This is a genomic window from Leucobacter sp. UCMA 4100, from assembly GCF_027853335.1.
Lineage (GTDB): Bacteria > Actinomycetota > Actinomycetes > Actinomycetales > Microbacteriaceae > Leucobacter_A.
This window is the reverse complement of the sequence record NZ_JAFEUS010000002.1, coordinates 2063959-2179301: the sequence shown is the minus strand read 5'-3', so window position 1 is coordinate 2179301 and position 115343 is coordinate 2063959. Positions and strand designations below refer to the sequence as shown.

Below are 115343 nucleotides of genomic sequence, written 5' to 3'. Positions count from 1 at the left end.
AGGCGGTGTTCGTAGGTCAGGCCGAGCGCGTCGAACTGCTCCTTGAACTCGAGGTCGTAGACCTCCTGGAAAATGTCCTTGAACTGGCCATCGTACGCCTTGAGGATCGTGTTCTTCGTCGAGAGGTACACTGGGTACTGGCGTGAAAGACCGTACTTGAACGATGCGCGCGCGAAGTCACGAATCGAGTCGTTGAAGTTGTACTGGCCCTGAATGATGCCGCCACCCTCAGGGATGGTCACGACGTCAAACTTCTGCGCCTCCGAGCCATCGGCTGGCTCGTAAGTGATCGTCACCTTGCCAGCGCCGGCCTTGAAGTCGGTTGCCTTGTACTGGTCGCCGTGAGCGTGGCGGCCGATGATGATGGGCTTGTTCCAGCCGGGAACAAGGCGGGGAATGTTCGAGATGATGATCGGCTCACGGAACACAACGCCACCGAGAATATTACGGATGGTGCCGTTCGGGCTCTTCCACATCTGCTTGAGGCCGAACTCTTCAACGCGAGCCTCGTCTGGGGTGATCGTTGCGCACTTCACGCCGACACCGTGCTTCTTGATAGCGTTCGCCGCGTCAATGGTGACCTGGTCATTGGTCTCATCGCGGTGCTCGATACCGAGGTCGTAGTAATCGAGGTTGATATCGAGGTAAGGGTGAATAAGGCGGTCTTTAATGAACTGCCAAATGATGCGGGTCATCTCGTCGCCGTCAAGCTCGACTACGGTTCCCTTTACTGTGATCTTCGACACGTTTTCTCCGTCTCTGCTGTGGCTTTTCGCGCTCAATCCGTGGCAGCACAGCCCACGGGCACACTCTCGTACAGCATCTTACCCGAAACACAAAGGTATCTCGACATCAAGATAACTCGGCAGGGCCAGCAGCGAAGGAATTGTCACGATTCAGTGTCATATCGGTTGCACAATTCGAGATGCACGCTAGCCTGTATTCATGAGTGACTACAAGATCGAGGAACTGTCTGCGGCAACCATCGTTGCTGTCAACAAGCTCGGCCTGAAACCGGGTCAAGAACAGTTTGTGAGCCCAGTCTCATACGCAGCGGTTGCCGCTGTGACGACGCCCGAATCAGCATGGCAACGAGTCGTGCTCGATGGCGACCGTGTGGTCGGCTTCATTCACGGCCACTTTGATGACGAGGCAAGCGAAGACCACTTCAAGGCTGCACTGTGGCGCATTAACGTTGACGCGACGGTACAGGGCGAGGGCGTTGGCACCTTCGCAGTGAACGCCCTCCTCGATGAGGCTCGCAAGCGCGGCCTCGACCGCGTCACCGTTATCTACGAACCGGGTGATGCAGGCCCCGAACAGTTCTTCTTGAACGTGGGCTTTGCCCCGATCGGCGAAACGCAATACGGCGAGACGATCGGCGCGTTCACCCTCTAACCTCACACCACCCGCTTTTCTGGCGGCGCTGCACAGCATCTTGCTTGCGGCGCCGCCATCATTATGTTCACAGGGGGCAGCGCCATGGCTCACACTCGTTCTTCGTCGTCAGGCGTGTTCGTCAGCCTTGCTGCCTCGCTCGCCTTCGGCACCATCTACTTCCTTACCCCGTACCTCGCCCCGCTTGGAGGCCTTCAGGTGTGGGGCATTCGTTTGCTCGTGACCGCGCCGATCATCTGGCTCATTCTGCGACTCTCACGGCAGATGTCGCTGTTCACCGACATCGCGAAGCGGTTCGCCCAACGCCCACTCCTCGTGCTCGGTGTGCTCGCGTGCGGCCTGCTCGTTTCGCTGCAGCTTTGGCTGTTCTCGTGGGCACCGCTCAATGGCCGCGGGCTCGAGGTCGCGCTCGGCTACTTCCTCCTGCCCCTCGTTCTCGTCATAGTGGGGCGGTTTCTGTACCGAGACTCGCTCTCGTGGTGGCACTGGCTCGCGACGGCCGTGGCCGCGGCTGGGGTGAGCTTCGAGATCGTGCGCGTTGGCGGCTTCTCGTGGGAGACCCTGGCCGTATGCCTCGGCTACCCGCTCTACTTTGTGCTTCGTCGAAGCCTCGGCACGGCGAATACCGGCGGGCTGCTCTGGGAGCTGTTGCTCGTCATGCCCGTGGGCGTCTGGATCGTCGCCGAAGAGCTCGCTCGCGGCGAGGCTTTTCGCGAAAATCCTTGGTTGTGGATCACTGCCCCGCTCGTGAGTGCCCTCGCAGCGGTTGCCCTGTGGCTCTATATTCTCGCGTCGAAGCTCCTGTCGATCAGCCTCTTTGGACTGCTCAGCTATGTTGAGCCGGCGCTCCTCGTCGTGGCGGCGATGCTTATTGGTGAGCGCATCGCGCCGGGTGAGTTCATCACCTACGGCGCGATCTGGAGCGCCGTACTCATCCTGCTCGTCGGCGGTGTTGTCGAGATGCTGCGCAACCGCCGCTAGCGCTCGGTCATACCCGCGGCAGCTTCGAGCACGAGCAGCGCTGCGAGCCGTACCGTGCGACCATCGGCAGCGTCGGCCTCGGCGTCAACCTCAGCGATATCGATGGAGCGCACCTGACGATGCCTCGCGGCAATGCGCGCGGCCTGACGTAGCTCGTAGGCCGAAAGCCCGCCGGGAATCGAGGCGGGGCAAGCGGGCACGACCGAGCGGTCACACACATCAACGTCGAGGTCGACGTGAATCGGGCCACCGGCCGACCCCGCGATCTTGAGTGCATCGGCCATCACGTCGGCCATGCTTCGCTCGTGCAGCTCATCGCGATGAATGACCGTGATGCCTTTGCGCTCTGCGTAGTCACGGTACGGGGCAGAGTTTGCGAAGTCGGCAATGCCGATCTGCACAATGCGCGAGGGGTCAAACCCGTGCTCTTCGATGAGGCGACGAATCGGCGAGCCGTTGCTTCGGCCCTCGCGGAGGTCGTGATGGGCGTCGAGGGTAATGATGCCGGCGGTGTTGACTTTCTCGCCGGCAACGCCGAGTGCGACCGGAACGGTGAGAGCATTATCGCCTCCGATGGCGAGCACGAGGCCTGAGAATTCGGCGATCTGAGAGAGGTACCGGGCCGCGAGCGCTTCATCAAGGTCTGGCTCGTCTACGTCACCGGCGTCGGCAATCGTGAGTTCGTCGGTGAGCACAGTTTGGCGCTCTGAGCCGTCACTCGCGACGAAGTGCGTCGAGTAGCGTTTCAGTGCCTCTCGCACCGCTTCTGGCGTAACCCCGGCGTTTGTGGCCGAGAGCGAGGTGCGCCAGGTGGGCACCCCGACGATGGTCATGTCGGCACCGTTCTCGGTGTCGAGGGGGGCAAAGGCGCCCGCCCTGGGCCAAAGGGGATCGTGACTCAAACGCGGCTGTGACATGGTTCGAAGACTAGCATCCCGCTGTGTCGTTTTGCGAGGGTATTCACGGCCTTGTCTGGGGTTACAGACATAATTCGATGCTCAGCCCTCGAAAGAAGGGGCCGTTTCATGTTGTGATCGGTTCATGACACAGCACATTCTTTTGGGCGATGCCCCCCTCCAGATTTCTGACGTTGTCGCGGTAGCTCGCCACGGAGCAGCAGTGACGCTCTCTGATCGCGCGGTCGAACGTATGACCCGGAGTCGCAAGGTCGTCGAATCACTCGCGGGCGACACCAACCCCCACTACGGCATTTCGACCGGCTTTGGCGCACTCGCGAACGTGCAAATTCCGGCCGAGAAGCGCCGCCAGCTGCAGCGCAGCCTCGTGCGCTCACACGCTGCAGGATCGGGCGCCGAGGTCGAACGCGAGGTTGTTCGCGCACTCATGCTTCTTCGCCTCAACACGCTCGCCTCGGGTCACACCGGGGCACGGCTCGAGACCGCTCAGGCCTACGTCGACGTGCTCAACGCCGGAATCACCCCGGTCGTGCACGAGTACGGCTCACTCGGCTGCTCGGGCGACCTCTCACCACTCGCGCACTGCGCACTCACGATCATGGGTGAAGGCAATGCACGCGACGAGCACGGCGAGCTGCACCCCTCGGGTGACCTGCTCGCGAAGCACGGCATCACCCCCATCGTGCTCGAAGAGAAGGAGGGCCTCGCCCTCATCAACGGCACCGACGGCATGCTCGGCATGCTCTGCCTCGCGCTCACCGATATCGCGGCACTCACGCGCGTGGCCGATATCGCCGCGGCGGCAAGCGTCGAGGGGCTGCGCGGGACCGACGCGGTGTTCGCGCCCGAGCTTCATGTGATCCGCCCTCATGAGGGGCAGGGCAACTCGGCCGCAAACATGCACCGCATTCTCGAGGAGTCCTCGCTCATCTCGCGTGCGCAGGAGGGCTCGTTTAGCCGCGTGCAAGATGCCTACTCGCTGCGCTGTTCACCGCAGGTGCACGGCGCGGTTCGCGATACCGCGGCTCACGCGAGCCGTGTCGCTGAGACCGAGCTGCGCTCGGCGGTCGACAACCCCGTCGTGCTCGACGACGGCCGCGTCGAGTCGAACGGCAACTTCCACGGCGCACCGGTCGGGTACGTGCTCGACTTTCTCGCGATCGCTGTCGCCGACCTCGCGAGCATCTCTGAACGCCGCACCGACCGCTTTCTTGATGTCGCGCGCAACCATGGTCTGCCGCCCTTCCTCGCGGCTGACCCGGGCCTCGACTCAGGCCTCATGATCGCCCAGTACACCGCAGCCGGCATCGTCTCTGAACTCAAGCGCCTCGCCGTTCCCGCATCGGTCGACTCGATTCCCTCTTCGGCCATGCAAGAAGATCACGTCTCGATGGGCTGGTCGGCAGCCAGGAAGCTTCGCAAGGCCGTTGACGGCCTGAGCCGAGTGCTCTCGATCGAGCTGCTCGCATCGACCCGCGCCCTCGACTTCAGGGCGCGACCGAGCGAGGCCGACGGGTCTGTTGCGGGCACGCCGGGACCGGCGACCGCCGCCCTGCACAGCCTCTTCCGCAGCGTTATCGCCACTCCCGACACCGACGGTTTTCTCTCACCAGACATCGACAGCGCGCACACGCTCGTTGTCACCGGCAAGGTCCTTGAGACCGTTGAGAGCGTCACGGGCGACCTGCGGTAAGCGTCTGCAATACCAGACGATAGCGCCGTAAGTACCGAGTAAGATCACCGTATGACCAAGCAGCAGCCAAAGGTTCCCGCCTCTGACCAAACGCTGCGCATTCTGCTCTTACTCGCCCGATCTCGGGGTCCCTTGCCAGCGAGCGTCATCGCAGCGCAGCTCGGGATCCCGAGATCGACGACGTACCACCTTCTCGCGACGCTGCTCGAGCACGACTTCGTCATGCACCTGCCCGAGGAGCGCCGCTACGGGCTCGGCATCGCCGCGGTCGAGCTGAGCTCGGCCTACGGTCGGCAAGAGCCGCTCGCGAGACTTGGGCGGCCGCTCATTGCCACCCTCGTTGAGCAGCTTGGCATGAGCGGGCACCTCGCGGTTCCGCTCGGGCGCGACGTGTTGTACATCATCGAAGAGCGCTACCCCGGCACGCCCTCCCTCGTGACCGACGTCAACGTTCGCCTTCCGATGCCGGCGACGGCGAGCGGCAGGGCGATCCTCTCACAACTCCCGAAAGCGCAGGCTCGCGCGCTCTTTCCGAACGCCGAATCATTCGTGTCGGCTCACACGCGGGAATACCCCATCACGAAATATTCAGAGCTGCGAAGCGTGCTCGACGAGACCGTGACGAGGGGCTACGCCGTTGAACGCGGATCGGTGACCGAGGGCATCTCGTCGGTCGCCGCATCGGTCGTCGATCACCGTGGCTGGCCGATCGCAGCGGTCGCGGTGACGTTTGCCGATCGCGACCACGGCACCGACGAGTACCCTCGTCTCGCGGCCGAGGTCATCGAGACGGCGGCGACGCTCTCGGCCCGAATACACGGCCGCACGCCGGCCGCGCAGCCCGTTACCGATTGAGCGGCTTCAGCGTGACGCTGCCAATGGCAACGTCAATCTCGATGCGGTTCTTCGAGGCCGAATCCTCGTGCAGCAGGTTACTCACGTTCCCGGCTGCCACGTCGCTCATCGTCGCATAGCGAGCATCGGGCAGCGCCAGGTCAAGGCTTCCCGCGCTCACCTCGATCTCAATCTCTCGGGGCGCCTCGCCGGTGAACTGCCCTTGGGCCGTGCCCGCGGCAATGTCGAGTGATGCCTCGATGACGCCCTCGACGTCAAAGTCGATGTTGCCTGCACCGAGCGTCGCATCGATTCGACGCGCTTCGCCCTTCACCCAGGCGTTGCCCGCGCTCACGTCAATCTCGAGCTCTACGAACGAGCCGTTCACAGTAAGGTCGCCCGCGCCAAGGATGACCTCGGCGTCGAGCGTTCCGTCAAGCTCGCTCGGCAAAGTCAGGGTGAGCTCAGTCGAAGGTTTTGTACACCCAAAGAGACAGACAAAGGGATCCAAGAAAGAGCGCTCGTGCGCAACCTCGAGGGTGTTGCCGTAGCGCTCAAGACGCCAGTTTGCCTCTTCCCGACCGTGCACGTCGAGCGTGGCTTCGGCCACGGCACCGAACTCAATGTTCATCTCGGCCGCTGCCGCATCAACGTATAGCTCGCGGATGCCACCGGTTGCCATAACTGCCGTCTGCTCACCCATCGTGCTGCTTCCCTCATAGGTCACAAAGAACGAGGTGACCGCCGTGGTTGCGATGAGCATCAGCACGATGAGGCCGCCAAGGGCCGCCATCACGATCGAGATGGTCTGTGAGGCTGCTGAGGGTCTGGTCTCCTGCGTCATGACTGGTTTCCTGTCTGGGGGCCAGTGCCGCGATGCGGTAGGCCAACAATTTCAATGTGAGCAATGGCTGCAAGCACGCGTCGGTTGCCCGACTCATCGGCCGACAGACCCAGTTTTTGAAAGATTGAGGTGATGTGTTTTTCGATGCTCGCCTCTGAGAGGAAGAGCTGCGCCGCGATGGCTTGGTTTGATTTGCCCTCGGCGAGCGCTGCAAGAACGGCACGTTCGCGCTCACTGAGGTGCTGTAGGCGCGCGTCGCGGTGACTGCGGCTCAGGAGCTGAGCGACAACCTCGGGGTCGAGCACGTCTCTGCCTGCCGCAATGCGTTCGATTGCGTCGACAAAGTCGCTCATGTCGGCGACACGATCTTTGAGCAGATAGCCAAACCCGCCACCCGGGGCGCTAATGAGATCGCTCGCGTAGCGCTCCTCAACGTACTGAGAGAGAACGAGAATAGGAAGCTCAGGAGTGTTCCTGCGCAGTTCGAGCGCGGCGCGAATACCCTCATCGGTGAACGTCGGCGGCATGCGAACGTCAAGAATGCAGAGCTCTGGCTCGAGGCGTGAAACGTGCTCCATGAGCTCGGCCGCATCAGGAAGCGCAGCAACAACCTCGTGCCCGACGTGTTCAAGCAACCGCACGAGGCCCTCGCGGAGCAAGACCGAATCTTCACAGATTATGATGCGCATGGAACGCTCACCTCGATTGTTGTCGGGCCTCCGCCTGGGCTATCAATGCGGGTGGATCCGCCCGCAGCGGTAATACGATTGATGATGCCATCGAGGCCGCCACCCGGCTGCACCGTGGCTCCCCCGACCCCGTTATCTTCAACTCGAGCCCAAAGGTACTGAGCCCCGGTCTCGGTGGCGCGCACCCGCAGGGTCACGCGCGTCTCGCCCGCCAGCGAGTGCTTCGCCGCATTCGTGAGCGCCTCGGCAACCGCGAAGTACACCGCGGTTTGCGCCTCGCGCGAGATGGCCGAGCCTTCGATGCGTGAGTCGAGAAACACCGGGATATGCGACCTTGCGGCGAGCGCCGAGAGCGCAGCGTCAAGACCCCGGTCGTCGAGCACCGAGGCGTGAATGCCTCGGGCCAGCTGCCGCAGTTCGGTGACCGCGGCCTTCGTCGAGGTGTGGGCCTCATCGATAAGTTGCTTTGCCGCGTCGGGGTTCGATTCGATCGTGTCTTTGGCGAGCCCAAGGGTCATGCCGATTGACACGAGGCGCGGCTGCACCCCGTCGTGAAGGTCGCGCTCAATGCGGGTACGCTCGACGTCGGCCGCACGCATCGCTCCCTCGCGCTGTTGCTCGGTGCTGCGCACTTGATCGCGCAACTGCGCCTCGTTCGCGCCACCGTCGATGATCGCGATGCTCACCGTGCGGTGCAACAGCCCGACGAGAACGATACCCACGATCGAGAAAGCAATCGAACCGAGAGTGATGCCCCAGTGATTGGGCATGTTCGTCGGAATGCCAAAGACCCTTGCTTCGGCCGCCGGGAAGCTCAAGAGCTGGCGCACAACTTCTTGCATCAGCAGTAGCTCGACAAGACCAAGGATGCTGCCGATCGTGAGGTTTGCGAGCGCCCGCCACATTCTGCCGTTGATCGACTGACGCCACAGCATTTTCAGGTACTCGCCAAAACCCGGCGCGCGCTGCTCAGCGAAGCTGAGATCGGTGACGTTCATTCGGTAGAGGCCCGCAACCCTGCGCGTCTCAAACCATGCGGCTCCGAAGAGGCCATAGACCACGCCGATAAGAATGAGGAGACCGATGCCCAAGACCGGCACGAGCCCGATACCCGTCGCGAGCATGGTGAAGAGCACCGTCACGGCGACCGTGCCAACAACACCGAGGCTCGCAAGGTGGAGCAACCCGGTAAATAATTTGAGCGGGCGGCGGGGCGCCTCGTCTCGGGAACCTGTCATCATGTCACTCACGCTACGCGAGCCTTACGCAGGAGAACACCCCGCCACCCCGCGCGAGAGTTCTGGCTTTCCAGAAAAAAGCCTGGGCCCCGCAAAGCGCGAGGCCCAGGCCCGGTGTTGTGCTCTGGCTAGGCCAGGCCCGGAATAGCACCGCTCACGAGCGCTCCCCTGCGCCACACGGCGGCGGTGAGGGGCATACCCGGGCGGTAAGCAAGGTGGGTAATGGACGGTGCATCGAGCAGTTGCATGTCGGCGCGGGCACCGACCCCGAGCGAGCCGACGCGCGGCTGGCGTGTGCCGCGCGCGTCGATCCACCCGTCTTCGTGCATGCCGAGCGCGATAGCGCCGCCAAGGGTTGCCGCTTCGACAGCCTCGCGGATCGTCAGCTTCATCTGCAGTACGGCAGTCGCGACGCAGAAGCCGATCGACTGCGTGAACGAGGTACCGGGGTTGCAGTTCGAGGCGATCGCGAGACGCGCTCCCGCGTCAACAAGAGCCCGCGCCGGAGCGAGCGGCATGCGCGTCGAGAGGTCGCAGGCGGGCAGCACCGTCGCGACCGTGCCGCGGGCGCCACCCTGCCAGGAGGCGGCGAGCGCCGCAATATCGTCGTCGGTGAGAAAGCCGAGGTGATCGACGCTAAGGGCCCCGTACTCGACCGCGAGACGCACGCCGGGGCCGTGCCCGAGCTGATTGCCGTGCACGCGGGTCTCGAGGCCAGCCTTGCCTGCGCTCTCGAGAATGCGGCGCGTCTCAGCTTCGTCGAATGCCCCGGTCTCGCAGAACACGTCGACGGCACTCACGTAGGGTGCCACGGCGCCCAGCATCTCACCCGTCACGAGGTCGACATACTCGGCCGAGTCTGAGCCCTCTGGCACAACGTGCGCCCCGAGAAAGGTCACCGCGTCGACGTGACGCGCCGCGATCTTGGCGGATCGAACCTCGTCGGCCACCGTAAGCCCGTAGCCAGTTTTGGTCTCGAGAACCGTGGTGCCCTGTTTGAGCGCCTCGAGCGAAAGGTGCTCAAGATTCGCCTCGAGTTCAGCCTCGCTCGCCGCCCGCGTGGCATTCACCGTGTGGTTAATGCCGCCTGCGGCATACGCCTCGCCGGCCATGCGCGCCTCGAACTCTGCCGTACGGTCGCCCGCAAACACCATGTGCGTGTGCGAGTCAACCCAGCCAGGCAGCAAGGCCCGCCCGCCCACGTCAACTCGCTCGTCGGCGGCGGGCGCCTGGGAGGCAGAGCCAACCCAGGCGACACGCTCATCGTCAATCACCAGCGCGGCGTCGTTCAGCCGGCCCCCGTGCTCGGGGTCGTTCGTCGTGAGCTCGGCAATGCCGGTAATAAGGGTCGCCATGGCGTTAGGCTACCCCACCGTTCGCGGCGCGTGCCGACTCGCCGCCATCGCGCACCGTCGGCGTCACGGGAATGCGCACGCCGCGCTCAGCCGCAACATCGACGGCGCGCTGGTAGCCCGCATCAACGTGGCGAATGACGCCCATTCCGGGGTCGTTCGTGAGCAGGCGCTCAAGCTTCTCGGCTGCGAGCGGCGTGCCGTCAGCGACCGAAACCTGACCCGAGTGGATCGAGCGACCGATGCCCACGCCACCGCCGTGGTGCAGCGACACCCAGGTCGCGCCCGACGAAGTCGCGGTCAGGGCGTTCAGCAGCGGCCAGTCGGCAATCGCGTCAGAACCGTCAACCATCGATTCGGTCTCGCGGTATGGCGACGCAACCGAACCCGAGTCAAGGTGGTCGCGACCAATGACGATCGGGGCCGAAATCTTGCCCTCGGCAACGAGCTCATTGAAGCGCACTGCAGCGCGGGCGCGCTCGCCGTAGCCAAGCCAGCAGATGCGCGCGGGGAGGCCTTCGAACTCGACTCGGTCTTGGGCGGCTCTGATCCACCGCTTCAAGTGCTCGTTCTCGGGGAACAGCTCGAGAATCGCCTCATCGGTCACGCGAATATCTTCGGGGTCACCCGAGAGTGCAGCCCAGCGGAACGGCCCGAGCCCCTCACAGAACAGCGGGCGAATGTACGCCGGAACGAAGCCCGGAAACTCGAAAGCACGGTCGTAGCCACCCTTTCGGGCCTCGTCACGAATCGAGTTGCCGTAGTCGAACACCTCGGCGCCAGCATCTTGAAATTCGACCATCGCTTTCACGTGCGCGGCCATCGCGGCCTGCGCGTCGAGCGTGAACTGCTCGGGCTCGTCAGCGGCGCGCTGCTGCCACTCGTCGAGCGAGTAGCCGATGGGCAGATATGACAGCGGATCGTGCGCACTCGTCTGATCGGTCACGATATCGACCGTGATCTCGCCCGCCTTGTGGCGACGCAGGATCTCGGGAAACACCTCGGCGGCGTTGCCCACGAGCCCGACCGACCAGCCGCGCTTCTCGTCTTTGGCCTGCTGCACCTTGGCGAGCGCCTCGTCGAGATCGGTAACGACCTCGTCAAGGTAGCGCTTGCCGACGCGGCGGCGCATGCGGGTTTCGTCGACGTCGACGATGAGGCAGGCTCCGTCGTTGAGGGTGACCGCGAGTGGCTGGGCGCCACCCATGCCGCCGCAACCACCCGTGAGGGTGAGGGTGCCCGCGAGCGTTCCGTCGTAGAGTTTGCGGCCGATCGCGGCGAACGTCTCAAACGTGCCCTGCAGAATGCCCTGCGTGCCAATGTAGATCCACGAACCGGCCGTCATCTGGCCGTACATCATGAGGCCCTCGGCCTCGAGCTTACGAAACTCGGGCCACGTTGCCCAGTCGCCCACGAGGTTTGAGTTGGCGATGAGCACGCGCGGCGCCCACACGTTCGTGCGGAACACACCAACCGGCTTGCCCGACTGCACGAGCAGCGTCTCGTCGTCTTCAAGGTCGCGCAGGGTGTCGACGATCGCGTCGTACGCCTCCCAGCTGCGTGCCGCGCGGCCGGTGCCGCCGTACACGACGAGGTCGTCTGGACGCTCGGCGACCTCGGGATCGAGGTTGTTCATGAGCATGCGAAGTGGCGCCTCGGTTTGCCAGCTCTTCGCAGAGATTTCGGTGCCGCGGGGGGCTCGTACGGGGCGTGCGCCTGGAAGTGCCATGGTCGTGTCCTTTCGCAAACAACAACGTTTGCCTCTATCTCAGCGTGTTGGGGCGGTGCGTTCAACGGGGGTTCGGGTGGTGGTGTCTGGGGTTACAGACTTGGGGATGAGGGTGGTGGGTGGGATTGCGAGCTTCGGCTTCGGCTTCGGCTTCGGCTTCGGCTTCGGCTTCGGCTTCGGCTTCGGCTCGAGTTTCTGGCGGATCTCGGGCGGATCTCGGGCGGATCTCGGGCGGATCTCGGGCTGCGATCCGCGCTTCACGCGAGTCTGCAGCCCGAAATCGCGTTCACTTGACGAAAAGCAGGGTGTTTTCGCGTAAACACCCTGCTTTTCGTCAAACCGCGGCAATTTTTACGAACACGAGGGGCTACACAAGCTCAAAGACGCGTTTCGCCGCCATCACGAGAGCCCGGCCGCAGAAAAGCCACTCCTCAACGGGTACCGCCGCCCAATGAGCAGGAACGGGCTGCGCCCGTGCCCTTATTCCGAAGAGGCCCACCGCCAGCCGCACGCAGCATCAGCCCGGCTCAACGAAATACCAGCCACACACGCAACGACCCCGCTCGCAGTGACCCCGCACGCAACAGCCTCGCGCCCCCTACAGCCGCAGCCCCGCCGCCACCTCGCCGAGCGCCTCCATCACCGCGGCGAAAGCCGGGTGGTCCTCGCTCGCCTCGCGGCGTGCGACGAAGATCTCGCGGCGGGGTGAGCTGGGCAGATCCACGAGTCTCACACGGCCGGTGTAGTGGCGCACCGAGAGCCCATTGACGAGCGCAACCGCGTTGCCCGCCTCGACGAGGCGCAGGTGGGCCTGGATGTCGGCGGTCTCGTAGCGCAGGTCGGGTTCGAAACCGGCCGAACGGCAAGCCTGCAGCGCCCAGTGGCGGGAGGCAGAGCCTTCGGGCTCCATGACCCAGGGCACGCCTGCAGCGTCGAGGACCGAACGCACGCCCGCGAAGCGCTCGGGGTGCACCTCTGGCACGGCGAGCATGATGGCGTCGCTGCCGAGCACGCTGCGGCCGAGACCCTCGTGGTGCGGGGCGGCGTGGCCCGGGTATTGCTCGGCGACCACGACGTCGAAGCCACGAGCCCAGGTCTCGTAGAGAGCCGTTTCGGGCTCGTGCTGCACGACCTCGACGCGCAGGCCGGGGTGCGTTTCGGCGAGCGCGGTGAGGGCTTTCGGCATGAGCGAGATCATGGCCGACTGGAAGACAGCGACGCGAATGGTTCCGGTGAGCTCGTCGCGGCCGCGCTGCAGTGACGCCTCGACACGCTCGAGCTGTTGAAAGAGTGCCTCGCTCTCGGCGACGAGGCGCTCGCCCGCGGGGGTGAGTTCGAGGCCGCGACCCACTCGGCGCAGCAGGGTTCGACCCGTTTCACGTTCGAGCTGGGCGAGCTGCTGCGAGACGCCCGAGGCGCTGTACGAGAGCACATCGGCAACTTCGCTGATGGTGCCGCGAATCGAAAATTCGCGCAGCAGCCTCAGTCGCTGCATATCGAGCATGATGCCTCCCGAACTTTGTTAAGTGTTACTTCAGCTTATCGTGCATGTTTCGTAACTTTTCATTACGGGTCACTCCGTGCACACTGGACACAGTTACCCGTCTGCTTCGTAAAAGGAGTTGCCATGAGCACTGATGCTCTTTCGACGGCCTCGGCCGCAACCGTTCACCCGAGTGATCTCGGCCAAGAGGCGATCGCCCTCGCACGCACCTGGCTTGAGGAGGCCTCGCACTACCCCGTTGACCCCGCCGCCGAGCGCCTCGCGGGCGTGCTACGCGACCCCAACGGGCTCGACTTCACCGTGGGCTTCGTCGATGGGGTCGTGCGCCCCGAAGACACAAAGGCAGCGGCCAAGAAGCTCAGCGAGCTCACCGCGCTCACCCCGGCGTTCCTACCCGCCCACCTGCGCGGAGCCATCGGCCTCGGTGGCACCTTCGCAAAGCCCCTTCCCGGCATCGTCGTTCCGATCGCCCGCAAGGTCCTACGCGAGATGGTGAGCCACCTCATCATTGACGCGAGCGATGCCAAGCTCGGTCGCGCCATCTCGCAAATCAAACGCGATGGCGTGCGACTCAATATCAACTTGTTGGGCGAAGCGATCCTCGGCGAAAAAGAAGCTGCCAAGCGACTCGCCGGCACCCATGCCCTGCTCGAGCGGGCAGATGTCGACTATGTCTCGATCAAGACCTCGTCGGTCATGGCGCCGCACAACCACTGGGCCTACGACGAGGCAGTCGAGAACGTGATCGAGCATCTCGTTCCACTGTTCCGCAAGGCCGCACAGGCCACGCCGCAAAAGTTCATCAACCTCGACATGGAAGAGTACAAAGACCTGGGGCTCACGCTCGACGTGTTCACCCAGCTGCTCGACCGCGAGGAGTTCTTGAACCTCGAGGCTGGCATCGTGTTGCAGGCCTACCTGCCCGACGCACTCGGGGCGATGGTGCGCCTGCAGGAGTGGTCGGCGAAGCGCGTGGCTCGTGGCGGCGCCCCCATCAAGGTGCGCGTGGTTAAGGGTGCGAACCTACCGATGGAGCAGGTCGCAGCTCTCATGCACGGCTGGCCGCTCGCAACATGGGGATCGAAGCAGGAGAGCGACACGAGCTACAAGGCCGTGCTGAACTACGCACTCACCCCCGAGCACGTCAAGAACGTGCGCATCGGCGTTGCCGGCCACAACCTCTTCGACATTGCGCTCGCCTGGCTGCTCGCGAAGCGCCGTGGGGCCGCTGGCGGGCTCGAGGTCGAGATGCTCCTCGGCATGGCGACCGGGCAGGCTGAGGCCGTGCGCAAGGATGTGGGATCGCTGCTGCTCTACACCCCGGTCGTTCATCCCGCTGAGTTTGACGTCGCAATCGCATACCTCATTCGCCGTCTCGAAGAAGGCGCGAGCCAAGAAAACTTCATGTCGGCCGTGTTCGAACTGCACGAGAACGAGCAGCTCTTTGAGCGCGAGAAGAACCGCTTTCTCGCCTCGCTCGAAGCGCTCAGCGACTCCGTGCCAGAGCCGAACCGTAGGCAAGACCGACGTCACTACGACGAGCAGGAGGCCGAAGCGCTGATCACGGCGTTTACCGCCGACCCGTACTCGTTCGCGAACACTCCCGACACCGACCCCGATCTTCCCGGCAACCAGGCGTGGGGCCGCGACATCGCGGGCCGCATGATCGGCTCTGAGCTCGGCAAGAAGACCGTCGCTGAGGGGCTCGTGCGCACGAGCGACGAGCTTGAAACGATGATCAACACCGGTATCGATGCAGCCGAGGCGTGGCAGGCACTCAGCCCCTCAGAGCGGGCTGCGATTCTGCACCGTGCGGGTCAGCTCATGGAGCGCCGCCGTGGTGAGCTGCTCGAGGTAGCGGGCGCCGAGTGCGGTAAGACGATCGATCAGGGCGACGTCGAGGTCTCTGAAGCCATCGACTTCGCAAACTACTACGCCATGCTCGGCCAGCGTCTCGAAGACGTCGACGGCGCAACGGCGAAGCCCGTGAAGCTCACGGCGATCGTGCCACCGTGGAACTTCCCGATCGCGATTCCCGCTGGCGGCACGCTCGCGGCCCTCGCCTCAGGATCGGCCGTCATCATCAAGCCTGCAGCCCAGGCGGCGCGTTCTGGCGCGGTCATGGTCGAATGCCTCTGGCAGGCCGGGGTGCCCCGCGAGGTGCTGCAGTTTGCCCAGTTCGACGACCGCGAGGTTTCGGGCCAGCTCATCACCGACGAGCGCGTTGAGCGTCTCGTGCTCACCGGCGGCTACGAGACCGCGGTGACGTTCAGAAACATGCGTGAAGACCTGCCGTTGCTCGCCGAGACGAGCGGCAAGAACGCGATCATCGTCACCCCGAACGCCGACCTTGACCTCGCCGCTGCCGACGTCGTCGCCTCGGCATTCGGCCACGCCGGGCAGAAGTGCTCGGCCGCGTCGCTCGTGATTCTCGTCGGCTCGGTCGCGACCTCAAAGCGTTTTCGGGGCCAGCTCATCGACGCGGTTGAGTCGCTCACGGTCGGCACACCTGAGCACCTTGGCACGCAGATGGGCCCCGTCATCGGCGCGCCAGAGGGCAAGCTGCTGCGCGGCCTCACGACGCTCGGTCAGGGTGAACGCTGGCTCGTGAAGCCCCGCGAGATTGCCGCAGAGAGCCCCCTCTCGGTCGACGCATCGGGTGCCTCGAAGCTCTGGAGCCCCGGCGTGCGTGACGGCGTGAAGCGCGGTTCTGAGTACCACCTCACTGAGTACTTCGGCCCCATTCTCGGCATCATGACGGCGTCGAGCCTCGACGAGGCGATCGACATGGTCAACGAGATTGATTACGGGCTCACGAGCGGGCTGCACTCGCTCGACCGCGACGAGATTGATCGCTGGCTCTCACGCATCGAGGCGGGCAACCTCTACGTCAACCGCGGAATCACGGGCGCGATCGTTCAGCGACAGCCCTTCGGCGGCTGGAAGAAGTCGGCGATCGGCGCGGGCACGAAGGCCGGCGGCCCCAACTACCTGCACGGCCTCGTCAACTGGGTCGATGCGCCCGTAGCCAAGGCCACGGCGAAACCCCTCGCGTCAGTCGAGCACGTGCTCGATGCCGCCGCACGAGCAGGCCTCACGAAGGCCGACCTCGAGTGGCTGCGGGCCGCAGCGGCGTCTGACGCGCAAGCGGTCGCCGACGAGTTTGGCGTCGCGCGCGATGCTTCGGGTCTCGGCGTCGAGCGCAACATTCTGCGCTACCACCCGGTCGCAACGACCGCTCGCGTTGCCGAGTCGGCGTCGCTGCGCGATGCCGTGCGCACCGCGATTGCGGGTCTCGCCGCGGGTGCACGGCCCACGCTCAGCTTCGCCACCACTCCGCCAGAGCAGATTGCAAGCGGGCTGCGCAACGCCAGAGTCACGGTTCTCGTCGAAGACGAGGCTGCCTGGGGCCGTCGCCTCGCGAGCGTTGCGGCGGTCGAGGGGCCACGCGCGAGCGCCCGAGTGCGGGTCGTCGCAGCCGATGCTGATCGGCAGACCGAAGCACGAGCGGTGTACGCAGCGGTTCAGGGCAAGCCCGATATCGCGGTCTACGCTGGCCCGGTTGTTTCGGCCGGCCGGGTAGAAATGCTGCCCTACGTGCAGGAGCAGGCGGTCTCGATTACCGCGCACCGCTTCGGAACCCCGAACACACTCTCAGACGGGCTTATCTAGCCCTTCGGGGCGTGGGCCTCGCGATCCGCGTCGCCCACGCCCCGCCCCATATCTCGACTTCTTGCCCACTCCCATTGAACGAATAACCCTCGACACCACATCCAATTCATGAAAAGGTGACAACGATGTCAGATAATTTCTTCCTCTACTTAGCCCTCGGTATCTACTTCGCGGTGATGCTCTTGATCGGTTGGCTTGCGTTTCGCAAGACCACGAGTCACGAGGGCTACATGCTCGCGGGGCGAGGCCTCCCGCCGTGGGTAGCGGCGCTCAGCGCCGGCGCCTCTGACATGTCGGGCTGGCTCATCATGGGCCTTCCCGGCGCGATCTACGCGACCGGCCTCATCGAGGGGTGGATCGCGGTGGGTCTGCTCATCGGCTCGTACCTTAACTGGCGGCTCGTGGCGCCAAGGCTTCGTGCCTACACCGAGGTGTCGCGCAACTCGATCACGGTGCCGAACTTCTTCGAGAACCGGCTTCGCGATAACTCGCACCTCTTGCGCACCATCGCGAGCATCATCATTCTCGTCTTCTTCACCATCTACGCGTCTTCTGGCATGGTCGCCGGTGGCAAGTTCTTTGAGAGCGCATTCGGCGGCGAATACATCGTTGGCATGCTCATGGTGACCGTCGTCACCCTCGCCTACACGCTCTTCGGTGGCTTCCTCGGCGCATCGATGACCGACGTCGTGCAGGGGCTCATGATGGTCGTGGCCCTCGTGCTCGTACCCGCGGTCGCGATCTTCACCATCGGCGGCTGGACCGAGACAACGACGCTCGTCGAAACGGTCGGAGCGGGCAATCTCTCAATCTTTGGCGACGAGTCGCTCACGACAACGGCGGTCGTGCTCGTCGTGCTCTCTGGCCTCGCCTGGGGCCTCGGCTACTTCGGGCAGCCCCACATCATCGTTCGTTTCATGGCACTTCGCTCGCCCAAAGAAGCGGCTTCGGCGAGGCGCATCGGCACGAGCTGGCAGTTCCTCTCGCTGCTCGGCGCGGTTTCTGCGGGCCTCATCGGCATCGCCTACTTCGACAAGTTCGGCGGCGCCCCGAGTGACCCCGAGACCGTCGTGCTGCTCATGTCGCAGGTGCTTCTGCACCCGCTCGTGGCGGGCTTCGTACTCGCAGCCGTGCTCGCAGCCATCATGAGCACCCTGTCGAGCCAGCTCATCGTGTGCTCGTCGGCGCTCGTTGAAGACCTGTACCGCGTGAGCCGCAAGCAGCCACCGAGCGAGCGCACGCTCGTCGTGCTCGGCCGTGTTGGCGTGCTCGCGGTGTCAATCGTCGCGGCGTTGCTCGCGATCAGCCCGAACGACAGCGTCCTTGGGCTCGTGAGCTTCGCCTGGGCGGGCTTCGGCGCCGCGTTCGGCCCCATCATTCTGCTGAGCCTCTACTGGCGCCGACTCACCAACTGGGGTGCGCTTACGGGCATGATCGTCGGCGCGGCGACCGTGTTCATCTGGAAGGCGTTCGACACCGGCCTCTACGAGCTCCTGCCCGCGTTCGTGCTCGCAACCCTCGTGGCCGTGATCGTCAGCAAGCTCACCTACCGACCGAACACCGACATTGACACCGAGTTCACCACGACGATGTCATTGCTCGTTGTCGACCCGAAGAAAGAGGGCTCTGAGCGCTAACATAGTGAGTGAAGCAGAGCATTCGTAAGGAGCGCCCATGTCTGACGCAGCACAGCCCCAACCCGACGAGACTCCCGAGGCGAAGGCCGAGCACTCACCGCTTGACGTTGCCCCTGAGATCGATGAGATTGTCGAGCTCTTGCTGGCCGATGCTGACGAAGAAGAGGGCGATGACCCCGATGCTCCGTGGCGTCAGGGGTACCCCTACGACCAGAAGCTCTCTCGCAAAAAGTATGAGAAGCAGAAGCGCAAGCTGCAAATCGAGCTGCTCAAACTCCAGACCTGGGTCAAAGAGTCAGGCGAGAAGATTGTCATTCTCTTCGAGGGCCGTGACGCGGCCGGCAAGGGCGGCACGATCAAGCGCTTCACCGAGCACATGAACCCCCGCGGCGCTCGCGTGGTGGCCCTCGAGACCCCCACCGATCGCGAGCGCTCGCAGTGGTACTTTCAGCGATACGTGCAGCATCTGCCCTCTGGCGGCGAGATCGTGCTGTTCGACCGCTCCTGGTACAACCGTGCGGGCGTTGAGCGCGTCATGGGCTACTGCACCCCGCAGCAGTACCACGAGTTCATGCGCGCCACGCCTGGCTTCGAGCTCATGCTCATCAACTCGGGCATTCACCTCTTCAAGTTCTGGTTCTCGGTCGGCAAGGCCGAGCAGCGGCAGCGTTTCATCGACCGTTCGACCGACAAGGTGAAACAGTGGAAGCTCTCGCCCACCGACCTCGCGAGCATCGATAAGTGGGATGCGTATAGCGAGGCCAAAGACGCGATGTTCTTTTACACCGACACCAAGACGGCGCCTTGGACCGTCGTGAAGTCGAACGACAAGCGACGCGCTCGTCTTGAGGCCATGCGCTGGGTGCTCTCAAAGTTTGATTACCCGAACAAAGACCACGAGGTGGTTGGCACACCCGATCCGCTCGTGATCGGAAGCCCCGAAACGATCGCAGAAGACGGCGAGCATCACGGCGGTTCATTCCCCGTGATCCGCCGCTAGCGACCCGAGGCGACCACACGCGAGTCGTGCCTCGGGCCGTTAACGTGAGCTGCTGTAAGCGCCAGAGGCGGGCATGCCGCCGAGCAGCTGCCCCACGTTGACGACCATGAATCCACGGTTTTCGAGCCCGTCGAGTACCTGCTCGATCGTGGCGGCGCTGCTGTCGTGAATATCGTGCTGCAGCACGATCGATCCCGGCCTCGCGACTGGAACGATGCTCGACACGAGATCGTCTCCCGCGACGCCCTTCCAGTCTTCGGTGTCGACGTCCCAGAGAATCGCCGGCATCTTCGCGATCTTGAGCACGGCATCGTCATAGGCCCCGTAGGGCGGCCGGAAGGCGGTTGGCGCAACACCGGTCGCCGCGACGATGGCTTTGCTCGTGCGACTCAGCTCTCGGTCAACCGCTTTCTTTCGGTCTTCTTCGCTCGGCAGGTCGTCGGGGTCAGTCGCATCGCCGTTGGCATCGATCGTGCCAGCGGCAAGCTTCGACAGGTCAAGATGAGACCAGCTGTGGTTGAGCGCCAGGTGCCCGTCGGTCACCACACGCTTTGCAGCGGCCGCGTAGCTCTCGACGCGGCTGCCGACCATGAAGAACGAGGCCGAGGCCCCGTGGTCGCGCAGTGCATCGAGAATGGTCGGGGTGAGCGCCGAGGGGCCATCGTCGTAGGTGAGCGCGACACAGGCGAAGAGCGAGCAGTCGATGTCTCGTTTACCCGGCAAAACAGCGTCGGGAGCCAGCAGCGAATCTTCGCTGTTGATCGCCGCCATGATCGACTGCCCCGTCTCACTGAGCGCGGTGGCCGCGACCTCGGGGGTGAGCTTCAGGGTGCGCGCCTCGGCCAGGGGTTCGACGCCGAGGGCCTCGAGTTCTGGGGTCTGGAATCCCTGCGGAATCGTGAGGTGCAGGGCGCCGTCGGTGAGTGGCACCGCTGAGCCGAGGATGGCCTCAATGAGGGCCTCGTCGGGCTCGCTTTGCGGGGGCATGAGACTAAGACCGCGGGCTTCATGGCGCAGCGTTTCAGTGATCGCCTGCCACACGATGCGCGGCCCTTCGTCGTTCCACAGGTGCTTGGCGGGAACGGTCGTTGCGCGAGAGGTATCGGTGATGACCGTGACGACGCGGTCAACCGGCTTTTCGCCAAGCGTGTTAATCAAACGAATGCGCTGCACGAGCAGGGTCGATGCTGCGGCCATCACATCGCAACTCATGGAGACCCCCTCGTGCTTTGCGGGCGCGAGTGCGGGGTCGCGCAGCACCTCGCCTAAGGGCGAGAACGTCGAGCCCTCCACACACCCGCGGTCGTTGAGCCCCGCGGTGGTGTCCTGCGCCTCCGGCGAGTACTGCTTGTCGGTGGCCTTCTCTGCGTCGCCAATGAGTGAGCGCACGAGGTCGAGCGTGACCGAGTTGTGGTCGCCCGAGGCAGGGGTCATGAGAAAGCGCGCGTTCAGGCCAAGCGAACCGTTCACGATGCGGCTCGGCACGAAGCCGTTCGCCGTTGCAGGGTCGAGCGGGTGCAGCGGTTCATCGATGGTGGCCCCGGTTTCTTGGGGCTCGGGAGCGTGCCACTCGACTGCGTCAATATCGGCCCACTCGGTCGGGGTAAACGCGGGCACCCAGGGCTCAAGCCAGCCGGGAAGCCCCGCGAGCACAACGCTCATCGCAACCGCAAGACTCTGCCGCATCATCGTTCGACTGCCTTCGCCGTGGCAACGAGCTCTGCAACCGCAGGCATCACCTCATCGAGGTCACGATCTTTCGTTGAGACCGTCAGCGTGGCAAAGGCCTTTGCCCGCTCATCGCTTCCCTTCGCGAGGGCGACGACCAGCTTTTCCGGTTGCCGTTTCTTTTCGTGCCCGAACGCCGATACCGCGACAACGTCGTCGCTGACGGCCTCGATGCGGGTTTCGGTATGGTCGTGCCACCCCTCGACCGCCTCAGAGAGCGCGGTCTTTGCCGAGGGCGAGGCACCGTGCATCCAGGTTGACACGAGCACCTCGACCGAGAAGTCGGGGCTTTTCAGGAGTGCCTGCTCGGGCTGGTACAGCGAACGCTGTACGACCCAGCCGTCGGCGAGCGTGAGGCTCAGCTGGGCATCGTCGCGCGGTACGAGATAGTCGGTGTCGCCCTCAACCCGCGTCGCGAGCCCGTCGCCGATGAGCGGCTGAATGACGGGGCGCCACAGGGCAAGAATGGCAACGGCGAGGAGTACGATAAAGGCCGCGACAATGAGCAATACTTTGCCCGCGGCTCCTGAGTCGTCTCGCATGGTGCGGGTGAGCGTTCTCGGGGCCATACCCGTATGCTACGCCTCCGGCCGGTGCGCAAACACTTGGAAAAAGCCCGCTGTCATCAAACCGTTATCGCGGTGCACCGATGAGCAGCGTCGCGTTGTGCCCGCCGAAGCCAAGGGAGTTCGTGAGCACGAGATCGCCCGAGAAAGGTCTCGCCTCACCGGTGATCACGTCGAGTGCGACCCCCTCTGGCGCGTCGAGGGTTTCGAGGTTGAGCGTGGGCGGCATGAGGCCGCGGCGCAGCGTCTCGACGGCGACGAGCACCTCGAAGGTTCCCGAAACGCCAATCATGTGCCCGCTGACCGACTTGGTCGCGGTGACCGGAGGCACGGCGTCACCGCCGAACACGGCGGCGAGCGCGAGTGCCTCGCTGTGGTCGCCGAGCGGCGTGCTCGTGGCGTGCGCATTCACGTGGCCCACGTCGCCGGCTTCACGCCCCGCGTCGGCGAGCGTTAAACGCATCGCCCGTGAGGCGCCCTCTCCCCCGGGGTGAGGCGCTGTCGCGTGGTGAGCGTCAGAGCTCGCACCGTAGCCCTCAACCACGGCAAGAATCTCGGCGCCTCGTGCGAGCGCCGAGCGCTCGGTTTCGCACACGAGGGCCGCCCCACCCGAGCTCATGACGAAGCCCGAACGAGCGGCGTCGAAGGGGCGGCTCGCCCGTGCTGGCTCAGCATTGAAGTCGCGGGTGAGCGCACGAATGTTCGCGTTCGCGGCCATGTTCACGGGGTTCGCGCAGTGGTCGCCAGACGTCACAATCATTGCGTCGGCATAGCCGTGGCGCAGCGTGCGCAGCGCCTCTCCGATCGCCATCGCTCCCGAGGCGCAGGTCGCCGAGACGCCGTGGGCCGCACCGAGCGCCCCGTAGCGCACGCTCAGCACGTTTGCGGCCGAGTCGGTGCCGCCGTACACGACGACGCCTGGCCTCACCCGTGCCGGGCCCCGCTCGTCGAGGGTTCTCGTGGCCTCCTGCATGAGGGTCGAGGCGCCCGAGCTTGAGCCGACCGAAACGCCAAGGCGGGTCGGGTCGGCAATGAGCGGATCGCCACTGCGATGCCCCGGGAAAGCCTGGTCGATGGCCTCGCTGGCCGCGGCAATCGCGTAGAGGGCGTGTGGGTCGAGGCGCTTCGCGTCGGCAGGGGTCACGACCCCCGAAGGGTCAAAACCCCGCACCTCGCCGCCAATCGTCACGACCATGTCGCTCGTGTCGAACCCCTCGATGGGGCCGATGCCGCTGCGCCCCGCAAACACGGCGTCAAGACTCGTTTGGGCGTCGAGCCCCAGCGGGGTCACGGCGCCCATTCCGGTAATGACCACTCTCTCGTTCACACTCCCGAGTGTACGGGTTCGAGGTGCGAAGTGGTCGTGCACTTCTCTCGTTAGAGCCTCGTGTAAGCCCCTGCCTCGAGCTCGGCGCGCACCTCGACGCGGCGAATCTTCCCGCCGACGGTGCGCGGAAAATCTTCGGCAAGGTAGTAGCGGTGCGGCACAAACTGCGGTGGCAGCAGCTCGCCGAGCATGGCGTTCACCCGGGCTTTCTCAGGTGCCGCTTGGCCCGGCGTCGCTTCGATGACGGCGACGAGAATCTCGCCGAGCAGGCGATGAGGCTGCGTGACAACGCAGCACCGTTCGCAGCCGGGAACACCCTCGAGCGTTCGTTCGATCTGCACGAGCGAGACCTTATGCCCACCCGTCACGGCAATATCGCCGGCACGCCCCTCGAGCAACAGCTTGCCGCCCACGAGCCGCGCGCGATCATTGACCGTCGCCCAGCCGTCGGCACCCGTGATGAGCGCGCCTCCCGTGGTCGAGATGTAGCGGTCGCCCTGTGAACCAACCCGCACGAAGAGCTGCCCAAGCTCTCCCTCCGGCAGTTCTGCCCCGTTCTCGTCTCGGACGCTCAGCGAGAGACCGTCGAAGGGTTCAAGCAGGGCACCGTCACCCTCGGTGCTCCACGCAATGAAACCGATTTCGGCGGCCCCGTAGTAACTCAGAACGGTCGCATCGGGCGCGACCTCTTCAAAGCTCGTGCGCAACGCAAGACTGAGGTTTGCGCCGCCGATCACGGCGTCGCTGAGCCTCGTGAACTGCACTCCGTCGCGCTTCGCGGCTTGCGCGAGCGCCGGCAGCACGGCTGGCACCGCGACGAGCCTCGTGACCGGTTTCTCGACGAGCAGCCTCGCGGCGTCGAGCGGGTCAAAACGACTCTGCAGCATGATCGATCCGCCGGTTCCCAGCACTTCGACGAGGGCGTAGAGCGTGAGACTGTAGGCGAGCGGTCCGGGCGCGAAGGTCAGCTCTGCAGGCTTGGCACGCAGCCAGCACTCGCTCACCCGCACGTTGTAGCGCCAGCTTTTTCGCGTGCGCAAGAACCCTTTCGGCAGGTCGGTCGTTCCCGACGTGAAAATGAGCAGGAAGGGCTCTTCGTCGTCGCGCACGGTAGGCGGCTGCTCCCGATTCTCAGCCTCACTCACTCGGGCGAGTCGCGCCCGGTACTCGTCGAGGCCAATGATCACGCCGGGCCAATCGCCCTCGACAAGGGCATGGCCAAGTGATTCATCATCGGTCACCACAATTTGGGCTCCCGAGCGCACGATCGAGCGCACCCGATGCTCAATGGGCCAGAGCGGGTCGAGCACCGAGGTAACCGTTCGATAACCCGCGAGCACCGCGACGAGCTCTGCGCTGTCGAGCACGTGCGTCAGTGAGATCGAGATGACCGGAATATCGCCGATCTCGTCGGCGAAGGTGATGCCAGAAAGTGCCTCAGGGCTGAGCTGCCCGAGCAGGCTATCAACGACCGCTTTGTGGGCTCCTGAAGAACGGGAAAGGTCACCGTACGTGATGCTGCGCACCCCATCGGTCAGGGCAACGCGTTCGGGTTCGTTCGATGCGACCTCGAGCACCGTGCGGGTGTATGGCATGAGTCTCCATTCTCTGGCTCGAAATCACTGTATCAAGGCCGCTATAGTCACGTTTACATAACGTTGCGTTTGCCATACTGATCACTTGCCAAACGCATGTTGCGCAGCCCAACTCTGGCGTGTTTTGGCGTTTTTTGGCGACGGCAAAAACTCGAGCGTTGTTACAGTAGACGAGTTGCCACCGGAGAAAAGCCGCCCATCGAAGGCTGATGTGCGCCGAGGTTTTCTCCTGAGGCCCCACCCGCGAGACGCGGGAAAACGGGTAACGCTCGAATTCCACGGGGGTTCGATTTGGGGTACCAATTTGCGCATTCATACACAGAACTAGTTGACAGGGAAAGAACTTTGGGGAATCAAGAAACGATCATGCAGGGTTGGGTGGTTATCGCCCTTCTCGTGCTCTTTTACGGCGGCAGCCTCATCATGTCACTTCGCATCAGCAAGAAGAGCGAGAACGCCGACGAGTACATGACCGCCGGTGGAAAAATTGGGTTCGGCATCTCGGCCGCGTCAATGACCGCCACATGGATTTGGGCCTCGTCGATGTACGCCTCGGCAACCTCGGGCTACACCTACGGCATCTCAGGCCCACTGCACTACGGGCTCTGGGGAGCCCTCATGATTCTGTTCATTTACCCCTTCGGCAAGCGCATTCGCAAGGTCGCTCCAAAGGCGCACACGATCGCCGAGGTCATGTATGCGAGGCACGGGCGTTCGAGCCAGCTCATGCTCGCCGTCTCAAACGTGCTCGGCAGCGTCATCAGCCTCACCACGAACCTCATCGCGGGTGGCGCGCTCATCGCGATGCTCTCGCCGTTTAGCTTCGGGCAGGGCGTGATCGCGATCGCCGGCGGCGTGCTGCTCTACACCGTCTGGTCGGGCTTTCGCGCTTCGGTGCTCACCGACGTCGCTCAGGTGGTCGCGATGCTCGGGGCAGCGGCGATTCTCATTCCCGTGATCTTCTTCAGCGCCGGCGGCCCGGCCATGTTTACCGAGGGCGCAGCGAACCTCACGCCAGAGCAGTCGAACTTCTTCTCGTCTGAGGCATTCTTGAATCAGGGCGCCCCGTACATCGCCGCAGTGCTCGCATACGCGATCGGAAACCAGACCATTGCGCAGCGTCTCTTCGCGGTGCGCGAAGATCTCATCAAGCCAACCTTCATCACCGCGACGGTCGGTTACGGCGCGACCGTGATCGGTATCGGCATGCTCGGCGTCATGGCCCTGTACCTCGGCATCGAGCCCTTGGGCGGCGACCTCAACAACCTCGTTCCGCAGATGGCCGCCACCTACCTGCCGCCAACGCTCATCGCGCTCTTCTTCGTCATGATCATCGGTTCACTCTCTTCGACGGCCGACTCTGATCTCACGGCGCTCTCGGCGATCATGATGGCCGATGTCTACGGGCAGAACGTCGCGGGTCGTGGCAAGGCGAACCCGAAGCGCATGGTCTTCATCGGGCGCATCACCATGGTCATCGCGATGGCCGCGGCGCTCTACTTCGCGACCGGCAAGATGAACATTCTCGACATGCTCGTCTTTGTTGGCGCGCTCTGGGGCACCCTCGTGTTTCCGGTCATCGCGAGCTTCTACTGGAACCGGGTCTCGAACGTTGCCTTCACGGTTGGCACGCTGAGCGCCATGGCAGCCTTCTTGCCCGTGCGCTTCGAACTCATCCCGGCAAACCCGGTGACGAACTTCCTCATCGACGTGCTCTCGATCGTGGGCGTCGGCGTCGTGATCGGCCTCATGGCCTTCGGGTTCTTCGGTCTGAAGCCCGCACTCTGGGCAGGTGGTATCGCGAGCGTGATCGTGACGCCGTTTGCCTTAGGCGCGGTGCACGACTACGCCGTACTCAGCGGATCGCTCGTGGCCTACGCCGTCAGCACGATCGTCACGACGCTCATCTCGTTGCGCAACAAGAAACCCTTCGACTTCGCCCTGCTCGCCGAGCGTACCGGCGAGTTCGACGCGATCACGCCCGAAAAGGCAGCCGAGGCCGCGAAGAGCGCCCGCTAACCAACATTTCCAACCGATTAAGGAGAGTCATATGAGCCCCCTATTTCTCACGATTTACGTTCTTATTTGCCCGGTCATCGTGCTCGGCGTGCTCGCGGTCATTCTGAAGGCGTTCTTCACAGAACTTCGTCAAGCCAAGCGCGAGGGCCGCAGCATTATTTAGCGCGGTGGCCTACTTCGGCGCCATGCGAATGGCGCCGTCCATGCGAATGGTCTCGCCGTTCAAGTAGTCGTGCTCGATAATCATCTTCGCGAGCTGCGCGTACTCGGCGGGCTGGGCGAGCCGGTGCGGGAAGGGAACGCTCTCTGCGAGAGCGTCGGTTACCCGCTCCGGCAGCCCCGCAAGCATCGGGGTGTCGACGATGCCAGGGGCGATCGTGTTCACGCGAATACCGAGCCGCGCGAGGTCGCGCGCCGCAGTAATGGTGAGGCCGACAACGCCGGCCTTCGACGCAGCGTAGGCGGCCTGGCCAATCTGCCCCTCGTAGGCCGCGACAGAAGCGGTGTTCACCACGACGCCGCGCTGACCATGCTCGAGCGGCTCCGTCTTCGACATCGCAAGAGCGCCGAGGCGCAAGACGTTGAAGGTGCCCACGAGGTTAATATCGATGGTCTTGCGAAAGAGGTCGAGGCTGTGCGCGCCGCGCGGCGAGACCGTGAGCTCTGCTGGAGCAATGCCGGCGCAGTTGACCACGACGCGCAACGGTGCGCCCTCGTAGCCCTCGATCGCAGCGCTGACTTCTTCTTCGCTCGTCACGTCGGCCGCAACGAGGGTCACTCCCTCGACCTGGGTGGCCTTCTCGATTGACGAGGCAAGATCGAGACCGAGCACCTCGGCTCCCTCAGCAGTGAGGGCCTTGGCGGTTGCGGCGCCGAGCCCTGAGGCAGCGCCAGTAATGAGTGCGGTAATTCCTTGAAGCTTCATGGTTTCACCCTAACCCGGGATGCTGCTTCGCGCACCCATCTTTTTCGGTGCGGCTGAGGCAGCGTCACTCGGCACGAATGTCGTCACGTCAACGCTCATCGTCACCTCGATCGTGTTCCTCCCGGCTCGTTCGAGCAGCGAGGCGACCCGCTCCGCGATCTCTTCGCCGTTCACATGGTGAGCGCTCGGACCCATCGCAATAATGTTCCTGAGTTGCGCTTCGCCAAACTCGACCTGCTCTTCGCAGCGCTCTCGCCCCTGCACCGTGAAACCCTGCATGGCTCGTTCGACCCGCTCGGCCTTGTCATCGGCCACCTGCAGCATGCCGAGCTCGCCGACAAGCTGTTCGAGATGGTGGCTGCTCGGCGAGACCACGAAGCAGGCGCCGTCGCGCGCGAGCACGCGCCTCATCTCAGCTCCGTTACGCGGGCCGAAAACGTTCACGAGCGCGTGAACCGAGCCGTCGCGCAGCGGAATGCCTTTCGTCAGGTCGGCCGCAACGCCAGCGATACGATCGTGAGCCGCGACCGCGCGCTTCAGGGCTGCGGTCGAGAGATCAAGCACGAGGCCTCGCGCATGAGCATCGGGTTCGCCCACGCCACCAGCGGCGAGCGACTCGAGAAGCCGGGCCGCGTAAAACCCCGATCCGCCAGCGAGATCGGCGAAGCGTAGCTCGCCCTCGCCCCAGTCTCGGGCGGCGACCGCGGCGTTCAATGCGCGCGCGATCCCGTCAAAAGCGCCTGAGGCGTGCATCGCTTCGCGCGCCATCACCATCGCAGCGGTGTCGGCCCGCACGTCTTTCTGGCTGGCTCCGAGATTTACGTACCCCTGGCGCGCAATGTCGAATGCGTGGCCACGTTCGCAGCGCACGGCGCCAGCCTCACGCATCACGTGCTGGCTCTGCCCCGCCCCGCAGACGGGACAGGCGAGGTGTGCGAGCCACGCATCAAGCGCCGCCGCGCGCTCGCTCATACGAGCACTCCCGGGCCCACGAGATCACGGCCCGTGTTATCGCTGGGGTTGATCCACCGCATCTGCTCGGCAACGAGCGTCTCGCCGCAGGCGCTGCAGACCTCGGCCCGCGTCGTCTCTTGGCCACAGCTGCGGTGCACCATGACGATGGGGGTTCCGCCGGTCGGCGCACCGGTGTGCTTCTCGCCCCAGAGGGCCAGCTGCTGCACGATAGGAAGAAGGTCGCTCGCGGCCTCGGTCGCGGCGTACCCCTGGCGAACGCGACCAGCGTCATCGTAATCGACCTTGGTGAGCAGGCCCGTTTCGACCATCATCTTGAGGCGCCTGCTGAGCACCGCCTCAGAGATGCCGAGCGTGCCGCGCAACTGCTCGAACCGGCCGTTGCCATGCAGCACCTCTCCGACGATTAAGAGCACCCACGGGTCGCCAACCACGTCGACTGCCCGTCGAATCGGGCAGGCCTCGCCTGACCAGTCTGAGCGTAACGCCATACGAAATCGTGCCTCCTCCTGCTTCAGGTATAGTACTTTCAACGCCTGGCAACTTCGGTGATGACATGCGAGTTGCGGGGCAAGCCGCTGACGTCGTTATGAGGAGCAACCGTGCACACCACTCGCGCAATCGGGTATTCGCAGAACCACCCCATCGACCACCCCGACAGCATCATCGAGCGTGAAATACCGGTGCCAGAGCTCGGTTCCCACGACCTTCTCGTCGAGGTGCGAGCGGTCTCGGTTAACCCGGTCGACGTGAAGGTGCGTCAGGGTGCTCCCGCGAACGGGTTCAAGGTGCTGGGCTATGACGCATCGGGCGTCGTGCGCGCGGTCGGCGAGGGCGTGACCCTCTTCTCGGTCGGCGACGAGGTGTTCTACGCGGGCCAGATCGACAAGCAGGGCACGAACCAAGCGCTTCACACGATCGACGAGCGGGTCGTCGGCCGAAAGCCCACGACGCTCTCGTTCACCGATGCGGCATCGTTGCCGCTCACCACGATCACGGCCTGGGAGTGCCTCTTCGACCGGCTAGGCCTCACCGAGGCATCGCGGGGCACGCTACTCATCGTGGGCGCAACCGGCGGCGTCGGTTCGGTCATGATGCAGCTGTGCGAGGCGCTCTTGCCGGGCGTCACGGTCATCGCGACCGCTTCGAGCCCCGAACGGGTGGCCTGGGCGCTCGAACGGGGCGCAGAGCACACCGTGAACCACCACGCCGATCTCGCCGCAGAAGTACTCGAGATTGCGCCTGACGGCGTCGAGTGGATCTTTACCGCTCACTCAAAGGGCCAGGTCGAGACCTACGAGCGCATCATTCGTCCCTTCGGCCATATCGTCGCGATCGACGACGGCCCGACCGACGTCACTCCGCTGAAAATCAAGAGTGTCGCATGGCACTGGGAGCGCATGTTTACCCGCTCAATGTTTCAGACTCCCGACATGATCGAGCAGCACCACCTCTTAAACGCGACGGCCGCGCTCGTCGATGCCGGCAAGGTGACCGCGACCACGACCCGCGTGCTGAGCCCGCTTACTTCTGCGACGGTACGCGAAGCGCACGAGCTCATCGAGACCGGGCGCACGGTGGGCAAGCTGGTGATCGCCGTGAACGAGCAGGAGAGCGAGCACTAAGATCGAGGTATGTGCCCGCAACCCGTAACCCCAGCCTCGAGAGAGACCCCCTGGCCCGTTGCTCTCATGAGCACAAAGGTGCGAGAGTACATCGACAGGCTCGGCACGATCTGGGTTGAAGGCGAGCTCACGCAGTGGCAAAACCGTCAGGGCAACACCTACGGCAAGCTCAAAGACCTCGACGATGACGCGACGATCTCGCTCACCGCATGGCGCAGCGTAACCGCAAAGCTCACCGAAGAGTTCTCTCAGGGCGACCGCGTGATCGCGCTCGTCAAGGCGAACTATTGGGTCAAGGGCGGCACGCTGTCGTTTAACGTGCTCGACATCAAGCACGTCGGTCTGGGCGACCTGCTCGAGCGGCTCGAACGGTTCAAAGCACAGCTGCGTTCAGAGGGGCTCTTCGCCCCCGAGCGCAAGAAGGCGCTCCCGTTTCTGCCCGCAAAGATCGGCCTCATCACCGGTCGTGACTCAGACGCCGAAAAAGATGTCGTGCGTAACGCCACGCTGCGCTGGCCCGATGTGCAGTTTGAGATCGCATACACGGCGGTGCAGGGAGAGCGAGCTGCTTCTGAGGTGCGCGCGGCACTCATCGCGCTCGACGACGATCCGAGCGTCGACGTCATCATCATTGCCCGCGGCGGCGGCGACTTTCAACACCTGCTTCCCTTCAGCGACGAGGCGCTCGTGCGCGAGGCGGCACTCGCGAACACCCCGATCGTGAGCGCCATTGGCCACGAGGCCGATCGCCCCCTGCTCGACGAGGTCGCCGACCTTCGTGCTTCAACGCCGACCGACGCTGCCAAGCGGGTCGTGCCTGACGTTGGCGAAGAGCGTGAACGCATTGCTCAGGCGAGGCTCAGGCTCTCATCGCGTCTCACCCAGCTCATCACGCACGAGATCGATCGCGTGCAGTCGCTCAGAGAACGGCCCGTCATGCAGAGCCCCGAACGGCTCATCGATGAGCGGGCCGAAGAACTCACCCGGTGGATCGCGCGTGGCGCTGAGCTCAGCGAGCGCCAGGTCGAATCGGCCGAACGCCATCTCGGCGAACTCCGTTCACAGCTTCTCGCGCTCTCACCCCAGGCGACACTCAACAGGGGCTATTCAATCGTGCAAAATGACGATCGCACCGTGCTTGCCGACCCTGCTGAAGCCCCTGAAGGCACCGGTCTCACGATTACACTCGCGCGTGGCACGCTCGCGGCGGTCGCAGGGCCCGCGACTTCACCAACAGCCTGACAACACTCCCCCTGAACCATGAGCATTGCGGGGTAGACTGGGAGCCATGTCGAATAGCAGTGCCCCCATCGCCGAGCTCTCGTACGAAGAAGCACGTGACGAGCTCGTGCAAGTGGTGAGCAAACTTGAACAGGGCGCGGCCACGCTCGAAGAGTCGCTCTCGCTGTGGGAGCGCGGTGAGGCGCTCGCCGCACGCTGCGAAGAGTGGCTGCTCGGCGCCCGCAAACGCTTAGAAGCGGCACGCCAGAGCGCCCCGTCAGAAACCGAGGCAGAATAACCGATGGCAAGCAAGAAGCCCAAGATCGTCGCCGAGCTCGGTCGCCCAGAAACCCCGAATGAGACGGCAGCGAGAAAGGCCGAGAACTCTCGCCTGCACCGTCAAAGGCAAACCGTCAACAACCTCGTGTACTCGTTGCTCGCGAGCCTTGGCGTTGTGCTCATTCTCGTACTCATCGTGCCCCGCTGGGGAGGCGACTTCGAAGACCGTTCGGTCGACGTCATCTCACTCGCGCACGATGCAAGCCCGACCGCCGGCATCGAACTCGTCGCACCCGCGATGCCGAGCGACTGGCTTGCCAAGCAGGCCACCATTCGTTCGTCGAAGGCCGACAAGGTCACGCAGTGGTACGTCGGCTACACGACACCAAAGCCAACCGAGCAGTTTGCCGCGGTCGTACAAGCTTTCACGCCAGAGGCCGGCCCTGCAAACGAGACCTGGGTCGCCCAGCTGCTCGAGTCAAAGAGCGCGACCGGCACCGAAGACTTCGCGGGTCACACCTGGACCGTGTACGAGCACGGCGACGACGACGCTGAAGAGACGAACGTGCTCTTTGCGATGAGCACCAACCTCGATAACTCAACTCTCGTGGTGTACGGCACCGACGAGCCCATCGTGATTCGCGAGCTCGCTCAGGCAGCTCTCGACTCGCTCTAACCGACCGACCGCTATTCACATGAGTGATCACCCAGTAAAGGAATACCGTGACTGATACCGAATACCGTATTGAACATGACACCATGGGCGAGGTGCGCGTGCCCAAGAACGCGCTGTACGCAGCACAGACGCAGCGTGCGGTAGAGAACTTCCCGATCTCGGGTCGTGGCCTCGAGCCAGCCCAGATCGTCGCACTCGCTCGCGTGAAGCGCGCGGCAGCGATCGCCAACCTTGAGCTCGGCATCATCTCGAAAGAGATCTCTGACGCGATCGTCGCGGCAGCAGAAGAGATCATCGCTGGCAACCACCACGACATGTTCCCGGTCGACACCTACCAGACCGGCTCGGGCACCTCGTCAAACATGAACATGAACGAGGTTCTCTCGACCCTCGCGACGAAGCACCTTGGCGCACCCGTTCACCCGAACGACCACGTCAACGCTTCGCAGTCGTCGAACGACGTGTTCCCCACCTCGGTGCACATCGCAGTGACCGGCGCGCTCATCGAGCAGCTCAAGCCTTCACTCGAGCACCTCGCCGAGGCCCTCGAGGCCAAGGCAGAGCTGTGGAAGGAGGCCGTGAAGCCCGGCCGCACCCACCTCATGGACGCGACCCCCGTAACCCTCGGCCAGGCCTTCAGCGGCTTCGCCACCCAGATGCGTTACGGCATCGAGCGCATTGACGCGGCACTTCCTCGCGTCGCCGAGGTTCCGCAGGGCGGCACCGCGGTTGGCACCGGCATCAACACCCCCATCGGGTTCCCCGAGAAGGTCATCGCCGAGATCGCCGCTTCGAGCGGCCTGCCCATCACCCAGGCGCGCAATCTCTTCGAGGCGCAGTCAAACCGTGATGGCCTCGTCGAGGCTTCGGGCGCACTGCGCACCATCGCCGTTTCACTCACGAAGCTCACCGATGACATTCGCTGGATGGGCTCGGGCCCAAACACTGGTCTCGGAGAACTCCACATTCCCGACTTGCAGCCCGGCTCGTCGATTATGCCCGGCAAGGTGAACCCCGTTGTTCCCGAGGCCGTCATGATGGTCTGCGCCCGCGTCATCGGTAACGACGCAACCGTCGCATGGGGCGGGGCACGCGGCAACTTCGAGCTCAACGTCATGATTCCTGTCATGGGAACCGCGCTGCTCGAGTCGATTCGCCTGCTCTCGAACGCAACCCGCGTACTCGCCGACAAGACGATCGCTGGCCTCGAGGCAAACATCGAGCGCATGGCGACCCTCGCCGGCATGAGCCCATCGACCGTGACCCCGCTCAACCGCCTCATCGGCTACGAAGCTGGCGCGAAGATCGCAAAGCACGCCGTCGCCGAGGGCGTCACCGTGCGCGAGGCGACCATCGCACTCGGCTACGTCGAGCGCGGCGAACTCAGCGAGGCCGAGCTCGACAAGGCGCTTGACCTGCTCTCGATGACCCACCCGGGCGTCGCGAAGTAACGCACCGTTCAACGAAAGCGCGAGGGGCGCGGATCACGATGATGCGCGCCCCTCGTCTTTTTCTGAGCGATTAAAACATCGGTACGCCGAAAAATGCAGGAGCGCTCCCCTGCTCCTCAATGGGGTTAGGTACTTCGCCCGCTGCTGACCGGCGTCGACCCCGCTGATCAAGCAGAACGCCCAACCGCTTACGGGCGACGATCTGAGGCCACCGGTCGAGCACGTTCACGGCAGGAACCGACTTCACGAGCACCTGCTCAAATACCGAGATATGGTCGAGGCCAGGCAGCCAAACCGAGAGCAACACGTTCGATCGAGAGACCACTGGCATGGCGAGCCGAACACCGTGCGAACGGCGCACGAAACGCATGAGGTCGGGCAGGTGCACAGCACTGCATTCCACCCAAAAGTACACCGCGGTGAGACCAAAATCATTGACCGAAAAGTCGATACGCGACATGTACCAAGGAGCCGACTGCAACACCGCTATTTGCCGCTGCACGTGCGCACGTGAAAGCCCCGTCTCACGCGCAACTTCTGCCGCCGGGCGACGCACGTCGGCCGCAAGGCTCTGAGCGATCTCGATTTGTGAAGGCGTTGGTTGAGTCGAAATGTTTCGCCTGGGTGGCACCAATGAACCAAGCTTGCTCGACTGTTGCTCGGTCAGGTCACCAAGCCGAAAGGCCGAACCCTCAACAGCAACACCGCTCACATAGGTTGTCAGCGCCCGCTCGACCCCCTCAATCGTGACCACATGCTCGTGAATGTATCGGTCCATCTCGAGCATTGACTCGCCAGCGACCATCACCGCGAGGTCGTGTGCGCCCGCGCAGATCGCAATGCTGAACACGTTGGGCAGCTTCGAGAGCTCATGAATAACTGACTCCCTCGTTCCTGTCACACAGCGAATCTCGATAAAACAGCCTTGTCCAAGCAACAACGGGCGGTCTGGCAAGATACCCGAGCTTGTCCACACCACCCCATCTTCAATGAGCTGATCCCAGCGGCGCGAAAGGGTGCTCTCTGACGTTTGCAAGACCGGTGAAAGCTGCGCCCAGCTCGCCCGCGGATAAATCTGTAGCGCACTCACGATCGAACGATCGAGCCAATCAATATCTCTTTTCATGCATCAGCCTCGTTGTTAAAGATACTTTCTTGCAAGCTTACCGTCTGATCACACACATTCCCACTGCCGAGGATAGCCTGCCTGGAGTCACAACAGAAAGGCCTGATCATGACAACCGCACGCATTCCACAGGTTCCGACCAACGAAACGCCTCTTCGCATCGTTGGCGCGACAATTATCGACGGCACTGGAAAAGAGCCTCTGCCCAACGGTGAGGTTGTCATCATCGATGGCAAAATTGACTATGTCGGGCCACGCCGTGACACCACGGTCGAGGGTGCAACAGAGGTCGATCTGACCGGCAAAACGATCATGCCCGGCTTCTTCGACGTTCACGTGCACATGGGCATGGGCATCGAAACCGGCTTTGCCACCATGGCCGCACAATTTGCCGAAGAGCGCCACTACGCGGCAGCAGAGACCATGCGAGATACGCTCATGGCCGGCGTCACGACGATTCGTGACCTCGGCGGGCTCACCCCTGGTTTCCGGAACCTCGTCACGAAGGGCAAGCTCCTCGGACCCCGCGCTCACCTCGCAATCTCGGTCATCTCTCCCACCGGCGGACACGTCGATTTTCACCTCGCCAACGGCAACCAGATGGTTCCGATGGACGAGGGCTTTCGCATCGTCGACACCGATGACGAGATGCGTGTAGCGGTTCGTGAGCTTATTCGCACCGGTGCCGATGTCATCAAAGTGTGCACCACCGGAGGGGTTTCAAGCCCGTCAGACACCCCGCACGATCTCGGCGTACCTGCGCACCAAGTGGGTATCGCCGTCGAAGAAGGCAACCGTCGCCAGGGCCAACCCGTCACCGCGCACGCACAGGGTTCGGCAGGCATTCTCGAAGCGATCCACGGCGGCGTCGCGAGCGTTGAGCACGGCTACGAAATCGATGACGAGGGCATTGCTCTCATGATCGAAAAGGGCACCTATCTCGTACCAACGCTGAGCTCAGCGCTTCGCGTTCCCGACCCAAAACTCGTGCCGCCCTTCCTCTATGCGAAAAAAGTCGTGTGGTCAGACATTGCTCGTAAGCATGTAGCAAAAGCCATTCAGGCAGGCGTCAAGGTCGCCCTCGGAACCGATGCTGGCGTGTGCCCGCACGGAACTAATCTCACCGAGCTCGGCCACATGGTGTCACTCGGCATGGCCCCTATCGATGCCATCACAGCAGGCACCTTGAACGCGGCAAAGCTCATGCATGTCGACGATGCGCTCGGTTCACTCGAGCAAGGCAAGCTTGCCGACCTCGTCATCACCGATGTCGATCCACTCGCCGAGATCGATCGTCTGGCTGAACCGAGCGAGATCAAGGTCGTCATTCAGGGTGGCCGCGTTGTCAAAGACCTCGATGATGCCATGCCTGTTGCCCGCGCTCACTCAGCGCTCGCCTCTTAGCGTTTCTTCACCCCAACCCACATCACAGAAAGACACGACATGTCAGAGCGTCCAAAGGCGGAGGCCCATTCGATTGCCCCAGAGACGAAGGGAGTCGCCGCGATCGTCGGCTTCTTGCTTTTCGTCGAATTGAGCAGTGGCTTCTTACAGGGGTATTACACCCCGCTCTTCTCTAATCTCACCGAGCACTGGGGCATCACCGATGCCTCGATCACCTGGTTCGTTACCGTGCAAACCCTGGCCGCGAGCGTGTGCGTTCCGGTGCTTTCAAAGCTCGGCGATATTTTTGGCCACCGCCGTATGCTGCGCATCGCCGTCATTGCGGTCGCCGTCGGCTCACTCCTCGTCGCGCTGGCTCCTTCATACCCGCTGGCACTCGTTGGTCGTGTGCTCGTCGGTCCTTTGGCGGTTTGGCTACCGCTAGAAATTGCGATCGTGCACAGCCGTCTCACGCAGACCTCAGCTCGACGCGCGATCGGCATGCTCGTCGCGAGCATCACGGTCGGAGCAATTCTCGGCTCGGTCGTGGCGGGAGTAGCCGGCGGACTGTCGAGCATGACGATGATTCTTGCCATTCCCGTCGTTATTCTCATTCTCTGTGTCATCGCCGTGTTTGTCGCCGTTCCTGAATCGACCGAGCGCGCACGCCCGAAGATTGACACGATCGGTTTCATCGGCCTTGCCGTGACGATGCTGCTCATCATGGGTGGCCTGCAGGTGGCAAGCCGTCAGGGCTTTACCCTCACCGCGATCCTGCTCATCGTCGCAGCGCTGGCGATCGGCACCGCCTGGGTGTGGTGGGAGAAACGCGTCGAAGCACCAGCAATCGACATTCGTATCGTGACCCAGCCGCAGCTGTGGCCCGCGTACCTCATCTCGTTTGTGCTCGGCATGATGGTGCTCGGTTCACAGACGATCCTGATGACGTTCATGGGCGCAAAGCCCGAGGTCGCCGGCTATGGTTTCAGCTTCGCGCCGTCACAGCTTGCCATTGTCACGATCGCTTCGGTCGCCCCGGCAACCATTGCATCGTTCCTCATTGCGAGGCTCGCAAAACGTATCGGTTTGCTCGGTGTGCTCACGACGGGCCTCGTACTCGCGATTGGCGGGCACCTCATGCTGATCTTCTTGAACGGCTCGCTCACGCTCATTATGATCGCAATCATGGTCAACGGTTTCGGCAGCGGCTTCCTGCTCGCGGCCCTGCCCGCACTTATCGCAGAAGAATCACCAGCAGACTCGACCGGCATCGCAACGGGCATCTACAACTCGTTGAAAACGCTGGGTGGAGCACTCGCGAGTGCCGCATTCGGCATGATTCTGGCATTCTTCACGCTTGAGGGCGTGGGTGCATCGTCACGAACGGGCTACGTAACGATCTGGGTTGTGAGTCTCGTCGCGGTGATTCTCGCGCTGCTCAGCCTCGCGACGATCCGCAAGAGCCGCCCGGTCACGACCTTCGTCAGCGTGCCCGAAGAGTAAACCGGCACCGAAAAACCACCCGGGTGAGATGCGCATGAGCACTGAGCATCTCACCCGGGTTTTTGTTGTTAGCTGATCAGTGAGGTGCGCACCGCTGCCGCGAGCGAGCGGGCCGAGCGCGGGTGGAAAATACCGGCAACAACATCGCGGTACATGCGAGCAAGCTCGTGGTCAGCGTTGAAGGCGCGAGCGCCGAGGGTGCGGATCGCTGCCTCGACCGCATCCCTCGCCTCATCGGTGACCCGATTTTTCACGGCGGCGATCGCGAGCGACCAGTCGTCGCGCGGCGCTTCGGCGTCGATGTCGCTCGCGATGAGCTCAAGCATGTCGACCGAGGCTCGGTGCTCGAGCACCGCCTCAGAAACCATCTGCGCAACCTGCGGATCATCGAGCTTAATACCGTCGCCCATGGGCTCGTTGACGGCCTCGCGGGCGATCTCCAGCGCGCGGTCACCAATGCCCGCGTACACCGAGGTGGTCAAGATGCCAAAGGTCAACGAGACCGCGCTGATGATGAGGTCTTGCATGTCATACGGCTCGTAGCTCGTGACGACGTCGCCGCCCAGCAGTCGCGCGTTGGTCAGTTTGGTGTTCCAGCTCTGGGTGGCACGCATGCCGAGGGTGTTCCAGGCGTGCGGGTACTCGATGCCCTCGCCACCGTTGTCCTGGCTGCGCGGCTGCCCGCCCTCGAGCGCCTCGCGCCTCATGAAGCCGACCACGATGCGTGCGTCTTCTCCCTCGGTACGGGCATGCATTCCAAGCCGCGTCCACACCGGCGAGAGCGTCGTGAAGATCTTCATTCCGTTGACGAGGTAATCGTCACCGTCGGGGGTCGCCGTGCTGCTCGAGTCGAGAAGCACGGAGTCGTTGCCTGCCTCAGAGATGCCAAAGGCGAAGATCTCGCCGGCGACCATGTCGTCAAAGACCCAGTCAAGACGGGTGTCGCCACGGTCGCTCATGAACTTGGCCACCGCACCCCACAGGAGGTGCATGTTGACGGCGAGCGCCGCGGCAGGCGATGCCCCTGCGAGGCGTCGCTGTGCGAGCGAAAGCTCTGAGAGGCTCAGGCCCCCGCCGCCGCGCTCGGCCGGAACGCCGGCCTTCAGATATCCCGTCGCTTTGAGGGCGAGCAGGTCATCAATGCAGAATTCGTTGCGCTCGTCGTAGCCGCGGGCACGATTTCTGATCTCGGTTAGTAGGTCGTCTGGCAAAAGCTCGTTGATTCCACTCACACACAGCAGTCTACTTCGCGTGCGCCAAGAGGTCACGGGAATTGATGCGCCTCGGTGCAAGATCTTCGTGCAGTGGCAGGTCTCGCGGGAGTCGCCCGTTCAGCGCTCCCGCGAGACCTCTCAGCGCCGCAATGGGCTTCACTGTGGCGCGAGGTGAGACGGAAGCGCTAGAACTCCAGCCGCTCACTCACGAGCGCCGCGATCGCACTTCGCTCTGAGCGTTGCAGGGTAACGTGGCCAAAGAGGCTGTGCCCCTTGAGACGCTCAATGACAACCGAGATGCTGTCGTGGCGGCCCACCATGAGGTTGTCTCGCTGCGCGATATCGTGGGTGAGCACGACCTTCGACTGCTGGCCGATACGCGTCAACATCGTTGTGAGCACGCCGAGTTCGAGCGATTGCGCTTCGTCGACGATCACGAAGGCATCGTGTAGCGAACGGCCTCGAATGTGAGTGAGCGGCAGCACCTCGATGAGGTTTCGCTCGGCAATTTCTTCTCGCACGTTCGGCGAGACGATCGAGCCGAGGGTGTCATACACCGCCTGGCTCCACGGCCCCATCTTGTCGTCGTGATCACCGGGAAGGTAGCCCAGTTCTTGGCCTCCCACCGCATAGATAGGCCTGAACACCAGGATCTTGCGCTGCTCTTGACGCTCGAGCACCGCTTCGAGCCCCGCGGCAAGCGCGAGCGCTGACTTGCCCGTGCCAGCACGACCGCCGAGCGAGACGATACCCTTCGAGTCGTCGAGCAGGAGGTCAATCGCGAGACGTTGCTCAGCGCTTCGACCGGTGACCCCAAAGACCTCCCGGTCGCCCCGCACGAGCGTAAGCGAGCGGTCACCCTGCACGCGCCCGAGCGCCGAGCCACGGGGCGACTGCACGATCACGCCCGTGCCTGCGAGGAGGGCCTCACTCTCCTGCGTTGCGGGCAGCGACCCTTCGCTCCATAGGTCGTTCATCGCTTCTTCTGAGACGCTGAGCTCAGCGACTCCCGTGTACTCACCGCTCGAAGCACGCTTGTGTCGGTACTCTTCGGCATGCAGGCCGAGCGCCGAGGCTTTCACTCTCATCGGCAAGTCTTGCGACACCACCGTGACCTCTTGCCCGTCAGCGGCGAGGGCGAGTGCAACCGCCAGAATCTTCGAGTCGTTGTCCTGGAGTCGCATGCCCTGCGGCAACACCGTCTCGTCTCCGTGCACGAGCTCGATACGCAAGGTTCCCGGAGCATCGCCAATCGCGACCGGAAAGTCGAGCCTGCCATGTTCGGCCCTCAGGTCGTCGAGCGTGCGCAGGGCTCGGCGTGCAAAGAACCCGAGCTCGAGATCCTGGCGCTTTTTCTCGAGTTCGGTAATGACAACGATGGGAAGCACGATTGAGTGCTCAGCAAACTTCGTTAGCGCGGTTGGATCGCTGAGCAAAACCGAGGTGTCGAGCACATAGGTGCGCACCTCAGTGTCGGCTCGGTGGCGAATCGTGTCGGTGATGTTTGCTTGGATATCTGCCGCGGTGTGAACGGTATTCACGACGGTGTCTCCTGCCCCGGGTCTCAAACCCGATATACAAGACGACCAGTGTTTCGAGGGACTCTGGTCGCCTCGATCGAGTACCGTACTCGATGCTCTAACGATAAGCCGCGCTGCCTCGGCGCACGGGAAACATGAGCAATGTCACGGGAAGTTCTTGGGCTGTTCAGCCGCCGTCTACCTGGCTAAGCGCCGAATCGGCGCGAACGCTTCGAGTAGTCGCGCAGGGCACGCAGGAAATCAACCTCACGCAGGTCTGGGTAGAGCGCCTCGACAAAGTAAAACTCAGAGTGCGCCGACTGCCAGATCATGAAGTCGCTGAGGCGTTGCTCGCCTGAGGTGCGAATCATGAGGTCGGGGTCTGGCTGGCCCTTTGTCCAGAGGTTTTCGCCGATCGTTTCAGGGCGAATCACCTCAGCGAGCGATTCGAGCGTGCCGCCCTCGGCCCTGTGGCGTTCAACCACCTGGCGCACAGCCTCGATGATCTCGCTTCGGCCGCCGTAACCAACAGCGAGGTTGATATGCAGGCCGTCGCGGCCGCGACTCGTCTCTTCGGCGAGGTGCAGTGCCGTCTTCAGGTTCTCTGGCAGGCTCTGCGTTGAGCCAACGTGCTGCACTCGCCAGTTTTCGTGCGAGACAAGCTCACCGGCAAGATCGGCGATGATGTCGAAGAGATCGTCGAGCTCCCCACCTTCTCGGTTCGTCAAGTTATCTGCTGAGAGTAAATACAGCGTCACCACTTTGACGCCAAACTCCTCGCACCACCCGAGAAACTCGGGCACTTTCTTGGCACCAGCGCGGTGACCATACGAGGCACGCTCCATGAGCCGTTGCTTGGCCCAGCGCCTGTTCCCGTCAACGATCATTGCGATGTGGCCAGGCACCCGCTCGGGGTCGATCTCACGTCTGAGGCGCTGCTCATAGATGCGGTACAGCAGGCCATTGGCCTCTGCTCGTCGCTTTTCACCTCTCACATGCCTATATTACCCGGCCTTCATCGGTATCGCCCGCACGACCTTCCTCATGCACACCCTACATATATGCCCGAGCAAATCTGTGCACTCACTACACTGTTTCGTATGACGCAGGCTGACGCAGACAAGCACTCATTCACCGTTCCCACGGTCATCAAGCCCCTGCTGCGCGGGTGGCTGCATCTCGGCACGGTGCCCATCGCGCTCGTTGGCGGCATCGTGCTCGTGATTCTTGCAAAAGGGCCCATCGCGAAGTGGGGCGCGGCCGTCTACTTCGCCACGAGTCTGCTGCTCTTCGGTGTCTCGGCGCTCTACCACCGCGTGAACTGGAGCCCTAAGAACTACGCCATGATGCGGCGCTTCGACCACGCCAACATCTTCCTACTTATCGCGGGCACCTACACGCCGCTCGCGCTCGGCACACTGCCGCTCGACAAGGCGAAGGTGCTCCTCATCGCTGTCTGGAGTGGCGCTATCGTCGGCGTACTGTTTCGCATGTTCTGGCTCAATGCCCCGCGGTGGATCTACGTGCCGCTGTACATCGCCCTCGGCTGGGCAGCGGTGTTCTACCTCAAGGACATCGCAGAAGGTAGCTTCGCAGCGATGATTCTCGTGGTGATCGGCGGCCTGCTCTACACGCTCGGCGCGATCGTGTATGCCTTCAAGTGGCCCAACCCTTCGCCAAAGAATTTTGGCTTTCACGAGATCTTTCACTCGTTCACGGTGCTCGCCTTTTTCTGCCACTGGGCAGCGGCACTGCTCTCGGTGCTCTCGCCCGTGTACCTGCGGTAGCGACGGGCTTCGGCAGGAGCCCTACTCGGCTTTCGGTGCTTCTTCCGATCCGCCCTGAGCTTCGTCTACACCTTCGGGGGCAGCCACACCCTGCGCACCGGCTTCTTCGCCAGCAAGCTCGTCGGCGATCTCTGCTCGCACCTCTTCGCGGTATTGCATGCGTCGAATGCGGCGGTACATGTCAACGCCAATGAAAATCACGGCGACTGCAATGGCGAGCGTAAACGCAAAGCCAACGATGCCCGGCGTCACGTCATCAGGGTTGATGTCAGTCACGCTCGACTCGTCAGCAAAGCGAATCGAGAGGGCAGTGAGTTCAGCAAACATGCGAGATACCTTTCAGGGCCTTAGCCTGTTAGAGATGTGACGATTCTTCGATGCCCGCGAAGAGGTCGTCTTCAGGCATCTGCGTTTCAACACGGCTCTCAGCGAGCCGGTAGTCTTCGAATGGCCATGCCTCACGCAGCAGGTCGTTTGGCCAGAAGAAAAATGGGTGGTCGGGCTCAACCTGCGACGCGTGGGCGCGCAGGGCTTCATCGCGGTTTTCGAAAAAGCCACCAACGTTCACGCTCGTGGTGTGTGAGACCGGACGATCTTTCACGCGCTCGACGTAGCCATTGAGCATCTCGACGAGTGCAGACTCGGGCTCTCGCTCGCGCACCACTTCAAGTACGCGTTCGGCCCGATTCAGGTTAAAGATCTCTTCGTAGTAGAGCTTCAGCGGCTGCCAAGCCTCGCCAGCCTCGGGGTACACCGTGGGATCGCCTGCGACCTGCCAAGCCCGATACGAGATCTCGTGGCACCGAATATGGTCGGCGTGGGGGTAGCCGCCGCGCTCGTTGTAGGTCACGATGACGTGCGGCTTGAACTCGCGAATGAGGGCTACCAGCGGCTCTGCCGAGACCTCGATGGGAATATTGCCGAAAGAATTCGGGGGCACGGGGTCTCCCTCGGGAACGTAGCCCGAATCTTCGTACCCCAGCCAGCGGTGTTCAAAACCAATGATGCGGGTCGCGTTGGCCATCTCTTCGCGTCGCTGCCCCGCGAGGTCGAAGCCACTCTTCGGATGTCTCGCCGCAAGCTCGTTGAGTATGTCACCGCGTTCGCCGCCGGTGCAGCTCACAACCATGACCTCTGCGCCCTGATTCAGGTAATGCGCGTAGGTTGCCGCTCCCTTGCTCGACTCGTCGTCAGGGTGAGCGTGCACCGCCATCAATCGCAAGGCCATGAGCCGACGACTCCTCTCATCTTTCTTTTCGCCTGGTCGACTAACCTGGCAACATCAACAGTCTATGTGGTTGTTTGGAAAGGATCCTGTGGTTCACAACGCTCCTCCTCAGGTGTCAGACCGGTACGGCAAGACCCGCAAGAAGCGGCTTGATCTGTGGATCGGCGGTGTTTTTGCCGGCGTGCTCGTTCTCGCCGGAATCGCTTTCCTCGCCTTCGGCGGGCTCCCAACCAGCGATACTTCGATCGAATTTCGCGACATCGCCCACACTCTCGATGATTCAGACACGAAAGCTTCGCTGACCTTCGAGGTCACGGCCCCCGTGCAGCACGAAGTCGTGTGCCAGGTTGAGGCACTCAACCCGAGTTACGCCGTCGTGGGTTCGCAGCTCGTTGAGCTCCCCCGTTCTGACGAGCGCACCCGAATCATGGTGCAAGAAGTACGCACGCACAACCGGCCGACGACGATCACCGTGAAAGACTGCTGGATCCAGCCGAACGACGAGCGCTAGGCTTTCTGGCGGGCGCGGGCTGGTAGCCGGCGCGATCCGCAACAATATAAGCCGCTGCGTGATGCGCGGGAGCGGTCCCGAGGGAGCGGCGAGAGCCACCCACCTCGGGACTCACACCTAACCCTCGTAGGTGTTAACCGCGATGATCTCGACGGGAATGTCTTTTCCGTTGGGCGCGACATACGAGGTCTTCTCGCCGATTTTCAGGCCGAGAATGGCGGCGCCGAGCATGCTGTCGCCGCTGTACACGTCGAGGTCGCCGCTGTACACGTCGAGGTCGCCGGTGCCCTGCTCGAACTCGCGGTTCGCGAGCAAGAAGGTCTCTTCGTCGCCGAAGATGTTGGCGGTGATGACGGTGCCGAGCTCAACGATGCCCTTGCTCTGAGGGGCCTCGCGAACCTCAACATTCTTGAGCTTCTCTTCGAGGTCGCGAATGCGCGCTTCCATCATGCCCTGCTCATCTTTCGCAGCGTGGTAGCCGCCGTTCTCTTTCAGGTCGCCCTCTTCGCGTGCCTCTTCAATGCGCTTCGCAATTTCTTTGCGCCCGTTCGTCTTGAGGTTTTCGAGCTCAGCAGAAAGTCGGTTGTATGACTCTTGGGTGAGCCAGTTTGCGCTGGGTGTCGACGACATCGTGTTCCTTTCGGACGTGAAGCAGCGCATTCGCGCTGCAATGTATACACCCTATCGAGATTATCAGGTGCGCTTCATAACGATCTTGATGCTAGTAACGGTCTTCGAGGCGCACCTCGTAACCGTCGGCGCTGAGCGCCGCAACGACGGCCTCACCGTGTTCACGGCCGCGCGTTTCGATGTGCAGTTCAAGCTCGACATCGCTAATGGGCAGCCCCGTCCCGTGCCGCGTGTGTAGCACCTCGATAACGTTGGCGTCGTTTGCGGCAACGATCTGCGCGGTGCGTACGAGCTCGCCCGGGCGGTCTGGCAAGAGAATACGAAGCTTCTGGTACCGCGAGGCTGCGGCGAGGCCGTGCCCGATGACGCGCTGCAGCAGGATCGGGTCAATGTTGCCGCCAGAGAGCACCACCGCGGTCTGACCAACTGCCTTCACCTTGCCCGCGAGAATTGCGGCAACGGCTGCGGCACCGGCCGGCTCAACGACCATCTTCGCCCGCTCAAGCAGAATGAGAATGGCTCGCGCAATGTCGTCGTCTGACACCGTCACGATCTCGTCGACGTACTGCGCCACGACACCGTAGTTCAGCATGCCGGCCCGCGCGACGGCAATGCCATCGGCGATCGTGGGCGTTGCCTTGATCGTGACTGGCTCACCTGCGCTGAGTGCCGGGAGGAATGCGGCGGTCGTCTCGGCCTGCACACCGATCACGCGCATCGTCTTGCCCTCGCGGGCCGCCCACTGCTTCGCGGCCGCGGCAACGCCAGAAATGAGCCCGCCGCCTCCGATCGGCACGATGAGCGTTTCGATGTCGGGCTCGACCTCGAGCACTTCGAGGGCAATCGTTCCCTGGCCCGTAATGATGTCTTTGTCGTCGAAGGGAGGAATAAAGAGCGCGCCAGTCGTCTCTGAGAATTCCTTCGCCGCTTTCAGCGCCGCCTCAACATCGGTGCCCTGCAGTACGACCTCAGCCCCGTAGCTTCTCGTGGCCTGCAGCTTCGGCAGAGCCACACCCAGCGGAGTGAAGATCGTCGCTTTAATGCCGAGCTCTCGTGCAGCGAAGGCGACGCCCTGCGCGTGGTTACCGGCAGAAGCGGCGACCACGCCGCGTGCTCGCTCCTCTGCCGAAAGCTGCGAGAGCTTGTTGTAGGCGCCACGAATCTTGTAGGCCCCGGTTCGCTGAAGGTTCTCACACTTCATGAAGACGCGCGGCACCTCGAGCACCTCGGCGAGGTACCGCGACGATTCGAGCGGCGTCGGCTGGGTTACCTGGTGTACTACTTCAAGAGCTTCTTCGAACTCTGCAAGTGTGGGGCTCCACACGGTCATTCTTGTTCCTTCGGTTCGGCCGTAGGCTCAGGTTTCGGCCTGGGCTTCTTTTGCAACTGCTTCATGACCTTGTTGCGCAGCTTCGTCTGCACCTTGAGGTCTTGTTTCGCGGCGTGCTCTGCGTGAAAGAGCGCCACGGGGTCTGGGTCGCCTCGCCACTTGCCCTCGACGAGCGTGTTCACCATGGCGTTCAGCGCGGCGATAATCGGCACCGCGAAGAGCGCGCCTGGAATACCGGCGACGAGGGCGCCCGTCGTCACACCGACCACGACTCCGAGCGGGTGCACACGCACCGCATTGCCCATCACGAGAGGCTGTAGCACGTGACCCTCGATCTGGTTGACCAGGACGACGATGAGCAGCATGATGAGCGCGATACCAGGGCCCGCATACACGAGCGCGACAAAGGTCGCGAGCATACCCGTAAGGATTGCGCCGAGGAAGGGGATGAACGAGGCGAGGAACACGAGAATCGAGAGCGGCACGACCAGAGGCAGGCCGAGAATCGCGGCGCCGATGCCGATGCCGAGCGCGTCGACAAAGGCCACAAAGATCTGCACGCGCACGTACTGGCCCGTCGATTCCCAGCCGGCCTTACCCGCGGCGTGTGCGCCAGCATGCGCGCGTGCCGGCAGGAAGCCGAGCACCCACATCCAGATGCGTTCGCCGTCGATAAGCAAAAAGAGCGTGGCGAAGAGGCACAGGAGCATACCCATGAGGAACTGCCCGACGCTCGTACCGATTTCAAGCGCCCCCGTCCACAACACCATATTGTCGACGCTCAGCAGCTTCATGCCCTGATCGAAAAGGTCACGCAGGCTGTCTGACGAGAAACTGATGCCGAAGGCACCGTTCTCAAGCCATGACGAGAGCTGGTTCACCGCCTTAATGGTCGCGTACTTGAGCCCACCGAACCCACTCTGGAAGCGGGTGAACACGAGATAGGCAAGAAATGAGACTGAGAAGAGCAGGGTGAGGAGGGCTGCGAGCACTCCGACGCCTTTGGGCAGCCCGATCTTCATCACCCAGTTGACCATTGGCCGCAGCAGGGCGGCAAGCAGAACGGAGACGAGCAAGGGGATCACGACGATGCGCACCTGAACGATGAGCCAGAGGAGCGCACCTACCGCGAGACCGATGATAATGAGACGCCACGCCCAGGAAGCGGCGATACGCATGCCGAGCGGAACATACTCAGATGCGTCATCGCGTTCGGGTTGCGGAGTCGATACATTCACGATTTCAGTCTAGCGATGGGGTTCTGCAAGAGAGGCATGGCCCACCCACCTGAAAGCAAATTCTCGGGCTTTCCCGAAACATTCACCGCAGCTTGCCGAGCACATCGCGCACGATGCGTTCTTTCGCTTCGGTGAAGGGCGGCATGATCGTGGGGCCCAGGGTGTCTGGTTTGAGCGGTTTTGAGAGCACCGGCTTCGCGTGACTCATGAGGTCGAACGAACGTTTGCCGTGGTACGCCCCCATGCCGCTCTCGCCGACACCGCCGAAGGGCAGTTCGGGAACGGTCAAGTGCAGCACTGGCGCGCCGAAGGTGAGCGCTCCCGATGAGGTCTCTGCCTCCCACCGGTGGCGCGTCTCGGGGTCGGTGCTGAACACGTAGGCGCTGAGGGGTGAGTCGCCCTCGTTCACCAGGTCAATGGCATCGCTGAGGTCGCTCACCTCGATGAGCGGCAGAATCGGGCCGAAAATCTCTTCGCGCATGACCGGGGCATCGCGCGAAACATCGGCAAGAACGGTGGGCGCAATGAAACGATCGCTCAGTCGATACGAGCCGCCCGTCACAACCCTGCCATCGCCGAGAAAGTCGATGAGCCGTTCGCAATGCCGTTCGCTCACGATTCTCCCGAAATCAGGATTATCGTGGATCGCGGTGCCGTACATTCGTTCAACCGCTCGGGCGAGGTGCGGCTCGAGCGCGGCCAAGGTTTCTCGCGACCCGAGTACGTAGTCGGGAGCCACGCAGGTCTGGCCCGCGTTCATAAACTTTGCCCAGACGATTCGTTTTGCGGCAGCGGCCAACGGCACGCTTTCATCGATGTAGAGGGGTGATTTGCCGCCCAGTTCGAGCGTTGTTGGCGTGAGGTGCTCGGCCGCAGCGCGCGCAATGATGCGCCCTACCCTGCCGTTACCCGTGTAAAAGATGTGGTTGAAACGGTGCTCGAGCAGCTCGGTCGTCTCTTCGACCCCGCCCTCGATGACCCGCACGGCCCGCACGTCAAGGTACGTGACGAGCCGCTCAGCAATCACCTTTGAGGTGTTCGGTGCAAGCTCACTCGGCTTCACGACCACGCAGTTCCCCGCGGCGATCGCTCCGATGACGGGCGAGAGGGCCAGCATGAGCGGGTAATTCCACGGTGCAATCACGAGAACCGTGCCGAGAGGCTCTGGGGTGATCCACGCGGTCGCTGGCATGACCACCGCTGGCACGGAGACTCGGCTCGGCGCCGCCCACGAGCGCAGGTGCTTGAGCGCATACGCAATCTCGGTGCGCAAGAACCCGATTTCGGCGACCTGTGATTCGACCGGCGACTTCCCGAGATCGTCGAAGAGTGCCTGCTCGATCTCGGCCTCGCACTCAACGAGCATTCGATCTAACGCACGAAGCTGCCCCTCGCGCCACGACAGCGGCCGTGTCACTCCGTCACGAAACGTGTTTCGCAGGGCGTTAACGTGTACTTGGATCGGGCGCTGATCGTTCATGGCCCAAGCCTACGTGAGAACCCTTGGGTTCGTCAGTGAAGCGCTGGAACGATGAGGTAGATGCCCACGACGACGCACAGCACCGAGGCAATGAAGCAGATGTTTGCGGCAACGGTCGCCCACTTGGGGCGGCCGATCTCGACCACGTCATCGTCTTCATCATCACGGGCCGGGCCGTCTGGTTCGAACGTACCGTCTTCACGAACGACCTTGGGCCCGGGCATGGCGAGAAAGCGAATACCCAACGAGTAGAGAGCAACGACTCCAGAAGAAGCAAGAATCGCCGCGAGAAACACCTGGATAAAGGCGAGCCAGTCGATCATTTGTTTGTACCGTTCTGCTTACGTTCTTTTTTCTCGCGCTTCGCAGCTTCTTTCGCGGCCTTCTGCGCAGCCTTCAGAGCGCGCTTGCGCTCCTTGTCTTCAGTCGCTGCCGACATTGCGATGTTCGTGAGCGGGGGCAGCGTGCCGGTCTCGGTCTTCACGCGGCGAACCTTCGCCTGCTTGATACGAATAGCGTGGCCCGACTCGGCAACGTCTGGAACGGGAACGGCGTTGCCAGCGTGCACCTTGTTACGGCTCGAGCGCCAGAAGATGAAGAGGATTACGCCGAGTCCAATCACCGCGTCGATAATCAGACCGACGGTGCCGAGGTGGGCGATCAGCGCCGCGATGGCACCAATGGCGGCCGAAGCGGGAAGCGTCATCAGCCAACCGAGGCCAATGCGGCCCGCGGTGCGCCAGCGCACCGTTGATCCGCGGCGGCCGAGGCCCGAGCCGATCACCGAGCCTGAGGCGACCTGCGTGGTCGACAGGGCGAAACCGAGGTGGGTCGAGGCAAGAATGGTAGCTGCCGTCGAGGTCTCAGCAGCAAAGCCCTGAGCTGGCTTGACCTCGGTCAGACCCGAACCGAGCGTACGAATGATGCGCCAGCCACCCGAGTACGTGCCGATGGCAATAGCCAGGGCACAGGCGACGATAACCCAGAGGTGAGGGCCCGTTCCTGCCTCCTGGTGCCCCGACGCAATGAGCGTGAGGGTAATGATGCCCATCGTCTTCTGCGCGTCGTTCGTACCGTGTGCGAGTGCGATGAGCGATGACGAGGCGATCTGAGCGTAGCGAAAGTGGCCTCGCCCGTCGGGCTTACCGTCGTGACGCCGAGTGATGGCATACGCGACCTTCGTTGCGGTGAAGGCAACGAGCCCGGCGGTGAGCGGCGCCGCAACGGCGGGAATGAGCACCTTTGAGAGCACGCCTCCACCGTTAATCGCGGTGACGCCGGCGCCAACAACCGCGGCGCCAATGAGGCCGCCGAAGAGGGCGTGTGAAGAGCTGGAGGGCAAGCCGTACAGCCAGGTCACGAGGTTCCAAACGATCGCACCCAAGAGGCCTGCGAAAATGAGCTCGGGAGTGATGAGCACTCCCCCGTCGCCCTCGTTGATGATGCCACCCGAAATCGTTTTCGCGACCTCGGTAGAGAGGAACGCGCCAACAAGGTTGAGCACCGCGGCTAACAGCACCGCCGTTTTGGGTTTCAGCGCACCGGTCGCGATGGGGGTAGCCATCGCATTCGCGGTATCGTGGAATCCGTTCGTGAAGTCAAAAAACAGGGCTAGCGCAATAACTAGCAGCACAATGAGTGTGAAATCCAACGGTATCTTTCGTGTGGCAAGTAACCTAGCGATCGGAACTCTTGAATGAATGGCGAGTGAACACCAGGCATACCAAAAGGAACCTCAGCACATATTCCCACCTCACCAAGCGGTCGGTCAAGCTGGAACCACGTCCCGAAGGTGAACAGTAGGTAAACGAAAAAACCAAGGCCACAACCAAGGAGCAAATCATGAGCGAAGTCAACGATTTTCTGCCCGAACAGGGTGCCATCACGATGTTCTCAACCGACTGGTGCGGCTACTGCAGGCGCCTCAAAACGATGCTCGACCACGAGGGCATAGGCTACACCGAGGTGAACATCGAGCACACCCCCGGCACACCCGAACTCGTCGAAACCCTCAACGGGGGCAATCAGACGGTACCCACCGTCATTTTTGCCGACGGAACCGCAGCGACGAACCCGTCGCTCGCAGAGGTGAGGGCACGCATCTAGCGAACCCCACCTCGCCGAGTCGCTAACCGAACGTGACGCGAACCTCGTCGTAGCGCTCGTCGGGAACCGTCTTCGTTCTGCCAGAGACCTCGACGAGGGGTGTGAGCACGATGCGGTCACCCTTGAGCGCCGTCACGACGCCCCACTGACCGTTCTCAGCGGCGTCAGCAGCAGCGATACCGGTGCGCGTCGCGAGTACGCGATCAAAGGCGCTCGGCGATCCGCCTCGTTGTACGTGGCCAAGCACCGTGGCACGCGTCTCAATGCCGGTGCACTGCTCGATGAGCGGCGCAAGCACCTCGCCGACCCCACCGAGGCGTTCCCTGCCAACTGCGTCAGCACCCTGCTGCGTCACGGTGTCGTGACCTTCGAGCGTAAAGCCCTCGGCCACGACCATGAGCGGTGCCCGGCCACGGTCATGCACGTGCTGCACCCAGGAGCACACCTGCTCGAGCGTTTCAGGTCGCTCAGGAATGAGCATGAGGTGCGCGCCGCCGGCGATGCCAGAGTGCAGCGCGATCCACCCCGCATTTCGACCCATCACCTCAAGAACCATGCACCGCTTATGCGACTCGCCCGTCGTGCGAAGCCGGTCTATCGCCTCGGTCGCGATGCCAACAGCGGTATCAAAGCCAAATGTCGCGTCGGTACCCTCGAGATCGTTATCGATCGTCTTGGGCAGACCGATGACGGGAATGCCGTTGCGGTGCAACATGCCAGAAACCGTTTGCGTACCCTCGCCGCCGATGAGCATGAGCGCGTCGACACCTGAGCGGCTCATGAGGGAGCGAATGCGGTCGTAGTCTTCGGGCTCGCCCTCCCACGAGGTGAAGGGGTTCGCGCGACTCGTGCCGATGATGACACCGCCGAGGGGCGAGATACCCCTCACCGCGCTGCGGTCGAGCACGACCTCGTCGCCGTCGAGAAAGCCGCGCCATCCGTCGCGAAACCCGACCATTTCATGGCCGTGCCAATCGACGCCGCGCAAGACCGCGCCCCGAATAGCCGCGTTCATTCCCGGGCTATCGCCACCTGAGCAGAGAAGACCAATTCGCATACAACGAGCTTAGCCCCACGCCAGCGTTACCTGGCGGCGATCGCTTGCTCGAGCACGCTCATGAGTGTGAGCATCTGCACCGAATCGTCGTCTTCGCTCTTGGCCTCGGCCCCATCGAGCGCACGCGCTGCGAGGCCCGCCTTGCTATCAATAAGCTCGGCAATGCGGGCATCGATCGTTTGCGCCGCGACGATGCGCCACGCGGTCACGGGCTCCTCCTGGCCGATGCGGTGCACGCGGTCGATCGCCTGCGTCTGCTCTGCGTCGGTCCAGCTAAGTTCTGCGAGCACCACGTTCGACGCCGCCTGCAGGTTGACCCCGACGCCGGCCGCGGTGAGCGAACACACGATAATTTGCACCTCAGGGTCGTTATTGAAGCGGTCAATTGCTTCCTGGCGCGCCTGAGCGGTCTGGTCACCACGAATGGTTGTCGTGCCGATGCCGCGCTCGGCGAAGTCGTGCAGAGCTCGATCCATGACGTCGATGTGCTTCGCGAAGAAGACAACCTTGCCGACAGAGCGTGCGAGCTGCGCCGCATAATCGGCAGCGAGCCCGGCCTTTGCCTGGCCAATCTCGCGCACCATCGTAAACACGTTGAGCCCGGTCTGCGCGTTCGAGTCTTCAAGCTCCTGCGCACAGATCATGCGAATGATCGAGGCATCACTGAGCTCTGCCCCGAGTCGGCCCGACTTCGTACGGTCGTAGTTTGCGAGCAGGCGGTCACGCAGCTGCGCCTCTGCCGCGAGAATGCCCTTACCCTCTTCTTCATCGAGCTCGACTGGCATGTCGACGATGCGCTTGGCGGGAAGGTCGGTCGCGACGTCGATCTTGCGGCGACGCACGATGCCCATCTCAATGACCTGTTCGCGCGCATTCGGGTAAAACGCCGAGTCAGCCGGCGTATAGCCGAGGTGCTCGAGGCGGGCCATAAGCTCGGGGCCCGGCTTTTCGGCGTCGGTCCACCCCAGGAATCGCCAAATGGCCCTGAAATCGTCGACGTCGTTGATGAGCGGGGTGCCCGTGAGCGCGACGAGCAGCGGGTTATTGCCAGGCGTGCGTTCTTTGATGCGCTGGGCGATCGAGAGCACGTTGCGTGAGCGCTGCGACTGCGTGTTCTTGATCATGTGCGCCTCATCGACGACCATGCCCTTAAACCCAAAGTCCTGAATCCAGCTGAGGTGGCGATCGAGAATCTCGTAGTTCACGATGAACACGTCAGCGAAGGCGTCGACCTCTTTGCCGTCACCGTGAATCACGGTAGCGCGTCGGTTCGGGGTCCACCGCTCAACCTCGCGTGCCCAGTTCATCTTGACGACGTTTGGCACCACGACGAGCAGCGGGTAAGCGTCAGCGACCGAGGCCGCAATGGCCGACTGCGCGGTCTTACCGAGGCCCGGCTCGTCAGCGAGCAAGAAGCTTCGATGGCCCTCACGCACCGACTCAACAAAGCGTGACTGGTGCATCATGAGTTCAAGGCCACGGGGCGAAATATGATCGACCACGGGCGCCTCTGGCAACTGCATGCAGGCGTACCCGCCGCCGCCCTGCTCGAAGCTCTTGAGCAGCGGCCCCAGCAGCTCCCAGTTCGCGAGCCGAACGGCAGGCGTGGGCTGCGCTTTGGGCTCGAGATCAGGAGCAAGGAACGGGCTCGCGAGCAAGCGCTGCTCGATGCCCTGTGGCCGCACCTGCCGTTCGACGAGTTCTTCTGGCACGAGCCGCTTCTTCGGCTCAACCTTGAGGTCTTCTTCGGGCACCGGTGAGCCAGCCTGCACGAGCATCTTACGCTTGAGCGCACGCGTCGCGTCAGAGACGGGAGCGTCTGGCTCGAGCAGTGTGATGAGACTCGTGTCGCGCGCCGCCGACTTCGCGAGAATACCGGCAACTCCATCGAGCCGCTTGAGCGTCTCAGCGCGCTCGGCGTCGCTCACGGTCTCGTCGCTGCGCACCCGACTGAGCTCTTCGCGCATGAGCAGCGCGATGACATGAAACTTCGTACGAATTTGTGCGTTTGCTTTGCCACGTTGAGCGCCGGCCTCGACCTCGCGCACGGCACGGGCAAGCAACGGAATAATGCCCTCGTTGTGGGTGTGCTTGCGCTTCGTTGCCTTCGCGTTCGACGAGTTCTTCGTCTGCTGGTTCGTCTGGCGCCCGCCCTGACGCGACCTCGAGCGTGCGCCCTGGTCGGTCTTCACGGAATGCTCCTCTTTCGGGGCCTTCGAAGCCCCTTCCCCGGTACCCGCGGCAGCCGCGAGTTCACGTGCGAGCGAATCAACTCGTTCTTCGACTGAGGGTTCGACCGCTTCGGGTTTGTCAGACATACGTCTCCTGATGCTGTGGTGCGAGCGTGCGTGACACAAAACTTTGTCACGAAAGAAAGAATGAGCGCCCTGGCCTGACTCGTTCGTCGAACGGCGACCAGGAGGGTCGCATTCAGCTTACAGGATACGTCACCAACTTGGGCGAGTGATCAGGAGCGTTTAGTCTTCGTGTTCAAGCTCGAACTGTACGAGGTCGCGCACCCGAGCAACGTCGTTGTTCATCGTTTCGATGAGCGCTTCGAGGCCTGTGAACGCGACCATGTCACGAATGCGGTGCGTGAAGTCGATGGTGATCTCTTCACCGTAAATATCGCCCTCGAAGTCGAGCAGGTAGGCCTCGACCCGCGACTGCCCTTCGGGGGTAAACGTCGGGTTATTGCCAACCGAGATTGCAGCGATCACGGGCTCACCCTGAACCATCGCGATGCCGCCATACACGCCGTCGGCGGGCACATAGCCGTCGACCTGCGTAGCCCCGTCAAAGGGCCCGAGGTTCGCGGTCGGAAAACCGAGCTCACGCCCGCGTGCATCTCCGTGAACGACGAGGCCACGAACCTGGTGCGGTGCACCAAGCAGTCTGGCCGCAAGCTCGACGTCGCCCTCGTCGAGCGCCTGACGAATGCGGCTCGATGAGATACGGCCAAACTCGGCGTCGGCAACCTCGTCAATAACCTCGACGCTGAAGCCAAGCTCTTTTCCAAGCTCGGCAAGCACCTCGGGCGTGCCGGCAGCCTTTGAGCCGAAGCGAAAGTCATCGCCAACGATCACGTGAGTGACGTGATTTGCCCCGACGAGCTCCTGCTTCACAAAGGCCTCAGGGCTCAACGTCGCAAAGGGCTCGTCGAAATCGACCATGATCACCCGGTCGATACCAACGTCAAGCAGCGTCTGGGCCCGCTGTTCGGGGCTCATGAGCGGCTTCGGGCACTTGGCCGGGTTGAGGTAGCTCAGGGGGTTTTGCGTGAACGTAAACACGACCGCCTCGGCATCGCGCGCTGCCGCCTCTTCAATGAGCCGAGCAAGTATGTGCTGGTGGCCTCGGTGCACACCTTCGAACTTGCCTATTGCAATGACGCTCGAACGGGTCATGAACCACTCTTTCTTGTGCGGGCGAGCCAAATGAGGCCGAGCACCGGCAGCACCAGGGGAATGTAGCCGTAGCCCGAGCCGAAGCCAGACCAGACCGAGGGGTGAGCGAAGAGGCTCGGGGCCGTCACGCTCAAAACGCCCACAACAACGACACCGATGAGCTCGAAGCTCAGCGCGACCCAGGCGACCTTGCGCCACACGCCGCGGCGTTTGATGAGCGCGATCGATGCCACGATGTACACCACGCCGGCAACGGCCGAGAGCACGTACGCGAGCGGAGCCTCGTCGAACTTCGTCAGGATTTGGTAGACCGATCTGAACGTCGCGGCAACCGCCAGCACCAGGTACACGGCAATGAGCACCTTGGCCAGCCCGGTCAACCGTTCGGCGTCAGAACCCTCGCCCTTCTCGTGTGAGTGCGGCTCGTTCTGTTGCGAAAGGATTTCAGATGACACGCCCCAAGTGTAACGCTTCTGTGCGCTTAGAAGCCTGACGGTGTTCCAAACCACAGTACGAGCATGCGCCATGTCATCACGAGCACGGCAAGTTGCATGACCGCAAGCACGAGGTTGGCCCACTTCGTCTTGTCGACAAGAGCCCAAATGCCGGTGCCGATGGGAAGTGCAACGGCAACGATCATATACATCCAGATCTCGAGCATGTCGCCCTCGGCCGGGTTGCCGGTGAGTGGCGCAACGATCATGATGATCACCTGCACGACGAGCAGCACCGCGGTCGCGACGACCGGCAAAATCGAGAAGTCGTTCGGCCCCCGCTTCGTGGCGAACACCCCGAAGGAAAGCACCGCGCCAACGAACGACACGATCATCGCTATTACGGCATACCAGTGGATCATTGCTGGCCTTTCTCATTCGTTGACGGCGCTGGAAAGTTGGTCACCGCTTTGATTCTGCCCTTGACCACCGACACGAGGCCGACGAGCCACTCTTCCGGCCCTATCGCAGCCGCGAGCGCAACATCGTCGCGATCTGCATCGGGCCGCTTGCCATTCGACAGGTCGATCGCACGCTGCTCATCAAGCTCGATAACGTCAAAGAGCGCTCTCGCGACCACGGTCGGCGTGACCGTGCTCTCTGCCCCGTGCCCGTCAGCGAGGTCCTTGGTCGTAACAGCGTCAACCGTGACGGGGGTGCGCCGTGACGCCCGTGCTTCGTCGCCGAGCAGAGGCGCTTCGAGTTCACGGTGGTCGGCCAGGCGAAACGGCCCGACAGCGGTACGACGTAGTGCCGTCAGGTGCCCGCCAACCCCGAGCACTGAGCCCAGGTCGCGTGCGAGCGCCCGAATGTAGGTTCCTGACGAGCAGTGCACCGTGACATCAAGATCGAGCACAGGCTGGCCGGCTGATCCTTCTGCCTGGCGCAGCTCGTGAACAACGAACGCGAAGATCGTGACGGGGCGGCCTTTGAGCTCGACCTCTTCGCCAGAGCGCACCCGGTCGTACGAACGCTTTCCGTCAACCCGAATGGCGCTTACTTTGCTCGGAACCTGCGTAATATCACCACGCAACAACTCGAGTGCGGCTTCGATCCGCTCGGTGGTGAGGGCCTCGACGGCCCCTTCTGGCGCGGTCTCAGTCACCTCGCTCATGCGGTCGTCGCTCAGCGTCGCCTCGCCCAAGCGAATCGTCGCCGTATACGTCTTATCGAGCCCGACCATGTGGGTGAGCAGCCTCGTTGATGGCCCCGCCCCGAGCGTGAGCAGGCCTGTGGCCATGGGGTCGAGTGTGCCCGCGTGCCCGACCTTGCGGGTACCGAGCACCCTTCGCGCTTTGGCGACGGCGTCATGACTCGTCCACTCCTCATCTTTATCGACGAAGAGAATTCCGTTGACCATCGCGGCTCCATTCACACTCGTTTGTACCGGTGTCGATGGTATCGCACGCAGCGCCTGACAGGCCAAGACGGCGCCCACACAGTAGGGTAGTTGCGTGCTTTCTGATGACGATCTTTCGCAGCGCCTGAACGCGTGGTTTCGCGCTGAAGCGAGGCCCCTGCCCTGGCGTCACCCTGAGGTGACCGCGTGGGGTGTGCTCGTTTCAGAATTCATGTCGCAGCAAACACAGGTCGAACGCGTCGCTCCGCGATGGCAAATGTGGATCGAGCGCTGGCCATCTGCCGCCGAGCTCGCGGCCGAGGCGCCGGGCGAGGCTGTCAAAGCGTGGGATCGCCTCGGCTACCCGAGGCGAGCACTCTGGCTCCACCGCACGGCCGAGATCATTGCAACCGAGCACGACAACGTGGTGCCGAGCGACGTCGAAGCCCTCCTCGCGCTTCCTGGCGTCGGCACGTACACCGCCAGAGCCGTGGCAGCCTTCGCCTACGGCGAGCGTCACCCGGTCGTCGACACGAACACGCGCAGGGTGCTCGCAAGAGTGCGGCACGGCATCGCGCAGGCAGGCATGCCCGCCGACCGCGATCTCGCCGACCTCGAAGAGATTTTGCCCCATGACCGTGCCGAGGCGGCCACCTTCAACGCGGCCATCATGGAGCTCGGTGCCGTGATTTGCACAGCACGCGCGCCACGCTGCGAGGTCTGCCCCATTGCCGATTCGTGCCGCTGGGCTGCAGCCGGCTACCCAGACAACGCGCCAGAGAAGCGCCCGAAGCAGGCTCGCTTTGACGGCAGCGACCGGCAGGTGCGTGGTCGCATCATGGCGCTCATGCGAAAGGCCTCGGCCGGGGTCTTCCCAGCCGAGGCCCTCGAAGCGGCCCGTTCGGGGCCGCTCAGCGACGACGAGCAGCCAACGCGCGCCCTTGAATCGCTCGTGAGCGATGGGCTCATCGTGCGTTATGGCGCAGAACTGCAGCTGCCGTAAGTCGTCTTTTAGTCGTTCTCGGTCTCGTCGCTCTTGTACGCGTGCTCATCGCCCGCGTATGAAGCGTTCTTTGCGAGCTCTGCCGACTCTGCGTCGCGGCGCTTGGCCTCGTCGAGCAGGGTCGTCATCTGCTGCGCGTTTTCGGGCAGCTCGTCGGCGATGAATTCGAGCGTGGGCGTCAGACGAATGCCGAGCTCGCGGCCGACCTCGCTGCGCAGCATGCCGGTCGCCGCTTTGAGGGCCGCAGCCGAGTCTGCACGCTCTTCATCGGTGCCGTACACGGTGTAGAACACGCTCGCGTGCTGCAGATCACCGGTCACCCGCACGTCAGTGATGGTGACGAAGCCAAGCCTCGGGTCACGAAGACCCTTTTGCAGGCGAAGCGACAGAATCTGCTGAATACGCTCAGCAACTTTCCCTACGCGTGGGCTAGTCATTGCTGTTCTCCTATCTGAGATAGAAAAAGAGGGGGCGGGGCGGTGTGCCCCGCCCCCTCTCAATCGTGATTAATCGCGGGGCTTCTCAACCATCTCTGTGGTTTCGATTTCGTCACCCTCTTGAATGTCGTTGAAGGTGCCGAGGCCGATACCACATTCGTAGTCGGTCTTCACCTCAGTAACGTCATCCTTGAAGCGACGCAGTGACTCGATCGCGAGACCGTCGGCGAGAACAACGCCGTTGCGAATCACGCGAGCCTTGGCATTTCGAGTGATGGTGCCGCTGCGCACGATAACGCCGGCAATGTTGCCGAACTTCGATGAGCGGAACACTTCGCGAATCTCGGCAACGCCCGACTGCACCTCTTCGTATTCTGGCTTCAGCATGCCCTTCAGCGAGTTCTCGATGTCTTCGAGAGCGCTGTAGATCACGTTGTAGAAACGAATGTCGATGCCCTCGCGTGCTGCACGCTCGCGAGCCTTGACGTCGGGGCGCACGTTGAAGCCGATGACAATGGCGTTGTCAATCGTTGCAAGGTCGATGTCGCTGGCGGTAATCGCACCAACACCGCGGTGCAGAATACGCAGCTGAACCGAGTCGTCGACCTCGATCTTCATGAGCGACTCTTCCAGTGCCTCAACAGCACCCGAAACGTCACCCTTGATGATGAGGTTGAGTGCCTCAACCTTGCCATCTTCAAGTGCCTTCGTGAAGTCTTCAAGGCTGATGCGCTTGCGTGCCTTCGCGAGCTGTGCGTTACGCTCTGCAGCCTCACGCTTCTCAGCGATCTGGCGTGCGGTGCGGTCTTCGCTCGTCACGATGAACGAGTCGCCAGCGCGTGGCACGGTCGACAGGCCCTGAACGAGCACGGGGCGTGAAGGCCCTGCCTCGAGCACGGCGTCACCGTTCTCGTCGCTCATGGCGCGAACACGGCCGTAGGCCATGCCTGCGACAATCGCGTCACCAACGCGCAACGTACCCGACTCGATGAGCACGGTTGCAACAGCACCGCGGCCCTTGTCGAGCTTCGCCTCAATCGCGACGCCACGAGCCTCTTTATCGGGGTTCGCGCGCAGGTCGAGACCAGCGTCGGCGGTGAGCAGCACTGCGTCGAGCAGTTCATTGATGCCCATGCCCTGCTTCGCCGAAACGTCGACGAACATAACGTCGCCACCGTACTCTTCAGCAACGAGGTTGAACTCGGTGAGCTGCTGACGCACCTTGGCTGGGTTAGCACCGTCTTTATCGACCTTGTTCACTGCGACAACGATCGGCACGCCGGCCGACTGTGCGTGGTTCAACGCCTCAATCGTCTGCGGCATGATGCCGTCATCGGCCGCAACCACGAGGATCGCGATGTCAGTGACCTGAGCACCACGAGCACGCATGGCGGTGAACGCCTCGTGACCCGGGGTATCAATGAAGGTGATCGCACGGTCGTTGCCGTCGTGCGTGGTGTGCACCTGGTACGCACCGATGTGCTGGGTGATGCCACCGGCCTCGCCGCCACCAACGTCTGCCTTGCGAATCGCATCGAGCAGGCTCGTCTTACCGTGGTCAACGTGACCCATCACGGTCACGACCGGTGGGCGTGCCGCGAGAACATCGTCGCTCTCTTCTTCAAGCTCAGCCTCGATATCGATGTCGAAGCCCTCGAGCAGCTCGCGGTCTTCGTCTTCTGGCGAAACGACCTGAATCTTGTAGCCGAGCTCGTCTCCGAGAATCTCGAAGGTCGACTCGTCAAGCGACTCGGTTGCCGTTGCCATTTCACCGAGGTGAAAGAGAATCGTCACGAGGTTTGAGGCGCTCGTATCGATCTTGTCAGCGAAGTCGGCGAGTGATGCGCCTCGGCGAAGGCGGATCGGAGTTGATCCGTTGCCGCGTGGTACCTGAACGCCACCAATCGACGGCGCCTCGCGCATCTCAAATTCTTGCCGTTTTGCCCGCTTCGACTTGCGTGCCTTGCCCTTCGATCCGCCACGGCCAAACGCGCCAGCGGTACCTGCGCCACGGCCGGGACGACCGCGACCTGGGAAGCCGCCGCCTGGGCGTGGAGCGCCGAAGCCACCGGGGCCACCGCCCTGACCGGGGCGTGCGCCCTGGCCCTGACCCTGACCCTGTCCCTGGCCCTGACCTGGGCGCGGAGCACCCGGGCGTGGCCTACCGCCGCCACCCTGGCCGGGGCGTGGAGCTCCGGGGCGAGGTGAACCCGGGCGTGGAGCCTGCGGGCGCGGAATGTTACCGGGGTTCGGACGCTTGCCCATGCCCTGGCTCGACGAGAACGGGTTGTTGCCGGGACGCGGCGGGCGAGGAATCGCCATACCCTGGTTCGTCGAGAACGGGTTGTTGCCGGGACGCGGAGCCTGACCCTTGGCGTCGGCTGGCTTCGCAGCGCCGGGCTTTGCAGCCGCGGGCTTCGGGCCACCCGGCTTCGGAGCCGATGCCTGAGCGTCAGCCGCAGCGGGCTTCTGCGTAGCGGGCTTCGCCGCGGGGCTTGCCTTCTCAGCGGGCTTCTCGGCGGCCTTGTTGGCTGCCGCGGGGCTCACTGGCTTCGCGGTTGCGGGCTTGTCTGCAGCGGGCTTTGCGGCACCGGGCTTCGCCGAGCCGGGCTTTGCTGCGGCTGGCTTTGCAGCACCGGGCTTCGCGGGGCTTGGCTTTGCCTGTGGCTTCGCCTCGCCCTGAGCATCTGAACCGCCCGTAACGCCCGATTCTTTCAAAAGGTTTTTGACTTTGCGTGCTACCGGAGGTGCAACGCTGGAAGAGCTCGCTTTCACGAACTCACCCATCTCTTCAAGTTTTGCTAGTACGACCTTGCTTTCAATGCCCAATTCGGCAGCAATTTCGTGTACGCGTGGGTTTGCCACTTCTCTCCTGTCTAGGTGGTTCACGCTAGACAGCAGCGGGAACCATAGTTATTTGACGGGCCTCATTTTGAGCCACTCATGAGTTGTCCATCATCGTTTCTAGCCTGTTCTCTAGTTCGGCGGTGTCGAGTTTGCCTGACACCCGCAACGCCCTCGGGAAGCCCCCGCGGGTCATCGCTCGTTCGATACATGCTCGGCTGCAGTGAAGCCATGCGCCACGACCAGGAAGACATGCCCCCTCATCGATCACTACACGGCCATCACGCTCCACGACTCGGAGCAAAGAGCTCCTCGAAGCGCGCACACCGCACCCAACGCAAGATCGGATCGCTTCCATCTTACCAGCTACTTATTCATCCATCACTGAGTCTGGCTGAATGTCGATTTTTGCCCCGGTCAATTTCGCGGCGAGACGGGCATTCTGCCCCTCCTTGCCGATCGCGAGCGAGAGCTGGAAATCGGGCACGAGCGCGCGAACCTGTTTGAGGTCTTCGTTCAGCATGAAGGTGTCGGTCACCTTTGCCGGCGAAAGCGCGTTGGCCACGAAGGTCGTGAGGTTCGGCGAGTAATCGACGATATCGATCTTCTCTTCGCCGAGCTCGGCCATGACGGCGCGCACGCGGCGCCCCATCTCACCGATGCAGGTTCCCTTGGCGTTGATCGCGGGGTCGTTCGACTTCACTGCAACTTTCGAGCGGTGGCCGGCCTCGCGTGCGAGCGACACAATCTCAACCGTGCCGTCGGCAATCTCGGGAACCTCAAGCGCGAAAAGCTTGCGCACGAGCTGCGGGTGCGTGCGCGAAACCATCACCTGAGGGCCCTTCAGCCCCTTGGCGACCGATGTAATGTACACGCGAATGCGCGCGCCGTGCGAGTAGTCCTCGCCTGGCACCTGCTCTTCGGGAGGCAAGATTGCCTCAACCGTACCGAGGTCGACGTGCACCATGCGCGGGTTTGGCCCCTGCTGCACGACGCCCGAAACGATCTCGCCCTCTTTGTTGCGAAACTCGCCGAGCACAACGTCGTCGGCGATATCCCTGAGGCGCTGCGAGATAACCTGCTTCGCGGCCCCCGCTGCGATACGCCCGAAGTCGTCCATGTTCACTGGAGCCTGGCCAATGACGTTCTCTTCAGCGTCGCGCTCGGGAACGAGCACGCTCACCGCGCCGCTCTTGCGGTCGACGGTCACGCTCACGTCTTCGGCGTCGATCGCGCCGAGCCCACGCTCGAGTGCGTGTTTGACGTATGCCTGCTGAATCGCAAGTTCAATAATTTCGATGAGTTCACCGAAGGGAATCTCACGCTCGCGTTCAATTCCCCTGAGCTCTGTGAGCGGTATCTGCACGGTGGCCTCCTAAGTATTCAAATGTTGCCCGCTGTGCCATGCGCCGTCATCGTGACCTGCGGCGCGGGACTGCATCCCAGCGGTAAGGTGAAAAGTCTACTAGATTTCGGCGCCCCTTGGTGCTAAACCCTGGACGATGTCTGGGTCGCGGCGCACCTCGCGCTGATCGCGCGTTCTCGCTGGCGGATCCGCGCTATTCAGTCGTCACCGCGCTTCCTGCCCGCGACTCACCCTCGTGTGGTCAAAAAGTGTCGAAATTAGCCCGCGGGTTCTAACGGTGGTTGCAACACCCGAGACAATACAAGGGTGGACACTGACATGAAGTTCTCAAGGAACATGCTTGCTGAGCATGTGAACACGATCTGGGATATGCGAGCTGCTGGCTTCACCGCACGAGAGATTGGTGAACGGGTAGACAAGAGCGAAGCCGCGATCTTGTCACATATTCATTCGCAGGGCGGGGTGAGACCCCGAAGAGTAGCCCGGGTGTCGTCGTTATCGTTCGAGGAGCGTATCGAGATTCAGGCGTTATGGACGGCAAAGGCTGGGATTCGTGAGATCGCGAGGAAGTTGGGGCGTGCCCCGTCAACAGTGAGTCGTGAGATTCGGCGGAACGCGTTCTTTTCTTCTGAACGGGCTCGTAGGCCGAGGTATCGGGCAACACAGGCACAATCGCAAACGTTTCAGCGCGCCCGCAGACCGAAACCGTCGAAGCTGGTAACGAATCCGCGGTTACGGCGTTTTGTGGAGGCTGAACTATCGTTGAAGCGGTCACCGGAACAGGTTGTGGGCAGGCTACAGCGCGAGTTTCCGGATCAGCCGGAGATGCGAGTGTCACACGAAACGATCTATCAAGCGATCTATCTCCTTGCCAGGGGTGGGCTCAAACGCGAGCTTGAGGTTCGGGTTCGTACGGGGAGGAAGATCCGACACAGTCACCGTTCTGGCCAGTCTAGGCAGGGCCGAATTGCTGGGATGGTGAACATTGTTGACCGTCCCGCAGAAGCACTTGATCGGGCTGTTCCTGGGCATTGGGAAGGTGACTTAATTATCGGGAAAGATGGCAAGAGCGCTATCGGGACGGTCGTTGAACGCCACTCGAACTATCTATTCCTTGTTTGGTTAGACCCCTCGTTACCGCGGGTAGAAGCAGTCACTGAGGGGCTTATCGCGAAGATGAAAGAGTTACCTGATGTGCTTCGTCGGACTCTCACCTGGGACCAGGGCAAAGAGATGAGTAAGCATCAAGAAGTCGCTATGGGAGCTGATATTGATGTGTTCTTTTGCGACCCGCACTCGCCCTGGCAGCGGCCGACGAATGAGAACACGAATGGGTTACTGCGGGAGTATTTCCCCAAGGGCACTGATCTGAGTGTGTTCAGTCAGGCAGATCTCGATTATGTTGAGTGGGAGATGAACGACCGGCCCCGGAAACGGTTAGCGTTCGCGAAGCCGGCCGAGGTCATCGAAGAGATACTGTTGCGCTGACCGCTAGAAACCGCCCACCAGAATCGACACTTTTTGACCACACGACGCGCGAAAGTGACCACACGACGCGAGCCGGGGTGCGGGAGGGGTGCGGATCTACGCCGGGAGCGCGCAGGCGCAGGAACGAGGCGCGAGCGCGAGCGGGAGGCTGGCGCGGGAGCGCGGGGCGCGCGCGGGCAAAGAAAAAGGTGGTGCCCCTTTCGGAGCACCACCCGTTATCGCGTGAGCGAAAACTTATGCAAGCTTTACGCCAGCGCCAGCCTCTTCGAGCTTGGTCTTAGCAGCTTCTGCATCTTCCTTGCTTGCGCCCTCGAGCACAGGCTTCGGAGCCTCTTCAACGAGAGCCTTTGCCTCGCCGAGGCCAAGGCTGGTGATCTCGCGAACAGCCTTAATAACCTGGATCTTCTTGTCGCCAGCTGATTCGAGAATGACGTCGAACTCGGTCTTCTCTTCAGCAGCAGCCTCGCCGCCACCTGCAGCAGGTGCAGCAGCAACAGCTACGGGAGCTGCAGCCGAGACCTCGAAGGTCTCCTCGAATGCCTTAACGAACTCTGAGAGCTCGATGAGGGTAAGCTCCTTGAACTGCTCGAGCAGCTCTTCAGTTGACAGTTTTGCCATTGTTTTCTCCCTTAAATGGTGCCCTGAGTCGGGCTAAATTGTTGCTTGTTCTGCGTGAGCCGTAGGGCTTACGCATCCTGCTTGTCACGCAGCGCGCCGAAGCCGCGAGCGGCCTTTGCGAGCGGGGCGTTGAACAGTTGTGCAGCACCGAACAGCGATGCCTTCATGGCGCCGGCGGCCTTGGCCAGCAGCACCTCGCGGCTCTCGAGCTCGGCAAGCTTGTTGACCTCGTCGGCAGAGATGGGGTTTCCGTCGAAGAAACCACCCTTCACTACCAGAAGAGGGTGTGCCTTGGCGAAGTCGCGCAGACCCTTTGCAACAGCAACCGGATCACCGTGAACGAACGCGATGGCCGAAGGGCCCTCGAGCTGGTCGTCAAATGCGGTGATGCCTGCGTTGTTTGCGGCAATCTTGGTCAGCGTGTTCTTCGCCACGGCGTACGATGCGTGCTCACGAATGGAGTTGCGCAGTTCACGCATTTCTCCAACGGTGAGACCGCGGTACTCGGTGAGCAGGACAGCGGTTGACTCTTCGAATTTCTTCTGAAGAGCCGCTACCGAAGCTTCCTTTGTCGCCATGGCGCTCCCTAGCTTGTCGAAACACGAACAACGGGTGTCGTTCGCGGGCCGCGGACCGAAACTAAAAAAGCTCCGGCACGCATGCACGGAGCTTCCGATTGCACCACAGAGGGAGAATCATCACTTTCGTACCTGCGCTGGTCTTCACTTGCGTGAACGTTCCGAGATCGTTGCGGATCACTACCGGCGGTCTTTGGCCAAGGATCAGAATACACGATGCTCGGCAGCGTGCGCAAGCTCGGCCCGGAAGCCCGTAGCCAGAAGCCCGAAGCCAGGTGACCGGCGACCGGCGACCGCGGCCTGAGAACGAGGCGCTAGCCCTCGCCCTGCGGCGTGCGCAGCATGTACCCCGATCCGCGCACCGTGCGAATCATCGGGTCGCGACCGGCGTCAATCTTCTTGCGCAGGTATGAAATGTAGAGCTCGACAATGGTCTGCTTGCCCTCGTAGTCGTAGCTCCACACCCGGTCGAGAATCTGGGGCTTCGAGAGCACGCGGTCGGGGTTGCGCATAAGGTAGCGCAAGAGTTCGAACTCGGTCGTCGAGAGCTCGATGGGATCGCCGCCTCGCGACACCTCGTAGGTTTCTTCGTTGAGCACGAGGTCGCCGACCCGTATGACCGCGTCGTCGGGGTCGCCGAAGCGCCGCGCACGCCGCACGACCGCGCGGAGTCTCGCGCTCAGCTCTTCGAGGCTGAAGGGCTTCACGACGTAGTCGTCTCCGCCCGCGGTGAGCCCAGCGACCCGGTCTTGCACGTCGGTCTTTGCGGTGAGAAATACGACGGGCACCTCACTGCCTGATGCGCGCAGCTTCGAGAGCACCTGCATGCCGTCAAAGTCGGGCAGCATGATGTCGAGCACGATCACGTCGGGGGCGAACTCGGCCTCTTTGGCGATCGCCTCGGCGCCGGTCGCGGCCGTCTCGACAATGAAGTCCTCGTGCCTCAGCGCGAGCTCAAGCAGGGTGCGGATCGAGGCCTCGTCGTCGACAACGAGCGCTCTGAGCGGCACGTTCAACTCGTTCTCACGATCAGCGTTCGAATGACCTGGTCGACGAGTCCGAGCAGCCGCTCGATCTCGGCGTCGTCGCGATCAACCCAGCGGCACTGCGGGTCACCGACGGGCACGAAGTCACGATGTTCCTCCCAGACCATGAGGGTTCGCTCGGCACCGAGCACGTACTGCTGCCACCATATTTGGCGCAGGTAATGCTTCGGGATCGAACGCCACGGCTTATTTGTGGTCTTAATCTCGGCGAGCTCAAGCGCCCCGCCTTCGCGCTCACCGATGCCGTCGGGCGTCGCGAGATGGCGCATGTCGGTTGGCGCGTGAAAGAGCGCCTGGCTCGAAGTGATGCTGTACTCCTTGAGCACCCAGTCGGCGATCTCAGGCTCCCTGCGCTTGCCGTGTTCGGTGAAGGCATTGCCGGTGAAGCCCGACCCGTACAGCTTGTTCCACGCGACCTGCTCGACCGACTTCGGGGTCGAGAGCTTCGCCGCGTCGGTGGCCGTGATGCCGCGTGATCTCGCGCGCAACCATTCGGCCCGGTTCGTGCCATCGGCGACGACACGGTCAAGGTACGAACGCGACTTCAGGGGCTGGGTATTCATCAGAGCCATCTTATTGCTGAGATGGTGAGGAGTCGCTGATCGAGCGCTTTTCGCGGTAGTGCACGGTCGAGCGTTCGCCCTCCCGGTTCACGTGGGTCTGGGTGCCGGGCACGATGTCGGCGTTGTGGGCGGTCACCGCGATCCACCCCTCTCTTCTGCGTTCAACGACGAAGGTAAAGATGCCCTCACGCGCTCCCGCTTGCTCGCCCTCTGGCGAGACCTGGCCGGCAAGACTCCATTTGCTCTGCACGACCGCGGCGTCTGGGCCGAGCTGCCGCACGCGGGGCTCGCCCATCTCGATGACCGAGCCAGGAAAGATCTTCGTGAACCCGAAGTGGTGCGCCTCACGAATGCTGTCGCGATCGTGCCACCAGAGGCCGACGACGTTAACGAAGTCGGCATCTTCAGCGAAGAGTTGCGAGAGCCTCGATGCATCGCCAGCGTTCCACGCCGCCTGCCACTCTGAAACGACCATTGCTGGTGACTGCATGGGTGCTCCTCTCTCTTGGTGTTCGCCTGACGAGCGCCCGCTACCCCTGGGCGAAGCTCACGGGTGACCCGCCATCGTTTGCCTGGGCCTGCCCCTGCCCGGGGTACGTGTTGCCTGGAAAAGGGTGACTCGGGTACGGGTAGCTTGGGGCGCCATAGCCCTGGCCCGCATACCCTGGCGCGCCGTGGCCCGGAGTACCGTAGCCCGGAGCGCCGAACCCCTGGCCGCCCTGCGCCGCGAGAAACTGTTGCGAGGCGTACTGCCACTCGACGAGCTCCTGCAGCGACTGCGCGACGCCTTTTACCCTGGGCACGTTGATGAGTACAAATGGATCGGCGCCTGCCGACTGCAGCACGATATTGCCCGCGCCAAAGATCCGCTGAAAAAGCCCGCGCTTCACGGTGAGCTCACGAATCTGCGTGAACGGGACCTCGCTGCGGTCGCGTGAGAGCACGCCAGAGCGCACGATCACCCGCTTCGTCGTCACCACCGTGGTGCGGCCGAGCCAGCGAAAGAAGGGAACGAGCACGAAGAGCAGGACCACGAGTGCCCCGCCGCCGAGCACCGCCAGGTTCTTCCACTCTTCGTTGAAGCTGCCAGCGTAGAGCGGAACCGCGCCGCAGGTCACGATGAGAATGAGCGCCGACCAAAAGAGATGCCTCGCCTGCCGGCGCAGGGTCAGCACCTTCAGCTCGCCCAGCTGCATGTGTGTGGGCGCAGCCAGGACCTCGTCGAGGCGCTGCGCCACATCGCTGGCGGGAGGTTTAGAACTCATGATGCCATTCAACACTAGTTGGCTGAAGCCTCGCGAACATGTTCAACATCGCCCGCGTGCACCGTGAGAAACCCGCCACCGTCGCGCGCTACCGTGAGCGCCCCGTCACTCTCGAGCGCCGTTGCGGTGCCCACGACCTGCTCGCCACCGGGCAGGTGAACGCGCACCCGCGTGCCAAGGGTCGCCGAGTGTCGCGAGACCTCGTCGATGAGCGCTGAGGGGCGGGTTCGCGCGAGTGAGACGAGCCCGCGAAGCTCGGTGAGGTAACGCACAAGGTATTCGTCGGCGATGCGCTCGCCCTCTGGGTCGGCCAACTTCGTTGCGCCGTGCAGCTCGGCTCCCTCGGCCAGCCACGAGCCGGCCCGCTCGGTCGGGAGCTCCTCGTTCGTGAGAAAGAGGTTTGTTCCCACGCCAATAATCGCGCTGCCGTCTGGCAGAAGCTGGCAAAGGATGCCGTTGAGTTTGCTCCCGAGCCGCATTTCAGTCTCGGCTGCCGCTCCGGGTGCATCGACCGCGACCTCGCGCATCATGTGCACGTCGTTCGGCCACTTCACGGCAATTCGACGCTCGCTCGCGAAGACCGGCTCGGTTGCCAGCACAACCGCCGCCCCCGCGACAAGCGGCAGCCAGCTCGCTTCGAGCCCTACGAAACCGCGCACGAGCACTGAAGCGGCGAGGCACTTGCCCGGAGGGGTCTGCCAGTCTCGCCCCTGCCTGCCTCGCCCAGCGGTCTGGTGCCCCGTCAACACGAGCGAGCCGTCTGGCAACGCGTTGTCGTCGTGCCACAGTGCCTCGAGGGTCACGTTGGTCGATGGCGTCTCGTCAAACCAGTGCACGGGGGCGCCGAGGGCGCGGGTCTGCTGCAATTTCACGCTCACAAGCCTAGGGCTTCAGCCTCATATTTGTGGGCATCAGCCAATGAAAAGTCGAATGCTTGAGCGGTTCGCTCCCCCGCGACGCATGGGCGCCACGGTAGGCTGGCTGACGTGAATGATGTGAACCCGACTCAGCCTCAGACCACGGCCGATAAAATTGCAGATCACCGTCGCAAGTACCAAGAAGCGGTAGGCGACCGTGACGCGCACGCTGCCGCCAAGCAGCACCCCCGCGGCAAGATGACCGCCCGCGAGCGCATCAATGAGCTTCTCGATCCCGGCTCGTTCGTCGAGTTCGATAAGTACGTGCGCCACCGCACCACCGCTTTCGGCATGGAGCAATCACGCCCCTTCGGTGACGCAGTGGTCACCGGCGCCGGCACGATTCACGGCCGCCAGGTCGTCGTCTACTCACAAGACTTCACCACCTTTGGCGGATCGCTCGGCGAGGTCGCCGGCGAGAAGATCGTCAAAGCGATGGAAAACGCGATGACGAATGGCGTGCCCATCATCGGCATTCTTGACTCGGGCGGCGCCCGCATTCAGGAGGGCGTCGTAGCCCTCGGCAAGTACGGTGAAATCTTCCGTCTCAACACGATGGCTTCTGGCGTCATTCCCCAGATCTCAATCGTGATGGGCCCAGCGGCTGGCGGCGCGGTCTACTCACCAGCCCTGACCGACTTCGTCATCATGGTCGACAAGACGAGCCACATGTTCGTGACCGGCCCCGACGTCATTAAGACGGTCACGGGCGAAGAGGTCGGCTTTGAAGAGCTCGGCGGTGCGCGAACGCACAACGAGACGAGCGGTGTCTCGCACTACCTCGCGAGCGATGAGCACGACGCCCTCGACTACGCGCGCAACCTGCTCGGCTACCTGCCCGACAACAACCTCGCAGAGCTGCCGATCTACGACACCGAGACCGCGCTCGAGATCACCGATGCCGATCGCAAGCTCAACATGGTCATTCCCGACAGCCCGAACCAGCCCTACGACATGAAGACCATCATCGAGGCGATTCTTGACTCGGGTGAGTTCCTTGAGGTTCAGCCGCTCTTCGCCCCGAACATCGTCATCGGTTTCGGCCGCGTCGAGGGCCGCACGGTTGGCATCATCGCTAACCAGCCCAACGCGATGGCGGGAACGCTGAACATCGACGCTGGCGAGAAGGCCGCGCGATTCGTTCGCTTCTGCGATTCGTTCTCGATTCCCATCCTCACCCTCGTCGACGTTCCCGGCTATCTCCCGGGAACCGAGCAGGAGTGGTCTGGTGTGATCCGCCGCGGTGCCAAGTTGCTCTACGCCTATGCAGAGGCAACGGTTCCGCTCGTCACGATCATTACCCGTAAGGCCTACGGTGGGGCATACATTGTTATGGGCTCGAAGCAGCTGGGCGCCGACATCAACATTGCCTGGCCCACCGCCGAGATCGCCGTGATGGGTGGTCAGGGCGCCGTGAACATTCTGTACCGTAAGGAGCTCGCGGCCGCCGAGGCCGAGGGGCGCGACGTCGAGGCGCTGCGCAAGGAGCTCTCAGACGCGTACACCTACAACGTGGCAAGCCCCTTCCTCGCGGCAGAGCGCGGTGAGCTCGACAACGTGCTCGAGCCAGCCGGCACTCGCCTCGCCGTCATCAAGGCGCTGCGCGGCCTGCGCGGCAAGCGCACCGAGCAGCCAGCGAAGAAGCACGGAAACATTCCGCTGTAACCCGCACGCCAACGTTTTCGAAAGGCTTGAGAGTCATGTCTGACCTGACCCCTATGGCGCCCGACGCCGCCGAGCGCGATGCGCTCAGGCGCGAGCTCATCGACACCGGTGACGACGTCATTCGGGCAGACGATGTCGAGTTCGTCACCAAAAACCTAAGCGATGAAGAGCAGGCCGCGGTGCTCGCGGTACTGCTCGCCATGCGCGAGGAGGAGCGCGATCGCGTGCGCCTCGTAGCGCGTCGAGACCGCGAGCCGTGGACCCGTTCGCAGCGCACGCCCGAGGGAATCGGCGAGCTGCTCAACGGCTAAACCGCCGCTTGCGTGTCAGGGGCCGGTGTTACAGTAGGCATATGGGCCCCAAGGAAGAACTCGAAGCACTGCTCGCGCGAGGCATCGACCTCTCTGTCGAACCACAGGGGCCAGCGGGCGACAGGCCCGTACGGCAGTCGGCCGTGCTCATCTTGTTCGGGCAGCTCGATCCGATCGAGGCCGAGCCCCTCAGCACCAAAGTGATTACGCTGCCCGACCCCGACAACCCGCCGCCCGCGCTCACGGTGCCAGCAGACCTCGACGTATTGCTGCTGCAGCGAGCGGCGCGCATGCGGCACCACCCGGGGCAGATTGCGTTTCCCGGCGGGGGCCTTGAGCCTCAAGACGATGGCCCCATCGACGCGGCACTACGCGAGGCCGAAGAAGAAACCGGCCTCGACCCCTCTGGCGTTGAGGTACTCGGCACCCTCCCCAAAGTTCCGATTCCGGTGAGCAATAATCTCGTCACCCCCGTTGTCGGCTGGTGGTCACGCCCGAGCGAGATCGCCGCGGTCGACAAGACCGAGGCCGCGAGCGTCTTTCGCGTGCCCGTCGCCGAAATGCTCGACCCCCTCGCCCGCGCCACCGGCGTCGTGCGCCGGGGCGACGTTACGCACCGCTCGCACGCCTTCGAGCTGAGCCCACGCCTCGGTGGCCACATTGTCTGGGGCTTCACGGGTATTCTGCTCGCGACCCTCTACGACGAGCTCGGCTGGACGATTCCGTGGAACCCGCGGCGCGAGCTCGAGATTCCCATTAGCCAGGTGGGCTAAGCCCGGCAAAGCCCCGCGCCTGCCAAGCGCTCAACGCCTCACTTGAAGGGGCCGCGAGCCGCGCAGAACATCGGTCTGCGCGGCTCGCGGCCCCTATGCGTTACGCCGTGCGGCGCCTCCGCTCCGAACGGGCCAGTAATGCCGCGCCCGCGATCAGGAGCAGGCCAGCGAGCACCAGGAGCAGGCCGAACTGGCCCGCCCCGCCCGTGTTCGGCAGCTCGTCGGCCGCGGCCACGGGAGCCGTCGCCGCGTCGTCGAGCTTCGAGTCGGGGGTTACCTCGGTCGGGGTGTCGATCGTGACGACGTTCGTGACGCTCGGGTAGGCATTCTTGCCCACCGTCACACCGACCGTGAATGAGGTGCTCTCGCCGGTGGCGAGCCCCTCTTCGAGCGACCAGGTCACCGTTTGGCCCTTCACCGTCACCGGCTCGAGCGATGCGTCAGCGTACGTGAGGCCCTCTGGCAGCACGTCGGTGACGGTGATCGGGCCGGGGTCAGCGGTCGGGCCGTGGTTCGTGACCGTGATCTCGAATGCGGCACGCTCGCCAACCGTGAAGGTTCCGACGGCACGCTTTTCGACCTCGAGAGTGACGAGCGGTGGCACCGTCACAGCGTCTTCGGCTCGGTTCGGGTGCTTCGAGTCGTCTGCTGGCTCTGGTTCGGCCGCCCGAACCTCGGCCACGTTCGTCACACCAGGGAACGCCCCAGCGGTGACCATCGTTTCAAGCGAGAGCGGGGTTGCCCGCTCACCCGGGTTCAAGGCCGCGTCGTAACTCGCGGTCACGACGGTTGAACCATCACTGGCGGGGGTCGCACCGGTGATGATCCACCCGGTGTTCTCGCCCTGCTCGGTCAGGATGGGGCCAGCCTCGCTCAACACATCGAGCCCAGCAGGAACGGTGTCAGTAACGACGATGCCCGTGGCCTGCGACGGGCCGTGGTTGACGACGTCGATGATGAAGGCGAGCGGTGAGCCGACCTTGACGGCTCCTGCCTCGTGGCTCTTTGCGATACCGAGATCGATCTGGCGCGCGACGGCGACAACCGCCTCATCACCATCGGGTGCCTCACGGCCCGTCTTGGGGTCGCCGTTTGGATCGAGCGTTTTCTCGGTGTCGAGTGCTGCCGTGTTCGTGAGCTCGATGGCGTTGCCGTCGGCGTCGTGCGTTGGCGCTTCGGCCGCGAGTTTTACCTCGTACACGAGTTCAACGCTCTGCCCGTTGAGCAGGGTGCTGTCGGCCTCGTTGGTGAAGACGGTGTGGCCCGGGGTCTCTTTCGAGACCTCTGCCTTCCACGCGTCGACGCTCTCGGGGGCGAGCCCCACGAAGCTCATGCCCTCTGGCAGCTGGTCGTTCACCACGAGCGGCCTTGTGGCGTCGCTCGGGCCGTGGTTGGCAACGACAATGCGGTACCACGCCGTGGTGCCGGCAACGTGCGTTCCATTGGGCTCGTACGTGACCGAACCGTCGGCCGCGACGACGCGTTTGAGCGCCTCTTTCTCGAGCCCAAGATCGGCGATACGTGAGACCGTGATGGCGACCTCATCGCGGTCACGCTTCTCGCCCTCGCTGTCGTGCCAGGTCAGCACGGCCTCGTTCGTGAGCGGCTGAGGCAGCGCGGTCGCGCTATCAGAGATCGCCGCGACGACGGTAATCGTAGAGACGACCGGGGCAGCGGCCGTCGAAACCGGCACGAGCCCGCCGTTGGCGGTGTACTCGCACGAACCGCTGGTCGCGTGCTGCGTCACCGCGTCGCACTGCCAGTCGGCCCCGTCAATCGAGACGAGCGTGAGGCCAGCAGGCAACTGATCAACCACCCGAGCGGGAGCCGCCGAGGGGCCGGTGTTTTCAACGCTGAGGGTGTACTCGACCTCGGTTCCTGCGACCCATGGGCCTGCGGCAACCGTCTTGGTCACTGCCATCTCAGCACTCGTGCGCACGTCAATCAGATCGGCGGCATCATTGTTGCTGCCGTCGATATCTTCGTCCTGAATAACCGTTGCGAGGTTACGCACACCGGTCTGGGCTCGCATCGTCGAAGCGACATTTGCGGTGTACGCGATCTCGATGGTTCCCGTGACGGGAAGGTCGGCCCCGCTCATCAGGTCGCTCCACACGAGCTTCTGCCCCACGACTTCGGGCTGCTGCACGGCAACCTCTTGGCCGTTAAGCGTGATGCGCTGCACCTGGCCGAGGCTCAAGCCCGCGGGCAGGGTATCTTCAACCCGCACCGCTGACGTTGCAACGCTCGGCCCGTGGTTGGTGATGCTGAGCAGGTAATCGACGCTCGAGCCGGCAATCGCCGCCTCGCCGACTGCGGGAGAGGTGTGTGTCTTTGCGATCGAGAGATCGACCTGGCGGTTCAAGCTGCCGTTGTCACGGTCTCGTGGCTTATCGACGGCGTTCTCGGCCGAGGCCTCGGCTTCGTTCACCATCTGCTGGCCGTTTGCGAGGTGATCCGCCACCCGATAGGTCACGACGAAGCTCTCGCTTTCACCCGCGACAATGGTTGCGGGGTCTTGGAGCCCGAAGGTGTCCCACCCTTGATCGGTGACGCCTGCGGCGTTCGTGCCGCCAGCGGCGTGCTTCCAATCGGTACCCTGAAGCCCCTCATGACGCAGGTAGGTGAGCACGGCCGGCGACTCATCGACAACCTGAACGCCTCTCGCGTCGGCGAGACCGTTCGTGCGCACGGTGATGCGGTAGCTCACCTCGGTGCCCGGGACAATCGGCGCGTCTTCATCATTAACCGCTGCCGGCTGCCACTCACCCGCAACCTTGACGACACGGGTCTTGGTGATGCCAATCGTGGTGTCGTTGCCGGGCTCAAACGTCACCGAGTCTTCGTTCGGTTCGTTCGGCTTGGGTTCTGGCGTCACACCCGGTTTGACGGTCGCGGTGTTCGTGATCGCTCCGGTGTGTGAACTCTTGACGGTGCCGCTCAGCGTCAGCTCGCTGGCTGCGCCAACGGGCAGCGCCTCGCCCTGGTAGGTCCAGGTCACGACGTCTCCGGCCTTCGCCGGGAACTCGCTCGGCTTGCCCTCGCGCTTGACGGTAGCGATCCACTCGCCATCAATCTCAGAGGCGGTCACGCCCACGATGCCCGCGGGAACCGTATCGCTCACGGTGATTGGCACGTCGGCACTCGCGTGCGAGGGCGACGGGCCGAGGTTCGTGACGGTGATGCCCCAGGTGACCGGTGAGCCAGCGCTCGGTGCGGCAGATCCCTCGGCGCTCACGGTCTTTGCGATCGTGAGATCGGCGAACGGCGTCAGCTCCTTGTGAACCGTCGCGGTGTTGGGGTTTTTCGCGTTCTCTGGCAGGTTCTTCGGCGCTTCGTAGGTGCGCCCGAGAACCGATGCCGTGTTCGAGAGTTCGCTGCCCGTTGCGACGGCGCCCGGCTCGACGGTCACGTCGGCCACGAGCACAATGCGCCCCTTGCCCTTGGCATCGAGCATGGTTTGCTCGTCACCGACGGTGAAAGTCTCGCCGTGGTAACGGCCAAGCACAGAACCGTTGGTGCCCTTCTCGGCATCCTTCTTGCTCGGGTAGTAAGTCGCGACCCACTCGCCCGTGGTGACACCGTTCGGCTCGGTCACCTTTTCGGTGATCGCGAAGGGGCCGTAGCTGTCGTCAGGGCCAGCATTGGTGACCGTGACCTGCCACTGCGGCTGATCGTAGCCACCGCCAACGCTCTGACCCGGAACCCAGCTGCCCGCAGCAATCGACTCATCGCCTGCGAGCGCGATCGACTCGGTGGTTCCACCAATCGCCCGTTTTTCAAGCAAGAGATCGGCTTCGCGCAAGAACGCGTTGTCGCTTGCCTTCGGGCCGGTGTGCTCGCGGCTCTTCGTCGCCGTTTCGCCCCGACCGTCGGTCGTGACCGCGCTCACGGTGTTCGTGTGCGGCTTCGATGAACCGACCCCAGGCGTCGTGAGAGCCTCGGGGTTTTGCGGCACAGCCGTGTAGCGGATCACGATCTCGCGTGCCCCCTCGCCAGCGCCGCCCGCGGTGCCAGGCAGGATGGCAGCGGGCCCTGAGCCTGCTTCAGCCTCGTTCGCAGCCGCACCAAACGACCAGGTGAGCGATCCGTCTTTGGCCTTTTCTGGCGCAAACGGCGTCACTGGTGCGCCGCCGACGGTCATGCTCACGACCTCGCCAAAGGTCCAGTGCTCGGGCAGCACGTCGCTCATCACGACGGTTTGGGCGTTGCCCGCACCGACGTTCTTGGCAGCGATGCGCCATTCGAAGGGCTCGCCAACGTAGGCGGTTCGGCTACTGTCGACCGAGCTCTTCGAGAGCTCAACAAAGGGAAAACGAGCCTCGGCTTCGGCCGTGTCTCGCACGCCCTTGTCGTTGGCATTCGGCGTGTATTCGCGCCCGGCGAGCTTACCCTTGTCGTCTCGTGGCCACGACTCGTAGCGCTTCACGAGCGCCTCGTTCTTCAGCTTCTCGCTCACGTGTTTGCCGTTGCTCGTGAGCTTACTCGACGGGGCAAACGTACCCTCATAGGTCAGCGTCACGGCGTTTTGGGCGCCGGGTGCGATCGCGCGGTGCGGGGTCCAGGTGATGGTCTGGCCCGCTACCGTGATCTCGTCAGCGGCCGGCTTCGCACCATTGACGCGAATGCTCTTGGCGTCGATCACGAGGCCAGCGTGAGCGGTGTCGGTCACGACGCTCTCGTATGCGGGGGTTGTGCCGGTGTTCTGCACGACCACGCGGTACTGCAACGTTTCGGCGACCTCAGCGCTGACCGAGTCACGCCACGTACCCTCGCTCGCGATCGCCACGTTTTTCGTGAGGCTGAGCTTCGGGTCGACAATCGCGACGTCTGCGCTGCCGCGACCGGTCTGCTTGCGCTCGGTGCCAGTCTTGCTGACGTTCCAGCCGAAGAACGCCGAGTTTGTCAGTGTCTTTTGCGTGGGAGCCACTCCGGTGCCAAGGTGCACCTGGTAGGTCAGACGCAGTGTTCTCGCTTCAGTCGAAGAGGCGATGTTGCCGTCGTAGGCCCACGTGTGCTGCTGTCCACTGTTCGTGTGCTGCCAGTTGCCCTCGAGCGCCTTGCCGCCTGAAACCATCTCAGGGCCGCTCACCTTCGCGTCAACGAGGGTGACTCCGGCTGGCAGCGTGTCGGTGATGACGGGTTTGTAGTAGCTGATGTTCGGTCGCAGCGCGACGTCGACGCGGTACTCGACCGTCTCGCCAACCGGAGCGGTGACCTTGGTCGCAAACTTCGACTGTTCGTCGCCCGCGATGCGCACCTGCTTCGTGAGTTCAGCAGTCGTAGCCGTGATCGTCGCAGAATGCTTTGCGGATCGATCTCCCCTGCGCACGTCTTTCGCGTTCGCATCGGCGGGGTCGCCAGCGTCAATCGTTTCAGGCAGGGTGAAGCCGCGCACCGTCGCCGTATTGGTAAAGGTTTTTCCGGCTCCCGTCTCTGGTGCGATCTTCGCCGAGTAGGTGAGCTTAACGCTCTGCGGTACCGTCTTGAGCGCTTCGATCGTTTCGGGGCTCCAGGTGATGGTGCCGCCCTCGCCGCCGAAGACGTTCTTCGTGAACGTGAGGTCGCTATCGGCAATGGCCTTGCCGTTCACGGCGAACGATCCCTTTTCAATGAAGAGTCCCTGAGGAACCTCATCGACGACCGTGTTGTCGTAGCTCGCGACTCTGCCGTTCTCGTTCGCCACGGTGAGGGTGTACTGCACCGCGTCAGAACCACTGACGTTGACCGACTTGTTCGCGCTCTTGGTGATCTTCAGGGCAGGCTCGAGGTAGGTTACTGTGTCAGTCGACTTTTGCTCAGCGATATCGCCATCGCCTTTGTTTGGGTCATTAAACCGGTACGTGGCTGTGTTGGTGAGCGTGGTTTTATTGCCGAGGTTTGGCTTGCGATCAGCATGCGAGGCATCGGCGTCGGGAACCCAGAGGGTCACCTGAACGCTGAAGGTCTCTGCCTTGCCAGAGTTGTTCGTGTATTTTTTAGGAAACACGAGCGTTCCGGGTCGCTTGTCACCCTGCTGCGTTTCATGAAGCGTAAAGCCTTTGCCCGCGAAATCGTACTCTTCTGTCGGGCCGGCGAATACCGCGCTGCCCTCGACGAACTCGTACTCGAGGCTGCCTGATGCGGGTGTGCCAGAGGCATTGGACCAGCTCAGTGTTCCGTCGTCGGCAAGCTGTGCGCCCTTGACCGTCGTGTTTGCGGGAATCGTGACCGAGTACTCGAAGGTCGCGTGCTCGCCCTGCACGATGGCGTCGTCGGGCCTGCCGGGTGCGGTGCCCGTGAGCACTGAGGTGTTACTCGGGTCGCTTACGGCGCTACCGCTTGGCTTCACCTCGGTCGAGACCAGTTTCTTGGCCGTCTTCACGCTCGGCACGACAACGTGCGACGGGTCGGTCGCGAAGTCTGCCGGCACAGCGTACTGGCCGTTCTGTGCCGTGCGCTGCACGACCGGTTTTGCCTGCCCATGGGTGCCGGAAGCAACCGTGTTGCCGCCGTACTGCACGTTGCCCTGAGCGGCACTGTCTGAAACCGTCGGCACGAGTTCGGTCGTGCCACCCCCGTTGTTGCGCACCGAGTACTGCGCGATCGAGGCCAGGTTCTCGTATTGCTGAGTGACCTGAGCTGCTCGGTCGGCATCGGTCTGCTCGGTAGGCACCACGAGTGTGTAGCCGAGCGTGAAGCCGCGCTCGGTGCGCTCCTTCTCGCCCTGCAATTGGGTTGAGCCGGCAACCTGAGCCGACACCTTCCACACGACGAGGCTGCGCTTTTCTTTGGCAAGTTCGGGTGAGAGCTGACCCTGAAGGTCTGCCGGAATGTTCTCCCAGTCATACGCCTGAACCGTGAAGTCTTCGCCCTGCTTCCACACGGTAGGCGTCTCGGCCTCGACCGCGCTCCAAAGGCCGCCGGTGCCCGTGACCGTGTGGCTCGTCTTGTCATACCCGAGCAGATCAGAGACGCTCACCCCAGCGGGGAGAAGATCCCACACCTCGTAGTCCTGGGTCGTAGCAGCGGGGGCCGTCACATCGAGACGGTACGTCACTTCGCTGCCCTGCACGACGTCTTGGCCGTCAACATTGCTGTTGACGGTCTGTGCCACTGGATAGTCGGGCTTACCGGTCTCACCGCTGTAGTCGTTTCGTTCGATGCCCTTAATGAGTCGCACCGACATGTCTTGCGTGACCTCGGCGTCGTCTCGCATGAACGAGATCTGACCGTCAACGTTGGTCTGCTGGTACTTCGCAAGGTTCTGCACGACGTCGACGTCGCCAAACGCCTGCGCTTCGACGACCGTCACCTTGAGATAGATATCAAGGTCTACCCCGGCCGGCCAGAAGCGATCGGCCGATGCGTGGGGCCCTTCGCCCGCGGGATAGCAGTCGTTCGACCCGAATTTCCAGGTGAGGTTTCGGGGGTTCTGCTCATCGTCAAGCATCACCTTGCCGTTGAACAGCTCAATGGCCTCTGCCGCGCTCGTGTCGTTCGTGAGGTCAAAGGCACAGGGCCCGAGTGTGGCCTTGGTGATCTCTGCGCCGCTGCGCGTCCTTGGCACCACGCGCAGGTTCTCTGAGGCGTTCCATTCGTTGCCCTTCGCGAGGCCGGCGGGGTCAAACGCCATGCCCTCAGGCAAAAAGTCAGTGAGCTGCGGGTTACGCACATCGGCGCCGCTCGCCGACTGCCAGTGAATCTTGTACCAGACCTCGTCGCCGACCGCGACCGGGGTCTCTTTCCGTTTGCCCCACTCAAGGTCGCCGTGGGTGATGTCGCCGGCCGAAACCGTCTCGCTGTTCAGGGCGCTCTTCGAGATGATCGTATCGGCGGTGCGAACCCTGGCTTCTGAGTCGTCAGAGACGTAAAAGCCCTCGCCCACCGTCGAACCGCCAGCGTTTTCAATTCCAGCGGTCTCTGGCGTGGGCGTTGTGAGCGCTTCAATTTCGACGCTGTTGCGCACGATGTCGCCCGAGGTCGTCGCGCCGTTTTTCCCGCTCTTCGAGAGGTATGCGCTGTTCTGGTGCACCGAGTACACCACCGCAGCCTCGGCATTCGGGCCAGAAAGCACCTGCTCGTTCTTCGTGTCGAACGCGAGGTCCTGGTAAAAACGACCGGTTTCTGGGTCAAAGGCGATGCCGCTCAGCTCGGCGCCTGAGAAGGTTGCATCGTTGGTGAACCATTCGGGGCCCCACTGGCAGCTTTCAAGACCGGCTTTGGTCAGTGTGGCATTCCAGGTCTTCAGGTCGACGTAGTCTCGGCCTTCAACCGTGTTCGGGTCGCCAATCAAGAAGTTCGGCTGCCCGGTAGCCGCGTTCACCGCGGTCGATGAGATCTGCTCGGTGATGCTCGCCGGGTACGCGGGGCACAGGCCGTTTTCGAGGTCGTCAACGAGGCGAGTCGGGCGATCCTTCACCGCCGCTCCAACGTACTCACTCGTTGCAACGCGCAAGCGATAATCAACCACGCGGCCCTGCTCGAACGATGCCTCGGCACCCCAGCTTGAGCCTTTAACGCGCACGTCTTTGCGCACGCGCACATCGACGACCTTGACGCTCGTTGAACCGGAGTCTTCAATGCGTTCAGCGAGGGTGCTCTCTGGCAGCACACCGTTCCATGTGCCCTCGGCCACGGCGGTGTTGCGAAGCGTTTTCGCTTTCTTCGCGTCGCGGTCGTCGGCATCGGGAGAGCCGTGCCGCGTCGATGCGCCGAGGTTGTTGTCGAGATTTGCTCCCTGCCCCGTTGCCCCAAGCGTCTGTGCCTGTTCTTCGGTGAAGAGCGTGTTTTCAAAGAGCGGCACGCCTGCCCTATAGCGGATCACGGTCGAGGCTGCCTTACCAGCTCCTCCGCTCGCGGCTTGCTTGACCGGCGCGACTCCGGTGTCTTGCTGCGTCGCGAGCCATTCGCCCACGTTCCAGGTCACCTTCGTGTACACGCCAGCGCCCGGGAGGCCGAGTGCTTCAGCGTCGGCCGCAGCAACCTCGATCGTTTCGATGCTCGCTTCGTCAAGGCAGTTGTCGCCTACGGCTCCGGTCTCGAGGGCCCCGGATCCTTCGTATTCTGCAGCGCCCTTGCCGTTACCCGCGTCGGTCGTGTTGTCAGCAAGATCGCACGAGCCGAGGTATTCAAGCCCCGCAGGAAGATAGTCAACGACCACCGCATCGTGTAGGTCGCCCTCTGCCGTGTGGTGAACGGTAAGCGTGTAGATGGTGCTCTGTTCGTGCACCCCGCGCAGCAGCTCGTGTTCAGGGCTCGGCTCTGACTTCGTCACCCTGAGCGCGTTGACCTTTGGCGAGGTTTCGGCGACCGAGCGTTGCGACGTCACCGCGGTCGCTTTCGCGCCTCCCACCGAGTTGCTGCCAGCAAACATGGGGTTGTAGCGCTCGTTACTCGATGCGAACAGGCTCATGCTGAGCTCGATGTTGTCGCCCACGGCAAAGCCCTTGGCGATGTCTCCCGTGTCTTTCACATCAACGAGAGGGCGAAGCTTCAGCTTCGACGAGATCGAGGCCTTTTCGGGCAGGTCAGAGAAGTTTTCGAAGACGGCAAGCTGTTTGCCCTTTGGCACGATGCAGTGGCCAGAGATCGGGCCGTCGAGACCGAGACTCTTGCACGTGTCGCCCGCAGCCGGGGTTCCGGGAAGCGCGTCGCCGGCGTGATATGTCGCGTTTGGAATCAGCGTGAGCGCGTTCAACGAGGCTTCAGGGGCGCTCTCTGCGCTCACAAGCTCAACGGTATCGGGCAGCAGCAGGCTCGCACTGAGGTTGTAGGTCGCGCTGGCACCCTGAGGGTTCTTGAAGGTGACGTCGACCGTGAGGTCTTCACCCAAGATGTGTGTTTCTTGCGGGGTGAGTGTAACCTCTGGCCGCGCCTCGTTCGCGAGCGCGCGCTGTGCCCCCACCCCAGCGGTCACGAGTGTTCCCGCAACGATCGCGGCAATCGAGACTCCGGCGATCGCCGAACGGACAGCCTTGTTTTTGGGCACGGTTGTCGTGCCCGTATCTGTATGCGACAAATGCATTCCCCTACGTTTTTACGCGCGAGAAGACACCTTGTCTGACGGAGCGCTCAACCCTTGTAACGCTCTGGTGAGGCCCCGCACTAAACCCGACAATATTCTACAGCCGTTTCGCAACCGCACAAGGCACAGAGGCAACATTTGTGCACGCAGAGACAACGTTTTCCCAGGAAACGCGAGAGGGCCGCCTCTCGGAAGAGACGGCCCTCTCGGGATAGTGCGAAAGTGCTCAGGCTTAGAAGCCCATGTCACCCGCGCCCGGATCCATTGCCGGAGCACCTGCTGGCTCTGGCTTGTCTGCGACAACTGCCTCGGTGGTGAGGAAGAGGCCTGCGATCGATGCGGCGTTCTGCAGCGCCGAGCGGGTTACCTTGGCGGGGTCAAGAATGCCCTGCGCTACGAGGTCACCGTACTCACCGGTCGCGGCGTTCAGGCCGTGGCCGTGAGGCAGGCTCGCTACGCGGTCAGCAACAACGCCAGCCTCGAGGCCCGCGTTGGTAGCGATCTGGCGCAGTGGCGCTTCGATGGCCTTTGCAACGATGCGAGCGCCGACGGCCTCGTCTTCGTCGAGCTCGAGGCTCTCGAAGGCGTCCTGGCCAGCCTGCACGAGTGCAACGCCGCCGCCGGGCAGAACGCCCTCTTCAACGGCTGCCTTTGCGTTACGAATCGCATCTTCGATGCGGTGCTTGCGCTCCTTGAGCTCAACCTCGGTTGCTGCACCCGCCTTGATAACGGCTACGCCGCCAGCGAGCTTCGCGAGGCGCTCCTGCAGCTTCTCACGGTCGTAGTCGCTGTCGGTGTTCTCGATCTCGCGGCGAATCTGGGTAACGCGACCCTGAATCTGCTCTTCTTCGCCTGCGCCCTCAACAATGGTCGTCTCATCCTTGGTGATGATGACCTTGCGTGCACGGCCGAGCATTTCGAGCGTCGTGTTCTCAAGCTTGAGGCCAACCTCTTCTGAGATGACCTGGCCGCCGGTGAGAATAGCGATGTCCTGCAACATTGCCTTGCGGCGGTCGCCGAAGCCGGGAGCCTTGACAGCGACCGACTTGAAGATGCCACGAATCTTGTTGAGCACGAGGGTTGCGAGTGCTTCGCCCTCGACGTCTTCAGCGATGATGAGCAGCGGCTTGCCCGACTGGCTCACCTGCTCGACAACGGGAAGCAGGTCTTTAATGTTCGAGACCTTGCTGTTGACGACGAGAATGTACGCGTCTTCGTAGACCGTCTCCTGACGATCAGCATCGGTGACGAAGTATGCCGAGAGGAAGCCCTTGTCGAAGCGCATGCCCTCGGTGAGCTCGAGCTCGGTACCGAAGGTGTTTGACTCTTCAACGGTAACAACGCCCTCTTTGCCTACCTTGTCGATGGCCTGAGCAATGAGCTCGCCAATCTGGGGGTCGGCAGCCGAGATCGAAGCGGTTGCTGCGATCTGGTCGGTCGTCTCGATCTCTTTCGCATTTTCGAGCAGCTTGGCCGAGACTGCCGCAACGGCCTTCTCGATGCCGCGGCGGATCGCGATGGGGTCGCTACCGGCTGCAACGTTGCGCAGACCTTCGCTCACGAGCGCCTGTGCAAGCACGGTAGCGGTCGTGGTGCCGTCACCGGCAACATCGTCGGTCTTCTTCGCAACCTCTTTAACGAGTTCTGCGCCGATCTTCTCGAATGGATCCTCGAGCTCAATCTCTTTAGCGATCGAAACACCGTCGTTAGTGATCGTGGGGGCGCCCCACTTCTTCTCGAGTACGACGTTGCGACCACGGGGGCCGAGGGTTACCTTGACTGCATCAGCGAGGATGTTGAGACCACGCTCAAGCCCTCGGCGTGCTTCTTCGTCAAAAGCAATAATCTTTGCCATGTTTCTGTCGTCCCTCCTGGACGTTGGGCGAGCTATGCCGCGCCGGTACGCTGTGGGAAAGAGCCCGGGTGACCCGAGGCCCTTAGCACTCAGCGTTGTCGAGTGCTAAAACAATTCTGGCACTCTGCGCCTGAGAGTGCAAGCGCACCGCCTAGAGGTCAGCGACTACTCAGCATCGCCGGCTGATTGCTTGGCCTCTTCAAGCCCTGGGCCGCTGTAATCAGCACCGAGAAGCACCGTAAGCTGGCTCCCCTCGGTCACGAAACTCGCGTTCTGGTAATAGGAGATGCCGCCGAGCTTTTCGCCAAGACCCTTTGCGAGCCCCTCGCTCGCTTCGTCGCTGTAGAACACTGCAGAAATTTTCACGTTTCGGTCTTCAGCATTTCCCGCGAAGGTCGTGGTTCCCCACCCCTCGGCGCCGATCGCGGTGTCAACCGCGAAGGCCAGGTCGGCAATGTCGGTTCCGTTGAGCACGGCAACCGTTGTTTCAGGGTCGATCTCGGCTGCGACAGGGGCGGGCGCCTTGGCGTCCGGGCCCAGCTGTTCAACGAACGAGACGCTCGAGGGAATAAGCGTATAGAGCAGAATGCCAACTGCCGTCAGAATGAGTGCGATGAGCGTTGAGACAAGCACCCAGGCGCCCGGTGAGCCGGGGCGTTCGACAGCGCGGTGCGCGCCAACGCGAGACGTACGCTTCACGCCGTCAAAGCGGTCACCCTGCTTTGGGGCGGCGGTTTGTTCTTCGTGGGGCCGTGTCGTGATCACTGGATCGCTTCCTTGGTCATGCTGCCTGAGATTCCAAGCGTACTCTACGTCTACTGAAGAGAGTCTGGCGCGTACAGCGCTCGTGCGAGGCCGTCGAGCACATCGGCCGTTCGGGTACCTCCCGCGAGCACCAGGGTGTCGTCGACGTCAATGATGCGACGGTTCTTGCCGGCTTTCGTTTGCGCGACCCCCGAGAGGTCGGCAATGAGGGAATCAACGCCGCCAACCGACTCGAGCCCCTTCGACATGACGAGTATCGCGTCGGGATCCATCGCGACCAGGGCCTCAGGAGTAACCTGCTTCTCACCCTTCCAGCCTTGCTCGGTCGCAATATCGACTGCACCGACAGCGTTCAGCAGCGTATCGATCCCGCTGCCTTCACCGAACATGTAGTAGACCTTTGATCCGCGCAGGTATAAAAAGACAACCCGCGGCAAACGCTCTGCGTCAGCGGGCTTCACGGTCTGCTGAATCTCGGTAACTTTGTCGTCAATCGACAGCTCAATAGCGTCGGCAAGCTGCTCACCCGCCTCGGCAAGCCCCAAAGCCGCACCGACATCGCGGGCGGCCTGATAGCTCGACTCGAAGTCGGTAATGCGATCGACCGCAACGACTTCAACGCCCGCCTGACGCAGCTGAATGCGCACGACGTCATCGGGGCCGAGCGAACCGTCAGTCAGCACGACCGTGGGCTCGAGACCGAGCACACCCTCGACGTTGACCACGTGACCCGAGCCCGTTACCAGCGGGAGGTCTTCGGTACCGGGGGCGCTCGTCGCAGTGTCTTTGCCGACGAGGTTATCGCCGAGGCCGAGGGCCACGACGTAATCGGCGAGCGTCCCGGTAATCGAGAGCGCGATGATGCGAGAGGTATCGGTGACGGTGACTTCTGGGGTTTTACCGTCGAGATCTTTCGAGAGAACCGTCGCTGGGAGGTCGGGCTCAGCCGCTTCGCTCGGGGTCTCGAACGAGGGCCCACCGACCTGCACATGCGTGGGGCCGACGACCGCACGAGGGTCGTCAACGGGGGTGAGTTCACTGAGCGGCGCCAGCTCAACCGTTTGCGTCTCTTTGCCACCGGTGTTGCCAGACTGTGCGCCCTGGCAGCCGGTCAAGAGCATCGAGACGGCCACGAGCAGAGCTGCAGAACGAACAAGCGGTTTGTGTCGTGTTCTGTTCATTACTCGGTGCTTCTCCCCTCAGCAGTGTGGGAGTCGATAGACTCACACAGGTACGAGGAGTTAGCCTACCCTAAGATACTGTGTGCCAGACTTCCGTTTCCTGGCGCCCCACAGTGTAGAAAGCTCATGCACCCACATGCAAGATCAGACAGCTTCAATGCGTGGCCGCAGGGCCGTATCGACGCTTCTTTTTGTCGCGCTCTGGGCGGTACTCATCATCACGCTTCTCATCTCGGCAGGCGTGGGCCAGTTGCCCATTCCACCCTCTGAGGTACTCGGGTCGCTCTTCAGTAAAGTCGGACTCGACTGGTTTGCTGAGCCTGCGACGCCAATGGCCGATGAGACGCTCTGGGCGATCCGCTTTCCTCGCGTTGCCATGGCCGCGCTCGTTGGCGCAGGCCTCGCTGTATCGGGCCTGCTGATGCAGGCGGTGTTTGGTAACCCGCTCGCAGAGCCAGGAGTCATTGGCATTTCGTCGGGAGCGGCCCTCGGTGCAGGCATCTCGATCGTGTTTGGCTTCACCGCCTTTGGCAGCTGGAGCACCGCAGTATTCGCCTTTCTGGCGGGCCTCGCGGCCACCTTTCTCGTCTATTCAATGAGCCGTTCTGAGGGCAAGACCGAGGTCGTCACCCTCGTGCTCACCGGTATTGCCGTGAACGCCGTCGCTGGCGCGGGCATCGCCCTGCTCACCTTTCTCGGCGACACGCAGTCGCGCGAAGAGATCGTGTTCTGGCAGCTCGGCTCGCTCTCAGGCAGCCGCTGGGATCAGGTGAGCGTTGTTGCTCCCGTGATCTTCGCCGGCATTGTCGTGGCACTCCTCATCGCGCACAAGCTTGACCTGCTCGCGCTCGGCGAGCGTAACGCAAGGCACCTCGGTGTGAACGTCGAAATGCTGCGCGTCGGCGTCATCGTGCTCGTCGCTCTGCTCGTTGGCGTCTCGGTCGCGTTCGCCGGCGTGATCTCGTTCGTTGGCCTTGTCGTGCCGCACCTCATGCGCATGATCTTGGGCCCCGCGCACCGTCCGCTCGTGTGGGCTTCGATGCTCGGTGGCGCAATTCTCATGACCCTCGCCGACCTTGCCGCTCGAACCGTCGTGCCCATGGCCGACCTGCCAATCGGCATGCTTACCGGTCTCGTCGGCGGCCCGTTCTTCTTCTGGCTGCTGCGCACGACCCGCAAGCGCTCGGGAGGTTGGGGCTAATCATGAACGCGAAACACTTCATCGCACCGACGCCCCAGCCGGCGGGAACCCCCGTATTCGAGGCTGTCGATATCACCGTCGAACGTGGTGGCAGAAAGCTGCTCGACGAGGTATCGATTGATCTCAGGGCCGGCGAGATTCTCGCGCTGCTCGGCCCCAATGGAGCCGGCAAGTCAACGCTCATGGCGGCCCTCTCTGGCGACCTACCTCCCGACGGTGGCGAGGTACGATTTACTGGGCAGCCGCTCACGCAGTGGAACCTGCGCGAGCTCTCACGCCGTCGCAGCGTGCTCTTACAAGACAACCAAGTGCTGTTTCCGTTTACCGTGCACCAGGTCGTCGAAATGGGCCGTGCGCCATGGCGCCGCACCCCGCTTGAAGACGAAGACCCCGAGGCGATTGACTGGGCGATCGACGCCGCAAACATTCGGCACCTCGGCAATCGTCGCGTGCCAACCCTCTCAGGCGGTGAGCGAGCTCGAACCGCCTTCGCCAGGGTCATCGCAGGCCGCACCGGGGCGCTCATGCTCGACGAGCCAACCGCCGCCCTTGATCTCGGTCACCAAGAAGAGCTGCTTCAGCTCGTACGCCAGCGGGCAGATGCGGGCGATGCCGTGCTCATCGTGGTACACGACCTGAACCTCGCAGCCTCATTCGCCGACCGTATCGCCCTGCTCTCGTCTGGCAAACTGGTCACCTGCGGCAGCCCCGAAGCGGTGCTGACCGAGTCACTGCTCACCGAGGTGTATGAGACCCCGGTTGAGGTCATTCGTCACCCGGTGACCGGGCGCGGCATCGTGCTGCCTCGTCGCGAAGTATAGGTCGGGCAAAGCAAAGCGCGGAGGCCCGTAGGCCCCCGCGCGCAAGGAATTACTCGTTACCGTGACCCTGCGATGTCTCAGCATCATCGGCGTCGCCACCGGGCTCTGACGCACTCGGCTCAGTTTTCTTGCGGCCGGTAAACAGCATGATGCCAGCGCCAAGAATCACGAGCAGCGCGACTCCGCCGATGACCACGGGCAACCACGGAAAGTCAGCCTCATTTTCGGCAGAGTCGTTGCCCTCGTCGACCGGCTCTTGCTGGTCTGCCGCATCATCTTCTTCGGGCAACGGCGCCGGAACGGGCTCTTCATCGCTGGCCACGAATGAGCAGCCAGAGTCGCCAGTGCTCATCGTGACGGTCACGGGGTCGACCTGCTCGCCTGCTGAGTAAAAACCACCAAACGCGGCGGCTCCCTCGGCGGTCAGCTGACCTTCGAGCGCGTTGAAGGTCAGGGTATTGCCCTCGACCTTGCCCGCTGCGGCGTTGAAGTCGAGCTTCACCGCCCGCTCCTGCTTCACTTCAATGTCGGGCTCGCCGCTCTGCTTCGTCGACGAGAGGTCAAGCAACAGGTAGGCCTCGGTCGGGTCAACGATCTCGAGCGTCGGGTTACCAAGTGTCACGTTCAGCAGCCCATCGTGCCCCTCAAACGCGACCGTGCCTTCAAAGTTCACGCTGCCGGCCTCGGCGGTTACCGCGACAATGCCTTCGCCCTCGCTCCACCGAAATTCTGGAAGTTCATAGGCGACATTCCCGTCTTCAGACCACGAGCCCTGAGCAATGCTGCCCTGAATGTAGGCGCGCCAGCGTTCGAGCGTGCCCCAGTTGAGCGTCGCATCGGTCACGTCGCATGCTGCGAGGCTCTCGGTGTGGCGAGGTTCAGCGTGCCGAACGTCGCTGGGGGCCGCCTGGGCCGTGGCCGGCGCGAGCAGCAACGCGCCCGTGAGCGCGGTGAAACCAGCCGCCGCAGCGAGTTTCTCAACAAAACGGTTCTTCATCATGTTCCTAACGTGAGGTCTCTGTCATATTAGGCCTGCTGCGCCTTACGGCGCTGCGCAGCGACCAGGGTGACCGCGCCCGCGGCGACCACGAGCAGAGCAACGGCGCCGATCCACACCCAGGCATTATTCGAGCCCTCGGTACTGGTTTCAGCGACCGCAAGCGGCTGCGCGCCGGCGGCCTGAAGCTGCTCGTCGCGGTTTACCTCGAGGGTCTGCTTTTTCGTTTTGGGCTTCAAGATCTCAATCTCGCTGCCAACCGAAATGCTGCCCTGCAGGGTCAACGTGTGCATGCCTGGTTCGATATCTTCGGGCAGCTTGCCGATCCACCGCACGACGCCGTTCTTGTCGGCGCTCGCCTCAGTGTCGAGCACGATCGGGTCAGAATAGAGCACGACCATGATGCCGAACTCTTCGGGTTCGAAGCCCGAGCCCTCAATCTCGATCGTTGCGCCGGGGCGCAGCTTCTCGGGGTCGGTGAGAACCTCGAGGCCGGTCGTCGCCGGCGGCTCTTCAGGAACCGCGCGGGTTGCCTGCGGAGACCCAGCGGTCTGCGCGCCGTACGAAGCCGTGCTGGCCGAGCCAACCGTGAAACTCAGCGGATCGGCGCCAAGGCTATATGAGCCGTAGGTGAAACCGCCGCTCACCGGAACGCCGCTCCACGTCACCTCGCCGTTCGGGCCAACCTGTTTCGAGGCCGCGCCGAGGTTGAGGCCGAAGGTGCGCCCGCTCGCGGTGAGCGTTGCGCTCGATGCGTTGTGAACGGTGATCGTCGGGTTGGCGATCGGTTCAGAGAGCAGGCCTCCGTGCCCGGTGAAGAGCACAACGCCCGAGTACTGAATCGAACCGGTTTGCGTTTGTGCGTTCCAGCTGCCGCCACCGGCCTGCGGGAACACAAAGCCACCCTGACCGCCGCCAACGCCCTGCGTCGAAATGCCGCCCTTCGCGATCTTGCCCTGCACGTACGCAGCGAACGGGCTCGAGACGCCCCAGGTCAGCGAGCCTGCGGCTGCACCGTTCTGCTGGCTGACGGCTGGCGGAGCGGGCTTCGGAAGCGGCTTCGGGTTTGGCTTCTTGATCGGAGGCTTGGGAGGCACGACGATCGGTTTCTCGTCAGACGCCGAACCAACAGTAAAGGTGAGCTTTGAAAGCTCATCGCCCTCGCTGTAGAAGGTTGTTAGCTTGTCGCCATCGAACGCATAGCTGAAAACGTTCACGCCTTGTTTGTGCAGTTTCACGGAGGCATTGCTCCACGTAACGCTTCCGTCTTTCGCTTTCGTGGCCTTCGCGCTTGCAAGATCTACATTTCCGATTGAAACCCGCTTACCTTCATAATCGACTTTCAATACCGCAGCGTTCTTACTCTGAACAACAACCTGAGGGTTGGCAAGAGTGACGTTTAGAGCACCCTTGTGCCCGTAGAAGGTCACTGCACCACCAAAGTTCGCGGTGCCAGTCTGCGTCTTTTCATCCCACTTACCACCCACGATCTGCGGGAAGTTGAACTGGTCACCCTTGCGAGTGGCCGGTTTCATCATCTTGACAGAGCCCTTAGCGATAGGGCCCTCAATGTAGTCAACGAAGTCTTTTTTCACGCCCCAGGTCAAACCACCCTGAACCGGCTTGGGAGTCTCAGGATCGACCGGAACCTCTGGTTCAGTCGCACCCTCAGCAAAGTTCAGAAGCACCTTCGCATCAAACGAACGATCCTGCATACCCGTATGGTTCGCAGCAGTAAACACCGCAGTCGCGCCACCATCAAGCTGCTTCACCGCATACTCAAGCTCAAACGTGCCATCCGCCTCAGGCTTTACCTGCTTCGAACCATCACGACAACCCATCGCATACGTAAACAAATCAGTCGGCAACTCAGTATCAGCACACAAGAACACGTAAATGCTCTGCTCAGGGTTATAACCCTCACCCTTCACCGTCACCGTGTCACCAGCAGCCTTCAAATCAGCATTCGGCGACACCGACAACTTCGGAGTTGCTGGCTCAACCGGGTCAACCGGATCAACAGGAGCCTCGGCTGCAGTCACCGAAACAGTGGCAGGAGCAGAGGTAGAGCCCGTGAAGAGCGCCTCATCGCTCGGCGTAAAGACGGCGGTAAAGGTGTGATCACCGAGTGCGAGCGCACCCGTCTCGATCGACGCTTGGCCTGCAGAGACTGCAATCGGCGCGCCAAGAACAGCGTCGCCGTTTACAAAGGTCAGAGTGCCTGCTGCGTCACTCGGGCTTACCGAAGCACTCAGCGTCGTTGCTTCGCCTTCAGTGAGCGTGGTCGATGCGGCCGAAAGAGTCACACTCGTATCCTGAGCGACAGGAGCGGGAGGGAACAATTGGTCCCACTGCGCCTCGGTAACCACCAAGTCTGCACGGCCGTAGACATTTTCGGGCGTAGCGGCCGAATGCTGTTTCCAGAGCAGCACCTCGTACTGCTGGCCACGAATCAGCGCCTGACTATCGCCCGCCGCAACAGTTTTCGCGGTCAGTGTGAACGTACTTGAACCGCCAGCCACCGTTGGAAAGGGCATTGCAAAAGCAGCGTACTCAGTACCGTCACCGCCCTTGGGCACAAGCGCGGCATACGTTGACTCAACGTCCGGGAGCCCGGTGGCCGTTACGTCGACTGTCAGCGTTCCATCGGCGCTTACCGCCTGAACGCTCGGTGTGACGATGGCAGGCTCGGCTGCTTGTGCAGCGGGAACAGCGAACATGCTGCCAAAGGCGACAAGAAAGGTAGTGAGAAGAGCAAAAGCGCTTCGGGACTTTTGGCCCCGGGCACTTCCCCGTGAAGCAATCGACTTTCGGACTCGAGACAGTGACATTCGTCAGGGCTCCTCACACCTAAGAAAGTATAGAACTGATGGAGGTAAGTACGGCCTAACCACCATCACTGAAGATAGCTTAGGGCAACCTCACCTGTCAATTCGACATAAACCCTGATAAGAGGGCCTTTTTAAAACACTCTTTCCTTGCTTTTCTGCACCGTCTCTGATCACCTGCGGCAGTCACGGCCGCACGCTGCTGCCCCCTTACGCACAGCACTTTCAAGCGAGTCTCACGGCACCCGATCGAGCGCACCGCGCAGGTCGTTCACGAGGTCTTCAGCGTGCTCAAGCCCGACCGAGAGCCGCAGCAACCCAGGGGTGACGCCGAGCCGCTGGTTCAGCTCCGGAGCAAAGCTCGCGTGGGTCGAAGTAAGCGGATGCAACACCATTGAGCGTGTGTCACCGATACCGGTCATGCGTGAGAAGATTTGCAGTCCGTTGAAGAAGGCTTTTGCTCCCGCTTCTCCCCCGCGCACCTCAACCCCGAACACAGCTCCCGTGCGGCCCCCGTAATCACGTTTCGCAAGCTCGTAGCGAGCGTTCGACGGGAGGCCTGCATAGTGCACCGCAAGCACCTCGGGCTGCTCTTCGAGCCACTCGGCAATGCGCAAAGACGAGTCGACGTGGCGTTCCATGCGCAACGACAGGGTCTCGAGCCCCTGATGCAAGAGAAAACCGTTAAAGGCCGCGAAGGTCGGGCCAATGTCGTTGACCACCTGCTCGCGAGCCGCCTGCGCAAACGCGGTACTGCCAAAACGGTCAACGTACGAGCCGAGGCCGGGCCGCAACGAACGGGTTATGAGTGGGTACGAACGCCCCGCCCGCGACGCGGCGAGCCAGTCGAATGATCCGCCGTCAACTATCGCACCACCGACGGCGGCTCCATGCCCCGATAAAAACTTCGTTGTCGAGTGCACCGTGATGTGCGCTCCGTGAGCGAAAGGACTGATGAGCGCCGGGGTGCCGACCGTATTGTCGACGATAACGGGCAGGTGGTAGCGCTCGGCGACCTCGGCAATGCGCCTCAGGTCGGTGATGTCGTTGAGCGGGTTCGGCACCGACTCGGTATAGATCGCTTTGGTCTCGGGGCGAATGAGGCGTTGCCACTCGTCGTCATCATCGATGTTCCACACGTAATCGACGCCAATGCCGGCGCGAGCAATGCTGCGACCAAACAAAATGCGCGTCCCACCATAAATTGACGCGGTCGAGACGATGTGGTCGCCCGTTTGCGCGAGCGTCAAGATAGCCGAGGTGATCGCAGCTTGCCCGCTCGACACCGTGACCGCAGCGCTGCCGCCCTCAAGCGAGGCCAATCGCTGCTCGGCGACCTGGTTCGTCGGGTTGCCCTGACGCGAATAAATCGGGTCGGTCGAGGTGCTGTTGAACCTCGCAACCCCGTCGTCGAAGTCTTCAAACACGTAGCCGGCCGAGAGCGCGACGGGCGGAACGCGAAGGCCACGATTCGCATCGCGGTACTCGCCCGCGTGCACCTGCCGTGTTTCGAAAGCAAAGCCGTTCCAATCGCTGATGGGGGTGCGGCTTTGACAGGGTGCGTCGTTCATAGTGCGTGCTCCGTTACTGTGCATGGCCCGGCGACGCCTTCGCAGTGAGCAACCCGAGCTCACGCAAGACGGCCAGGACCTGTTCGTGTCGGTTGAAGGTGTAGAGATGTAGCGAGTCGATGCTCTCGGCCAGAATCGCCTGCGAGAGTTCGATGGTGTGCGCGACCCCGAGGTCGGGCGCGTACCCACCAACCCGTTCGATAGCCCGCTCGAGCTCCTTCGGGGCGGGCTGACCCGCGAGGGCCGAGACCTTGCGCAGTTGAGCACTCGTGGCGACCGGCATGAGCCCCGGAATAATCGGCATCGTCACACCAGCGCGCCTGGCATCGGCGACGAACTCCAAGAACTCATCGGCGTGAAAGAACAGCTGGGTGATGGCAAACTGCGCTCCCGCCTGTTGCTTCGCCGCTAGCCATTCAAGATCGGCCCCGCGACTTCGCGAGAGTGGGTGCCCATTCGGGTAGGCCGCTACCGCGGTTCGCCCGACGCTCGTAAGCGGTGGCCGCTCGGCGCGCGCCTCGGCGATGAGTTCGACGAGTTCTGCCGCGCTGAGCGCATCGCGAAACACGGGATCATCGAGCCCGAGCCCCTTTGGCGGGTCGCCGACGAGCGCCAAGAAGTCGTGCACCCCGAGATCGAGAATGCGGTGGATCGTCGCCTTCAGCTCGTCGCGCGACGTATTGACCGTCGTGAGGTGCGCGAGCGGCAGAGCCGAGGTGTGGTCGCGAATGTGCTTGAGCAGGTCGAGCGAGGCATTACGGTGCGAGCCGTTGGCACCGTAGGTGACGGCGATAAAGCCGGGGGCCTCGGCAGCGAGGTGCTGCACCGCGTTGCCGAGGGCAAGTGCTGCCGCCCCGCTTCTCGCGGGAAACACCTCGAACGAGAACCTGGGTTTCGTGGGCTGGGTTCCGGTGAGTAAAACATCGTTCATGACGCACCCACCGTCTCGTTCGTGAGCCCGAGCACCTCTGCGGCGAGCGCCGTGCCCCGCACCCTGGCGGCAATTTTCGAGAACGCCACGTCACGGGCGAAGTCTGGCGAGCCGTGACGAGGTTTGTCGTCAATGAGGTACGGCGAGAACCCGCAGTCGTCGGTTGAGCCGAGCAGGTTCGCCGGGATAAAGCGTGAGGCTTTGACGAGCTGGTCGCGCACCTCTTCGGGGGTCTCGAGCTTCGGGTTTGTGGGGTCGGTCACCCCGAGCAGAATGTGCGGCAGGTGCCCCGTTTCGTCAAGCGCACCGAGCTGCGAGCCGATGAGCGATGCGACTCGCTGTGGATCTTCTTCGCTCGCGGCCTGCACAAGAAAGTAGCCCGCCTCGATTTGCAGCAGCTCGGGAATGAGCTTCGCGTAATCGACGTCTGCCGAGTGTGCGCTGTCACGGTCATTGCCTGGGCACGTGTGCACCCCGGTTGCCGCACGCTGTTCAGGAGTCAGCTCGTCGAGCACGCGATTCACCAGGTCGATGAACCCAGCGAGCGCGCTCGGCCCAGCCCACGGCGCCCTGAGGTCGGTACGCAGGGCGAGGCGCCCCTCGGTGAAGTCGATGCTCACCCGGCTCGCGCCTGCGGCAAAGGAGCGCCGGATGTCTTCGGCGCACTGGGTCACGACATCGTCGAGAAACTCTGCACGGGTGTAGCCCGCGAGCCCAGACTCAGGCACCATGAGCGAGAGCATCGAGGGCGAGATGACCGCCTGCTTGAGCGGCGCATCGGTCAGGGCCCTCGCCTTCTTCACATCATCAGCGGCCCACACCCGGTAGCGCAGCGGCGCCCTCAGCAGCCTCGGCACCACACGGTGATGCCCGTCGGCGAACACCGCAAACACGGGCCCCTCAGAAGCATCACCCTGGTCGAGAAAATAGGTCGCAAAGCTCGCCCGACGCTGCTCGCCGTCGCTGAGAATCGGTGACCCGGTCTCGGCCATGCGCTGAAGGGTCTCGGCGACCGCGGCATCCTGCGCCTCGGCAAGAGCTTCGGCGCTCACGAGCCCCAGTTCAGCCTCAAGCACCGCCCGCTGCAGCGCCGCGGGCCGCGGCAGTGAGCCAACCGGTTCGGTGTGCAGCGGCTGGCTCACGCCCGTTGTCACACCTGCTCCCTGTCACGCACGGCCTTCGTTGCAGCCACGAGGTTCTTGAGACTCTCAACGGTCTCGTCGTACCCTCGCGTCTTGAGCCCGCAGTCGGGGTTGACCCAGAGTAGCTCGGCGTCGATCCGCTCACGGGCGATCTCAATGAGGTCGCGAATTTCGTCGACGCCGGGCACGCGGGGTGAGTGAATGTCGTACACCCCGGGGCCGATGCCGCGAGAGTAGCCGTGGTCGCCAATGGGTTGCACGACGTCCATGCGGCTCCTCGCCGCCTCGATGCTCGTGACATCGGCGTCGAGGCCGTCGATCGCGCCCACGATCTCGTTGAACTCTGAGTAACAGAGATGGGTGTGGATCTGCACGCCCGCGGGTGCCCCGCCGGTCGCAAGGCGGAAGGAGCCAACCGACCACTGGAGATATGCTTCGTGGCGCGAGGCTTCGAGCGGCAGTAACTCACGAAGCGCTGGTTCATCGACCTGCACAATGCCGATCCCGACCTCGCCCAGGTCGCGAATTTCGTCTCTGAGCGCGAGTGCGACCTGCTCAGCGGTTTGCCCGAGCGGCTGGTCATCGCGCACGAACGACCATGCCAGAATCGTGACTGGGCCCGTGAGCATGCCCTTGACCGGCTTCTCGGTGAGCGACTGCGCATACGATGACCAGCCGACGGTAATCGGCGCCGAACGCACCACATCGCCCCACAGAATCGAGGGCCTGGTCGCGCGTGAACCGTACGACTGCACCCAGCCGTGCTCGGTCACGGCGAAGCCTTCGAGGTGCTCGGCAAAGTACTGGACCATGTCGTTGCGCTCGGCCTCACCGTGCACGAGAACGTCGAGCCCGATCTCTTCTTGCAGGCGAATAACCCGCTCGATTTCTTCACGCAAGAACGCGTTGTAAGCGCTCTCGTCGATCTCACCACGGTTGAAAGCAGCGCGAGCGACCCGAATCTCTGAGGTTTGCGGGAACGAACCGATCGTCGTTGTTGCGAGTTGCGGGATCGAGAGGGCCCGCTGCGCTTCACGCCGCTCTTTTTCGCTCGCACGCTGACGACTCTCGGCGGTCACCGAGGCAACTCGGTCACGCGTCTCGGGCAGGTGCACGCCCGGCGCCTGATCGCGGTCTCGAAGCACCGCTTCGACATCGGCAAGCTCGGTCTCAATCGCCCCGGCACCCTCGGTGAGCCCGCGGGCGAGGGTAACGACCTGCTCGACTTTCTGATCGGCGAACGCGAGCCACGACCTCAGCTGGTCGCTGAGCTTCGTCTCGCGGCGCACGTCGTAGGGCAGGTGTTGCAGGTTGTTCGAGGTTGAGACGACCGGGACAACGCCAGCTTCGCGAAGGGCCTCGAGCTCAGCAAAACGCTCGCGCAGGTTGGTGCGCCAGATGTTGCGCCCATCAATCACACCGGCAACGAACTGTGTTTCGCCGAGTGCTTCGGCGAGCGCTGCGGGCTCTGGCACGGCACCCCGAACCAGGTCGGCGTGCAACGCCTCGACGGGAAGTATTGCGAGTCGGGTCAGGTGCTCGCCCACGTCACCGTAGGGCGCGCTCAACACAATCGCTGGGCGGTCGGCCTCGGCCGCGAGTTCACGGTATGCCGCTTCGACGAGTGCGACAATTTCACCCCGGTCAAGCCCGAGCGAGTCTGAGACGAGTGCCGGCTCATCGAGCTGCACCCAGGTCGCACCGGCAGCCTTGAGCTCACGCAAGAGCGTCGCGTATGCCCCGACCAAGTCGGCGAGACGGGTGACGGGATTGAATCCCGGCGCAGCCTGCTCACTCGCCTTCGCGAGCAGCAGGTAGGTTACGGGGCCCACGATCACCGGGCGTGCTTCGATGCCCTGCTGCTTCGCCTCACGCACACCATCGGCGTACCAGTCGGCGTTCGCCTCGAACGCGGTCTGCTCGTCGATCTCAGGAACCGAGAAATGGTAGTTCGTGTCAAACCACTTGGTCATTTCGAGCGGCTGGTGCTGGGCGTCGCCCCTCGCGAGCACGAAGTACCGGTGCAGGGCTGACCCCTCAACGTCGCCAAAGCGAGCCGGGATAGCGCCCACCGCGACCGTGGCGTCGAGCACCTGGTCGTAGAGGCTGAAGCTCTCGGGCACTGCCCCGCCACTCGCCTGGAGCCCGAGGCCTACCAGCCGTGCGCGGGTGGCCGCACGCTGCTCGCGCACCTCATCGATGAGTTCGGCCTCGCTCAGGCCGCCCTTCCAGAAGCGTTCGACCGCGCGCTTCAGCTCACGGTCGGGACCGATTCTCGGGAAGCCCTGAATCGTCGCGTTGGGCAGTGGGTGCGTCGTAGTTGTCGTTGTCATCGTTGATCCTCCAGCGTTGCTCAGCAGATGTACAACGACTGTAAGAAGCCCCGCGAAACTCAACAAGTTTCATGACGAACTATGACTCATATGACGTTCAGGGCTCACCCGAAAAACGCTAAATCACCCAGTGCCCAGCGACTCTCTTCGTGCCCGGAATCGCGTCGATGAGACTCTGCGTGTAAGGGTGCTTGGCGTGGGCAAACACCTCGGCAGAGGCCCCCTGCTCGACTTGAACGCCGTGCTGCAACACCGAGACGGTGTCAGAGATTTGTCGCACCACCGCGAGGTCGTGCGAGATGAACACGTAGGTGAGCCCGAGCTCAGCCTGCAGGCTCGCAAGCAACCGCAACACCTGCGCTTGAACGGTCACATCGAGCGCCGAAACAGCTTCGTCAAGCACGACGAGCTCTGGCTCAATGATGAGCGCCCTCGCGATCGCAACCCGTTGTCGTTGCCCTCCTGAGAGCTCGCGTGGCTTCCGGTGAGCAAAGCTCGTTGGAAGCGCCACCAGGTCGAGCGCTTCGGCGACCTTGCTCGCATGTTCGCCACGCGACCCAATGCGAAAGTTGCGCAGCGGCTCAGCGAGTATCTGCCCGATCGAATGCCTCGGGTTTAACGACCCGTAGGGATTCTGGTAGACGAGTTGTGTCTCGCGCCGAAACTCACGCAGCGCGGCGCCCCGGAGCGTTGTCACCTCAACGCCGGCGACCGTAATGTTGCCAGCCGTGGGCGCCGAAAAGCCCGCGATCGCGCGACCCGTCGTCGTTTTGCCAGAGCCCGACTCACCCACAATCGCGTGGGTTGTGCCCCGCGCCACCGTAAACGACACGTCGTTCACCGCGACAAACGCGTCGGCCCCTCGCCCGAACTCCTGCCTCAGCCCACGCACTTCGAGCAGGGGCGTCTCATCGGCGGCTACCGTGCGCACACTCTCCCGCTCAACCACTCGACCGAACGAGGGCGCATCGCTCATGAGCTGCTTCGTGTACGCGGCCGCGGGGCGCGTGAGCACCTGCGCGCTCGGGCGCTGCTCCTGTACCTCGCCGTTTCGCATGACCACGACGGTATCGGCGCGATCCGCCGCAACCGCGAGGTCGTGCGTAATGAAGAGCATGCCCATGCCAGAGCTCTCACGCAGCTCGTCGAGCAAGTCGAGCACCCTGCGCTGCACGGTCACGTCGAGCGCAGAGGTCGGCTCGTCGGCGATGATGAGTTCGGGATCGTTGGCGATCGCCGCGGCGATGAGTACCCGCTGACGCATGCCGCCAGAGAGCTCGTGAGGGTGCTGCTTTGCTCGCCGCAGGGGCTGATCGATGCCCACCCTCTCGAGCAGGGCATGCACCCGTTCTGCCACCTCGGCCTTGCTCGCCTGTCCGTGAATGCGCAACGACTCGCTGATGCTCTTGCCGATCGTTTGCACCGGGTTGAGCGAGTTGCTCGGATCCTGCGGCACGAGGCCAATGCAGCGACCACGCAGGTCTTGCCAGCGCCGCTCAGTAAGCCCGAGAAGTTCGGTCGAACCGAGCTTTCGTTCGTCGAGCACGACACTGCCCTTCGTCACCCGGCCATTGGCCGCGAGCAACCCGATGGCCGACTGCGCAATCGTCGTCTTGCCAGAGCCAGACTCGCCGACCACCGCAGTCACCTCGCCGGGCTTCACGTCGAGACTCACGCCACGAACCGCTTTTGCCGGGCCGCGTGAGGTCTCGTATTCGACCTCAAGGTCACGAATACGAAGAAGCTGTTGTGGGGCGGTCATGCCGCTGCCCCCTTTCGTTCACGGTCAGTAATGAACTGGCTTAGGCGGTTCGTCGAGAGCACAATGAGCACGACAACGAGGCCCGGCAGCAGGGTGAGCCACCAAGCCGTCGCAATGTAATTGCGCCCCTCGGCTATGAGCAGCCCCCACTCTGGCGTTGGCGGCGGTGCGCCGTAGCCAAGAAACCCGAGCGTTGAAATCTGCAAGATCGCGCTGCCGAATTGCAGCGCAGCAAGCGCGATCACCGGTGTGAGCGAGTTTGGCAAAATATGGCGCCACAGCACACTCGCGAAGGTGCCGCCGGAGCCATAGGCCGCCTCAACGAACTCGCTCGCGCGCACGCTCACGACCTGCGAGCGACTCAACCGGGCAAACACCGCGACCGAGGTGACGCCCACAGCGATCGCCGCGTTCGCCGTGCCGAAGCCGAGCAGAATCACAATGCTCAGCGAGAGCAGCAGGGTTGGAATCGCGAGCAGCACGTCAACAAAGCGCATGAGCACCTCTTCGACGACGCCCTGGACTGCACCCGCGATGACACCGATCAGGGTTCCGAATACGAGCCCCACAAGCACCGCGAGGAGCGCCGCCGAAAGCGACTGCGAGGCACCGTGCACGACCCTGGCGAAGAGGTCACGCCCCGTCGCGTCAGTGCCAAACCAGTGCTCGGCGCTTGGCGGCTGGAGCGCAGGTGAGACCGCCTCGATCGGGTCATAACCCGTGAAGAGAGAGGGCACAAGGGCCCAGACCACAGCGATGAGCAGCACGAAGCCGGGCACGAGCACCGCTGGTGTGAGCAGTGAGCGCCACGCGCTCCGTGAAACGCCCACCTCAGCTTTCACCGGTTGAAGCGTTGTTGGGTTCGCACTCATGACGTCACCTGTTCCAATTCGAGAGGAGCTGCCGAACGACCCCGCCGGGGCTGCCTCAACCTCGCGTCGAGTACCGGGTACAGCAGGTCAACAATGAGGTTGATCGTGACAAAGAGCAGCGTCGCAATCACCACAACCGCGAGGAGCACTGGGGTGTCCCGACTTGCCACGGCTTGAGCGGTGAGGCTGCCAATGCCCGGCCTCGCGAACACCGCTTCAGTGACAATCGCGCCGCCGATAAGCTCACCGAAGAGCAGACCCGACATGGTGATGACGGGCAGGAGCGCGTTCGGGGCGACGTTGCGCCACAGAAGCCAGCTCGTGTTCGCCCCTCTCGCCTTCGCAACCGCGATAAAGGGCTGCTCGCGCACCTCGTCAATGCTGCGCAAGAACACCTGGGCAATGGGGGCAGCGATCGGGACCATGAGGGTGAGCACGGGCAGCACGAGCGCCTGCGCCTCGCTCGCCCCGATCACCGGGATGAGCCCCATTTGAAACGACACCAGTTGAATGAGCACGATGCCCACCCAAAAGACCGGGAGCGACACGAACAGCGGGGGAATGTTGCGAAAGAGCCCACGCAGCCACGCACCCTTACCGTAGCTCGCGGTAAACGCGATCACGACCCCAAGAAACCCTGCCCCGACGATCGCGAATCCGGCGAGCGCGAGGCTCGAAGGCAGCGCCTCGGCGAGCAGTTGCGAGACCTTGGCCCCGCTCTGCGCGGAGTACCCGAGGTCGCCCGTCAAGAAGGCACCGATCGATTCGAGGTAACGCTCGATCAAGGGCCTGTCGACGCCATACGAGGCTCGAATCTCGGTGAGCTGCGCTTCGGTGAGGCCAAGCTCTGGGCTGCCATACCGGGCCATGATCGAGTCACCGGGCAACGCGGCGAGCAAGATGTAGGCCCCGGTGTAGGCGAGCCAAAGCACCACCACGGCCTGGAGCACGCGGCGAAGGAGTGTGCGCGGGGTCATTTACTTCAGGCTCACATCGTAGAACGAGGGGCGACCAATCGACTCGGTCGTGAAGCCCTGCACCCGGTCGGTGAGCCCAAAGACCTGCGACTCTTCGAAGAACGGCAGCACGTAGGCCTGCTCGGCGAGGTGCTGTTGCGCAGCCGCCGAGGCGGCCTGCCGCTCCTCAACGGTACTCACCGAGGCAATACGTTCGAGCAGTTCATCAAGCTCGGGATCGTAGAGTTCGCCGGTGGCCCCATTGAGATTGAGCAACGAGTTTCGGTTGGTCGAGTAGTACTGCGACTTCAGCACGTCGAAGTCTGCGCGACCGACCATCGAGTGGTAGACCTGCACTGTGTCGATGTCTTGTTTCGCAGTGTCCTGCGCGACCTGGTCGCCCGAGATGATGTCTACGCCCACGCCAATGGCCGAAAGCTGGTCTTGCACGAGCGTCACCACGTCTTTCGAACGTGGCTGCGGGAGCGCTTCGTTAAAGGTGAGCTCGAGTTTCTTTCCGTCTTTCTCGCGAATGCCGTCGCTGCCGACGACCCAGCCTGCCTCGTCGAGCAGGGCTTGCGCTTTGGCCACGTCGTATTCGTAGTAGTCAGAGGTGTCAACGTACCCTAACGCGCTCTGTGCGAGCACTCCGGTCGCAAGCGGGTAGCTCCCGGAGAAGAGCGTCGAAACGATCTGCTCCCGATCAATCGCGTGAATGAGGGCCTGCCGCACCCGAATGTCCTCGAGCAGGGGGTGACCAAACCTGAAGTTCAGGCCGTTGTTGACGCCGTTCGTACTCGCGGCCACGATGCTGAGCCCCGGGGCTTCAAACTGCACTTCGTCTGGGGCAGGAATTTGCCTCGCAATATCAGCCTGACCGGCGACAACCGTGCCCACCCGAACGCTCGATTCGGCAGCGAGTATGAAGTTCACCCCATCAATCTCGGCAGCACCCTGGTGCGCTCTGGCTGCGGGCGCCCAGTCGTAATCGTCGCGGGTCACGAGGTTAAGCTGCTGCCCAATTTGCTCGTTGTCAACCACAAATGGGCCGCTCCCGATGATCTCTGCCGCGTTGCCCGGCCCGAACTCGTCGCTCGTTCGGTCGAGCGTATCGTTCGAGACGAGACCTGAGTTGATCGTAGAAACGGCCTGCGCAAACCCCGGTGACGGTGCGGTGAAGAAGAACTTCACCGTGCGCGCGTCAACCGCCTCTGCACGGTCGTAATTGTTGATGGCCTCTGAGACGGGCAGGCCCCGGTCGGTATCGCCCTTGCCGTAGAGCTCGAAGTTCTTCACGACGTTTTCAGCGTCGAGGGGTGACCCGTCTGAGTAGGTCACACCCTCGCGAATGGTGAAGGTGTACTCGGTCGCGTCACCGTTCACCTCGGGAAGCTCCTCGGCGATCCACGGGCTCAGTTCGAGGCTCTCTGGATCTTGATACAGCAGGCGATCGGTGATCTGGTTCAGGATGCCGCCGTTCGGGTAAAAGCCACCCGATGGCGCGTACAGGGTTGTCCAGGTTTGCGGCTCGAGGTAGGTGAGCGTGTTCGACCCGCCCTTGGCTCCAGACCCCGATTGGTCGGAGTTTCCCTGTGCCGAGCAGCCCGTCAGCGCAATGGCAGTGATCGCGATGGCTGAGACCCAGGCTGTTCTTCGGCGTTTCATGTGTGGCTCCTTCAAGGTGGTGTTGGCACCCGGGCTTGTCACCCGGGCGAGATTCGCATAACGTAACTAGAAGATATTATTATGTCTCACATAAGCTAATCTAAAGTCAACGTGTAACACAAAGTCACACAGCACCACTTCGAAGCGAACATCACCTATACCTAACAGGCATGCACACAACACCAAGAGCAACCATCGCCCTCGTGGGGGCAGGCCCTCGCGGCGCCTCTCTGCTCGAACGCATTGGCGCCCATCTCGGCACCCTCACCCACACCCCACCCCTCGACATTCACGTCATCGACGACGCTCCTCGCGGAGCTGGCCGCATCTGGCGCACCGACCAGCCGCGCGACCTGTGCATGAACACGCTCGCCCACGCGGTAACCCTGTTTACTGAACCTGGAAGCACCGTCTCAGGCCCCGTCGTCGAGGGCCCCACACTCTATGAGTGGTGCGCCCTCCTGCGCGACGAAGAGACGCCGGGCATCGCCGCGGCACACGTCGAAACGTTCAGGCACTTTCGGCCACCAGCGACGCTCGCCGAGGTATACCGCGAAGAGCTCGCCGCACTCAAACCCGAGTCGCACCCGAGCAGGGCACTCTACGGCGAGTATCTCGGGTGGGCCTTCAGCCGTGCCGAGTCTCTCGTAAAGCCCTACGCGACGGTGCATCACCACACGGCGCGCGCCATCTCGGTAGCGCACCTCAAAGCGCAACTGCCAAGCAACCGCACGCTCATCTCCCTCAGCGACGGAACGAGCGTCGCCGCCGATGCCGTGATTCTCGCGACCGGGTGGCTGCCCGCGGCCGACTCACCCGAGGAGCAGGCTTTCGAACGCAGAGTACAAAGCCGCCCCGGGCTCACCTGGGTGAAACCCGGCAGCCCCATTGAGCAAGATCTCAGCCAGATCGAACCCGGCAGCGCAAGCATCATTCGGGGCCTCGGCATGAGTTTCTTCGACACCGTCTCACTGCTCACGATTGGCCGAGGGGGCCACTTTACCCCGAGCGCCGACAGCGCCTCGGGCCTTCGCTACCACGCGTCAGGGGCCGAGCCAGTCATGCACGCCACGTCTCGCCGCGGCGCTCCTTTTCGCGCCAAGTCGCTGTACCACGCACTTCCCCCGTCGCCCAACCAACGGTTTGTGCGTTCGGTCGACTGGTCGCGGGTGCCACGCCCCATCAACTTCAATGCGACGTTCTGGCCACGCGTTGTCGCTGACGCTTTTCTCGACCATGCTCTCACGCTCTCACAGGCTTCACGGGGGGCTGTGCTCGCGAGCGAAGAGCAGCTCACGAGCACGGTCGAGCAGGCGCTCGACGAAGCGCTCGCACGGGAGAGCGATGACCTCGAAGCACCCGTCGCCCTCATCGGCGAGGCAGTCGCCCGACTCATTGCTCGCCCCGGCGATCGCTTCGACCTCATGACTGAGATGCGGCTCGGCGACCTCACCTTCGGCTCGCCAGAGGCCTACCAGCGGCACACGCTCGAACGAACGGCACAGGATCTGCGAGACGCGGTACTCGGCGCTGCCAGCCCAACGAAGGCGGGTCTTTGGTCGATCAGCGGTGCCAGGGGCGTCGCGAACCAGGTTGGCACGCTCGGCGGCTTCGATGCCGAGTCTCGGGCAACGGGGTTTCGACTGCTCAGCTCGCTCGGCGGTATGGTCGGCTCTGGCCCACCTGCGTTTCGCGTGCAGCAACTGCTCGCCCTCGCCGAGGCAGGGCTCGTGAACTTCATCGGCCCCAATGCAAGCGTGCACGTTACCGACGATAGTTTCGTTGCCGAGTCACCAAACGTTGCGGGCTCACGCGTCACCGCAACGAGTCTTGTCGAGGCGTGGATGAAGTCGCACGATCTCGCCCAGAGCGCTGACGCCCTCACCCGCGATCTCGTCGCCGGCGGCAACGCGCGAGGGTTCACCGTGCGAAGCCGCGGCGGCGCGCGCCGGCCAACACGCTCGTTCGAGATCAACCCCGCAAACGGCAAGCTCATCGGCGCATATGGAACCGAAGACCCGTCCATTCACGTCGCGGGCATACCCGTCGACGACCAGTTGCACGGAACCGTCATCAGCCCCATGCCGGGCACCAACCCACCCATGCTTCGAGAGACCGACCGCGTGGCTGCGAGCGCGCTTCGCACCGCGTTTGCGGCCCTCGAAGAGCGTCAAGAAGGAGACCTTCGTGTCAGCACACCCGTCACCCCATAAGCCGGTCGCACTCGTGACCGGAGCGACGAGCGGAATGGGCCGCGAGGTCGCACGTGAGCTCAGCGCCACCCATCAAGTGATCGCCGTCGGGCGCGACGAGGCCCGCCTCGCGGCGATCACCGCTGAAACCGGAGCGACGCCTTGGCAGTTCGACCTGACGAGCGACGCCGAAGCCCTCGGCGCGAGCGTTGCCGCACTCGAGAGGCTCGACGTGCTCGTGCACGCGGCCGCCCTCGGCGGGCACCACTCGGTTGCCGAGGCACCCGACGCAGTCTGGCAAGAACAGTTCGAAACGAACGTGCTCGCCCCCGCCCGAATCACTCGCCAAGCGCTGCCGCTACTGCGTGAGACCGAGGGCACCGTCATATTCATCGGTTCAGGCGCTTCGACTCGGCCGGTCCCGGGAAGCGCCGTGTATAGCGCCACGAAGCACGCTCTCAAAGCGCTCGCTGACGTACTGCGCATCGACGAAGAGCCCCGCCGAGTGAGAGTCACAACGCTCGCGCCAGGACAAACGAACACGGCAATGCTCAAGCGCTCAATACCGAGTCAGCAGCACACCCCAGAACGCTATATCCAGCCGCGTTCCGTCGCCGCAACCGTTCGCTTCGTGGTCGATGCACCAGCCGACGTGCATCTCACCGATGTCACGCTTCGGCCGAGACAAGAAATCGCCCGGTTATAACACCGGGCGATGTGAGGCGGCGCGTGCCTCCTCATGCGGGCCTACCGCTCACGCTAGGCGGCTGTGTCGGGCACCGCAGCCTCACCGAGCGTCAGCATCAGCCGGTTGGCCCACGCGAAGAACGCCGTCGCGAAGGCGATGTCGGCAATTGACGACTCATCAATCGCTTGCTCCCGCAACGCTTCGACCTCCTCTGGCGAAGCACTCGGTGTGAGCTCGGAGAGCCTCGCTGAAAACAGCACGATTGCGCGCCACCGGGGATCCTGCCCCTCGGCGAGCACCGTGACGTCTTTCGCAACCCAGGCGCCGTCGCGCTCAAGCGGCACCGCAAGCAAACGATCGACGTCGGCTTCCCGCTTCGTTTGAAACGCCGCTTTGCGCGAGTGCACCGAGGCGCAATACACGCAATCGTTCACGCGACTTGCGACGGTGGCCGCGAGCTCACGCTCACCGCGAGCGATGCCTTTCGCCCCCAAGAAGACCGCGTCGTCGAGGGCGCTTCGGGCGCGCAGCACCGCGGGAACCCTCGCGAGCAATCGAAAGTATTCTGAGTTCGTGCTCGACTTCGTCGCAAACGAGTCGATCTGCACGGGTGTCAGCTCGGCCTCAGCGACCGCCGGAACCCACGGCTCCCACGCGAGCACCTCGCGCGTGAACGCTTCAGGCACGAGGCTTCCCCGCGACGTGCGACCCTCGCGCCGACCATCGCTCGGGGCCGTTGGCGAATCATGCCGCGGTGCCGGGAGCACCTCCGGCACTGGCCCCGCGAGCAGCTCCAGAGCGTACAGCGCACGCAAGAGGAAGCTCGTGAACGCGACCACCTGGCTCACCAGCACGATCTCGTCAGCGCTCACCCCGGCAATCTCGAGCGCGAGTTGATCATCCTTGGACACGAGCGCCGGTGAGACCGTAATGTGCTCGGCGTGAGCGAGAAGCGCCCTCTCGCGCCCGTTTTCTGCCGCGAGCGAGGTCTCCGAAGTTCCCGACGCCGCCCTGTGGTGCCTGGCGAGCTCGGCAGACCCTTGCAACTCGGCCACACGTGCCGCGATGCCGTGCAGCACCCGACCCTCGAGCACCTGTGGCTCTGCAAAGAGCGCGTGATATGCCCCTCTCGTGTACTTCACCGCCTCAGCTCTCACGGGAAACGAGGTGACGCTCACCTCAGGGTCAAGCAGGGCTTGCAGTTGACTTGATGATTGCGACACGGGATTCCTCTCACGCTGTGATCATGGTGACGGTCACAGCGTAAGCGGGGGCAGAATCGATCCGCAAATCATCACGTAACATAATGACTCATATAACGAGTTGCTATATTGCGGATCGCGCAAAAGCCCTACTCGTCGCCCGCCGGCAGCGCGCGAACGGCTTTGCGATCAACAAGGAGCGTGTCACGAACCTGGCGGCGCAGAATCTTGCCGATGAGCGACTTCGGTAGCTCCTCCCACACAAAGTAGCTCGTGGGGCGTTTATATTCAGCAAGTTGCTCGCGAGCAACGGCCCTCGCGCGCTGCTCGTCAAACGTGACGCCAGGCTCGGGAACCACAACGGCGGTGACCACCTCTGCCCCGCTTCCGCGAGGAACGCCAACAACCGCGACCTCGGCAACGCCCTCGACCGTGCCGATAACCCGCTCAACCTCGGTCGGGGCAACATTAAACCCGCCCGTAATAATGAGCTCCTTCTTCCGGTCAACCACCGTAACGAAGCCGTCGTCATCCTGCACAACGAGGTCGCCCGTGCGCAGCCAGCGACCATCGACGAGCGCGTCACGCGTATCTTCTGGCCGGTTCCAATACCCCTGGAACACCTGCGGGCCACTGATGAGCAGCTCACCCACCTGCCCCAGCTCAACCTCTTCGTGTGGGGCGTCAGGGTTCACGACGCGAATGTCGGTCGAGGGGAACGGCAGCCCGATGGCTCCGATGCGACGCTCATCGCTAAAGGGGTTGGCGAGCGCGATCGGGCTCGTCTCAGTCAGGCCATAGCCCTCGTTCAGCATGCTGCCCGCAGTATCTTCCCAGCGCTTCACGATCGCCGGGGTGAGCGTCATCGCACCCGAAATTGAGTAAACGACCTGGCTCAGGTCAAGCTGTCCGTCACGCGAAACCCGCGCGATCGCATCAAACATGGGCGGCACCGCGGGAATAAAGGTCGGCGGGAACTTCTCGGCAGCCTTTGCCACGAGAGCGGCATCAAAGGTTGGGAAGAGCACGGCTCGCGAGCCCGTCTCAACGGCATAAATGACCGAGAGCAAGAGACCAAATGAGTGGAACATCGGCAGCACCCCGTAGATGCTGCCCTTGCCGTGCTCAAAATCGGGCATCCACGCAGCCCCCATGCGAGCAACAGCCCAGAGGTTACCGTGCGAAATCATGGCACCCTTCGGGGCCCCGGTCGTGCCCGAGGTGTACTGCAGGCAGGCAATGTCGTCACGCTTCGGCCGCGGGTGATCCTTCGGCAGCGGTGACTCCCGCTCGAGCTTTGCGAACGGAACCGTGCCGGTCGTCGCAGCCCAGAGCTTCGCCCGACCCTCACGTGCCTTTTGCACCGGAAGCTTCAGCGCAACGCGCATGCCGAGCGGCATGGACCGAGTGATATCAACCGAAACGATCGTGTGAATACCGAGGCTTGCGGGCAACGACTGAACCGTCTCAACAACGTTGCTCCAGGCGATGACGATCTGCGCGCCGTGATCGCTGAACTGCGTGTGAAGTTCTTCTTTCGTGTAGAGCGGGTTGTGCTCGACCACCGTCGCGCCGAGGCGCAGCACCGCATAGAAGGCCACGATGTGCTGCGGAGCATTCGGCATGATGAGCGCCACGCGGTCGCCCGCTTTCACCCCGAGGTTTGCGAGCCCCTGCGCAACACGAAGCACCTGGTCAGAAAGCTCACGGTACGTGGTCGTGCGACCAAAGAAGCTCACGGCGTCTTGATCTGCCCACTCAGTGCAGCGCTCGTCGAGAAGGTCAATGAGCGATCCCGTCACGGGTTCAATGTCAATCGGGGTGCCGGGAGCGTAAAACCGGTTCCATGACCGGGTCTCATTCATGTGCATAGCGTTAAGGTTATCTTTTTTATACTGAAAAATCGCTTGCTCGTGAACGAAACCTACAAGGCTTCTCGGAATCGACGCCCGCTGGCCGCAAGACAGCACGAAGGCCCGGCCTCACTGAAGAGACCGGGCCTTCGCGTTGTCGCGGTGTCGACTTGAACCGTCGTTAGACGATTTCACCGTTTTCGACGATCTCGCGAAGCGAGTGCACCTCTGAGAGGTGGTGTGCGCCAAAGAAGTCGGCCTCAAGCAGACGTTGCTCGTCAAGCTCGGTGAGCGTTTCGTGAGCAAGCGTTGCCTGAATGATGAGGGCGTGCATCCACCCACCCATCACGAGGCTCAGCAGGCGCTGCAGTGGGACCGAGACGGCAAACGCGTCGCGGGGGTTCTGCGCGAAGCCGGCGAGCGCCTGGCTCGCAGCAACCGCGCTTCCGAGTGCGCGACCGAGGCGCTCAGCGGTGCGCTGTGCAACCGGGTTGTCGATGCCCTGGAGCGCGGTGACCTGCTCCTGCACCATGCCGAGTACCTGCTGCAGCGTCTTGCCGTTATCGCGCAGAATCTTGCGGCCAACGAGGTCGTTCGACTGAATCGCGGTCGTACCCTCGTAGATCGGGGTGATGCGTGCGTCGCGGTAGTGCTGAGCGGCGCCGGTCTCTTCGATAAAGCCCATGCCGCCGTGCACCTGAATCGCGTCTGAGGCGATGCGTACCGACTCTTCGGTGGCCCATGACTTCAGGAGCGGCACGAAGAATTCCATGATGGCCTGGTTGTCGCCCTCGGCAGCGCGGTCGCGCATGTCGCCGACGAGCACGCTGAAGGCGCGCATGGCGTGAATCGAGCTCGACATCGAGAGCAGCAGGCGACGCACGTCAGGGTGCTCGCCGATCGTTGCACCCGCGTCACGACCGATAACCGGACCCTGCACGCGGAACGCAGCGTACTCAGCTGCACGCTGGTAGGCACGGTCGGCAATGCCGAGGCCCTGAATACCAATGTTGATGCGGCTGTCGTTCATCATGACGAACATGCCCTGCAGGCCCTGGTGCAGCTCGCCGACGAGGTAGCCGGTCGCGTTCTCGTACTGCAGCTGCGCAGTGGGGCTGCCGTGAATGCCGAGCTTGTCTTCGAGTGAGACGGTCACGATGTTGTTGCGCTCACCGGGAGTACCGTCGGCGTTCAGCAGGAACTTCGGCGCGACGAAGAGCGACAGGCCACGGTGGCCCTCTGGCGCACCCTCGGTGCGTGCGAGCACGAGGTGAATGATGTTCTCTGCAACGTCGTGGTCACCCCACGTGATGAAGATCTTCTGCCCTGAGATCGAGTAGCTACCGTCGCCGTTGTCGCGAGCGATGGTCGTGATGGCGCCAAGGTCGGTGCCGGCCTGAGGCTCGGTGAGGTTCATCGTGCCGGTCCACTCGCCTGAGACGAGCTTGGGCAGGTAGGTGTCTTTGATCTCCTGCGAACCGTAGGTGTTGATCGAGTTGATCGCACCCGCGCTGAGGCCCGCTGCGAGCGAGAACGCCGAGTTCGCGGCCGACCAGAACTCGCTGAGCGCGCCCTGTACCGACGAGGGAAGCCCGTCGCCACCTGCCGACTCTGGCGAGCCCGCGCTTACCCAGCCTGCTTCAACGTAGGTTGCGTAGGCCTCTTTGAACCCATCAGGGGTCTGAACGTTGCCGTCGACGAGCTTCGCGCCCTGCACGTCGCCGTTACGGTCGAGTGGAGCGAAGACCTCGCTCGCCATCTCACCGCCAGCTTCAATCGCATCGAGCATGTCGTCAGCGGTCATTGCGCCCTCGGTTGAGCGAGCAACGATATCGGTACCAAAAACTTCTTTCAAGAGAAAGGCGTAGTCAGCTACCGGCGCTGTGTAATCTCCATTAGCCATGTCAGTATCTCCTCGATTCCACTCCGACGAGCATTGTCGGACGTACTACTCTTCATTATCCCCTGTTTGTACCTGGGTACCAATTGAGAGTCGCGCTCATTGTAGATATCACTGAGTGCGTTTCTCGTTTCTGGACCGGCACCGGTGGCTTTACCCCGACTCGCTACAGGAGCTCGGCACGCAGCTGTGCTGGCGACTTCGGCGACAGGAGCCCTGGCGCGATGTCGTACACGGTCTTGGCGCCGTGATCACCCGAGCGAGCGAGTTTTGCGGCTGCCCTCGCATAGGCTACGAGCACGCTCGACGTGAACTCAGGGTTCGAGCCAAGCGTCAGCTGAAATTCCATGGTCTGCTGCATGCCGGGCGATGATTCACCGCTGCGAATCACAAAGCCGCCGTGCGGCATGCCCTGGTGGTCGCGCTCAAAGACCTCTTCGGTGATCACGTGCACGGTGGTGTCGTACGGCTCGAAGTAGTCAGGCATGGTCACGATCGCCTCGCGAATTGCGGCCTCGTCGGCCCCCTCTTCGAGCACCACGTAGCAGTCACGCACGTGCTGCTGCCTCGCGGTAAGCTCGGGCCGGCTACCGGAACGAACCTGCTCGATAGCCTCTTCTGAGGGAATCGTGTACTGCACCGCAAGACGAACCCCGTCAATACGGCGCAGCGCGTCTGAGTGCCCCTGGCTGAGACCCTGACCCCAGAAAGTGTAGGTGCGCCCCTCGGGCAAGATGGCCTCGCCGAACATGCGCTGCAGCGAGAAGAGCCCCGGGTCCCACCCAGACGAGATGACGGCGGTCGTGCCAGCCGCTCTTGCCGCCTGGTCAACCGCGGCGAAGTGCTCGGGAATCTTGGCGTGCGTATCAAAGCTGTCGACGAGCGTGAACCGTGAGGCAAGCTCCGGCGTTTGCACGGGGAGGTCTGACTTCGACCCGCCGCACAGAATGAGTACGTCGATGTCATCGCGCGACTCGTCGAGCTCAGAGAGCGCAAACACGGGGGCCCCGAGCGTTGCAACACTCAAAGGGTCGCGGCGCGAAAAGACGCCGACGAGTTCGAGATCGGGCGCGAGCCCGAGCGCGGTCTCGACGCCCTTACCGAGGTTGCCATACCCAACAATCGCCACACGAGTGTTTGCTTCCAAAAACGTACCCCTCTACCTCTCAAAACCCGCCATTGTGTGCGGTTCTTTCATCGTACCGGCTGGCACCGACACAGCACCGATTTATTCGACGCTCAAGCGCCCGCCGCGTACGCGGAGCGCGGCTTCCTGCACCGTCAACGTCGCCGCGACGACCTCATCGAGCGCGTCACCGTCGACCTCGAACACCCTCGGCTCGTCGAGCTCGAACCGAATCTGCTGCCCCCTGCCGCGGGTCACGCTGCCGCTGCTCGTCGTCTCGTCGCTCTGCGCGATGCGGCGCTTGAGACCGTTCTGCCAGGCCATGTTGTGCATCGTGTCGAGCCAGCCGCCGAGCCCCGCAGCGCTCAAGACGAGCATGTCGAGCTGGCCGTCACTCGGGCTTGCCCCTGGCAAGAGATTCATGCCCGCTTGAATGCTGCCGCAGTTGCCCACGATCATGGTGTGGGCGTCAATGGTTTCGGGCGCTTCGTCGTCGATGCTTACCCGAACCTTGATCACCTGGCTCGCTGAGATCGCCCGCCCAAGCGACTCGACGTATGCAGCCCAGCCCACCTGGCTCTTGAGGTCATCTTTCGTCTCGGTAATCATGTGCGCGTCGATACCGAAACCGGCCATAACCGCGAAGGCGTGCCGCTCGGCTGCACCCTCAGCGGTTTCAAACGCCGCCCAGCCGATATCGATGGGAAGCGCCTCGCCAAACACCGCGGTGTCGAGCGCGTCTTGCAGGCTGTGGATCGCGATACCGAGATTGCGCGCGAGCAAATTTCCCGTGCCGAGCGGCAGGATGCCGAGATCGGCGTGACCAGCGGGAATGGTCTCGGTGCCAGAAGAAAGTGCCGCACCGGGATCCGCCTCGGAAGCGTGCTCTGCGAGCGCCTCAGCGACGGCGCGAATGGTTCCATCGCCGCCCGCAGCGAGCACGAGCCTCGCCCCATCACTAAGCGCCTCACGAGTGGCGGCAGCCCCCGGATCGTCGCGGCTCGTCTCGTACCAGCGAACCTGGCCCACCCAGTCGTCGGCAATGCCGGTAGCCCTCTGACGCTTCGCCGCAACGCCAGAAAGGGCATTACGAAGCGTCTTTTCGCTCGTCTTCGAGGGGTTCCACACGAGCGCGATATCGGCGGTCGGCACGGTTACGGGGCCCTCGGCGGGCACGGTCGAGAGTTCGGTCATTGCGGGTCACTCCGTTCGTTGAGCACGACATTCGTGTGATTCAAGTGTGCACTGATATTGCTTCGGGTGCGAGCCCAAGCCTCTCTGCGGGCTAAGGAATAGTTTCGGGGCTAGGCTGGTTGCAGACTGTGCACGATGCGAGATAGTGAAGCGAGGAGAACGAGAGATGCGCCCATATCTTGATAAGACGGCCCCAGAGGTATGGAAAGCAGCTCAGGCGTTCAGCACCACGGTTGCGGCCGAGGCTGAAGCTCGCGGCATCACGGCACGCGAGGGCGAGCTCATCAAGGTGCGAGCATCACAGCTCAACGGCTGCGCGTTCTGCCTTGACCTACACACGAGACAGGCACGCAGCGCAGGGGTAACCGAGCAGCAGCTCGACATGCTTCCCATTTGGCGTGACACCGAGCTGTTCTCAGAGCGCGAAATCGCGATGTTGCTCATCGCAGAAGCAACGACGCTCACACCGCTCGATGACCACGCCGTTGCCGATCTCGAAGACGCCCGTGCCGTACTCGGCGACGAGACCTTCGCCGCTGCAGAGTGGATCGCAGTAGCCATCAACACGTTCAACCGCGTCTCAATCATGAGCGCCCACCCCGTTCGAGACAGGCGGTCAGCGTAACCCATGAACACCCTTCCAAAACTTATCGCGACTGACCTCGACCACACGCTGCTCGACCCAGAAGGCCTCGTGAGCGAGCGCACCAGAAACGCGCTCGATGCTGCCAGATCAGCCGGCATTCACGTGGTTCCCGTGACCGCAAGGCAGCCCGTAGGGCTCCGCCAGATCGCCGAGAACGCGGGCTTCACCGAGTGGGCGCTGTGTTCAAATGGTGCCTTCGGTATTCACCTTGAAACGAGCGAGCTCCTCTTCACGAACGAAACACCGCCACACACCCTTGAGCTCATCACCACGCGACTCAATGAGCGCATTCCAGGGCTCAAGTACGCGAGCGTGTATGACGGCGGAGAGGGCTTTGTCGCCGAAGAGGGCTACGCCCACCTTGCGGCCTTCATCGACCATAAGCGCGACCCCCGGCACATGGGCGGTGCACCGCTCGAGGCCGTCATCGAGCACCCGAGCTTGAAGCTCGTCGTTCGCCACCCCGAAATTGCGCCGCACGATATCGCCCACGAACTCTCAGGGCTCGGCCTGCCTGGCTTTGAAGTGACGCTCTCGGGCGCCCCCTTCGTCGAGATCATGGCCGAGAACGTCACCAAAGCCTCGGGGCTCGAGGAGCTCTGCGGGCACCTCGGTGTCGCCCAGAGCGAGGTCATCGCATTTGGCGATGCCCGGAACGACATCGATATGATCGAGTGGGCCGGCCACGGGGTTGCCGTGGCAAACGCACTCGAATCGGTCATGCAGGTCGCCGACGAGGTGACGGCGAGCAATGCTGAAGACGGCGTTGCCCTCGTCATTGAACGAGTTCTCGCTCAACACCACCACTAAGCACATTCGTGTGTATACTTTTCGCATGAAGATTTCTGTATGCGTGCTTATGCCTTCAGGCGAGCGCGCAAACGCCATCGTTCTCGCGTAACACGCACCCACCGAACTTTCTGCGACCGGCACGTTGCATGCCTCGCACATTCTCCTTTCGGTGTTCTGGCACTTTTGCCTTCTTCCCTTCATGCCCAATGACTGATTTCTTGAGGAATACTCATGTCTGCTGAACAGCACAATCCCGCCGTACCGCCTTCTCAGCCCGCTGAAATCACCCCGCTCCAGTCGAGAGCGATCTGGGTGATGCTCAGTGCAACCTTCATCGCGATTCTCAACGAGACGACCATGGGTGTCGCGATTCCCCACCTCATCACCGACCTCGGCACGACCGCCGTCGGCGCACAGTGGCTCACAACCGCGTTCATGCTCACAATGGCGATCGTGATCCCGACCTCGGGCTACCTGCTGCAGCGCTTCTCGACCCGCACGATGTTCACCGCCGCCATGGCGCTCTTCACCGCGGGTACCCTCATCGCGGTGATCGCGCCGAACCTCACAGTGCTCGTGGCGGCCCGCGTTGTTCAGGCCTCGGGCACGGCCATCATGTTCCCGCTACTCATGACGACCATCATGACGGTCGTACCGCCAGCATCACGCGGTCGCATGATGGGTCGGGTGAGCCTCGTCATGGCTTTCGCCCCCGCGATCGGCCCGGTGCTCTCTGGTCTCATTCTCGACACGCTCGGTTGGCGC

Annotated in this window: 95 protein-coding genes (2 of these 95 only partly in view); 32 read left to right on the top strand and 63 right to left on the bottom strand. The window is 62.9% G+C overall.

Annotated elements, in window-relative coordinates:
- Positions 1 to 746 carry the 5' portion of an NADP-dependent isocitrate dehydrogenase gene (locus JSO19_RS10110; protein ID WP_270911517.1) on the bottom strand. 469 nt of this gene lie to the left of the window's left edge, so only the first 746 of its 1215 coding nucleotides appear in the window; its start codon is at positions 744 to 746; the stop codon falls past the left edge of the window.
- A 199-nt stretch (positions 747 to 945) separates the two neighbouring features.
- Here JSO19_RS10110 and JSO19_RS10105 point away from each other — a divergent pair, with 199 nt between their 5' ends.
- Entirely contained in the window at positions 946 to 1398 is a 453-nt protein-coding gene (locus JSO19_RS10105; protein WP_217135259.1) for a GNAT family N-acetyltransferase, read from the top strand.
- Between the two features lie 84 nt (positions 1399 to 1482).
- Positions 1483 to 2379, top strand: coding sequence for an EamA family transporter RarD (gene rarD, locus JSO19_RS10100; protein ID WP_270911514.1), 897 nt, complete (start codon positions 1483 to 1485; stop codon positions 2377 to 2379).
- Here rarD and JSO19_RS10095 read toward each other — a convergent pair.
- Positions 2376 to 3296 (bottom strand): arginase family protein, encoded by a 921-nt coding sequence (locus tag JSO19_RS10095; RefSeq protein ID WP_270911512.1) that lies wholly within the window; start codon positions 3294 to 3296, stop codon positions 2376 to 2378. The two genes, rarD and JSO19_RS10095, sit on opposite strands and share 4 nt — an antisense overlap.
- A gap of 124 nt (positions 3297 to 3420) precedes the next feature.
- On the opposite strand from JSO19_RS10095, the gene hutH reads away from it, so the two are divergent.
- Both hutH and JSO19_RS10085 read left to right on the top strand, forming a co-directional pair.
- Complete coding sequence (hutH, locus tag JSO19_RS10090; protein ID WP_270911511.1) at positions 3421 to 4989, top strand: histidine ammonia-lyase; 1569 nt, start codon at positions 3421 to 3423, stop codon at positions 4987 to 4989.
- A gap of 51 nt (positions 4990 to 5040) precedes the next feature.
- Positions 5041 to 5844: an IclR family transcriptional regulator gene (locus JSO19_RS10085; protein WP_270911510.1), complete on the top strand. Its 804-nt coding sequence runs from the start codon at positions 5041 to 5043 to the stop codon at positions 5842 to 5844.
- Here the strand turns inward: JSO19_RS10085 and JSO19_RS10080 are convergent.
- The 5 genes from JSO19_RS10080 to hutU form a co-directional block, all read right to left on the bottom strand.
- Positions 5834 to 6667, bottom strand: coding sequence for a hypothetical protein (locus tag JSO19_RS10080; protein ID WP_270911509.1), 834 nt, complete (start codon positions 6665 to 6667; stop codon positions 5834 to 5836). The two genes, JSO19_RS10085 and JSO19_RS10080, sit on opposite strands and share 11 nt — an antisense overlap.
- Entirely contained in the window at positions 6664 to 7356 is a 693-nt protein-coding gene (locus JSO19_RS10075; protein WP_270911508.1) for a response regulator transcription factor, read from the bottom strand. The genes JSO19_RS10080 and JSO19_RS10075 overlap by 4 nt, the downstream gene beginning before the upstream one ends.
- Positions 7344 to 8597 (bottom strand): sensor histidine kinase, encoded by a 1254-nt coding sequence (locus JSO19_RS10070; RefSeq protein WP_270911507.1) that lies wholly within the window; start codon positions 8595 to 8597, stop codon positions 7344 to 7346. The genes JSO19_RS10075 and JSO19_RS10070 overlap by 13 nt, the downstream gene beginning before the upstream one ends.
- A gap of 125 nt (positions 8598 to 8722) precedes the next feature.
- Complete coding sequence (hutI, locus tag JSO19_RS10065) at positions 8723 to 9949, bottom strand: imidazolonepropionase (protein ID WP_270911506.1); 1227 nt, start codon at positions 9947 to 9949, stop codon at positions 8723 to 8725.
- Positions 9950 to 9953: 4 nt separating this feature from the next.
- Positions 9954 to 11675 (bottom strand): urocanate hydratase, encoded by a 1722-nt coding sequence (gene hutU, locus JSO19_RS10060; protein WP_270911504.1) that lies wholly within the window; start codon positions 11673 to 11675, stop codon positions 9954 to 9956.
- Positions 11676 to 11781: 106 nt separating this feature from the next.
- Here hutU and JSO19_RS10055 point away from each other — a divergent pair, with 106 nt between their 5' ends.
- Complete coding sequence (locus JSO19_RS10055) at positions 11782 to 11994, top strand: hypothetical protein (protein ID WP_270911503.1); 213 nt, start codon at positions 11782 to 11784, stop codon at positions 11992 to 11994.
- Between the two features lie 279 nt (positions 11995 to 12273).
- On the opposite strand, the gene JSO19_RS10050 is transcribed toward JSO19_RS10055, so the two are convergent.
- The gene (locus tag JSO19_RS10050) at positions 12274 to 13179 is read right to left on the bottom strand and encodes a LysR family transcriptional regulator (protein ID WP_270911501.1); all 906 of its coding nucleotides are present in this window, start codon (positions 13177 to 13179) and stop codon (positions 12274 to 12276) included.
- A 123-nt stretch (positions 13180 to 13302) separates the two neighbouring features.
- Here JSO19_RS10050 and JSO19_RS10045 point away from each other — a divergent pair, with 123 nt between their 5' ends.
- The 3 genes from JSO19_RS10045 (at position 13303) to ppk2 (ending at position 19488) form a co-directional block, all read left to right on the top strand.
- Entirely contained in the window at positions 13303 to 16851 is a 3549-nt protein-coding gene (locus JSO19_RS10045; RefSeq protein ID WP_270911499.1) for a proline dehydrogenase family protein, read from the top strand.
- Positions 16852 to 16976: 125 nt separating this feature from the next.
- Positions 16977 to 18488 (top strand): sodium/proline symporter PutP, encoded by a 1512-nt coding sequence (putP, locus tag JSO19_RS10040; protein WP_270911497.1) that lies wholly within the window; start codon positions 16977 to 16979, stop codon positions 18486 to 18488.
- Between the two features lie 37 nt (positions 18489 to 18525).
- The gene (gene ppk2, locus JSO19_RS10035) at positions 18526 to 19488 is read left to right on the top strand and encodes a polyphosphate kinase 2 (RefSeq protein WP_270911495.1); all 963 of its coding nucleotides are present in this window, start codon (positions 18526 to 18528) and stop codon (positions 19486 to 19488) included.
- A 39-nt stretch (positions 19489 to 19527) separates the two neighbouring features.
- Here ppk2 and JSO19_RS10030 read toward each other — a convergent pair whose 3' ends face one another.
- The 4 genes from JSO19_RS10030 to JSO19_RS10015 all read right to left on the bottom strand — a co-directional run bounded on the left by JSO19_RS10030 (position 19528) and on the right by JSO19_RS10015 (position 24704).
- Positions 19528 to 21177 (bottom strand): polysaccharide deacetylase family protein, encoded by a 1650-nt coding sequence (locus JSO19_RS10030; protein ID WP_270911493.1) that lies wholly within the window; start codon positions 21175 to 21177, stop codon positions 19528 to 19530.
- Positions 21174 to 21785 carry a hypothetical protein gene (locus tag JSO19_RS10025; protein ID WP_270911491.1) on the bottom strand — a complete coding sequence of 204 codons (612 nt, stop codon included), beginning with the start codon at positions 21783 to 21785 and terminating at the stop codon, positions 21174 to 21176. The genes JSO19_RS10030 and JSO19_RS10025 overlap by 4 nt, the downstream gene beginning before the upstream one ends.
- Positions 21786 to 21849: 64 nt before the next feature.
- Positions 21850 to 23109 (bottom strand): beta-ketoacyl-[acyl-carrier-protein] synthase family protein, encoded by a 1260-nt coding sequence (locus tag JSO19_RS10020; protein ID WP_270911490.1) that lies wholly within the window; start codon positions 23107 to 23109, stop codon positions 21850 to 21852.
- A 50-nt stretch (positions 23110 to 23159) separates the two neighbouring features.
- Complete coding sequence (locus tag JSO19_RS10015; RefSeq protein ID WP_270911488.1) at positions 23160 to 24704, bottom strand: class I adenylate-forming enzyme family protein; 1545 nt, start codon at positions 24702 to 24704, stop codon at positions 23160 to 23162.
- Between the two features lie 366 nt (positions 24705 to 25070).
- Here JSO19_RS10015 and JSO19_RS10010 point away from each other — a divergent pair, with 366 nt between their 5' ends.
- Both JSO19_RS10010 and JSO19_RS10005 read left to right on the top strand, forming a co-directional pair.
- Positions 25071 to 26723 carry a sodium:solute symporter family protein gene (locus tag JSO19_RS10010; RefSeq protein ID WP_270911487.1) on the top strand — a complete coding sequence of 551 codons (1653 nt, stop codon included), beginning with the start codon at positions 25071 to 25073 and terminating at the stop codon, positions 26721 to 26723.
- Positions 26724 to 26754: 31 nt separating this feature from the next.
- Entirely contained in the window at positions 26755 to 26886 is a 132-nt protein-coding gene (locus tag JSO19_RS10005; protein ID WP_270911486.1) for a putative transporter small subunit, read from the top strand.
- Positions 26887 to 26895: 9 nt separating this feature from the next.
- Here the strand turns inward: JSO19_RS10005 and JSO19_RS10000 are convergent, their stop codons facing one another.
- The 3 genes from JSO19_RS10000 to JSO19_RS09990 are packed head-to-tail and all read right to left on the bottom strand — an operon-like array spanning position 26896 to position 29111.
- A complete protein-coding gene (locus JSO19_RS10000; RefSeq protein ID WP_270911484.1) occupies positions 26896 to 27648 on the bottom strand; it encodes an SDR family NAD(P)-dependent oxidoreductase in 753 nt (250 codons plus the stop codon).
- A gap of 9 nt (positions 27649 to 27657) precedes the next feature.
- Positions 27658 to 28620: a putative RNA methyltransferase gene (locus JSO19_RS09995; RefSeq protein ID WP_270911482.1), complete on the bottom strand. Its 963-nt coding sequence runs from the start codon at positions 28618 to 28620 to the stop codon at positions 27658 to 27660.
- Positions 28617 to 29111, bottom strand: a complete 495-nt coding sequence (locus JSO19_RS09990) for a winged helix-turn-helix transcriptional regulator (RefSeq protein ID WP_270911480.1) — start codon at positions 29109 to 29111, stop codon at positions 28617 to 28619. The genes JSO19_RS09995 and JSO19_RS09990 overlap by 4 nt, the downstream gene beginning before the upstream one ends.
- A 111-nt stretch (positions 29112 to 29222) precedes the next feature.
- Between JSO19_RS09990 and JSO19_RS09985 the strand changes: the two genes are divergently transcribed.
- Genes JSO19_RS09985 through JSO19_RS09965 form a run of 5 tightly spaced genes read left to right on the top strand, consistent with a single transcriptional unit; the run spans position 29223 to position 33872 of the window.
- Entirely contained in the window at positions 29223 to 30245 is a 1023-nt protein-coding gene (locus JSO19_RS09985; RefSeq protein WP_270911478.1) for a zinc-binding alcohol dehydrogenase family protein, read from the top strand.
- Positions 30246 to 30254: 9 nt separating this feature from the next.
- Positions 30255 to 31487, top strand: coding sequence for an exodeoxyribonuclease VII large subunit (gene xseA, locus JSO19_RS09980; RefSeq protein ID WP_270911477.1), 1233 nt, complete (start codon positions 30255 to 30257; stop codon positions 31485 to 31487).
- A 46-nt stretch (positions 31488 to 31533) separates the two neighbouring features.
- Positions 31534 to 31764, top strand: coding sequence for an exodeoxyribonuclease VII small subunit (locus tag JSO19_RS09975; protein WP_217135205.1), 231 nt, complete (start codon positions 31534 to 31536; stop codon positions 31762 to 31764).
- A 3-nt stretch (positions 31765 to 31767) separates the two neighbouring features.
- Positions 31768 to 32421 (top strand): DUF4245 domain-containing protein, encoded by a 654-nt coding sequence (locus tag JSO19_RS09970; protein WP_270911474.1) that lies wholly within the window; start codon positions 31768 to 31770, stop codon positions 32419 to 32421.
- Between the two features lie 47 nt (positions 32422 to 32468).
- Positions 32469 to 33872, top strand: coding sequence for a class II fumarate hydratase (locus JSO19_RS09965; protein WP_270911472.1), 1404 nt, complete (start codon positions 32469 to 32471; stop codon positions 33870 to 33872).
- A gap of 70 nt (positions 33873 to 33942) precedes the next feature.
- Here the strand turns inward: JSO19_RS09965 and JSO19_RS09960 are convergent, their stop codons facing one another.
- Complete coding sequence (locus JSO19_RS09960) at positions 33943 to 34998, bottom strand: Lrp/AsnC ligand binding domain-containing protein (protein ID WP_217135199.1); 1056 nt, start codon at positions 34996 to 34998, stop codon at positions 33943 to 33945.
- A 108-nt stretch (positions 34999 to 35106) separates the two neighbouring features.
- Here JSO19_RS09960 and JSO19_RS09955 point away from each other — a divergent pair, with 108 nt between their 5' ends.
- Together JSO19_RS09955 and JSO19_RS09950 are read left to right on the top strand one after the other, a co-directional pair.
- Positions 35107 to 36402: an amidohydrolase family protein gene (locus tag JSO19_RS09955; protein ID WP_270911470.1), complete on the top strand. Its 1296-nt coding sequence runs from the start codon at positions 35107 to 35109 to the stop codon at positions 36400 to 36402.
- A 39-nt stretch (positions 36403 to 36441) separates the two neighbouring features.
- Positions 36442 to 37884 carry an MFS transporter gene (locus tag JSO19_RS09950; RefSeq protein ID WP_270911469.1) on the top strand — a complete coding sequence of 481 codons (1443 nt, stop codon included), beginning with the start codon at positions 36442 to 36444 and terminating at the stop codon, positions 37882 to 37884.
- Between the two features lie 68 nt (positions 37885 to 37952).
- Here the strand turns inward: JSO19_RS09950 and JSO19_RS09945 are convergent, their stop codons facing one another.
- The 3 genes from JSO19_RS09945 to JSO19_RS09935 form a co-directional block, all read right to left on the bottom strand.
- The gene (locus tag JSO19_RS09945; protein ID WP_270911467.1) at positions 37953 to 39116 is read right to left on the bottom strand and encodes an acyl-CoA dehydrogenase family protein; all 1164 of its coding nucleotides are present in this window, start codon (positions 39114 to 39116) and stop codon (positions 37953 to 37955) included.
- Between the two features lie 167 nt (positions 39117 to 39283).
- Complete coding sequence (locus JSO19_RS09940; RefSeq protein WP_270912131.1) at positions 39284 to 40612, bottom strand: PhoH family protein; 1329 nt, start codon at positions 40610 to 40612, stop codon at positions 39284 to 39286.
- A gap of 212 nt (positions 40613 to 40824) precedes the next feature.
- Positions 40825 to 41613 (bottom strand): isoprenyl transferase, encoded by a 789-nt coding sequence (locus JSO19_RS09935; protein WP_270911465.1) that lies wholly within the window; start codon positions 41611 to 41613, stop codon positions 40825 to 40827.
- Positions 41614 to 41718: 105 nt separating this feature from the next.
- Between JSO19_RS09935 and trhA the strand changes: the two genes are divergently transcribed.
- Positions 41719 to 42405, top strand: a complete 687-nt coding sequence (gene trhA / locus JSO19_RS09930) for a PAQR family membrane homeostasis protein TrhA (protein WP_270911463.1) — start codon at positions 41719 to 41721, stop codon at positions 42403 to 42405.
- A gap of 21 nt (positions 42406 to 42426) precedes the next feature.
- Here trhA and JSO19_RS09925 read toward each other — a convergent pair whose 3' ends face one another.
- Positions 42427 to 42732 (bottom strand): hypothetical protein, encoded by a 306-nt coding sequence (locus JSO19_RS09925; RefSeq protein WP_270911461.1) that lies wholly within the window; start codon positions 42730 to 42732, stop codon positions 42427 to 42429.
- 28 nt (positions 42733 to 42760) lie between these two features.
- On the bottom strand, positions 42761 to 43633 hold the full coding sequence (gene mca / locus JSO19_RS09920; protein WP_270911459.1) for a mycothiol conjugate amidase Mca: 873 nt from the start codon (positions 43631 to 43633) through the stop codon (positions 42761 to 42763).
- Positions 43634 to 43721: 88 nt separating this feature from the next.
- Between mca and JSO19_RS09915 the strand changes: the two genes are divergently transcribed.
- Positions 43722 to 44144, top strand: coding sequence for a DUF4307 domain-containing protein (locus JSO19_RS09915; RefSeq protein ID WP_217135177.1), 423 nt, complete (start codon positions 43722 to 43724; stop codon positions 44142 to 44144).
- A gap of 117 nt (positions 44145 to 44261) precedes the next feature.
- On the opposite strand, the gene greA is transcribed toward JSO19_RS09915, so the two are convergent.
- From greA to JSO19_RS09885, 6 genes are all read right to left on the bottom strand, one after another.
- Positions 44262 to 44774 (bottom strand): transcription elongation factor GreA, encoded by a 513-nt coding sequence (greA, locus tag JSO19_RS09910; protein WP_270911456.1) that lies wholly within the window; start codon positions 44772 to 44774, stop codon positions 44262 to 44264.
- 91 nt (positions 44775 to 44865) lie between these two features.
- Complete coding sequence (gene ilvA / locus JSO19_RS09905; protein WP_270911455.1) at positions 44866 to 46104, bottom strand: threonine ammonia-lyase; 1239 nt, start codon at positions 46102 to 46104, stop codon at positions 44866 to 44868.
- A complete protein-coding gene (locus JSO19_RS09900; RefSeq protein WP_270911454.1) occupies positions 46101 to 47342 on the bottom strand; it encodes an AI-2E family transporter in 1242 nt (413 codons plus the stop codon). The genes ilvA and JSO19_RS09900 overlap by 4 nt, the downstream gene beginning before the upstream one ends.
- An 82-nt stretch (positions 47343 to 47424) precedes the next feature.
- On the bottom strand, positions 47425 to 48822 hold the full coding sequence (locus JSO19_RS09895; protein WP_270911453.1) for an aldehyde dehydrogenase family protein: 1398 nt from the start codon (positions 48820 to 48822) through the stop codon (positions 47425 to 47427).
- A 32-nt stretch (positions 48823 to 48854) separates the two neighbouring features.
- A complete protein-coding gene (locus JSO19_RS09890; protein ID WP_270911452.1) occupies positions 48855 to 49145 on the bottom strand; it encodes a hypothetical protein in 291 nt (96 codons plus the stop codon).
- Entirely contained in the window at positions 49142 to 50473 is a 1332-nt protein-coding gene (locus JSO19_RS09885; RefSeq protein ID WP_270911450.1) for an inorganic phosphate transporter, read from the bottom strand. Before JSO19_RS09885 ends, JSO19_RS09890 begins: the two co-directional genes overlap by 4 nt.
- Positions 50474 to 50664: 191 nt before the next feature.
- On the opposite strand from JSO19_RS09885, the gene JSO19_RS09880 reads away from it, so the two are divergent.
- Positions 50665 to 50928, top strand: coding sequence for a mycoredoxin (locus tag JSO19_RS09880; RefSeq protein ID WP_270911449.1), 264 nt, complete (start codon positions 50665 to 50667; stop codon positions 50926 to 50928).
- A gap of 22 nt (positions 50929 to 50950) precedes the next feature.
- Here the strand turns inward: JSO19_RS09880 and JSO19_RS09875 are convergent, their stop codons facing one another.
- The 6 genes from JSO19_RS09875 to truB all read right to left on the bottom strand — a co-directional run bounded on the left by JSO19_RS09875 (position 50951) and on the right by truB (position 57246).
- Positions 50951 to 51985: a 6-phosphofructokinase gene (locus JSO19_RS09875; RefSeq protein ID WP_270911448.1), complete on the bottom strand. Its 1035-nt coding sequence runs from the start codon at positions 51983 to 51985 to the stop codon at positions 50951 to 50953.
- A gap of 26 nt (positions 51986 to 52011) precedes the next feature.
- The gene (locus JSO19_RS09870) at positions 52012 to 54303 is read right to left on the bottom strand and encodes a DEAD/DEAH box helicase (protein ID WP_270911447.1); all 2292 of its coding nucleotides are present in this window, start codon (positions 54301 to 54303) and stop codon (positions 52012 to 52014) included.
- A gap of 159 nt (positions 54304 to 54462) precedes the next feature.
- On the bottom strand, positions 54463 to 55392 hold the full coding sequence (locus JSO19_RS09865) for a bifunctional riboflavin kinase/FAD synthetase (protein ID WP_270911446.1): 930 nt from the start codon (positions 55390 to 55392) through the stop codon (positions 54463 to 54465).
- The gene (locus JSO19_RS09860) at positions 55389 to 55772 is read right to left on the bottom strand and encodes a hypothetical protein (RefSeq protein ID WP_254259582.1); all 384 of its coding nucleotides are present in this window, start codon (positions 55770 to 55772) and stop codon (positions 55389 to 55391) included. The genes JSO19_RS09865 and JSO19_RS09860 overlap by 4 nt, the downstream gene beginning before the upstream one ends.
- A 101-nt stretch (positions 55773 to 55873) precedes the next feature.
- Complete coding sequence (locus tag JSO19_RS09855; RefSeq protein ID WP_270911445.1) at positions 55874 to 56248, bottom strand: hypothetical protein; 375 nt, start codon at positions 56246 to 56248, stop codon at positions 55874 to 55876.
- Entirely contained in the window at positions 56245 to 57246 is a 1002-nt protein-coding gene (truB, locus tag JSO19_RS09850) for a tRNA pseudouridine(55) synthase TruB (RefSeq protein WP_270911444.1), read from the bottom strand. Before truB ends, JSO19_RS09855 begins: the two co-directional genes overlap by 4 nt.
- A 94-nt stretch (positions 57247 to 57340) precedes the next feature.
- On the opposite strand from truB, the gene JSO19_RS09845 reads away from it, so the two are divergent.
- Positions 57341 to 58228, top strand: coding sequence for an A/G-specific adenine glycosylase (locus tag JSO19_RS09845; RefSeq protein ID WP_270911442.1), 888 nt, complete (start codon positions 57341 to 57343; stop codon positions 58226 to 58228).
- A gap of 8 nt (positions 58229 to 58236) precedes the next feature.
- Here the strand turns inward: JSO19_RS09845 and rbfA are convergent, their stop codons facing one another.
- From rbfA to nusA, 4 genes are all read right to left on the bottom strand, one after another.
- Complete coding sequence (gene rbfA, locus JSO19_RS09840) at positions 58237 to 58665, bottom strand: 30S ribosome-binding factor RbfA (RefSeq protein WP_270911441.1); 429 nt, start codon at positions 58663 to 58665, stop codon at positions 58237 to 58239.
- 69 nt (positions 58666 to 58734) lie between these two features.
- Positions 58735 to 61530, bottom strand: a complete 2796-nt coding sequence (infB, locus tag JSO19_RS09835) for a translation initiation factor IF-2 (RefSeq protein WP_270911439.1) — start codon at positions 61528 to 61530, stop codon at positions 58735 to 58737.
- A gap of 76 nt (positions 61531 to 61606) precedes the next feature.
- Entirely contained in the window at positions 61607 to 61867 is a 261-nt protein-coding gene (locus tag JSO19_RS09830) for a YlxR family protein (protein WP_270911437.1), read from the bottom strand.
- Between the two features lie 12 nt (positions 61868 to 61879).
- Complete coding sequence (nusA, locus tag JSO19_RS09825; protein ID WP_270911435.1) at positions 61880 to 62875, bottom strand: transcription termination factor NusA; 996 nt, start codon at positions 62873 to 62875, stop codon at positions 61880 to 61882.
- 336 nt (positions 62876 to 63211) lie between these two features.
- Between nusA and JSO19_RS09820 the strand changes: the two genes are divergently transcribed.
- A complete protein-coding gene (locus JSO19_RS09820; RefSeq protein WP_442915703.1) occupies positions 63212 to 64363 on the top strand; it encodes an IS30 family transposase in 1152 nt (383 codons plus the stop codon).
- 234 nt (positions 64364 to 64597) lie between these two features.
- Here the strand turns inward: JSO19_RS09820 and rplL are convergent, their stop codons facing one another.
- From rplL to JSO19_RS09785, 7 genes are all read right to left on the bottom strand, one after another.
- Positions 64598 to 64981 carry a 50S ribosomal protein L7/L12 gene (gene rplL / locus JSO19_RS09815; RefSeq protein ID WP_217135144.1) on the bottom strand — a complete coding sequence of 128 codons (384 nt, stop codon included), beginning with the start codon at positions 64979 to 64981 and terminating at the stop codon, positions 64598 to 64600.
- A 68-nt stretch (positions 64982 to 65049) separates the two neighbouring features.
- Positions 65050 to 65559 (bottom strand): 50S ribosomal protein L10, encoded by a 510-nt coding sequence (gene rplJ, locus JSO19_RS09810; protein WP_270911433.1) that lies wholly within the window; start codon positions 65557 to 65559, stop codon positions 65050 to 65052.
- A 314-nt stretch (positions 65560 to 65873) separates the two neighbouring features.
- Positions 65874 to 66569, bottom strand: a complete 696-nt coding sequence (locus JSO19_RS09805; RefSeq protein ID WP_270911431.1) for a response regulator transcription factor — start codon at positions 66567 to 66569, stop codon at positions 65874 to 65876.
- A 2-nt stretch (positions 66570 to 66571) separates the two neighbouring features.
- Positions 66572 to 67168: a YqaJ viral recombinase family protein gene (locus tag JSO19_RS09800; protein ID WP_270911430.1), complete on the bottom strand. Its 597-nt coding sequence runs from the start codon at positions 67166 to 67168 to the stop codon at positions 66572 to 66574.
- 10 nt (positions 67169 to 67178) lie between these two features.
- Entirely contained in the window at positions 67179 to 67658 is a 480-nt protein-coding gene (locus JSO19_RS09795; RefSeq protein WP_270911428.1) for an SgcJ/EcaC family oxidoreductase, read from the bottom strand.
- Positions 67659 to 67698: 40 nt separating this feature from the next.
- On the bottom strand, positions 67699 to 68433 hold the full coding sequence (locus JSO19_RS09790) for a PH domain-containing protein (protein WP_270911426.1): 735 nt from the start codon (positions 68431 to 68433) through the stop codon (positions 67699 to 67701).
- Positions 68434 to 68447: 14 nt separating this feature from the next.
- Positions 68448 to 69305 (bottom strand): biotin--[acetyl-CoA-carboxylase] ligase, encoded by an 858-nt coding sequence (locus JSO19_RS09785; RefSeq protein ID WP_270911424.1) that lies wholly within the window; start codon positions 69303 to 69305, stop codon positions 68448 to 68450.
- Positions 69306 to 69419: 114 nt separating this feature from the next.
- Between JSO19_RS09785 and JSO19_RS09780 the strand changes: the two genes are divergently transcribed.
- From JSO19_RS09780 to JSO19_RS09770, 3 genes are read left to right on the top strand one after another with little or no spacing between them, the layout of a single operon-like run.
- Positions 69420 to 71015 (top strand): acyl-CoA carboxylase subunit beta, encoded by a 1596-nt coding sequence (locus tag JSO19_RS09780; RefSeq protein ID WP_270911422.1) that lies wholly within the window; start codon positions 69420 to 69422, stop codon positions 71013 to 71015.
- Between the two features lie 35 nt (positions 71016 to 71050).
- On the top strand, positions 71051 to 71326 hold the full coding sequence (locus JSO19_RS09775) for a hypothetical protein (RefSeq protein WP_217135123.1): 276 nt from the start codon (positions 71051 to 71053) through the stop codon (positions 71324 to 71326).
- A 41-nt stretch (positions 71327 to 71367) separates the two neighbouring features.
- Complete coding sequence (locus JSO19_RS09770; protein ID WP_270911419.1) at positions 71368 to 72099, top strand: NUDIX hydrolase; 732 nt, start codon at positions 71368 to 71370, stop codon at positions 72097 to 72099.
- Positions 72100 to 72199: 100 nt separating this feature from the next.
- Here JSO19_RS09770 and JSO19_RS09765 read toward each other — a convergent pair whose 3' ends face one another.
- From JSO19_RS09765 to JSO19_RS09750, 4 genes are all read right to left on the bottom strand, one after another.
- Entirely contained in the window at positions 72200 to 82099 is a 9900-nt protein-coding gene (locus tag JSO19_RS09765; protein ID WP_270911417.1) for an isopeptide-forming domain-containing fimbrial protein, read from the bottom strand.
- Between the two features lie 238 nt (positions 82100 to 82337).
- The gene (groL, locus tag JSO19_RS09760) at positions 82338 to 83960 is read right to left on the bottom strand and encodes a chaperonin GroEL (protein WP_217135117.1); all 1623 of its coding nucleotides are present in this window, start codon (positions 83958 to 83960) and stop codon (positions 82338 to 82340) included.
- Positions 83961 to 84125: 165 nt separating this feature from the next.
- Complete coding sequence (locus tag JSO19_RS09755; protein WP_270911414.1) at positions 84126 to 84725, bottom strand: LytR C-terminal domain-containing protein; 600 nt, start codon at positions 84723 to 84725, stop codon at positions 84126 to 84128.
- A 50-nt stretch (positions 84726 to 84775) separates the two neighbouring features.
- The gene (locus tag JSO19_RS09750) at positions 84776 to 85906 is read right to left on the bottom strand and encodes a heme/hemin ABC transporter substrate-binding protein (protein ID WP_270911413.1); all 1131 of its coding nucleotides are present in this window, start codon (positions 85904 to 85906) and stop codon (positions 84776 to 84778) included.
- A gap of 136 nt (positions 85907 to 86042) precedes the next feature.
- Here JSO19_RS09750 and JSO19_RS09745 point away from each other — a divergent pair, with 136 nt between their 5' ends.
- Positions 86043 to 87107 carry a FecCD family ABC transporter permease gene (locus JSO19_RS09745; RefSeq protein WP_270911412.1) on the top strand — a complete coding sequence of 355 codons (1065 nt, stop codon included), beginning with the start codon at positions 86043 to 86045 and terminating at the stop codon, positions 87105 to 87107.
- Between the two features lie 2 nt (positions 87108 to 87109).
- Positions 87110 to 87928, top strand: a complete 819-nt coding sequence (locus JSO19_RS09740; protein WP_270911410.1) for a heme ABC transporter ATP-binding protein — start codon at positions 87110 to 87112, stop codon at positions 87926 to 87928.
- A gap of 49 nt (positions 87929 to 87977) precedes the next feature.
- On the opposite strand, the gene JSO19_RS09735 is transcribed toward JSO19_RS09740, so the two are convergent.
- The 10 genes from JSO19_RS09735 to JSO19_RS09690 form a co-directional block, all read right to left on the bottom strand.
- Positions 87978 to 88928, bottom strand: a complete 951-nt coding sequence (locus JSO19_RS09735; protein ID WP_270911409.1) for an HtaA domain-containing protein — start codon at positions 88926 to 88928, stop codon at positions 87978 to 87980.
- Positions 88929 to 88954: 26 nt separating this feature from the next.
- Positions 88955 to 91645: an HtaA domain-containing protein gene (locus tag JSO19_RS09730; protein ID WP_270911408.1), complete on the bottom strand. Its 2691-nt coding sequence runs from the start codon at positions 91643 to 91645 to the stop codon at positions 88955 to 88957.
- A 344-nt stretch (positions 91646 to 91989) separates the two neighbouring features.
- Complete coding sequence (locus tag JSO19_RS09725) at positions 91990 to 93324, bottom strand: O-acetylhomoserine aminocarboxypropyltransferase/cysteine synthase family protein (protein ID WP_270911407.1); 1335 nt, start codon at positions 93322 to 93324, stop codon at positions 91990 to 91992.
- 13 nt (positions 93325 to 93337) lie between these two features.
- Positions 93338 to 94255 carry a methylenetetrahydrofolate reductase gene (locus JSO19_RS09720; protein ID WP_270911406.1) on the bottom strand — a complete coding sequence of 306 codons (918 nt, stop codon included), beginning with the start codon at positions 94253 to 94255 and terminating at the stop codon, positions 93338 to 93340.
- Positions 94252 to 95409 carry a hypothetical protein gene (locus JSO19_RS09715; protein ID WP_270911405.1) on the bottom strand — a complete coding sequence of 386 codons (1158 nt, stop codon included), beginning with the start codon at positions 95407 to 95409 and terminating at the stop codon, positions 94252 to 94254. Before JSO19_RS09715 ends, JSO19_RS09720 begins: the two co-directional genes overlap by 4 nt.
- On the bottom strand, positions 95406 to 97730 hold the full coding sequence (gene metE / locus JSO19_RS09710) for a 5-methyltetrahydropteroyltriglutamate--homocysteine S-methyltransferase (RefSeq protein WP_270911403.1): 2325 nt from the start codon (positions 97728 to 97730) through the stop codon (positions 95406 to 95408). The genes JSO19_RS09715 and metE overlap by 4 nt, the downstream gene beginning before the upstream one ends.
- Positions 97731 to 97848: 118 nt before the next feature.
- Entirely contained in the window at positions 97849 to 99492 is a 1644-nt protein-coding gene (locus JSO19_RS09705; protein ID WP_270911401.1) for a dipeptide ABC transporter ATP-binding protein, read from the bottom strand.
- Positions 99489 to 100364, bottom strand: a complete 876-nt coding sequence (locus JSO19_RS09700; protein WP_270911399.1) for an ABC transporter permease — start codon at positions 100362 to 100364, stop codon at positions 99489 to 99491. Before JSO19_RS09700 ends, JSO19_RS09705 begins: the two co-directional genes overlap by 4 nt.
- On the bottom strand, positions 100361 to 101341 hold the full coding sequence (locus tag JSO19_RS09695; protein WP_270911397.1) for an ABC transporter permease: 981 nt from the start codon (positions 101339 to 101341) through the stop codon (positions 100361 to 100363). Before JSO19_RS09695 ends, JSO19_RS09700 begins: the two co-directional genes overlap by 4 nt.
- Positions 101342 to 102985 carry a TIGR04028 family ABC transporter substrate-binding protein gene (locus tag JSO19_RS09690; protein ID WP_270911396.1) on the bottom strand — a complete coding sequence of 548 codons (1644 nt, stop codon included), beginning with the start codon at positions 102983 to 102985 and terminating at the stop codon, positions 101342 to 101344.
- A 170-nt stretch (positions 102986 to 103155) separates the two neighbouring features.
- Here JSO19_RS09690 and JSO19_RS09685 point away from each other — a divergent pair, with 170 nt between their 5' ends.
- Both JSO19_RS09685 and JSO19_RS09680 read left to right on the top strand, forming a co-directional pair.
- Positions 103156 to 105198: an FAD/NAD(P)-binding protein gene (locus tag JSO19_RS09685; RefSeq protein ID WP_270911394.1), complete on the top strand. Its 2043-nt coding sequence runs from the start codon at positions 103156 to 103158 to the stop codon at positions 105196 to 105198.
- Positions 105173 to 105883, top strand: a complete 711-nt coding sequence (locus JSO19_RS09680; RefSeq protein ID WP_270911392.1) for an SDR family oxidoreductase — start codon at positions 105173 to 105175, stop codon at positions 105881 to 105883. Before JSO19_RS09685 ends, JSO19_RS09680 begins: the two co-directional genes overlap by 26 nt.
- A 53-nt stretch (positions 105884 to 105936) precedes the next feature.
- On the opposite strand, the gene JSO19_RS09675 is transcribed toward JSO19_RS09680, so the two are convergent.
- The 5 genes from JSO19_RS09675 to JSO19_RS09655 form a co-directional block, all read right to left on the bottom strand.
- Positions 105937 to 107088: a peroxidase-related enzyme gene (locus JSO19_RS09675; protein ID WP_270911391.1), complete on the bottom strand. Its 1152-nt coding sequence runs from the start codon at positions 107086 to 107088 to the stop codon at positions 105937 to 105939.
- Positions 107089 to 107216: 128 nt separating this feature from the next.
- On the bottom strand, positions 107217 to 108938 hold the full coding sequence (locus tag JSO19_RS09670) for an AMP-binding protein (RefSeq protein WP_270911389.1): 1722 nt from the start codon (positions 108936 to 108938) through the stop codon (positions 107217 to 107219).
- Positions 108939 to 109101: 163 nt separating this feature from the next.
- Positions 109102 to 110823: an acyl-CoA dehydrogenase gene (locus tag JSO19_RS09665; RefSeq protein WP_270911387.1), complete on the bottom strand. Its 1722-nt coding sequence runs from the start codon at positions 110821 to 110823 to the stop codon at positions 109102 to 109104.
- Positions 110824 to 110986: 163 nt separating this feature from the next.
- On the bottom strand, positions 110987 to 111949 hold the full coding sequence (locus tag JSO19_RS09660; RefSeq protein WP_270911385.1) for a diaminopimelate dehydrogenase: 963 nt from the start codon (positions 111947 to 111949) through the stop codon (positions 110987 to 110989).
- A 99-nt stretch (positions 111950 to 112048) separates the two neighbouring features.
- The gene (locus tag JSO19_RS09655) at positions 112049 to 113140 is read right to left on the bottom strand and encodes a diacylglycerol/lipid kinase family protein (RefSeq protein ID WP_270911384.1); all 1092 of its coding nucleotides are present in this window, start codon (positions 113138 to 113140) and stop codon (positions 112049 to 112051) included.
- Positions 113141 to 113306: 166 nt separating this feature from the next.
- Here JSO19_RS09655 and JSO19_RS09650 point away from each other — a divergent pair, with 166 nt between their 5' ends.
- From JSO19_RS09650 to JSO19_RS09640, 3 genes are all read left to right on the top strand, one after another.
- On the top strand, positions 113307 to 113765 hold the full coding sequence (locus tag JSO19_RS09650; RefSeq protein ID WP_270911383.1) for a carboxymuconolactone decarboxylase family protein: 459 nt from the start codon (positions 113307 to 113309) through the stop codon (positions 113763 to 113765).
- A 3-nt stretch (positions 113766 to 113768) separates the two neighbouring features.
- Entirely contained in the window at positions 113769 to 114596 is an 828-nt protein-coding gene (locus JSO19_RS09645; protein WP_270911381.1) for a Cof-type HAD-IIB family hydrolase, read from the top strand.
- A gap of 213 nt (positions 114597 to 114809) precedes the next feature.
- Positions 114810 to 115343: the beginning of an MDR family MFS transporter gene (locus tag JSO19_RS09640; RefSeq protein ID WP_270911380.1), read on the top strand. Its footprint extends 927 nt past the window's final position; 534 of the gene's 1461 nt are visible here — the first part of the coding sequence; its start codon is at positions 114810 to 114812; its stop codon lies off the right edge, out of view.

Excerpts from the sequence above, each read along its gene's own strand:
- JSO19_RS10105 (WP_217135259.1), top strand. The coding sequence starts at position 946 with ATGAGTGACTACAAGATCGAGGAACTGTCTGCGGCAACCATCGTTGCT.
- rarD (WP_270911514.1), top strand. The coding sequence starts at position 1,483 with ATGGCTCACACTCGTTCTTCGTCGTCAGGCGTGTTCGTCAGCCTTGCT.
- JSO19_RS10095 (WP_270911512.1), bottom strand. The coding sequence starts at position 3,296 with ATGTCACAGCCGCGTTTGAGTCACGATCCCCTTTGGCCCAGGGCGGGC.
- hutH (WP_270911511.1), top strand. The coding sequence starts at position 3,421 with ATGACACAGCACATTCTTTTGGGCGATGCCCCCCTCCAGATTTCTGAC.
- JSO19_RS10085 (WP_270911510.1), top strand. The coding sequence starts at position 5,041 with ATGACCAAGCAGCAGCCAAAGGTTCCCGCCTCTGACCAAACGCTGCGC.
- JSO19_RS10080 (WP_270911509.1), bottom strand. The coding sequence starts at position 6,667 with ATGACGCAGGAGACCAGACCCTCAGCAGCCTCACAGACCATCTCGATC.
- JSO19_RS10075 (WP_270911508.1), bottom strand. The coding sequence starts at position 7,356 with ATGCGCATCATAATCTGTGAAGATTCGGTCTTGCTCCGCGAGGGCCTC.
- JSO19_RS10070 (WP_270911507.1), bottom strand. The coding sequence starts at position 8,597 with ATGATGACAGGTTCCCGAGACGAGGCGCCCCGCCGCCCGCTCAAATTA.
- hutI (WP_270911506.1), bottom strand. The coding sequence starts at position 9,949 with ATGGCGACCCTTATTACCGGCATTGCCGAGCTCACGACGAACGACCCC.
- hutU (WP_270911504.1), bottom strand. The coding sequence starts at position 11,675 with ATGGCACTTCCAGGCGCACGCCCCGTACGAGCCCCCCGCGGCACCGAA.
- JSO19_RS10055 (WP_270911503.1), top strand. The coding sequence starts at position 11,782 with ATGAGGGTGGTGGGTGGGATTGCGAGCTTCGGCTTCGGCTTCGGCTTC.
- JSO19_RS10050 (WP_270911501.1), bottom strand. The coding sequence starts at position 13,179 with ATGCTCGATATGCAGCGACTGAGGCTGCTGCGCGAATTTTCGATTCGC.
- JSO19_RS10045 (WP_270911499.1), top strand. The coding sequence starts at position 13,303 with ATGAGCACTGATGCTCTTTCGACGGCCTCGGCCGCAACCGTTCACCCG.
- putP (WP_270911497.1), top strand. The coding sequence starts at position 16,977 with ATGTCAGATAATTTCTTCCTCTACTTAGCCCTCGGTATCTACTTCGCG.
- ppk2 (WP_270911495.1), top strand. The coding sequence starts at position 18,526 with ATGTCTGACGCAGCACAGCCCCAACCCGACGAGACTCCCGAGGCGAAG.
- JSO19_RS10030 (WP_270911493.1), bottom strand. The coding sequence starts at position 21,177 with ATGATGCGGCAGAGTCTTGCGGTTGCGATGAGCGTTGTGCTCGCGGGG.
- JSO19_RS10025 (WP_270911491.1), bottom strand. The coding sequence starts at position 21,785 with ATGGCCCCGAGAACGCTCACCCGCACCATGCGAGACGACTCAGGAGCC.
- JSO19_RS10015 (WP_270911488.1), bottom strand. The coding sequence starts at position 24,704 with ATGCCATACACCCGCACGGTGCTCGAGGTCGCATCGAACGAACCCGAA.
- JSO19_RS10010 (WP_270911487.1), top strand. The coding sequence starts at position 25,071 with ATGCAGGGTTGGGTGGTTATCGCCCTTCTCGTGCTCTTTTACGGCGGC.
- JSO19_RS10005 (WP_270911486.1), top strand. The coding sequence starts at position 26,755 with ATGAGCCCCCTATTTCTCACGATTTACGTTCTTATTTGCCCGGTCATC.
- JSO19_RS10000 (WP_270911484.1), bottom strand. The coding sequence starts at position 27,648 with ATGAAGCTTCAAGGAATTACCGCACTCATTACTGGCGCTGCCTCAGGG.
- JSO19_RS09995 (WP_270911482.1), bottom strand. The coding sequence starts at position 28,620 with ATGAGCGAGCGCGCGGCGGCGCTTGATGCGTGGCTCGCACACCTCGCC.
- JSO19_RS09990 (WP_270911480.1), bottom strand. The coding sequence starts at position 29,111 with ATGGCGTTACGCTCAGACTGGTCAGGCGAGGCCTGCCCGATTCGACGG.
- xseA (WP_270911477.1), top strand. The coding sequence starts at position 30,255 with ATGTGCCCGCAACCCGTAACCCCAGCCTCGAGAGAGACCCCCTGGCCC.
- JSO19_RS09975 (WP_217135205.1), top strand. The coding sequence starts at position 31,534 with ATGTCGAATAGCAGTGCCCCCATCGCCGAGCTCTCGTACGAAGAAGCA.
- JSO19_RS09970 (WP_270911474.1), top strand. The coding sequence starts at position 31,768 with ATGGCAAGCAAGAAGCCCAAGATCGTCGCCGAGCTCGGTCGCCCAGAA.
- JSO19_RS09960 (WP_217135199.1), bottom strand. The coding sequence starts at position 34,998 with ATGAAAAGAGATATTGATTGGCTCGATCGTTCGATCGTGAGTGCGCTA.
- JSO19_RS09955 (WP_270911470.1), top strand. The coding sequence starts at position 35,107 with ATGACAACCGCACGCATTCCACAGGTTCCGACCAACGAAACGCCTCTT.
- JSO19_RS09950 (WP_270911469.1), top strand. The coding sequence starts at position 36,442 with ATGTCAGAGCGTCCAAAGGCGGAGGCCCATTCGATTGCCCCAGAGACG.
- trhA (WP_270911463.1), top strand. The coding sequence starts at position 41,719 with ATGACGCAGGCTGACGCAGACAAGCACTCATTCACCGTTCCCACGGTC.
- JSO19_RS09925 (WP_270911461.1), bottom strand. The coding sequence starts at position 42,732 with ATGTTTGCTGAACTCACTGCCCTCTCGATTCGCTTTGCTGACGAGTCG.
- mca (WP_270911459.1), bottom strand. The coding sequence starts at position 43,633 with ATGGCCTTGCGATTGATGGCGGTGCACGCTCACCCTGACGACGAGTCG.
- greA (WP_270911456.1), bottom strand. The coding sequence starts at position 44,774 with ATGTCGTCGACACCCAGCGCAAACTGGCTCACCCAAGAGTCATACAAC.
- ilvA (WP_270911455.1), bottom strand. The coding sequence starts at position 46,104 with ATGACCGTGTGGAGCCCCACACTTGCAGAGTTCGAAGAAGCTCTTGAA.
- JSO19_RS09895 (WP_270911453.1), bottom strand. The coding sequence starts at position 48,822 with ATGAACGATCAGCGCCCGATCCAAGTACACGTTAACGCCCTGCGAAAC.
- JSO19_RS09890 (WP_270911452.1), bottom strand. The coding sequence starts at position 49,145 with ATGATCGACTGGCTCGCCTTTATCCAGGTGTTTCTCGCGGCGATTCTT.
- JSO19_RS09880 (WP_270911449.1), top strand. The coding sequence starts at position 50,665 with ATGAGCGAAGTCAACGATTTTCTGCCCGAACAGGGTGCCATCACGATG.
- JSO19_RS09875 (WP_270911448.1), bottom strand. The coding sequence starts at position 51,985 with ATGCGAATTGGTCTTCTCTGCTCAGGTGGCGATAGCCCGGGAATGAAC.
- JSO19_RS09870 (WP_270911447.1), bottom strand. The coding sequence starts at position 54,303 with ATGTCTGACAAACCCGAAGCGGTCGAACCCTCAGTCGAAGAACGAGTT.
- JSO19_RS09865 (WP_270911446.1), bottom strand. The coding sequence starts at position 55,392 with ATGACCCGTTCGAGCGTCATTGCAATAGGCAAGTTCGAAGGTGTGCAC.
- JSO19_RS09855 (WP_270911445.1), bottom strand. The coding sequence starts at position 56,248 with ATGATCCACTGGTATGCCGTAATAGCGATGATCGTGTCGTTCGTTGGC.
- truB (WP_270911444.1), bottom strand. The coding sequence starts at position 57,246 with ATGGTCAACGGAATTCTCTTCGTCGATAAAGATGAGGAGTGGACGAGT.
- rbfA (WP_270911441.1), bottom strand. The coding sequence starts at position 58,665 with ATGACTAGCCCACGCGTAGGGAAAGTTGCTGAGCGTATTCAGCAGATT.
- JSO19_RS09830 (WP_270911437.1), bottom strand. The coding sequence starts at position 61,867 with ATGGAAGCGATCCGATCTTGCGTTGGGTGCGGTGTGCGCGCTTCGAGG.
- JSO19_RS09820 (WP_442915703.1), top strand. The coding sequence starts at position 63,212 with ATGCTTGCTGAGCATGTGAACACGATCTGGGATATGCGAGCTGCTGGC.
- rplL (WP_217135144.1), bottom strand. The coding sequence starts at position 64,981 with ATGGCAAAACTGTCAACTGAAGAGCTGCTCGAGCAGTTCAAGGAGCTT.
- rplJ (WP_270911433.1), bottom strand. The coding sequence starts at position 65,559 with ATGGCGACAAAGGAAGCTTCGGTAGCGGCTCTTCAGAAGAAATTCGAA.
- JSO19_RS09800 (WP_270911430.1), bottom strand. The coding sequence starts at position 67,168 with ATGAATACCCAGCCCCTGAAGTCGCGTTCGTACCTTGACCGTGTCGTC.
- JSO19_RS09795 (WP_270911428.1), bottom strand. The coding sequence starts at position 67,658 with ATGCAGTCACCAGCAATGGTCGTTTCAGAGTGGCAGGCGGCGTGGAAC.
- JSO19_RS09790 (WP_270911426.1), bottom strand. The coding sequence starts at position 68,433 with ATGAGTTCTAAACCTCCCGCCAGCGATGTGGCGCAGCGCCTCGACGAG.
- JSO19_RS09775 (WP_217135123.1), top strand. The coding sequence starts at position 71,051 with ATGTCTGACCTGACCCCTATGGCGCCCGACGCCGCCGAGCGCGATGCG.
- JSO19_RS09770 (WP_270911419.1), top strand. The coding sequence starts at position 71,368 with ATGGGCCCCAAGGAAGAACTCGAAGCACTGCTCGCGCGAGGCATCGAC.
- groL (WP_217135117.1), bottom strand. The coding sequence starts at position 83,960 with ATGGCAAAGATTATTGCTTTTGACGAAGAAGCACGCCGAGGGCTTGAG.
- JSO19_RS09750 (WP_270911413.1), bottom strand. The coding sequence starts at position 85,906 with ATGAACAGAACACGACACAAACCGCTTGTTCGTTCTGCAGCTCTGCTC.
- JSO19_RS09745 (WP_270911412.1), top strand. The coding sequence starts at position 86,043 with ATGCAAGATCAGACAGCTTCAATGCGTGGCCGCAGGGCCGTATCGACG.
- JSO19_RS09740 (WP_270911410.1), top strand. The coding sequence starts at position 87,110 with ATGAACGCGAAACACTTCATCGCACCGACGCCCCAGCCGGCGGGAACC.
- JSO19_RS09735 (WP_270911409.1), bottom strand. The coding sequence starts at position 88,928 with ATGATGAAGAACCGTTTTGTTGAGAAACTCGCTGCGGCGGCTGGTTTC.
- JSO19_RS09730 (WP_270911408.1), bottom strand. The coding sequence starts at position 91,645 with ATGTTCGCTGTTCCCGCTGCACAAGCAGCCGAGCCTGCCATCGTCACA.
- JSO19_RS09725 (WP_270911407.1), bottom strand. The coding sequence starts at position 93,324 with ATGAACGACGCACCCTGTCAAAGCCGCACCCCCATCAGCGATTGGAAC.
- JSO19_RS09720 (WP_270911406.1), bottom strand. The coding sequence starts at position 94,255 with ATGAACGATGTTTTACTCACCGGAACCCAGCCCACGAAACCCAGGTTC.
- metE (WP_270911403.1), bottom strand. The coding sequence starts at position 97,730 with ATGACAACGACAACTACGACGCACCCACTGCCCAACGCGACGATTCAG.
- JSO19_RS09705 (WP_270911401.1), bottom strand. The coding sequence starts at position 99,492 with ATGACCGCCCCACAACAGCTTCTTCGTATTCGTGACCTTGAGGTCGAA.
- JSO19_RS09700 (WP_270911399.1), bottom strand. The coding sequence starts at position 100,364 with ATGAGTGCGAACCCAACAACGCTTCAACCGGTGAAAGCTGAGGTGGGC.
- JSO19_RS09695 (WP_270911397.1), bottom strand. The coding sequence starts at position 101,341 with ATGACCCCGCGCACACTCCTTCGCCGCGTGCTCCAGGCCGTGGTGGTG.
- JSO19_RS09690 (WP_270911396.1), bottom strand. The coding sequence starts at position 102,985 with ATGAAACGCCGAAGAACAGCCTGGGTCTCAGCCATCGCGATCACTGCC.
- JSO19_RS09685 (WP_270911394.1), top strand. The coding sequence starts at position 103,156 with ATGCACACAACACCAAGAGCAACCATCGCCCTCGTGGGGGCAGGCCCT.
- JSO19_RS09670 (WP_270911389.1), bottom strand. The coding sequence starts at position 108,938 with ATGCACATGAATGAGACCCGGTCATGGAACCGGTTTTACGCTCCCGGC.
- JSO19_RS09665 (WP_270911387.1), bottom strand. The coding sequence starts at position 110,823 with ATGGCTAATGGAGATTACACAGCGCCGGTAGCTGACTACGCCTTTCTC.
- JSO19_RS09655 (WP_270911384.1), bottom strand. The coding sequence starts at position 113,140 with ATGACCGAACTCTCGACCGTGCCCGCCGAGGGCCCCGTAACCGTGCCG.
- JSO19_RS09650 (WP_270911383.1), top strand. The coding sequence starts at position 113,307 with ATGCGCCCATATCTTGATAAGACGGCCCCAGAGGTATGGAAAGCAGCT.
- JSO19_RS09645 (WP_270911381.1), top strand. The coding sequence starts at position 113,769 with ATGAACACCCTTCCAAAACTTATCGCGACTGACCTCGACCACACGCTG.